The organism is Gryllotalpicola reticulitermitis, assembly GCF_042651345.1.
Taxonomy (GTDB): domain Bacteria; phylum Actinomycetota; class Actinomycetes; order Actinomycetales; family Microbacteriaceae; genus Gryllotalpicola; species Gryllotalpicola reticulitermitis.
The window spans coordinates 565868-679832 of sequence record NZ_JBHSCN010000005.1; the positions used below are offsets into that span (position 1 = coordinate 565868).

102 protein-coding genes (1 of these 102 only partly in view) are annotated in these 113965 nt (G+C 69.6%); 56 read left to right on the forward strand and 46 right to left on the reverse strand.

What is annotated here, in order from left to right:
• Window positions 1-107 precede the first annotated feature (107 nt).
• The gene (locus ACFOYW_RS09790; protein WP_390228742.1) at window positions 108-2120 is read left to right on the forward strand and encodes a glycosyltransferase family 39 protein; all 2013 of its coding nucleotides are present in this window, start codon (window positions 108-110) and stop codon (window positions 2118-2120) included.
• A gap of 94 nt (window positions 2121-2214) precedes the next feature.
• Window positions 2215-2853, forward strand: a complete 639-nt coding sequence (locus ACFOYW_RS09795; protein ID WP_390228743.1) for a hypothetical protein — start codon at window positions 2215-2217, stop codon at window positions 2851-2853.
• 105 nt (window positions 2854-2958) lie between these two features.
• Here the strand turns inward: ACFOYW_RS09795 and ACFOYW_RS09800 are convergent, their stop codons facing one another.
• The 3 genes from ACFOYW_RS09800 to ACFOYW_RS09810 form a co-directional block, all read right to left on the reverse strand.
• Window positions 2959-3780 (reverse strand): AfsA-related hotdog domain-containing protein, encoded by an 822-nt coding sequence (locus tag ACFOYW_RS09800; protein ID WP_390228744.1) that lies wholly within the window; start codon window positions 3778-3780, stop codon window positions 2959-2961.
• 164 nt (window positions 3781-3944) lie between these two features.
• Window positions 3945-5942 (reverse strand): GAF domain-containing sensor histidine kinase, encoded by a 1998-nt coding sequence (locus ACFOYW_RS09805; RefSeq protein WP_390228745.1) that lies wholly within the window; start codon window positions 5940-5942, stop codon window positions 3945-3947.
• Window positions 5943-6285: 343 nt separating this feature from the next.
• Window positions 6286-7086 (reverse strand): response regulator transcription factor, encoded by an 801-nt coding sequence (locus ACFOYW_RS09810; RefSeq protein ID WP_390228746.1) that lies wholly within the window; start codon window positions 7084-7086, stop codon window positions 6286-6288.
• A 141-nt stretch (window positions 7087-7227) separates the two neighbouring features.
• Here ACFOYW_RS09810 and ACFOYW_RS09815 point away from each other — a divergent pair, with 141 nt between their 5' ends.
• Both ACFOYW_RS09815 and ACFOYW_RS09820 read left to right on the forward strand, forming a co-directional pair.
• Window positions 7228-7860: a ScbR family autoregulator-binding transcription factor gene (locus ACFOYW_RS09815; protein WP_390228747.1), complete on the forward strand. Its 633-nt coding sequence runs from the start codon at window positions 7228-7230 to the stop codon at window positions 7858-7860.
• Window positions 7861-7996: 136 nt separating this feature from the next.
• A complete protein-coding gene (locus ACFOYW_RS09820; protein WP_390228748.1) occupies window positions 7997-8380 on the forward strand; it encodes a response regulator transcription factor in 384 nt (127 codons plus the stop codon).
• Window positions 8381-8416: 36 nt separating this feature from the next.
• Here ACFOYW_RS09820 and ACFOYW_RS09825 read toward each other — a convergent pair whose 3' ends face one another.
• Window positions 8417-8770 carry a hypothetical protein gene (locus tag ACFOYW_RS09825; protein WP_390228749.1) on the reverse strand — a complete coding sequence of 118 codons (354 nt, stop codon included), beginning with the start codon at window positions 8768-8770 and terminating at the stop codon, window positions 8417-8419.
• A gap of 87 nt (window positions 8771-8857) precedes the next feature.
• Window positions 8858-9559, reverse strand: coding sequence for an HAD family hydrolase (locus ACFOYW_RS09830; RefSeq protein ID WP_390228750.1), 702 nt, complete (start codon window positions 9557-9559; stop codon window positions 8858-8860).
• Between the two features lie 179 nt (window positions 9560-9738).
• On the opposite strand from ACFOYW_RS09830, the gene ACFOYW_RS09835 reads away from it, so the two are divergent.
• Window positions 9739-10152: a hypothetical protein gene (locus tag ACFOYW_RS09835; protein ID WP_390228751.1), complete on the forward strand. Its 414-nt coding sequence runs from the start codon at window positions 9739-9741 to the stop codon at window positions 10150-10152.
• Window positions 10153-10173: 21 nt separating this feature from the next.
• Here ACFOYW_RS09835 and ACFOYW_RS09840 read toward each other — a convergent pair whose 3' ends face one another.
• The 3 genes from ACFOYW_RS09840 to ACFOYW_RS09850 form a co-directional block, all read right to left on the reverse strand.
• On the reverse strand, window positions 10174-10743 hold the full coding sequence (locus tag ACFOYW_RS09840) for a CoA-binding protein (RefSeq protein ID WP_390228752.1): 570 nt from the start codon (window positions 10741-10743) through the stop codon (window positions 10174-10176).
• 2 nt (window positions 10744-10745) lie between these two features.
• Window positions 10746-12035: an O-acetylhomoserine aminocarboxypropyltransferase/cysteine synthase family protein gene (locus ACFOYW_RS09845; protein WP_390228753.1), complete on the reverse strand. Its 1290-nt coding sequence runs from the start codon at window positions 12033-12035 to the stop codon at window positions 10746-10748.
• A gap of 71 nt (window positions 12036-12106) precedes the next feature.
• On the reverse strand, window positions 12107-13480 hold the full coding sequence (locus ACFOYW_RS09850; protein ID WP_390228754.1) for an LLM class flavin-dependent oxidoreductase: 1374 nt from the start codon (window positions 13478-13480) through the stop codon (window positions 12107-12109).
• 165 nt (window positions 13481-13645) lie between these two features.
• Between ACFOYW_RS09850 and lpdA the strand changes: the two genes are divergently transcribed.
• Entirely contained in the window at window positions 13646-15049 is a 1404-nt protein-coding gene (gene lpdA, locus ACFOYW_RS09855; RefSeq protein WP_390228755.1) for a dihydrolipoyl dehydrogenase, read from the forward strand.
• A gap of 57 nt (window positions 15050-15106) precedes the next feature.
• On the opposite strand, the gene ACFOYW_RS09860 is transcribed toward lpdA, so the two are convergent.
• The 3 genes from ACFOYW_RS09860 to rfbC form a co-directional block, all read right to left on the reverse strand.
• On the reverse strand, window positions 15107-17440 hold the full coding sequence (locus tag ACFOYW_RS09860; protein WP_390228756.1) for a glycosyltransferase: 2334 nt from the start codon (window positions 17438-17440) through the stop codon (window positions 15107-15109).
• Window positions 17437-18474, reverse strand: a complete 1038-nt coding sequence (locus ACFOYW_RS09865; RefSeq protein ID WP_390228757.1) for a glycosyltransferase family 4 protein — start codon at window positions 18472-18474, stop codon at window positions 17437-17439. The genes ACFOYW_RS09860 and ACFOYW_RS09865 overlap by 4 nt, the downstream gene beginning before the upstream one ends.
• 99 nt (window positions 18475-18573) lie before the next feature.
• On the reverse strand, window positions 18574-19125 hold the full coding sequence (gene rfbC / locus ACFOYW_RS09870; protein ID WP_390228758.1) for a dTDP-4-dehydrorhamnose 3,5-epimerase: 552 nt from the start codon (window positions 19123-19125) through the stop codon (window positions 18574-18576).
• A 121-nt stretch (window positions 19126-19246) separates the two neighbouring features.
• Between rfbC and ACFOYW_RS09875 the strand changes: the two genes are divergently transcribed.
• Together ACFOYW_RS09875 and ACFOYW_RS09880 are read left to right on the forward strand one after the other, a co-directional pair.
• A complete protein-coding gene (locus ACFOYW_RS09875; protein WP_390228759.1) occupies window positions 19247-20851 on the forward strand; it encodes a polysaccharide biosynthesis tyrosine autokinase in 1605 nt (534 codons plus the stop codon).
• A 12-nt stretch (window positions 20852-20863) separates the two neighbouring features.
• A complete protein-coding gene (locus ACFOYW_RS09880; protein ID WP_390228760.1) occupies window positions 20864-21424 on the forward strand; it encodes an arsenate reductase/protein-tyrosine-phosphatase family protein in 561 nt (186 codons plus the stop codon).
• Between the two features lie 22 nt (window positions 21425-21446).
• Here the strand turns inward: ACFOYW_RS09880 and ACFOYW_RS09885 are convergent, their stop codons facing one another.
• Together ACFOYW_RS09885 and ACFOYW_RS09890 are read right to left on the reverse strand one after the other, a co-directional pair.
• Window positions 21447-23405: a glycosyltransferase gene (locus ACFOYW_RS09885; protein ID WP_390228761.1), complete on the reverse strand. Its 1959-nt coding sequence runs from the start codon at window positions 23403-23405 to the stop codon at window positions 21447-21449.
• The gene (locus tag ACFOYW_RS09890) at window positions 23402-24769 is read right to left on the reverse strand and encodes an O-antigen ligase family protein (RefSeq protein ID WP_390228762.1); all 1368 of its coding nucleotides are present in this window, start codon (window positions 24767-24769) and stop codon (window positions 23402-23404) included. Before ACFOYW_RS09890 ends, ACFOYW_RS09885 begins: the two co-directional genes overlap by 4 nt.
• A gap of 197 nt (window positions 24770-24966) precedes the next feature.
• Here ACFOYW_RS09890 and ACFOYW_RS09895 point away from each other — a divergent pair, with 197 nt between their 5' ends.
• A complete protein-coding gene (locus tag ACFOYW_RS09895) occupies window positions 24967-26142 on the forward strand; it encodes a methyltransferase C-terminal domain-containing protein (RefSeq protein ID WP_390228763.1) in 1176 nt (391 codons plus the stop codon).
• Window positions 26143-26178: 36 nt separating this feature from the next.
• Here the strand turns inward: ACFOYW_RS09895 and ACFOYW_RS09900 are convergent, their stop codons facing one another.
• Both ACFOYW_RS09900 and rfbG read right to left on the reverse strand, forming a co-directional pair.
• On the reverse strand, window positions 26179-26736 hold the full coding sequence (locus tag ACFOYW_RS09900) for a dTDP-4-dehydrorhamnose 3,5-epimerase family protein (RefSeq protein WP_390228764.1): 558 nt from the start codon (window positions 26734-26736) through the stop codon (window positions 26179-26181).
• Window positions 26733-27806, reverse strand: coding sequence for a CDP-glucose 4,6-dehydratase (rfbG, locus tag ACFOYW_RS09905; protein ID WP_390228765.1), 1074 nt, complete (start codon window positions 27804-27806; stop codon window positions 26733-26735). The genes ACFOYW_RS09900 and rfbG overlap by 4 nt, the downstream gene beginning before the upstream one ends.
• A 149-nt stretch (window positions 27807-27955) precedes the next feature.
• On the opposite strand from rfbG, the gene ACFOYW_RS09910 reads away from it, so the two are divergent.
• The 10 genes from ACFOYW_RS09910 (at window position 27956) to ACFOYW_RS09955 (ending at window position 38193) form a co-directional block, all read left to right on the forward strand.
• Window positions 27956-29320, forward strand: a complete 1365-nt coding sequence (locus tag ACFOYW_RS09910) for a glutamate-1-semialdehyde 2,1-aminomutase (protein WP_390228766.1) — start codon at window positions 27956-27958, stop codon at window positions 29318-29320.
• 65 nt (window positions 29321-29385) lie between these two features.
• Window positions 29386-30189: a glucose-1-phosphate cytidylyltransferase gene (locus ACFOYW_RS09915; protein WP_390228767.1), complete on the forward strand. Its 804-nt coding sequence runs from the start codon at window positions 29386-29388 to the stop codon at window positions 30187-30189.
• A complete protein-coding gene (locus ACFOYW_RS09920) occupies window positions 30186-31358 on the forward strand; it encodes a polysaccharide pyruvyl transferase family protein (RefSeq protein WP_390228768.1) in 1173 nt (390 codons plus the stop codon). The genes ACFOYW_RS09915 and ACFOYW_RS09920 overlap by 4 nt, the downstream gene beginning before the upstream one ends.
• The gene (locus ACFOYW_RS09925) at window positions 31355-31999 is read left to right on the forward strand and encodes a PIG-L deacetylase family protein (RefSeq protein WP_390228769.1); all 645 of its coding nucleotides are present in this window, start codon (window positions 31355-31357) and stop codon (window positions 31997-31999) included. Before ACFOYW_RS09920 ends, ACFOYW_RS09925 begins: the two co-directional genes overlap by 4 nt.
• Window positions 31996-32937 (forward strand): glycosyltransferase family 2 protein, encoded by a 942-nt coding sequence (locus tag ACFOYW_RS09930; protein WP_390228770.1) that lies wholly within the window; start codon window positions 31996-31998, stop codon window positions 32935-32937. Before ACFOYW_RS09925 ends, ACFOYW_RS09930 begins: the two co-directional genes overlap by 4 nt.
• Before the next feature lie 129 nt (window positions 32938-33066).
• Window positions 33067-33597 carry an acyltransferase gene (locus ACFOYW_RS09935; protein ID WP_390228771.1) on the forward strand — a complete coding sequence of 177 codons (531 nt, stop codon included), beginning with the start codon at window positions 33067-33069 and terminating at the stop codon, window positions 33595-33597.
• A 182-nt stretch (window positions 33598-33779) separates the two neighbouring features.
• The gene (locus tag ACFOYW_RS09940) at window positions 33780-35078 is read left to right on the forward strand and encodes a hypothetical protein (protein ID WP_390228772.1); all 1299 of its coding nucleotides are present in this window, start codon (window positions 33780-33782) and stop codon (window positions 35076-35078) included.
• A 42-nt stretch (window positions 35079-35120) separates the two neighbouring features.
• A complete protein-coding gene (locus ACFOYW_RS09945) occupies window positions 35121-36344 on the forward strand; it encodes an ABC transporter ATP-binding protein (protein WP_390228773.1) in 1224 nt (407 codons plus the stop codon).
• Window positions 36345-36350: 6 nt separating this feature from the next.
• Window positions 36351-37169 (forward strand): ABC transporter permease, encoded by an 819-nt coding sequence (locus tag ACFOYW_RS09950; RefSeq protein WP_390228774.1) that lies wholly within the window; start codon window positions 36351-36353, stop codon window positions 37167-37169.
• 34 nt (window positions 37170-37203) lie between these two features.
• A complete protein-coding gene (locus ACFOYW_RS09955) occupies window positions 37204-38193 on the forward strand; it encodes a glycosyltransferase family 2 protein (protein ID WP_390228775.1) in 990 nt (329 codons plus the stop codon).
• Window positions 38194-38277: 84 nt separating this feature from the next.
• On the opposite strand, the gene ACFOYW_RS09960 is transcribed toward ACFOYW_RS09955, so the two are convergent.
• The 4 genes from ACFOYW_RS09960 to ACFOYW_RS09975 form a co-directional block, all read right to left on the reverse strand.
• Window positions 38278-39261, reverse strand: a complete 984-nt coding sequence (locus ACFOYW_RS09960; protein ID WP_390228776.1) for a glycosyltransferase family 2 protein — start codon at window positions 39259-39261, stop codon at window positions 38278-38280.
• The gene (locus tag ACFOYW_RS09965) at window positions 39258-40262 is read right to left on the reverse strand and encodes a glycosyltransferase family 2 protein (protein WP_390228777.1); all 1005 of its coding nucleotides are present in this window, start codon (window positions 40260-40262) and stop codon (window positions 39258-39260) included. The genes ACFOYW_RS09960 and ACFOYW_RS09965 overlap by 4 nt, the downstream gene beginning before the upstream one ends.
• Window positions 40263-40367: 105 nt before the next feature.
• Entirely contained in the window at window positions 40368-41519 is a 1152-nt protein-coding gene (locus ACFOYW_RS09970; RefSeq protein ID WP_390228778.1) for a glycosyltransferase family 4 protein, read from the reverse strand.
• Complete coding sequence (locus tag ACFOYW_RS09975; protein WP_390228779.1) at window positions 41519-42697, reverse strand: glycosyltransferase family 4 protein; 1179 nt, start codon at window positions 42695-42697, stop codon at window positions 41519-41521. Before ACFOYW_RS09975 ends, ACFOYW_RS09970 begins: the two co-directional genes overlap by 1 nt.
• 81 nt (window positions 42698-42778) lie before the next feature.
• On the opposite strand from ACFOYW_RS09975, the gene ACFOYW_RS09980 reads away from it, so the two are divergent.
• From ACFOYW_RS09980 to ACFOYW_RS09990, 3 genes are all read left to right on the forward strand, one after another.
• The gene (locus ACFOYW_RS09980; protein WP_390228780.1) at window positions 42779-43999 is read left to right on the forward strand and encodes a glycosyltransferase family 4 protein; all 1221 of its coding nucleotides are present in this window, start codon (window positions 42779-42781) and stop codon (window positions 43997-43999) included.
• 52 nt (window positions 44000-44051) lie between these two features.
• A complete protein-coding gene (locus ACFOYW_RS09985) occupies window positions 44052-45101 on the forward strand; it encodes a glycosyltransferase family 4 protein (protein ID WP_390228781.1) in 1050 nt (349 codons plus the stop codon).
• 86 nt (window positions 45102-45187) lie between these two features.
• Entirely contained in the window at window positions 45188-46546 is a 1359-nt protein-coding gene (locus ACFOYW_RS09990; protein ID WP_390228782.1) for a hypothetical protein, read from the forward strand.
• A gap of 23 nt (window positions 46547-46569) precedes the next feature.
• Here the strand turns inward: ACFOYW_RS09990 and ACFOYW_RS09995 are convergent, their stop codons facing one another.
• Window positions 46570-47319, reverse strand: a complete 750-nt coding sequence (locus tag ACFOYW_RS09995) for a hypothetical protein (RefSeq protein ID WP_390228783.1) — start codon at window positions 47317-47319, stop codon at window positions 46570-46572.
• The gene (locus ACFOYW_RS10000; RefSeq protein WP_390228784.1) at window positions 47316-48419 is read right to left on the reverse strand and encodes a glycosyltransferase; all 1104 of its coding nucleotides are present in this window, start codon (window positions 48417-48419) and stop codon (window positions 47316-47318) included. The genes ACFOYW_RS09995 and ACFOYW_RS10000 overlap by 4 nt, the downstream gene beginning before the upstream one ends.
• A gap of 211 nt (window positions 48420-48630) precedes the next feature.
• On the opposite strand from ACFOYW_RS10000, the gene ACFOYW_RS10005 reads away from it, so the two are divergent.
• The gene (locus tag ACFOYW_RS10005) at window positions 48631-50130 is read left to right on the forward strand and encodes a sugar transferase (protein ID WP_390228785.1); all 1500 of its coding nucleotides are present in this window, start codon (window positions 48631-48633) and stop codon (window positions 50128-50130) included.
• Window positions 50130-50753: an N-acetyltransferase gene (locus ACFOYW_RS10010; protein ID WP_390228786.1), complete on the forward strand. Its 624-nt coding sequence runs from the start codon at window positions 50130-50132 to the stop codon at window positions 50751-50753. The genes ACFOYW_RS10005 and ACFOYW_RS10010 overlap by 1 nt, the downstream gene beginning before the upstream one ends.
• Before the next feature lie 9 nt (window positions 50754-50762).
• Here the strand turns inward: ACFOYW_RS10010 and ACFOYW_RS10015 are convergent, their stop codons facing one another.
• Window positions 50763-52856 (reverse strand): acyl-CoA dehydrogenase family protein, encoded by a 2094-nt coding sequence (locus ACFOYW_RS10015; protein WP_390228787.1) that lies wholly within the window; start codon window positions 52854-52856, stop codon window positions 50763-50765.
• 161 nt (window positions 52857-53017) lie between these two features.
• The gene (locus ACFOYW_RS10020) at window positions 53018-53581 is read right to left on the reverse strand and encodes a TetR/AcrR family transcriptional regulator (RefSeq protein ID WP_390228788.1); all 564 of its coding nucleotides are present in this window, start codon (window positions 53579-53581) and stop codon (window positions 53018-53020) included.
• A gap of 75 nt (window positions 53582-53656) precedes the next feature.
• Here ACFOYW_RS10020 and ACFOYW_RS10025 point away from each other — a divergent pair, with 75 nt between their 5' ends.
• A complete protein-coding gene (locus tag ACFOYW_RS10025; RefSeq protein WP_390228789.1) occupies window positions 53657-54565 on the forward strand; it encodes an SDR family oxidoreductase in 909 nt (302 codons plus the stop codon).
• Here ACFOYW_RS10025 and ACFOYW_RS10030 read toward each other — a convergent pair.
• Window positions 54550-55560 carry a glycosyltransferase family 2 protein gene (locus tag ACFOYW_RS10030; protein WP_390228790.1) on the reverse strand — a complete coding sequence of 337 codons (1011 nt, stop codon included), beginning with the start codon at window positions 55558-55560 and terminating at the stop codon, window positions 54550-54552. The genes ACFOYW_RS10025 and ACFOYW_RS10030 overlap by 16 nt on opposite strands.
• Window positions 55561-55695: 135 nt before the next feature.
• Between ACFOYW_RS10030 and ACFOYW_RS10035 the strand changes: the two genes are divergently transcribed.
• Window positions 55696-56793, forward strand: coding sequence for an acyltransferase family protein (locus ACFOYW_RS10035; protein ID WP_390228791.1), 1098 nt, complete (start codon window positions 55696-55698; stop codon window positions 56791-56793).
• Window positions 56794-56811: 18 nt separating this feature from the next.
• Here ACFOYW_RS10035 and recQ read toward each other — a convergent pair whose 3' ends face one another.
• The 5 genes from recQ to ACFOYW_RS10060 are packed head-to-tail and all read right to left on the reverse strand — an operon-like array spanning window position 56812 to window position 63224.
• The gene (gene recQ / locus ACFOYW_RS10040) at window positions 56812-58812 is read right to left on the reverse strand and encodes a DNA helicase RecQ (protein WP_390228792.1); all 2001 of its coding nucleotides are present in this window, start codon (window positions 58810-58812) and stop codon (window positions 56812-56814) included.
• On the reverse strand, window positions 58752-60662 hold the full coding sequence (locus ACFOYW_RS10045) for an ABC transporter ATP-binding protein/permease (protein ID WP_390228793.1): 1911 nt from the start codon (window positions 60660-60662) through the stop codon (window positions 58752-58754). Before ACFOYW_RS10045 ends, recQ begins: the two co-directional genes overlap by 61 nt.
• A gap of 2 nt (window positions 60663-60664) precedes the next feature.
• The gene (locus ACFOYW_RS10050) at window positions 60665-61852 is read right to left on the reverse strand and encodes a peptidoglycan-binding protein (RefSeq protein WP_390228794.1); all 1188 of its coding nucleotides are present in this window, start codon (window positions 61850-61852) and stop codon (window positions 60665-60667) included.
• Between the two features lie 17 nt (window positions 61853-61869).
• A complete protein-coding gene (locus ACFOYW_RS10055; RefSeq protein WP_390228795.1) occupies window positions 61870-62784 on the reverse strand; it encodes a hypothetical protein in 915 nt (304 codons plus the stop codon).
• Window positions 62781-63224, reverse strand: coding sequence for a peptidase inhibitor family I36 protein (locus tag ACFOYW_RS10060; protein ID WP_390228796.1), 444 nt, complete (start codon window positions 63222-63224; stop codon window positions 62781-62783). Before ACFOYW_RS10060 ends, ACFOYW_RS10055 begins: the two co-directional genes overlap by 4 nt.
• A gap of 122 nt (window positions 63225-63346) precedes the next feature.
• On the opposite strand from ACFOYW_RS10060, the gene ACFOYW_RS10065 reads away from it, so the two are divergent.
• The 5 genes from ACFOYW_RS10065 to ACFOYW_RS10085 all read left to right on the forward strand — a co-directional run bounded on the left by ACFOYW_RS10065 (window position 63347) and on the right by ACFOYW_RS10085 (window position 67761).
• Window positions 63347-63949 (forward strand): hypothetical protein, encoded by a 603-nt coding sequence (locus ACFOYW_RS10065; protein ID WP_390228797.1) that lies wholly within the window; start codon window positions 63347-63349, stop codon window positions 63947-63949.
• A gap of 58 nt (window positions 63950-64007) precedes the next feature.
• Window positions 64008-64730, forward strand: a complete 723-nt coding sequence (locus ACFOYW_RS10070; protein ID WP_390228798.1) for a YcnI family copper-binding membrane protein — start codon at window positions 64008-64010, stop codon at window positions 64728-64730.
• A complete protein-coding gene (locus ACFOYW_RS10075; RefSeq protein ID WP_390228799.1) occupies window positions 64730-65329 on the forward strand; it encodes a copper resistance CopC family protein in 600 nt (199 codons plus the stop codon). Before ACFOYW_RS10070 ends, ACFOYW_RS10075 begins: the two co-directional genes overlap by 1 nt.
• A 171-nt stretch (window positions 65330-65500) precedes the next feature.
• Window positions 65501-67273: an MFS transporter gene (locus ACFOYW_RS10080; protein ID WP_390228800.1), complete on the forward strand. Its 1773-nt coding sequence runs from the start codon at window positions 65501-65503 to the stop codon at window positions 67271-67273.
• A gap of 11 nt (window positions 67274-67284) precedes the next feature.
• Entirely contained in the window at window positions 67285-67761 is a 477-nt protein-coding gene (locus tag ACFOYW_RS10085; protein WP_390228801.1) for a MarR family winged helix-turn-helix transcriptional regulator, read from the forward strand.
• Window positions 67762-67791: 30 nt separating this feature from the next.
• Here ACFOYW_RS10085 and ACFOYW_RS10090 read toward each other — a convergent pair whose 3' ends face one another.
• Window positions 67792-70311, reverse strand: coding sequence for a beta-glucosidase family protein (locus ACFOYW_RS10090; protein WP_390228802.1), 2520 nt, complete (start codon window positions 70309-70311; stop codon window positions 67792-67794).
• A 43-nt stretch (window positions 70312-70354) separates the two neighbouring features.
• Window positions 70355-72358 (reverse strand): DEAD/DEAH box helicase, encoded by a 2004-nt coding sequence (locus tag ACFOYW_RS10095; RefSeq protein WP_390228803.1) that lies wholly within the window; start codon window positions 72356-72358, stop codon window positions 70355-70357.
• 282 nt (window positions 72359-72640) lie between these two features.
• On the opposite strand from ACFOYW_RS10095, the gene ACFOYW_RS10100 reads away from it, so the two are divergent.
• The 4 genes from ACFOYW_RS10100 to ACFOYW_RS10115 all read left to right on the forward strand — a co-directional run bounded on the left by ACFOYW_RS10100 (window position 72641) and on the right by ACFOYW_RS10115 (window position 77456).
• The gene (locus ACFOYW_RS10100) at window positions 72641-73579 is read left to right on the forward strand and encodes an alpha/beta hydrolase (protein ID WP_390228804.1); all 939 of its coding nucleotides are present in this window, start codon (window positions 72641-72643) and stop codon (window positions 73577-73579) included.
• A gap of 125 nt (window positions 73580-73704) precedes the next feature.
• On the forward strand, window positions 73705-74526 hold the full coding sequence (locus ACFOYW_RS10105; protein WP_390228805.1) for a DUF4097 family beta strand repeat-containing protein: 822 nt from the start codon (window positions 73705-73707) through the stop codon (window positions 74524-74526).
• Window positions 74523-75131, forward strand: a complete 609-nt coding sequence (locus tag ACFOYW_RS10110; RefSeq protein WP_390228806.1) for a PadR family transcriptional regulator — start codon at window positions 74523-74525, stop codon at window positions 75129-75131. Before ACFOYW_RS10105 ends, ACFOYW_RS10110 begins: the two co-directional genes overlap by 4 nt.
• A gap of 75 nt (window positions 75132-75206) precedes the next feature.
• The gene (locus ACFOYW_RS10115; RefSeq protein WP_390228807.1) at window positions 75207-77456 is read left to right on the forward strand and encodes an APC family permease; all 2250 of its coding nucleotides are present in this window, start codon (window positions 75207-75209) and stop codon (window positions 77454-77456) included.
• 137 nt (window positions 77457-77593) lie between these two features.
• Here ACFOYW_RS10115 and ACFOYW_RS10120 read toward each other — a convergent pair whose 3' ends face one another.
• From ACFOYW_RS10120 to ACFOYW_RS10135, 4 genes are read right to left on the reverse strand one after another with little or no spacing between them, the layout of a single operon-like run.
• Window positions 77594-79501 (reverse strand): glycogen debranching N-terminal domain-containing protein, encoded by a 1908-nt coding sequence (locus ACFOYW_RS10120; RefSeq protein WP_390228808.1) that lies wholly within the window; start codon window positions 79499-79501, stop codon window positions 77594-77596.
• Window positions 79498-80412 (reverse strand): carbohydrate ABC transporter permease, encoded by a 915-nt coding sequence (locus ACFOYW_RS10125; protein ID WP_390228809.1) that lies wholly within the window; start codon window positions 80410-80412, stop codon window positions 79498-79500. Before ACFOYW_RS10125 ends, ACFOYW_RS10120 begins: the two co-directional genes overlap by 4 nt.
• Window positions 80412-81524, reverse strand: coding sequence for a carbohydrate ABC transporter permease (locus ACFOYW_RS10130; protein WP_390228810.1), 1113 nt, complete (start codon window positions 81522-81524; stop codon window positions 80412-80414). The genes ACFOYW_RS10125 and ACFOYW_RS10130 overlap by 1 nt, the downstream gene beginning before the upstream one ends.
• A gap of 13 nt (window positions 81525-81537) precedes the next feature.
• On the reverse strand, window positions 81538-82797 hold the full coding sequence (locus tag ACFOYW_RS10135; RefSeq protein ID WP_390228811.1) for a sugar ABC transporter substrate-binding protein: 1260 nt from the start codon (window positions 82795-82797) through the stop codon (window positions 81538-81540).
• A gap of 188 nt (window positions 82798-82985) precedes the next feature.
• Here ACFOYW_RS10135 and ACFOYW_RS10140 point away from each other — a divergent pair, with 188 nt between their 5' ends.
• Window positions 82986-84014, forward strand: a complete 1029-nt coding sequence (locus tag ACFOYW_RS10140; RefSeq protein ID WP_390228812.1) for a LacI family DNA-binding transcriptional regulator — start codon at window positions 82986-82988, stop codon at window positions 84012-84014.
• Window positions 84015-84065: 51 nt separating this feature from the next.
• Here ACFOYW_RS10140 and ACFOYW_RS10145 read toward each other — a convergent pair whose 3' ends face one another.
• Window positions 84066-85166: an FAD-dependent oxidoreductase gene (locus ACFOYW_RS10145; RefSeq protein ID WP_390228813.1), complete on the reverse strand. Its 1101-nt coding sequence runs from the start codon at window positions 85164-85166 to the stop codon at window positions 84066-84068.
• A 142-nt stretch (window positions 85167-85308) separates the two neighbouring features.
• On the opposite strand from ACFOYW_RS10145, the gene ACFOYW_RS10150 reads away from it, so the two are divergent.
• Complete coding sequence (locus ACFOYW_RS10150; protein WP_390228814.1) at window positions 85309-85533, forward strand: DUF3073 domain-containing protein; 225 nt, start codon at window positions 85309-85311, stop codon at window positions 85531-85533.
• Window positions 85534-85614: 81 nt separating this feature from the next.
• Here the strand turns inward: ACFOYW_RS10150 and ACFOYW_RS10155 are convergent, their stop codons facing one another.
• From ACFOYW_RS10155 to ACFOYW_RS10165, 3 genes are all read right to left on the reverse strand, one after another.
• Window positions 85615-86385, reverse strand: coding sequence for a class I SAM-dependent methyltransferase (locus tag ACFOYW_RS10155; protein WP_390228815.1), 771 nt, complete (start codon window positions 86383-86385; stop codon window positions 85615-85617).
• A gap of 62 nt (window positions 86386-86447) precedes the next feature.
• Window positions 86448-87560 carry a phosphoribosylformylglycinamidine cyclo-ligase gene (gene purM, locus ACFOYW_RS10160; protein WP_390228816.1) on the reverse strand — a complete coding sequence of 371 codons (1113 nt, stop codon included), beginning with the start codon at window positions 87558-87560 and terminating at the stop codon, window positions 86448-86450.
• Complete coding sequence (locus ACFOYW_RS10165) at window positions 87557-88762, reverse strand: MFS transporter (RefSeq protein WP_390228817.1); 1206 nt, start codon at window positions 88760-88762, stop codon at window positions 87557-87559. The genes purM and ACFOYW_RS10165 overlap by 4 nt, the downstream gene beginning before the upstream one ends.
• Window positions 88763-88960: 198 nt before the next feature.
• Between ACFOYW_RS10165 and purF the strand changes: the two genes are divergently transcribed.
• The 3 genes from purF to ACFOYW_RS10180 all read left to right on the forward strand — a co-directional run bounded on the left by purF (window position 88961) and on the right by ACFOYW_RS10180 (window position 91755).
• The gene (gene purF / locus ACFOYW_RS10170) at window positions 88961-90424 is read left to right on the forward strand and encodes an amidophosphoribosyltransferase (RefSeq protein WP_390228818.1); all 1464 of its coding nucleotides are present in this window, start codon (window positions 88961-88963) and stop codon (window positions 90422-90424) included.
• Window positions 90425-90486: 62 nt separating this feature from the next.
• Complete coding sequence (locus tag ACFOYW_RS10175) at window positions 90487-91101, forward strand: hypothetical protein (RefSeq protein ID WP_390228819.1); 615 nt, start codon at window positions 90487-90489, stop codon at window positions 91099-91101.
• Window positions 91102-91257: 156 nt separating this feature from the next.
• The gene (locus ACFOYW_RS10180) at window positions 91258-91755 is read left to right on the forward strand and encodes a hypothetical protein (RefSeq protein WP_390228820.1); all 498 of its coding nucleotides are present in this window, start codon (window positions 91258-91260) and stop codon (window positions 91753-91755) included.
• A 20-nt stretch (window positions 91756-91775) separates the two neighbouring features.
• On the opposite strand, the gene ACFOYW_RS10185 is transcribed toward ACFOYW_RS10180, so the two are convergent.
• Window positions 91776-92654, reverse strand: a complete 879-nt coding sequence (locus ACFOYW_RS10185; RefSeq protein ID WP_390228821.1) for a phosphoribosylaminoimidazolesuccinocarboxamide synthase — start codon at window positions 92652-92654, stop codon at window positions 91776-91778.
• A 91-nt stretch (window positions 92655-92745) separates the two neighbouring features.
• On the opposite strand from ACFOYW_RS10185, the gene ACFOYW_RS10190 reads away from it, so the two are divergent.
• Window positions 92746-94041 (forward strand): FAD-binding protein, encoded by a 1296-nt coding sequence (locus ACFOYW_RS10190; protein WP_390228822.1) that lies wholly within the window; start codon window positions 92746-92748, stop codon window positions 94039-94041.
• Here ACFOYW_RS10190 and purD read toward each other — a convergent pair.
• Window positions 94038-95309: a phosphoribosylamine--glycine ligase gene (gene purD, locus ACFOYW_RS10195; RefSeq protein WP_390228823.1), complete on the reverse strand. Its 1272-nt coding sequence runs from the start codon at window positions 95307-95309 to the stop codon at window positions 94038-94040. The genes ACFOYW_RS10190 and purD overlap by 4 nt on opposite strands.
• Window positions 95310-95348: 39 nt before the next feature.
• On the opposite strand from purD, the gene ACFOYW_RS10200 reads away from it, so the two are divergent.
• Both ACFOYW_RS10200 and ACFOYW_RS10205 read left to right on the forward strand, forming a co-directional pair.
• Entirely contained in the window at window positions 95349-95729 is a 381-nt protein-coding gene (locus tag ACFOYW_RS10200) for a sterol carrier family protein (protein WP_390228824.1), read from the forward strand.
• 5 nt (window positions 95730-95734) lie between these two features.
• Window positions 95735-96109 (forward strand): hypothetical protein, encoded by a 375-nt coding sequence (locus ACFOYW_RS10205; protein WP_390228825.1) that lies wholly within the window; start codon window positions 95735-95737, stop codon window positions 96107-96109.
• A gap of 79 nt (window positions 96110-96188) precedes the next feature.
• On the opposite strand, the gene ACFOYW_RS10210 is transcribed toward ACFOYW_RS10205, so the two are convergent.
• Entirely contained in the window at window positions 96189-97757 is a 1569-nt protein-coding gene (locus ACFOYW_RS10210; protein ID WP_390228826.1) for a DHA2 family efflux MFS transporter permease subunit, read from the reverse strand.
• Between the two features lie 3 nt (window positions 97758-97760).
• Entirely contained in the window at window positions 97761-98327 is a 567-nt protein-coding gene (locus tag ACFOYW_RS10215; protein ID WP_390228827.1) for a PadR family transcriptional regulator, read from the reverse strand.
• A 118-nt stretch (window positions 98328-98445) separates the two neighbouring features.
• Here ACFOYW_RS10215 and ACFOYW_RS10220 point away from each other — a divergent pair, with 118 nt between their 5' ends.
• The 6 genes from ACFOYW_RS10220 to ACFOYW_RS10245 all read left to right on the forward strand — a co-directional run bounded on the left by ACFOYW_RS10220 (window position 98446) and on the right by ACFOYW_RS10245 (window position 103325).
• A complete protein-coding gene (locus ACFOYW_RS10220) occupies window positions 98446-98724 on the forward strand; it encodes a phosphoribosylformylglycinamidine synthase subunit PurS (protein WP_390228828.1) in 279 nt (92 codons plus the stop codon).
• 2 nt (window positions 98725-98726) lie between these two features.
• Window positions 98727-99425, forward strand: coding sequence for a phosphoribosylformylglycinamidine synthase subunit PurQ (gene purQ, locus ACFOYW_RS10225; protein WP_390228829.1), 699 nt, complete (start codon window positions 98727-98729; stop codon window positions 99423-99425).
• A gap of 49 nt (window positions 99426-99474) precedes the next feature.
• On the forward strand, window positions 99475-100359 hold the full coding sequence (locus ACFOYW_RS10230; protein WP_390228830.1) for a dihydrodipicolinate synthase family protein: 885 nt from the start codon (window positions 99475-99477) through the stop codon (window positions 100357-100359).
• Between the two features lie 20 nt (window positions 100360-100379).
• On the forward strand, window positions 100380-101492 hold the full coding sequence (locus tag ACFOYW_RS10235) for a LolA family protein (protein ID WP_390228831.1): 1113 nt from the start codon (window positions 100380-100382) through the stop codon (window positions 101490-101492).
• 65 nt (window positions 101493-101557) lie between these two features.
• Window positions 101558-102487 (forward strand): ABC transporter ATP-binding protein, encoded by a 930-nt coding sequence (locus ACFOYW_RS10240; protein ID WP_390229610.1) that lies wholly within the window; start codon window positions 101558-101560, stop codon window positions 102485-102487.
• On the forward strand, window positions 102474-103325 hold the full coding sequence (locus ACFOYW_RS10245; RefSeq protein ID WP_390228832.1) for an ABC transporter permease: 852 nt from the start codon (window positions 102474-102476) through the stop codon (window positions 103323-103325). The genes ACFOYW_RS10240 and ACFOYW_RS10245 overlap by 14 nt, the downstream gene beginning before the upstream one ends.
• Before the next feature lie 113 nt (window positions 103326-103438).
• On the opposite strand, the gene ACFOYW_RS10250 is transcribed toward ACFOYW_RS10245, so the two are convergent.
• Window positions 103439-104314, reverse strand: coding sequence for a hypothetical protein (locus ACFOYW_RS10250; RefSeq protein ID WP_390228833.1), 876 nt, complete (start codon window positions 104312-104314; stop codon window positions 103439-103441).
• Window positions 104315-104564: 250 nt separating this feature from the next.
• Here ACFOYW_RS10250 and ACFOYW_RS10255 point away from each other — a divergent pair, with 250 nt between their 5' ends.
• The 5 genes from ACFOYW_RS10255 (at window position 104565) to ACFOYW_RS10275 (ending at window position 111708) form a co-directional block, all read left to right on the forward strand.
• Window positions 104565-106337, forward strand: coding sequence for an ATP-binding protein (locus tag ACFOYW_RS10255; RefSeq protein WP_390228834.1), 1773 nt, complete (start codon window positions 104565-104567; stop codon window positions 106335-106337).
• An 86-nt stretch (window positions 106338-106423) separates the two neighbouring features.
• Window positions 106424-108841, forward strand: coding sequence for a phosphoribosylformylglycinamidine synthase subunit PurL (purL, locus tag ACFOYW_RS10260; RefSeq protein ID WP_390228835.1), 2418 nt, complete (start codon window positions 106424-106426; stop codon window positions 108839-108841).
• A gap of 136 nt (window positions 108842-108977) precedes the next feature.
• A complete protein-coding gene (locus ACFOYW_RS10265; protein WP_390228836.1) occupies window positions 108978-110264 on the forward strand; it encodes an adenylosuccinate synthase in 1287 nt (428 codons plus the stop codon).
• Window positions 110264-111334, forward strand: a complete 1071-nt coding sequence (locus ACFOYW_RS10270) for a lactonase family protein (RefSeq protein WP_390228837.1) — start codon at window positions 110264-110266, stop codon at window positions 111332-111334. The genes ACFOYW_RS10265 and ACFOYW_RS10270 overlap by 1 nt, the downstream gene beginning before the upstream one ends.
• Before the next feature lie 41 nt (window positions 111335-111375).
• The gene (locus tag ACFOYW_RS10275; protein WP_390228838.1) at window positions 111376-111708 is read left to right on the forward strand and encodes a chorismate mutase; all 333 of its coding nucleotides are present in this window, start codon (window positions 111376-111378) and stop codon (window positions 111706-111708) included.
• 11 nt (window positions 111709-111719) lie between these two features.
• Here the strand turns inward: ACFOYW_RS10275 and ACFOYW_RS10280 are convergent, their stop codons facing one another.
• The gene (locus tag ACFOYW_RS10280) at window positions 111720-111866 is read right to left on the reverse strand and encodes a hypothetical protein (RefSeq protein WP_390228839.1); all 147 of its coding nucleotides are present in this window, start codon (window positions 111864-111866) and stop codon (window positions 111720-111722) included.
• 163 nt (window positions 111867-112029) lie between these two features.
• On the opposite strand from ACFOYW_RS10280, the gene ACFOYW_RS10285 reads away from it, so the two are divergent.
• A complete protein-coding gene (locus ACFOYW_RS10285) occupies window positions 112030-112701 on the forward strand; it encodes a TetR/AcrR family transcriptional regulator (RefSeq protein WP_390228840.1) in 672 nt (223 codons plus the stop codon).
• A gap of 177 nt (window positions 112702-112878) precedes the next feature.
• The gene (locus ACFOYW_RS10290; protein ID WP_390228841.1) at window positions 112879-113094 is read left to right on the forward strand and encodes a hypothetical protein; all 216 of its coding nucleotides are present in this window, start codon (window positions 112879-112881) and stop codon (window positions 113092-113094) included.
• A 288-nt stretch (window positions 113095-113382) separates the two neighbouring features.
• On the opposite strand, the gene ACFOYW_RS10295 is transcribed toward ACFOYW_RS10290, so the two are convergent.
• On the reverse strand, window positions 113383-113965 hold the 3' portion of the coding sequence (locus ACFOYW_RS10295; protein WP_390228842.1) for a metallophosphoesterase. It continues 245 nt past the right edge of the window; 583 of the gene's 828 nt are visible here — the last part of the coding sequence; the start codon falls outside the window, past its right edge; its stop codon occupies window positions 113383-113385.

Genomic DNA, 113965 nt, shown 5'->3' on the forward strand with positions numbered 1-113965 from the left:
ACACCAACAAGTTTTACCTGGTGGGCTATACACCGCCTTTCGCATGTGTTATCGATCGTGACGCGGCGCTCGGCGGCTTCTTAGGCCGCGCATGGTGCGATGAGCGCGTGCATGTGTTTCGCGGGCAGCCACGCTGGGCGCTCATCTCGCTCGCGAGCCTGCTCTGCGCCGCGGCGCTGCTGTACACCTGGGGAATCGGCTACAGCGGCGTGTCCCCGTACTACGCCGCCTCGGCGGTCAGCATGTCGCGACGCCCGCTCGCGCTGCTCACGGGCGCGCTCAACCCGGCCGCGACCATCACGCTCGACAAGCTGTCCGGGGCATTCGTGCCGCAGGCTCTCGCGGTGCGCATCTTCGGCGTGCACGCCTGGGCGATGAGCCTGCCTCAGGCCATCGAAGGCGTCATCACCGTGCTGGCCGCATGGGCCATCGCGGTGCGCTGGCGCGGGACCCTCGCCGGGGTTCTCACGGCGGGCGGCGTCGCATTCACGCCGATGCTCGCCGCGATGTTCGGCCGCCCGATGGAGGACGGCATGCTCACCATGACGTGCGCTCTCGCCGTGCTCGCCGCGCAGCGTGCGGCCCTCTCGGGCCACGGCCGCTGGCTGCTGCTCGCCGCCTGCTGGGTCGGGGTCGGATTTCAGGCCAAGATGCTGCAGGCGTGGTTCATCGTGCCCGCGGTGCTCCTGATCTATCTTCTCGGCACGCGTGGTCGGGTGGCCCGCAGGGTGGTCTGGGCGGCGATCGGCGCCGTCGCCATGCTTCTCGCATCGATCTCGTGGATCACGGTCATCGAGCTGGTTCCCGCGGCCGTGCGCCCCTTCGCCGACGGGACGACCGACGGCAATTTCTTCACCATGGTGTTCGGCTACAACGGCATCGACCGCATCGTGCCCGGGCTGTGGCCGGGCAGTGTCCCTCAGCTCGACTCGGCGGCCGGCGGCGGCCAGGGGGCGCCGTCCGCGCCGGTGCACGATGTCTGGCTCAATCCGCAGCACAGCCCGGTCAAGATGCTGCTGCCAGGACTCGCCACCCAGATCGGGTGGCTGTACCCCGTCGCCTTCGCCGGAGCGCTGATCGAGACGGCCCTTCTGCTTCCCGGCATCCGTCGACGCCTGCCCGCAGGCGCCTCCCTCGCCGGCCGGCGAGCCGACCTCGCCATGCTCGTCGGTCTCGTCGCGTGGTTCGGCGTGACCGCGCTGCTGCTCGCCGCCGCCTGGGTGCCGCACGCCACCTACTACGGGCCGATCGCCGTGCCCCTCGTGCTGCTGGCCGTGGCCGGCGGCATGCGTCTGTTCGACTGGTGGCGCGACCGGGTCCCGCGCTGGCGGTGGGCCGCTCCGGGCGTGATGCTCGCGAGCACGGCCTGGCAGACGGTGGTCTCGGCCACCGGCCCGGCGCCGGCACGGTGGTCGGCGCTCGTCGTCGTGGCGGTCGGCGTGATCGCGACGCTCGTGCTGGTGACGGCGCAACGCAGCAGCAGCGGCCGCCGGGCCGCCGCGATCACGATGATCGTCGCCATCGCCGTGGCCCCCGTCGCGTGGTCGACTCTCGTGATCTTCCCGGGCCTCGGCGGCAGCGCATCGGATGCCTGGGCAGGTCCGCGGCCCGGTGCGCACACGTCCGCTGCGCAGCCGCGCGCCGCCACCGCAGCCACCGCGCCCGCCACCGCCACCGCCACCGCCACGAGCGACCAGCATTCGGGCATCCGTCTGCGGGCTCCGTTCGCCGTGCAGCACGATCTCGCGCTCACGCCGCAGCAGCGCGAGCTGGTCGACTACGTCGTCGCGCGCGCGGGCGACCGGCACCCGCTGTTCGCGACGGACACCCTCGCCGTCGCCGTCAGCGTGATTCTTGAGACCCATGACGACGCGATTCCGATGGGCGGATTCTCCCAGCAGGCGCCGACGCCGACGTTGGCGCAGCTCAGGGCGTACCTGCGCGCGGGGACCATCAGATATGTCCTGCTGGCCGACCCGGATGTGCCGAGGCCGGCCAACCCGACTCTCGACGCCGCGCGCGCATGGGTCCGCGGGCACTGCACGCCGGCGCTGGCCGGCGAGTTCCGATCCGGGACGAGCCAGGGCCAGACCCTCTACGACTGCCGCGCCAAAGCCTGACCCCCATCAGGGTGATACCCGATCGGGGACATTCACGAATCGACTTTCCCACATAACGTGAGGATTATTCGTTTTAGGAAAGTCGGTGACCCGAATGCCCGCACTCCTCCGCACTGCAGCGGTGGCGGCCGCGGCGACCGTCCTCGCGGTGGCCACACCCCTCGCGGCTCAGGCAGCGTCGCCTGCGCCGTATGCGCCCAGTAAACAGGCCAGTTGGAGCGCAGCCGTCTGCGCCGGCGGAACGCTTCATCATCAGCTGCCCACAGGCACGTTCGGCGCATCGCGCGCGCTGCTCGAGACGGTCACCGGGACCGGTGACGACGCAGCCCTGCCCGGCGTCTTCCTCGCCGCGCAGACCAGCTATTCGCTGACCAGCACCGCCCGAGGCGCAGCGACCGTCGACCTCACCTTTCCGACGAGCGCCGTCGGCAGCTATGACGTCTCGCTCGCGCAGCTCGGCGGCGGAGCGACCTCGTACGGCGCCGTCACCGTGAACACCCCCGGCAGCACGGAGTGCCCGGTTGTCGCCGCTGCGGACTCTCCCCCTGACTCCCCGGTCAAGCTTTCCGCCGACGCGCCGGCAGATCCGCCCCCGGCAGCCGCGACGACGCAGCTCGCTGCGACCGGCTCCACGGTGAACGCCGGCGTGGTGTGGGGCGCGGGCGGCGCGATCATCCTCGGCGCCGCCGCCACGCTCGTCTTCGGTCGCCGTCGGCAGCCGCGCCGCCGCTGACCGGCACGCGCCCGCGGGCGGCGCACCGCAACGACCGGCGCGCCGGCACGCCCGGGTCGCTGCGGCCGAGTTCACGCGACAGCCGACATCACGCGACAGCCGAGTTCACGCGACAGCGCGGTACGGGGTGGAGTCAGAGCGCGCCGTTCCGATCACCCGGTGACCCTGGGCGAACGACGTCTCGACGCCATGCCCGGTGAGCGTGGCCTGCAGGTCGGTCGCCGAGCGCAGCTCGCCGAACGCCGGGAAGGAGATCGTGAGGAAGCGGGGCGCGGTGCCGAGCTCACCCTCGTGAATGCGCTCGGCGGCGTGCAGCAGCAGCATGCCCGGCACGTGGTCGACGGGATGGTCGAAGAAGAACGGATCGGATTCGTCGATCCCGAGGCGCGCGGTCATAGTGCCGGGCCCGCGGTCGGTGACCTGGATCAGCTCGGCCCCCGCACCGAGCGCCGCATCGGTGAACTCGACCGCGTTGCGCCGGATCGCCCGGTAGTCGCGATCGGCGAGCACCTGCGCGTTGACGTGCCCTGACGCGAGGCCGGGCAGGCGGTAGTCGACCTCGAGCACGTGCGGCACGCCCTTGCGGTAGCGGATGCCCGTGAAGTCGGCCTCGAGCTTGCCGTCGAGCGCACCGAAGCGCGGGAAGCGCAGCTCGTCGGTCTCGACCCGGACCGTCATGTCGGAGACGACGAAGCGCACCGACTGCCCCATGCCGAGGCCGGCGACGCAGATCGCCAGGCCGGCCTGGCGGAATGCCTCGGCGAGCAGGGTGACCGGGACGCGGTCCGGCACGGGGTGGCACAGCCAGTGGCTGCGCGGAATCTCGACATCGGCGCGCCACGCCTGTTCGCCCGCGCGCTCGATCGCCCAGACGAGCGACTCCGATCGGGTGGAGCGGTGAGCGGCACTTCTGTCAATCAGGGGCATGTGGGGCACCTACAGCTTGGTCGGGTCGCGGCAACGCGGTGCGCGGGCGCAGAAACATCAACTGCACACCGCGTTCGCCGATTCGGGCGGCGATCGCGGCATTCCCACAGTAACCGGCACTCAGCCGGACGGAGAGGGTCCGCTTCGGTTCCCGGCTACCCCAATCAGGGTTGCATAGCCAAAGTCGCGAGCGGGGTGGTCCCGACGCGCACGGGCAGCTGCACGGTGAACGTCGAGCCGTGCCCCGGCTCGCTGGTGACGGTCACTTCGCCGCCGTGCCCGTCGACGATCGTCTTGACGATGGTGAGCCCGATGCCGACGCCCTGGATCGCCGCCTCCCGGGCTTCCCGAGCCCGGAAGAAGCGGTCGAACAGGCGCGACTGGTCGGTCTTCTTGATGCCGCGCCCGGTGTCGGCGACGCTGATCGTGATCGACTCATCGTCACGCGCGAGCGTGACCGTGATGGTGCCGCCGTCGGGCGTGTATTTGACCGCGTTCGAGATGAGGTTGTCGACGACCTGCTTGACCCGCGGGCCGTCGACGTGGGCGAGGACGGTTCCTTCCGGCAGATCGAGCACCAGGCGCTGATGCGCTGCGGCGACGGTCGGGCGCAGCGTCGAGACCGACTGGGTCACGACGGCGCCGACGTCGGTCGGCTCGATGCGCAGCGTGAGCTCGCGCGTGCTGGTGCTCAGCAGGTCGCGGATCAGCGCGAGCATCTGCTCGGCGCTGTGCTGAATGGTCCGGAACTCCTTGCCGAAGCCGAGCGCCTCGACGTCGTGGGCGTCGTCGATGAGGTCGAGGTACCCCACGATCGACGTGAGCGGAGTGCGCAGCTCGTGGGACACCGTCGCGAGGTATTCCTCGCGGATCTCGATGGCGTTCGCGAGATCGGTCACGTCGTAGGTCACGACGGCGGCGCCGAGCCTCTCGCCGTCGGGCCGGGTGATGACGTGCGCTTCGGTGACGACGGCGCGCTGCTCGCCCGCCTGGGGGTCGCCGATCCAGTAGATGAGGCCGCGCGAGTCGCCCTCGAGCGTCTCGGAGACGATGTTCTTGTCCTGCTTCACGCGAGTGCGGCGATCGGATGCGTAGACGTGGGTGCTACGACCTGTCGCCGGGTCGAAGCCGGTGAGCCCGAGCATCTTCTCGACCATGCGGTTGTGCAGCTGCGGGTGGTTCTCGTTGTCGTAGAAGAGCACGCCGACGTTGATCGCGTCGGCGATCGAACGGATCACGACCCCGAGGTCGTCGCGCTCGTCGACGAGCCGCTGCAGTTCCGCCGACGCCTCATAGAGCTGGTTGTTGGTCTGCTGCTGGCGGTAGCGTGCGCGCACTTCGGAGACCGCCCGGCCCACCTGCAGCGCGACCCGGGACAGCATCGACTTCTCGAGCGCAGAGCGTTGCGCCGGGGCATCCGTGTCGACGATCATCAGCTCGCCGAGCACCTCGCTGTCGAGGCGGATCGGCACGGCGACAAGGCGCTGCGCGCGCGAGCCGAATGCCTGAGTGAGCAGCTCGGGCGCCTCGGCGCGGGTCAGGTCGAGCACATCGCCGCCATCGATCGCGATCGGCGAGCCGGCGCTCTGGCGCAGCTTTTCGAAGGCGCGGCCCACGATGCGCCCCAGTTTGGGCGCGGGCCTGGGAGGCTCGCCAGCCCGCGAGATCCATGCGGCGGCGGCGTACGCACCGTCGCTGAAGTGGGCCTCCGCGGGAATCACGACCGCGGCGGAGGCGCACGCGAATACCTGGTGCAGCCCCGCGAGCACGGCTCGGGCCAGTGCGGGGATGTCGCGCTCGGCGTGCAGGTTCCAGGTCAGCTCCATCGTGCGCCTGCGCAGCTCCTCGACCTCGGCGAGCCGCTCCATCCGACGCTCGCAGCGACGGTGCAGCAGGCCGAGACGGTCGGTGAGCTGGGCCGGCACGTCTGTGGTCAGCACGAAGTCGTAGTCGACGATGTCCACGAGGGCGCTTTCGTCGATCTCGGACAGCGTGTCCGCGACGATGAGAACGGGCTCGTCGATGGAGCCGTCGACCTCACTCACGACGCCGGCGACCTCGTCTCCGATGCCGGCTGCGGCGACGGCGGAACGCGCCGCTGCGGCGGCCTCGGGCGTCGGCGCGACGATCTGCACCCTGGGAATGGCGAGGCCTCCGTTCATCTTGCGCAAGTCTTGAGGTTTCTTGAGCGTTTCCGGCGCGGAACCTGCTGGCCGCCCCGGCAGACTTATCTCATCGCCAGAAAAAAGACGATAGCCCCTCAACCTTGTTGGGGGCGCCCTCAACCCGAATGATGGGCGCCCCCTCCCCCCAAGGGTCCGAGATGCCCTCAACCCGAAATCAGGCGCCCTCGGTACAGTGCACGGTCGGAAGCTGACCATAACGGCACTGGACTTTCAGCCTACTGGCACCGCAGGCGCTTCTCTACCCGAGAGAAGCGGTATTCAGCGGTTCGCGTACCCCAATTTCTGGGGGTAAGGGGCCCGTAATGTTGTGTAACCGCCGTCAGCGGGCCGCAGCGAGCCGGTAGCCGACGCCGCGCACTGTCTCGATGAGGTAGGGGTCGGCTGCGCTGTCTGCGAGTTTCTTGCGCAGGTTTCCGATGTGCACTTCGACGCCCCTGCGGTCGGCATCACCGATGAAAGGGTTCACGACGTAGTCACTGCTGCGCAGCAGTCGCGCCAGCTCGTCTTTGCTCCGCACGCGGCGCCCCGATTCGAGCAGGGCGTGCAGCAGTTCGAACTCGCTTCGGGTGAGACTCAGCTCAGCGCCGTCGCGTTTGACGACGTACGCATCGGGGTCGAGCACGACGCCGTTGTGCTGCAGCACGCCGCCTGATGCAGACGGCGGCGGCTCCTCCGCCGGTGCGGCGACGACGACGGGGCCCGTGCCCCCGGTCGGCCCATCGCCCGTGGGGGCGGCCTCGACCACACGCGGCCGGCGCAGCATCGCCTCTGCCCGGGCTCGCAGCTCGCGCGGACGGAACGGCTTCAGCACATAGTCGTCGGCACCCGCGCCGAGGCCCTGCAGCGCATCGATCTCTTCATCTCGCGCCGTGAGCATGATGATGTAGGCACTGCTGATGGCCCTGATGCGCTTCGCCGTCTCGAAGCCGTCGATTCCGGGCATGTTGACGTCGATCGTCACGAGGACGGGCGAATGCTCTGCGACCGCCGCGATGCCGTCAACGCCATTACCGACCGCGATGACCTGCAGTCCGATCTGCTGCAGCACCGTGCCGATGAGCTCCCGAATGCCGTCATCATCCTCGACGACGACGGCGCTGTCCCCTGCACCCGCTCTCATGATCCGAAGCGTAGCAATCCCGCAACCTGCCCCCAGTCACACGCGGCCTCCGCACGATGGTTCGCGCGGATGGTCGCAAACGGGCCGGTGCACGCGCGCGCATGCGTCTCTCGGCCCGCGGCCCCTAGGCTTGAAGCCACCATGACACAGCCGAGGGCCAGCGCTCGCCGCGACGAGATCACCCGCGCCGCTGCGGCTGAGTTCGACGAGGTCGGCTACGCCGCCGCGTCGCTGTCGAGCATCGCCGCTCGTCTCGGCAAGACCAAGGGCGCGATGAGCTACCACTTCTCGTCGAAGGCGTCGCTGGCGCGAGAGGTCGTCGAAGCGCAGTACCGGCAGTGGGAAGACGTGCTCAGCGGCATCCGCACCGACGGCTACAGCGGTCTCGACGCGATGATCCTGCTCGCGTTCGCGGTGGCACAGCGCTTCCGAGACGACGTGCTGGTGCGCGCGGGCATCCGCTTGCAGCACGACGCCGGCCTGCACGGCGTCGACCTTCCTACGCCGTTCGTCAGCTGGATGAGCGTGACGCGTGATCTGCTGGCCGAGGCGAACGCGAATGGCGAGCTGCAGCCGGTGCTCGATCTCGAGGGGGCGGCCGAGGTGCTCGTCGAGGCGTTCACCGGCGTGCAGCAGGTCGCTCACCGGCTCACCCGTGCTCAGGACATTCATGGGCGGGTGCAGCGTTACTGGACTCTGATGCTCCCGGGTCTCGGCGTCACCGACCCCGTTGAACGCGTTGCGCGACTTGCGCAGCAGTCCGAGGCATACTGATCACCACCCCGCTACCCCAGCGCTGGGGGTTTGGCGACCACGAGACGTGCGTCTAGATTAGCTGAGCACGCTCGAGTAAGGGAGTCGAACCGGTGAACAGTTTGGGTGAATCGACCCTCCAGCCCTGCGCTCAGAAGTGAGTGAGCGCGCACGCCGGACGGCGGTCGTCATCGAAGACGACGAGGGAATCCGGTCACTGATCTGCGACGTGCTCAAGCACGCCGGCCTTCGTGTCGTTCCGACCACCAACGGGATCGACGGCATCACCGCGGTGCGAGAGCACGACCCCGCCGTCGTCACGGTCGACCTGCGGATGCCTGGAATCGACGGCATCGAGACGACCAAGCGGATCCGCGCGACGAGCTCAGCGCTCATCGTCGTGCTGAGCGCGCGCGTCACCGACGCCGACGAGTTCGAGAGCCTGGCCGCCGGTGCCGACGCCTACATCTCGAAGCCGTTCCGGCCGCGCGAACTGCGTGCCCGCGTCGACGAGCACCTGCACGAGAGCCGCAGCGCCTGAGCTCGCGGCCAGAGTCGAGGTCGGGGTCGCCCGACCTCAGTCCGCGAGGGGGCGGGTGAGCTCCTCGAGCGAGCTGAATCGCCCGTCTGCCGCCAGTTGCGCGAAGAGGTACGCCTCCTGCGCGGCGATCACGCCGTCGCGCTGGGTCACTCGGATGATGTGCCGCTCGGCGTAGCTCGCCCCCTGCACGAGTTCCGCGACGACCTCGATCTCGGCGCCGTCGGTGACCGAGCGCAGGTAGGTCATCTGCTGCGCGAAGCCGGCGCGGTCGACCCACTCACCGTTGGTGCTCTGACGGTAGTCGTCGGTGAAGTGCCGCGAGAGCACCTCGTCGACAGACGCGTCGGCGTCGTTCAGCAGTTCGTGGAGCGCCTGGGAAATCGATGACATGCTGACCTCTCGGTGTGCGGAACTGCGGGTCGTTAAAACGTTACCGTGGTGTGCATTGTTGACCGAACATCCGCGCCGTCACTGGGCTCAGCCACGCGGAGCCAAGGGCTGGTCGATCGGCCACACGGGCCAGCCGCGCTCCTGCGCGACGGCGAGCATCGCCGGGTCGGAGCCGACGACGACCGGGTCGGTGACGCCTTCGAGCAGCGCCAGGTCACTCGGGTGATCGCCATAGCCCCATGTCTGCACAGGCGGCGCAGAGGAGTCAGCCAGGGGTGCAGAGCCGGGCGTCAGCTCGGCCAGATATGACTCGACCGCGCGCCGCTTGTCCTCGCCGATCATCGCGGCGGCGATGACGCCGGTGTAGGTGCCGTCGGGCGCGACCTCGAGCTCGGTGCAGAAGACGTGGTCGGCTCCGACGGCGGCGGCGATCGGCCGCAGCGGCGCCGCGAACGAGCCCGAGACCAGCACGACCCGGTCACCGTCGGCCTGGTGCTTGCGCAGACGACCGAGCACGTTCGGGCGATAGAAGCCCGACGTGCCCTCGTTGGCCGCGTACCAGCGCTCGCCGATCTCGAGCACCTGCTCGACCGGCTGGCCGGCCCAGATCGCGAAGTAGATGCGGTTGAACTCCTCACGATCGAGTTCGACGACCTGTTTCGCGAGCTGCTGCAGCCGCTCCATCGAGATCATCGACGGCACCTCTTTGAGGTATGCCATGAGGAAGGACTCAAGGGTGCGCACCGAGACCAGTGTCTCGTCAACGTCGAAGAACGCAACTCCGCTCACGCCGGCTGACGCCTCTCACTCGTCGGCCGCCTCGGGTAGGCGGCCGGCCCGATCTGAAGCTAGCACGCGCATGTTACGTGTCTGCGCGGCGGCGCAGAGCACGCATTCGAAGACAAAATCGTCCTCCGCGCACAGCTCTCTCTCAGCCGCCCAGCCCGGGACCTGCCTATCATAGATGCATGTTGTACACGAGTGACTTCGCCACCGCGGGCATGCTCGCGGTGGCGCTGACGCTCAGCGCCGCGTCGAGCGTCGCACACCGCATCGCCGAAGAGGAAAGCGCGCGCGGCCAAGTGCCCCGACGACCCGCCGCACCCCTGACGCCGAATGACATCGAGGCCCTCGGGCGCCTCAGCTCCGCACTCGAGACGCACACCGTGCACGAGCCCGCCGAGCCCGACCAGGTGATCGCCCGGCACGCGCGGGCAGCGGCCGCCGCGGCGACCGGACGCGCTCGCGAGATGCTGGTCTCGCTCGCGGAATCCGCGCAGCGCAGTGCGCTCGCCTTCCTCGTCGACTACAGCCTCCTGGCCGGCCGGTGGGAGGCGCAGAGCGGCCTGCGAATGGCGACGCCGCTCGTCGCTCAGCGCTGAGCCGGCACCGAGGCCGAACGGCTAGCGCGCGAGCTTCTTCGCGCTGATCTGGCCCGTGTCGAAGCCGAGTAGGTGCAGGCCGCCGTGGAAGCGGGCGTGCTCGACCTTGATGCAGCGGTCCATCACGACCGTGAGGCCTTTCGACTCGCCGTAGTACGCGGCCTCCTCGTTCCAGATGCCGAGCTGCACCCAGACCGTCTTCGCACCGATCGCGACCACGTCGTCGATGACGGCGGGGATGTCGGATGCCTTGCGGAACACGTCGACGATGTCGGGCACCTCAGGGAGCGAGGCGAGGTCGGGGTAGGCCTTCTGGCCCAGGATCGTCTCGGCGTTCGGGTTCACGAAGTACACGCGGAAGTCGCTCGACTGCAGCAGGTAGGTGCCGACGAAGTACGAGGAGCGAGTCGGATTCGGCGACGCACCGACGATCGCGACGGACTTCGCCTCGCGAAGGATCCGCTGCCGCGCCCGCGCGTCGGGCCCGAACCAGGTGCGCTGCGACTTCAGCAGCTTGGCGAGGGGCGAGCTCGCCGGCAGCGCGCAGGACAGCCCGTTGGTGAGCCGGGTCTCGACGAGAGTGTCAGTCATGATCATGCCTCCACGGCCAGCGTAAGCGCCTGGTCAAGGTCGTAGATGATGTCGTCGGCATCTTCGATGCCGACTGAGAGACGAACGATGCCGGGCAGCACGCCCGCATCGATCAGCTGCTGCTCCGAGAGCTGCGCGTGCGTCGTCGACGCAGGGTGGATGATCAGCGTCTTCGCATCGCCGATGTTGGCGAGATGGCTCGCGAGGTCCACGGATTCGATGAGCTTCTGCCCGACCGCGCGGCCGCCCTTCACCTCGAAGCTGAAGACCGAGCCCGGGCCCTTCGGCAGATACTTCTGCGCGCGCTCGAAATGCTGGTGGTCGGGAAGACCGGCCCAGGCCACACGCTCGATGCGCGGGTCCTGGGCAAGCCACTCGGCCACCGTTCGCGCGTTGTCCACGTGCGCCTGCATGCGGAACGGCAGGGTCTCGACACCCTGCGCGAGCAGGAACGCGGAGTGGGGGGCGAGCGCCGGCCCGATGTCGCGGAGCTGTTCAGCGCGCAGGCGGGTCAGGAATCCGTACTCGCCGAAGTTGCCCGACCACTCGAGCCCGCCGTAGCTCGGCACCGGCTGCCCGAACAGCGGGAACTTGTCGGTGTTCCAGTCGAACAGGCCCGACTCGACCACTACGCCGCCGAGCGTCGTGCCATGGCCGCCCAGGAACTTCGTCGCCGAGTGCGTGACGATGTCGGCGCCCCACTCGATCGGCCGGTTGAGATACGGCGTCGAGATGGTCGAGTCGACGATAAAGGGGATGCCGTGCGCGTGCGCGACCGCCGCGAGCGCCTCGAGGTCGGCGATCTCGCCGGAGGGGTTCGCGATCGTCTCGACGAAGAGCGCCTTCGTCTTGTCGGTGATCACGGCGTCGTAGTCGGCGGCCTCCGACGACTGCACGAAGGTCGTCTCGACCCCGAAGCGACGCAGGGCCACGTCGAGCTGGGTGATGGAGCCGCCGTAGAGGTTCGCCGAGGCGACGATGTGGTCGCCGGCGCCCGCGAGCGACGCGAACACGATGTACTGCGCAGACAGACCGGATGCCGTGGCGACGGCCCCGAGGCCGCCCTCGAGGCTCGCGACCCGCTCTTCGAAGCTCGCGACCGTCGGGTTCGCGAGCCGCGAATAGATGTTGCCGTACTTCTGCAGCGCGAAGCGGGCCGCCGCGTCGGCCGTGTCGTCGAAGACGAAGGAGCTCGACTGGTAGATCGGCAGGGCGCGGGCGCCTGTCACGGGGTCGGGGATGTTCCCGGCGTGAATCGCCCGGGTGCGGAATCCGTATTCGCGGTCTGCCATGGTCCCCACGCTATCCGGCCGCACGCAGCCGGGCGGCGGGCGGTGTCACGCATCGCAACACCGCCCGCCGATCAGAGGTTCTTGCCGCCCCGGTAACGTGCCGCCGGGTGCCTCTCGGGCAGCCGGCTCGCGCCGAAGTAGCGCTCGCGCAGCGTCTCGCCCGGCGTGTACTCCTCGCGGATCCGGCCGCGACGCCGCAGCTCGGGCACGACCAGCTCGACGAAGTCGCGCACCGTGTCATACGAGTGGTACTGGCGCAGGTTGATGCCGTCGATCCCGTCCTCGTCGAGCCACTTCTCGATCTCGTCGGCGACCACCTTCGGCGTGCCCGCGACATAGAACCGGTCGTGCCGCTGGTGGCGCAGCTCCTCGAGCGCCTGGCCGATCGTCGCGCCCTCCGCGAAGCGCTTCGCGACCGGATGCTCCGCCGGCAGCCCCGCGTCGGCGATGGCGTCGGAGACGAGCGAGTCGTGCGGGTACGCGGTGATGTCGAAGGGGAAGCCGCTGTGGGCGAGTACGCCGTCGAGGCTCGAGTACTCCTGGAAGAGGCGCTCCTTGTCGGCGACCTCCGACTCGGTCCGGCCGACGATGACGCCGGCCTGCACCACGAACTTCACATCACCCCGCTCGCGGCCTTGGGACTCCGCCGCGTCACGCATCCGATTCGCGTTGCTCTGGAAATCCTCGACCGTGCGGCCGCCCGTGAAGACGACCTCCGAGTGCTTGCCCGCGAACGCGATGCCCGCGGGCGACCCCGTCGCCTGGAAGAGCAGCGGCACGCGCTGCGGGGTGGGTGCCACCAGGTGCGGGCCCGCCACCGTGAAGTGCTTGCCGACGTGATTGATCGCGTGCACCTTGGCCGGATCGCTGTAGATCCCGGCGACCGGGTCGTTCACGACGGCATCGTCGTCCCACGAGCCCTCCCAGAGCTTGTAGAGCACATCGAGGTACTCGTCGGCGATCTGGTAGCGCTCGTCGTGCGGGATCTGGTCTTCGAGGCCGAAGTTGCGCGCCGCATTGCTGAGGTAAGACGTGACGATGTTCCAGCCCACCCGGCCGCCGGTCAGGGCGTCGAGCGTCGACATGCGCCGCGCGAACGCGAACGGCGGCTCGTAGGTCGTCGAGAACGTCACCCCGAAGCCGAGATGCTGCGTGACCGTCGCCATCGCCGGGATGACGAGCAGCGGGTCGAGGTTCGGGATCTGCAGGCCCTCGCGGATCGCCGTCTCGGGTCCGCCGCGGAAGGTGTCGTACGCGCCGACGACGTCGGCGAGGAAGATGCCGTCGAGGCCGCCCTGCTCGGCGAGCTGTGCGAGCTCAGTCCAGTACGACAGCTCCGCGAACCGGTGCCTGTTGTTGTCGGGAAGGCGCCACAGGCCGTGCGTGATGTGGCTGACGCAGGCCATCTCGAAGACGTTGACGATCAGGCGCTTCGGCTCGGGCATCCGTATGTTCTCTCTTCTCGCAGCTGAGTGGGGTGATTTCAGCGTCCCTGCCCGCGGTCCCAGCCCCAAGCCGTGCGTCGTCGTGTTACGCGGTGCGCGTGGCGCGGCCGATTTCCTGCCGCGCACGATTAAGCGGAAACACGCACGCCGGAATAGGTTTGAGGGGTGAGTGCACACTACGACGTCGTTGTTCTCGGAGCCGGCCCCGGCGGTTACGTCGCCGCCATTCGCGCGGCTCAGCTGGGTCTCAAGACCGCCATCATCGAAGAGAAGTACTGGGGCGGAGTCTGCCTCAACGTGGGCTGCATCCCCTCGAAGGCGCTGCTGCGCAACGCCGAGCTCGCCCACATCTTCCACAACGACGCCAAGACCTTCGGCATCTCCGGCGAGGTCACGTTCGACTACGGTGCCGCGTTCGACCGCAGCCGCACGGTCGCCGACGGCCGCGTCAAGGGCGTGCACTTCCTGATGAAGAAGAACAGCATCACCGAGTACGACGGCCGCGGCCGCTTCCTCGACGCCGGCACGATCGAGATCGCCAAGTCCGACGGCGGCACCGAGATCGTCTCGTTCAACAACGCGATCATCGCGACCGGCTCGACCGTGCGCCTGCTGCCCGGCGTGCAGCTCTCCGACAACGTCGTGACCTACGAGTCCCAGATCCTGAACCGCGAGCTGCCGAAGTCGATCGTCATCGTCGGCGCGGGCGCCATCGGCATGGAGTTCGGCTACGTGCTGAAGAACTACGGCGTCGACGTCACGATCATCGAGTTCCTGCCGCGTGCGCTCCCCAACGAGGACCCCGACGTCTCGAAGGAGATCCAGAAGCAGTACCGCAAGCTCGGCGTCGACATCAAGGTCGACACCAAGGTCGAGACGGTCGTCGACAACGGCGACAGCGTGACGGTGACCTACAGCGGGAACAAGGACGGGGTGCAGGGCTCCATCACCGCGGACCGGGTGCTCATGTCGATCGGCTTCGCCCCCAACGTGAGCGGCTTCGGCCTCGAGTCGACCGGCGTGCAGCTCACCGAGCGCGGCGCCATCGCGATCGACGACAACATGCGCACGAACGTCCCGAACATCTACGCGATCGGCGACGTGACGGCGAAGCTGCAGCTCGCCCACGTGGCCGAGGCGCAGGGCGTCGTCGCGGCCGAGACCATCGGGGGTGCCGAGACCATGACGCTCGGCGACTACCGCATGATGCCGCGCGCGACGTTCTGCCAGCCGCAGGTCGCCTCGTTCGGCCTCACGGAGGAGCAGGCCAAGGCCGAGGGCCGCGACGTCGTCGTCGCCCAGTTCCCGTTCACCGCGAACGGCAAGGCGCACGGCCTCGCCGACCCGACCGGCTTCGTCAAGGTCATCGCCGACAAGGAGCACCTCGAGCTGCTGGGTGCGCACCTGATCGGGCCGGATGTCTCCGAGCTGCTGCCCGAGCTGACGCTCGCTCAGAAGTGGGACCTCGGTGCGTTCGAGCTCGCCCGCAACGTGCACACGCACCCCACGCTGTCGGAGGCGCTGCAGGAGGCGTTCCACGGCCTCACGGGGCACATGATCAACTTCTGACCCCGGCGCGTCGCCGAGAGGGCGCACGTTCTCGATGAGAGCGTGCGCCCTCGCACGTCAACGCCGCACGGCCCGACTGGCGCGCACCTCGGCGGCGAGGTCGGCGTAGCGACGGGCGACCACCGACCATGCGTACCGTTCGCCGGTCGCGCGCGCCGCACGCCGCCACGGCGCCAGTTCGGCCGCGGTGACGGCGGTGAGCGCGCGGACGACGTCGTCGACGGTGCGGTCGACGAGGAATCCGTTCACGCCGTCGTCGATCAGTTCCGGCGCGAAGCCGACGCGCGTCGCGACCACGGGCAACCCGCTCGCCAGCGCCTCGAGCACGACGAGGGCGTTGGCCTCGTAGGCGCTCGGGAGGCAGAAGACGTCGGCGGCGCGGAAGTACGGAACGGGGTCCCGGACCTGCCCGATGAAGCTGACCCGGTCGGCGACGCCGAGGCTCTGCGCGTCGCGCTCAGCAGCGCGGACCATCTCCGGGCTGCCGCCGACGACCACGACGACGCAGCCGGGCACGCGGGGCAGCGCCGCGATGAGGAGCGGCAGCCCCTTCCTGTCGTACTCGTGGCCGACGAAGAGCACGACCCGATCGTCAGGGGATCGCTGCCAGTCGGCGCGCTGGGCCGCGCGGAGCTCGGCCGTCTCCTCCGTGGGCGGCGCGAACCTGCGCGTGTCGACGCCGTTCGAGATGACCGTGACCGGCGGCGCGAGGCGTGGGTAGGCGGCGCGCAGCGTCCGCTCCTCGCCGGGCGTCAGGGCCACGATCGCGCGGTGCGTGCGCGAGCGGTAGCGCCACGCGTCGCGTGCGAGCACGAAGACGTGAAGCGGATTCCTCGCCACGCGCGCCGCGAATCGCCCACGCGCCTGAAGCGCCGCCTTCAGCACCCCGTGGTTGACGTAGACGTCACCGCCGAGCGCGTCGTTGTGGGTCACGACGACCGCATCGCCGGCGCTGCGGCGACGCAGCAGCGCGCCGCCGACCAGGCTGAACCAGACGACCTCCGCGATCAGCGCGAGCCGCTTCGGCAGGTCACCGGTAGGGCGCGGAATCCAGCCGCCGTGGGCTTCGTCCAGCGTGAATCGCTCGGTGCGGATGCCGGCGGCGACGAACTCCGCTTCCAGGGCGGCGGCGACACCTGCGACGCCGGCTCCGGGTTCGATGCGCGGTGCGGCCTGCACGATGACCCCGTCGAAGGGTGCTGCCGCGACGACTCCCGCGGCGGCGCTGCCACCGGGCCGGCCGGCGCGCACCCGTTCGACGATCGCCGCCATCTCCTGCGCGCGGTCCTCCCAATCGGGCACGCGGGCCCCGCGTGACGCACCGCCGTCGTCCCCGGTCGATGTCTGCGTGAGGAGCGCGACGGCGGTCGCCGCGAACTCGTGGGCAGCGACGATGCGCACGCGCGGATCCCCGGAGTCGGCGAAACCAGCGACGGCCGTCGAGAGCACTGGACGAGCGGCCGCGCGGTATTCGTACGCCTTGATCGGGTCGAGGCTCTGGGTGAAGTCGTCGACGACGTGCGGCACGACAAGCAGCTCGGCGTTGCAGAGGTACGCGGGAATCGCGTCATGCGGTCGGCTGCCGAGCAGCGCCGCACCCGCATCGCGCAGGCGCGCGACCGCGGCGTCGGGCAGCGGGGCGGGGCCGACGATCGTCAGTGTCGCCCCGGCTGCGCGCAGCGCCGCCGCCGTGGCGACGGTCGCCTCGAGGTCGATGCGGTCGAGGTGAACGGTGCCGGCGTAGAGAGCCACGGGTCCGGGCGGCAGGTCGGCGGGCCGCGCCGGGTGCGCCGCGTACGCGCTCAGGTCGACGGCGTTGCCGAGGAGACGGACCGGGGATGCCTGGGCGGGACGCTGCGCCGCCTTGCGCTGCTGCAGCGCGGGCGAACACGCCACGACCTCGCGCGCACGGTCGAACAGCGTGCGCTCCGCAGCGATGAGCCGCTCGTGCTCGCGCTCGGGGCGCTCGGCCTCGACCCAGTCGTCGGTCATGTCGTAGAGCGCGGGCCAGCCTGAGCGCAGCATCAGCGCCGCGGCCGAGGGGTCGTTCACCCACAGCGCCGGCGACCGGAAGCCGATCCGGCGCGCGGCCCTCATCACGGCGCCGGCCAGGCGTTCGTCGGCGCGCGCATCCACGGACCGCGGCAGCCACTTCGTCGCCTGGAAGGTCCACAGCCGTCCCTCTGCGCCGACCACGTCGTCCAGCCGGCTGAGACCGGCCCCGAGGCGCGGCCGTTGCCGGCGGCTGACCGTGTGCAGCGGATCGGCGGACGGCTCGACGAACATCACCCGCAGGGTGGGGTCGAGGCGCAGCATCCGGGAGATGAGGTGCTGGTTGCGGCGCCAGACGTGATCCCACTTCTCGAGCGAGATCACGACGAGATCGCTCACCGCAGCACCGATTCGTAGACCTGGACCATCTTGTCGGCCATGACGTCGTCCGTGAAGCGTGACTCGACGGCGGCGCGCAGTGCCGCGCCGTAGTCCGCACGCCGGCGGTCGTCGTGAGCCAGCTCGGCCAGTGCGGCGCCGCCGGCCTCAGGGTCGCTCGCGCTGAAGAGCACGGCGCCGTCTGCGCTGCCCACCGTCTCGGCGTGTGCGCCTTCGCGCGCGGCCACGACGGGAGTTCCGGCCGCCATCGCTTCGACGACCGACAGTCCGAAGCCCTCGATCGGGCACGGTGCGAGGAAGAGTCCCGCGCGGGAGAGCAGCTCCGGCACATCGGAGCGGTAGCCGAGGAAGTCGGTGGCCTCGCCCACGCCCAGGGACGCGGCGAGCGCCGCGAGTTCGCCCTGAAGCGATCCCGCGCCGGCGACGGCGAGGCGCCACCCCTCGCGCGCGAGACCCGACGCTGCCCACGCGCGCACGGCGATGTCGCCGCGCTTCTCGGGCTCGAGCCGCTGCGCGAGCAGGATCGTGCGCTCACGCCGCTCAGCCGGGACGACGGACTCGGGGAGCCTCGTGCCGAGGGGGACGACGGTCGAGCGGCCGTCGACGACCCCGGCGACGTAGGAGCTGATGCTGATCTGTGCCGCGAGGTTGGCGCGGATGAGTGCGCTGATTCCGCGGGCCGTCGGCGACGAGCCGCGGCGCGATGCGAAGTGGCGGGTCGCGACCAGCGGCGCACGCAGCATCGGCCGCGTGACGACGCCGGCGAGTTCGGCCGCCGTCATATGCAGATGCACGAGGTCGACCTGCTCGAGCCGGCTGAGTGCGCGCACGACATCCCAGGTCGTCGTCGCGGCGCGATGACGGATGCCCGTGCCGCCCAGCTCGGCGTACATGCGAGCGGGGTCTCCCCCAATGACGGTGACTCTGTGGCCGCGAGCGGCGAGCCGCTCGCTGAGGGTCGCGACGTGTCGCTCCACCCCGCTGAAGCCGTCGGATCTGACGGCTTGAACGATATGCAGTCGATGACGGTACACGGTCGGGCTCCTCGAGTGCGGGGACGGCCGCACGAAGCCAGGCTAATCAGTTTGCTGAGTTTTTCTCATCCCTTGTAGTGGGGGTCATCACGCCGGCGCTCAGCCGCGGCCGACGGACTCGCGATAGCTCGCCCAGGAGGACCCCGCGGTGTCGCGAGCGCTCACGATCGTGACCGGTGCGGGCCACTCGATCGCGAGATCGGGATCGTTCCACGCGACGGTGATGTCCTCGTCGGGCTCGTAGAAGGCGTCCATGCGGTAGCAGACATCCGTCACCGAGGTGATCGCCTGGTACCCGTGCAGGAAGCCTCGCGGAATGTACAGCTGGCGGTGCAGCTGGTCGTCGAGGACGAAGCTGCGTACGGCACCGAAGGTCGGCGAGTCCGCGCGCGCGTCCACCACGACGTCGAGCACGGCCCCGTGAGCGCAGCGGACCAGCTTCGCCTCGCCGCCACCGCCGCGACCGTGCATGCCGCGCACGACGCCCTGGTACGAGCGCGACTGGTTGTCCTGCACGAACGCGGTGCCGTCGATTCCGGCCTCGCGCAGCACGCTGACGTCCTGGGTGCGGGTGAAGTAGCCGCGCTCGTCACGGTGCGGGGTCGGCTCGAAAACGATGAGCCCAGGAACGTCGGTCTCGGTGAATTTCATGTGAGGGCTCCTCATGCAGTCTCAGTGCCGGGTCAGGCGCGGTCAGCCTAACCAGGTGTCGCGCGGTCCGGATCGACCCCTCTCGGGGGGCTTTTCGACCATACTTGAGCATGGTTCACTTATGGTCGAATCTGCGGCACCCGACCTGCACTACGCCGCACTCCGAACCGGAAGCGGGCGAATCGTGACCTTCAAACAACTGATCGGCATCCTGTGGAGCCGACGCTGGCTCATCATCATCATGGTGGTGGCGGCGTTCGCCGTCGCGGCGGCATACCTCAAGCTCACCGTGCCGAGTTACTCGTCGACAGAGATCGTGCGGGAGAGCTCGACGGTGACCACGGCGGCACAGAGCGGCCAGATCGGCAGCGTCGAGGTCGACTTCGACCCGAGCACGATCACCACCGAGAAGGTCCTCGGACCGGCGGCGACCTCCCTCGGCCTGCCGGCGGGCGCCCTGCTCGGCTCCGTCAAGTACGCGGTCACCAACGGCACCCAGACCAACACCATCGACATCTCCGGCACGGCTGCTTCGCCCGCCGCGGCGCAGGAGCGCACGGCTCGCGTCGTGAGCCAGTACAACAGCTACCTGCAGAAGCAGATCCAGAGTGCGGAAAGCGCGCTGGAGAGCAGCCAGGCCGCGGCGTCAGCGACCGCCGTCAAGTACCAGAAGCAGGTGTCGGGGGATGCCGGCAACTCGGTGGCGCAGACGAACCTGACCAGCGCGCTCACCAACCTCGGCGGCATCACGCAACAGCTCCAGGCAGTGCAGAACGCCGGAACGCCGCTCACCATCATGACGGCCGCGCAGCCCGGCGGTCAGGTCGGGCCGAGCAAGCTCACGATCCTGATGCTCGCGCTCGTCTGCGGTCTCATCGCGGGCGCCGGCATCGCGCTCATCCGCGACCAGTTCGACAACCGCCTGCGCGGCGACCACGAGCTGGAGGGTCTCACCGGCCTGCGCTCGCTCGGCGAGCTCGGCTACGACCGACAGGTCGCCCGGGCGAAGGATCTGCTTCCCGCCGCGGGCGTGCGGGGCACCGCACTGCTCGAGAGCGTCCGCGCGGTGCGCACCTCCGCGCAGATGCTGCTGCCGCGCGAGCATGCGGTCGTCGTCGTCACCAGCGCGCAGCCGAGCGACGGGAAGACCTTCGTCTCGGCGAACCTCGCCCTGTCGCTGGCGCGCGCGGGCAAGAACGTCATCCTCGTGGAAGGCGACCTGCGCCGTGCCACCCTGGGCCGCTTCTTCGAAGACGCAGCCACCGGGACCGGGCTGTCGGGCCTGCTCGAGAAGGCGCTGGACGAGGGCGCGGTGAACGAGCACGACATCACGAGCGTTCTCCAGGCCACGCCGTACCCCGAACTGCGTGTGCTGCCCGCGGGCGCACCGCCCGCCGCGGCCGGCGACCTTCTTGCCGCCCCCGAACTCGGCGACATCATCGGACACCTGCGCGCCATGGCCGACGTCGTCGTGATCGACTCGCCGCCCGCGCTCACCGTTGTCGACGCCACGCTGCTCGCCAAGCACGCCGACGGCGCACTGCTCGTCGCCGCCATCGGGCGCGTCGACCGCGACCGCGTGGCCGCCGCAGCCGACGTCCTGGGCCAGAACGGCGTCACGGTGCTCGGCACCGTCGCGAACCGGTCACGGCGCAACGTCCCCCGGCCCTACGCCGCGTACTACGCCAAATCCGTCAGCCACAGTCACAGCCACAGCGCGGCGTGACGGGGATCGATGATGTCGTTCGCACTCCTCTTCCTGTGCACCGGCAACCGATGCAGATCGCCGTTCGCCGCGGCGCTCATGGAGCAGCGGCTGGGCGACCACGACGTCATCGTCCGCTCGGCCGGTCTGCTGCCCGGCGGCGAAGCCACTCCGGCTGAAGGCATCCGTGTCGGCTCCGAATACCGCATCGACCTCACCCCGCACGTCAGCCGGCACTTCACCCGAGAGCTCGCCGACGACGCCGACCTCGTTCTCACGATGACGAACAGCGAGGCGCGTGAGGTCGTCACGTCGCACCCCGACTCCTGGCCGCGCGTCTTCACGGTCAAGTCCTTCGTGCGCTGGCTCGGCGGCCAAGACGTGCCGGCCGCGGGGGTGAGCCGCTCCTGGCTCGAACAGGCCGGCGCGCCCCGGACGCCGCACGAGCTGCTCGGCGCGCACGCCGATGACGAGGTCGAGGACCCGTTCGGGCGATCTGCGCGCACGTGGCGCCGAGTCGCGACCGAACTCTCGGATGCGGTCGACCGGGTGGTCGCCGCCATGCCGGTCCGCAGCGGACTCCCCGTCCGCTGACGGGCGGTCGGCGGCGTTGCGCCTACGCGGTCGCTTCGCGCTCCGCGCGCACCGGTCCGCGCGCGAAGATCCGCGCCCGCCGGGCAGCGGCACGACCCGCGTCGCCACGCAGCGCGATCGCACGGGCGCCGGCGCCGAGGACGTTGGCGAGCCGGTAGCTCTGCCACCCGGCTGCGCCGTAGTGCTTGCGCAGGTATCGCTCGGCGCTGCCGTAGAAGTGCGCCTCGCGTACGCGCGGATCGCCGCCCGTTCCGGCGCCCTCGTGGCTCGCACGCACTTCCGCGACCTCGATGCGCCAGCCTGAGCGGCGCGCCCGGAACTGCCAGTCCGTCTCCTCGGCGTAGAGGAAGAATCGCTCGTCCAAGCCGCCGAGCGCGTGCAGAGCCTCTGACCGCAGCAGCAGGATCGAGCCGATCGCGAAGTCGCGGCTTCGGCGCACAGCGCCCAGTCCGACCGCCTCGACCCAGGCGCCGAAGGGCGTCGGGAACGGCCACCAGACCCGCACGGGCACGGCGCTGCCCGGCTCCTCCTGCGTTGCGCCCACGGCGGCGATGTCGGGCGCCGACGCGAGTCGCGCCTCGAGGGTGCGGACACCGGCGTCGTCGATACGGGCATCCGGATTCAGCAGCAGCACGTCACGCCCGCGCAGGCCGCGCGCAGCCAGGTCGGAGAGCCCGAGATTCACGCCGCCCGCGAACCCGAGGTTCGCGCCGGCATCGACGTATCTGGCGTCGTACTCGACCGCGAGGGCCTTCGTCGCGGGCAACGACGAGTTGTCGACGATCGTCACCGACAACTCTGCGCCGAGCGCGTCGAGGCATTCGGCGAGGGGTGCGGCGTCGCCGTAAGCGACGATCAACACCTCGGGGCGTTCGCGAGCTGCGGACATGGGACGGACCTCCTCATAGAAGCGGCGCTGTTCGCGCGCGACGCTCTTCCAGGTGAACAGTGGCGCGCGCTCGAGTGCCGCGGCCCGCAGCTGCGCCCAGCGGCGCGGCTCGAGCGCCTCGTCGAGCGCGGTGGTCCACGCCGAGACGTCGCCCGGCTCGACCAGCACTCCGGCCCCGCCGACAACGTCGGGGATCGCGCCGGAGCGGCTGCCGACCACGGGCACGCCGCAGGCCATCGCCTCGACCGCGACACGGCAGAACTGCTCGCGCCAGCCCGGCCACGGCAGCGAGGGCACGGCCAGCACATCGAAGTCGCGATAGTGGCCGACGAGAGCATCGCCTGCGGCGAATCCCACGAACTCCACGCGGGCGCCGAGGGCCAGCTCATCTCGCAGCGCCTCGAGCTCGGCACGCTGGGGCCCGTCGCCCACGACCCGCAGCCGCAGCTCCGGCCGCGCCGCAATCGCGCGCAGCAGCACGTCGACGCCCTTATGCCGCTCGAGCCGGCCGACGTAGCCGACGGTCGGCCGCCCTGTTGGGGCGCGGCGCTCGGCCGGCGTGAAGCGCGACGTGTCGACACCGAGCGGAAGGTAGCGCGCGTCGCCGGCGAGGCCCTTCTCGCGCAGGATGTCTGCCGCCTCGGTGTTGCAGACGTAGGCGCCCGCGGCGCCCGACAGCGCGCCCCGCTCGAACCAGCGGAACGGAACCGGGTAGCGCTTCTTCAGATTCTGCGCCGAATAGAGAAGGTACGGCGCCCGTGAGCCGCGAAGGCGTCGCAGCAGAAGGATCTCGGCCGTGGCGAGCGCATTGGGCTCCTCGTGGATGTCGATCAGGTCGACGCCCGCGCTCAGCGCGCGCCAGATCGGCCGGGGGTCGTACAGGAAGACGCTCGGGTGCCGCCCGATCGTGCGTGCGCCCACGACGAAGTCGTCACCCTCCAGCTCGAGCTCGAGCTCGCGACCGCCTTCGTTCCACCGGCGCGAAGACACGAGCCCGACGTCGACCCCGAGGGCCCGCAGCTCGCGCTCGCGCTGGCGCCATGCCGAGACGACCGCGTGGTGGGCGACGCGCAGCACCCGCAGCTCGGTCATCGCCACGCCTCGCGGCGGGGTGCGCGAAGCATGCGCCGCACCGCCGTGCCGGAGGGGACTCTGAGGGCCGTGTCTGCGGCATCCACTCGCAGCCGCTCGCGCACGTACACGCCGACGCATGCGCCCGCGACGATCCACAGGAACGACGACTGGCCGGACACCCAGTAGAGGTCGAACTGCGCCTGCACGAAGCGCGTCGCGATCACCGCCATGCCGACGGTGCCGTACTCGACAGGAATGCGCTGCAGCGCCCGTGCGCCGGCGGCGAACATGATGAGGAAGGCGATGAGTCCGACGACGCCGACGCAGCTCAGCACCTCCAGTTCGGCGTTCGGCGGCTGGAACGCCGCACCGAATCGCGCGGTGTACCACCACCGCAGGCCGACTCCGAAGATCGGGGAGGTCTTCCAGATCTCGATCGTCTGGGCGTACCAGGTGAGGCGCTGGCTCGCCGAGTTGAACTGGTCAGCCGAGTTCAACTGCGTCGTCACCTGCTGATACACGAGATAGAGCACGGGAATCGCCACGAGGAACACGAGCCTCGCGCGACCGCCCCGGCGCGCGACCGGCCGCAGAGCCACGACGATCACACCGGCGACCGCGCCGATCATGCCCTGTCGCGACTGCGAGGCGAGGACGCCGAGCGCGCAGCACACGACCATCAGGTTCGAGAACCACGGACGCCAGTGCAGCCATGCGGGCCGCGCGAACGCGATGACGAGCGCTGCAGCAAGCGAGCCGCCGATGGCGTTCTTGTTGAGCGCGTTCAGCGAGACCGGGGTGAAGGCGCCGCTCGACGCGAAGCCGCGCAACGCTGCGATGCCCGCGATCACGCCGATCACCGCACACGCGAGGGTGTAGAGCCCGAACGCCGAGCCCGCCTTGCCCTCGCGGCCGATGACGAAGCCCACGACCATGCTGCCGAGGACGAGGACCACCTCGTGCGCCCATTCGACGTAGTTCGCCGAGTACCGGTTGAGCACGAGATCAGGGATCACGGCCACGAGGTAGCCCACCCCGGCCCAGAGCAGCGGCTGCAGCGCCATGGCGCCGCGGCGGCGCAGCAGGAACAGTGCGACGACCGTCGCCCCGGCGAGCGCGACATCGGAGAACGACAGCACGCCGCCCGCGCGCACGCTCAGGAGGGACAGCGGCATCGCGACCACCGGAAGCAGCGCGAGATCAATGGCGGCGATGCCCACACACAGGATGCCGATGGCCACCGCGATGGACCAGGTGCCGATGCGGGCGCTGAGCAGGCCCAGCGTCGCGGCCACGACGACGGCCGCCACGATGCCGGCGACGGCGGGAAAGCGCTCGGTCACGGCCATGCGTCCGTCACGGAGTGAGTCAGATAGGGCCATGAGCGCTCCGGACGTGGTGAGTGAGGGTCGGGTGCGGAGCGCGCCGTCGGGTCGGCGCGAGTGTTCCGCGGCGTCAGGATATCCAGTCATCTGAGTATTTCTCAGCCCCGCATAGTGGGGGACTCCCGGGGCTGGCCGGGCGCACCGCTGCCGACGTAGTCTCATGAGGAATCCTCGCGTAACTCCAAGGAGAACCGATGTCCGACCTCCCTCTGCCCATTTCCAGCTGGCGCGACCGCTGGAGCGGCTCCCCCGACGGCGTGGTCGTGCTCGACCTCGGACTGCAGCCCGCCGGCGACAACTTCCCGCGCCCGGAAGATCCCGAACCCGACGCGCGGTTCCCGCTTCGCATGGTGATCAGCACCACGAGCGGCCTGATCCAGCTCGAGGACGACCCGACCACGCCCGAGGAGGTCCGCGGCATCGAACCGCGCGCGGTCCTCGAGCAGGCCGAGGACGCCGTCACCCGCGCAGCCGCTGCCGGCTACCTGATCGCCGGCACCCGCGTCATCGATTTCCCGAGCCCCCACGGCGGGTCATGGAACGACCTCGTCACCGCCCACGGCCTCACGGTCGTCGAAGACGGCGAGGCCGAGCTCGTCGTCGACAACTTCGGCGTCATGCACGACGCCGACCAGCGCGCGGGTTTCGCGGAGCGCGTGCGCCACGTCGCCCCCGATGGCATCCTCCTCATGCACTTCCACGACATCGCCGCCGTCGTCAGGCACGGCATGTGGAATGCGCTCAAGAACGGGCACTTCGGTCTCTACTCGGCGCCGGCGCTCGTCAGCATCCTCGATGAGCTCGGCTTCGTCGCGCTCGAGGCGTGGCGATTCTCGCTCTACAACAACGGCAGCGTCGTCATGGCCTTCGCCCGCAAGGGCGGCCGGTGGGGCTCCGAGCAGGGCGCGTCGGTGACGGCGCTCGTCGAAGAGGAACTCACCGAGGGGATCACCGACCCCGCGTACGTCGCAACCCTCGGACAGGCGGTCGAGCGCACCGTGCGTGACATCCAGGGCTACCTCACGCAGGCGAAGGCCCAAGGCCTCCGCATCGCCGGCTACGCCGCCGCCTCACGCACCGCCGCGCTGCTCTGCGCCGCCGACATCACGACCGACAAGATGGTCGCGATCGCCGACGGCTCGCCCGCCAAGCACGGACTCACGATGCCGGTGAACCGCATCCCGATCGTCTCGCCCGACGAGCTCGTGGCACTTCGGCCCGACCGCGTGCTGCTGTTCGTGCCGGACCTCCTCGCCGAGATGCGCGAACGCCTGCCCGAGATCGAGGCGAACGGCGGCCGCTGGGTCCTCATCGAGCCGGAACCCGTCGAGGTCGAGCCGCTGGCGCAGCCCGAGGCTTCCCTCGCCTAGCGAGGGCGCGAGCCGTCCCTCGCCTGGCGAGGGCGCTCAGAGCTCGACGCCGAGCACCGTGCGCGCGAAATCCCGCCACCCGGGTGACGCGAGGTCACGTTCGCTCAGCTCGCCGTGCGGCTCGCGCCAGGGCACGGCGAGCTCGGCGTCGAGCGGATTCACCGCGACCTCGCCGGGTCCGTAGAAGACGTCGGTGCGATAGCAGAAGTCCGCCTCGTCGCTGAGCACCTGGTAGCCGTGCAGGCAGCCGCCCGGCGCATACACCTGGCGGTGGTCGACGTCGTCCAGCACGAAGGTCTCGACGCGGCCGAAAGCAGGAGAGTCCGGGCGTGCGTCGACGATCACGTCGAGCACGGTGCCGCGTGCGCAGCGCGCCAGTTTCGCCTCGCCGCCGTCCGTGACCCGGCCGTGCAGCCCGCGAATGCCGCCGAGGCGTGAACGCGACTGGTTCTCCTGCTTGAACGACGCGGGGTCGATGCCGGCGTCCGCGAGCACGGCGACGTCGAGCGTGCGCGTGAAGAACCCGCGATGGTCGCGGAAGGGGGTGGGCTCGAAGATGACGAGGCCCGGGATGCCGGAACGCGTGACCTTCATCGCCGGCTCGCCTCGAGCTGCTGCCCGACGAGGTACTGCTCGACCTGCCGACGCGTCACGGTGAGCGGCTCGACGCCATGGTCGATGGCCTGCTCCCACTCGGCTACGGCCGCGATCGCCTCCTGCACGCGCCATCGCGGGCGCCAGCCGAGTTCGGCCCGCGCCCTGGCGGAATCGACCATGAGCAGGCCCGCCTCGTGGGGCCCCGCCTCGGCATCGAGGGTCCAATCGGATGCCTCGCCCCAGTGGGCGCCGAGCTCCGCGGCGAACTCCGCGACCGTCAGGCCGTCCTCTGCCGCCGGTCCGAAATTCCAGGCGGTGTCGTGCAGCTCGGGTCGGTCGAGGAGCGCCTCCGCGAGAGCGAGGTAGCCGCTGAGCGGCTCGAGGGCGTGCTGCCAGGGGCGCCGGGCGCCGGGACGGCGGATGACGGGCGCGCGGCCGGCGCGGAATGCGCCGACCAGTTCGGGGACGAGCGCGTCCGGGGTCGCGTCGCCGCCGCCGATGACGTTGCCGGCCCTCGCCGTCGCGATCGCGAAATCGGCGCGCGGGTAGGACACGGCGAAGGAGTGCGCGGCGAGTTCGGCCGCCGCCTTGCTCGCGCTGTAGGGGTCGTCGCCGCCGAGCGGGTCGATCTCGCGGTAGCCCCAGTGCCACTCGTCGTTGCGGTACACCTTGTCGGTGGTGACGGCCACGACCGCGCGCACGCTGTCGACGGCACGTGCCGCCTCGAGCACGGAGAGAGTGCCGTCGACGTTGACGGAGAACGTCTCGCGCGGGGTCAGATAGGACTCGCGCACGAGCGACTGCGCGGCGAGATGCAGAACGATCTCGGGCTGCGCGCGGGCGATGGCCGCCGTGAGGCGCTCGACGTCGCGGATGTCGCCGCGAGCATCCGTCTCGATGATTCGCGACAGCCCCGCGCGGTTGAAGAGGAAGCCGTCGGGTGTGTCGAGGGCGTAGCCGTGCACGGTCGCCCCGAGCCGCTCGAGCAGGACGCACAGCCATGCGCCCTTGAAGCCGGTGTGACCGGTGATGAAGATCGAGCGCCCGGCCCACTGCGCAGAGTTCATGTGTTTACGGTAGCCACAAAAGTGACGAGTGCTCATCCCCCGCAGTGGGGGGCGGCGGCGGCGGGTAAAAGTGAGCTATCTTCGGCAAGTCGATACGGCAGCCCGACCATTGCCGTTCAGACCCATTGTCTTGCCGACAAGGAGACGAAGTGACTACTCAGTATGAATCCCCGGCCGTGACCGCCTTCACGCGATCGGCGGCCGCGCAGGCGCGGCTCCACGAGCTGGTTCCGGGCGGCGCGCACACCAACGCGCGCGGCTCCGACCAGTACCCCGAGTTCCAGACCCCGATCATCGAACGCGGCGAGGGCGCCCGAGTCCTCGACGTCGACGGCAACTGGTTCGTCGAGTACGGCGCCGGGCTCAAGTCGGTCACCCTCGGCTACGGCTACCAGCCCGTCGTCGACTCGGTGATGGAGGCGGTGCGCGGCGGCGTCAACTTCTCGCGCCCGTCGATCTGGGAGCTGCGCGCCGCCGAACAGTTCCTCGAAATGGTGCCGACCGCCGACATGGTGAAGTTCGCGAAGAACGGCTCCGACGTGACGACCGCCGCGATCAAGCTCGCTCGCGCCGCAACCGGGCGCGACCTCGTCGCGATCTGCCGCACCCAGCCCTTCTTCTCGGTCGACGACTGGTTCATGGGCGCGGGGCAGATGCCCGCCGGCGTCCCGAGCGCCGTCCGGGAGCTGACGGTCAGTTTCGCCTACAACGACCTCGACTCGCTCGAGGCGGTGCTCGCGGAGCACCCGGGGCGCATCGCCGCCGTGATCCTCGAGGCCGCGACGGGCACCGTCGAGCCCGCCCCCGGCTTCCTCGAGGGCGTGCGCGCACTCGCGGACAGCGACGGCTTCGTGCTCGTCTTCGACGAGATGATCTCCGGCATGCGGTGGTCGTCCGCGGGTGCCCAGTCCGTATACGGCGTCACCCCCGACCTGTCCACGTGGGGCAAGGCGCTCGGCAACGGCTACAGCGTCTCGGCCCTCGCCGGACGCAGGGAGCTCATGGAGCTCGGCGGCCTCAACACCGACGCCTCGCGCGTCTTCCTGCTCTCCAACACGCACGGCGGCGAGACCACCGGCCTCGCCGCCTACCTCGCGGTCGCGCAGGCGTACCGGGAGCGCGACATCGTCGGCATCATGGAGGCGCAGGGCGCGAAGCTGCGGGACGGCCTCGTCAGCGTCCTCGCTGAGGCGGGCGTCGGCGCGCACATCCCGATCATGGGCCGCGCCTCGGCTCTCGTGTTCGGAACGAAGGACCACACGGGGGCGCCCTCGCAGGCGTTCCGCACGCTGCTCATTCAGGAACTGCTGAAGCGCGGAGTGCTGGCACAGTCCCTCGTCATCTCCGCGGCGCACAGCGACGACGACATCGACGTCACCATCGAGGCGTTCCGCGGTGCCGCGCGCGTCTACGCCGACGCCCTCGCCGCCGGCACCACCGACGGGCTGCTGATCGGCCGCCCCGTCGCCCCCGCCATCCGCGAGTTCGCCGCCCCGCGGCGTCTCGGTGCGTGAGCCCGTCAGGGCACGCACTCACACCAACTCAACGCACGCACTCGCATATAAGAGGAGCGAAGATCATGAAGGTCGTTCTGTTCTGCGGTGGACTCGGCATGCGCATCCGCGCCGACAACCAGTCCGCCCCCAAGCCGATGACCACCATCGGCGACCGCCCGATCCTGTGGCACATCATGCGCTACTACGCGCACTTCGGGCACACCGAGTTCATCCTGGCCCTCGGCCACGGCGCCCAGGCCGTCAAGGACTACTTCCTGCACTACCAGGAGACCGCCTCGAACGACTTCGTCCTCTCGGGCGGCGGCAAGGACGTCGAGCTGCTCAGCACCGACATCTCCGACTGGAAGATCACCTTCGTCGACACGGGCCTCAACACGCCGATCGGCGAGCGCCTGCGCCGCGTGCGCCCGTACCTCGACGGCGACGAGATGTTCCTCGCGAATTACGGCGACGGCGTCTCGAACGCGCCGATCAACGAGTTCATCGAGACGCTTCCCGCCGACCACGTCGGCAGCCTGCTCGCCGTGCCCCCGCAGGACTCGTTCCACGTCATCAATTTCGACGACTTCGGCGGCATGAGCGGAATCGGCGCCGTCGCGAACATGGACATGTGGATCAACGGCGGATTCTTCGTGCTCCGCCAGGGGATCTTCGACTACCTCGATGAGAACGAGGACCTCGTCACGGATGCCTGCGTGCGCGCAGCGGCCGACGGCCGCTTCACGGCGAACCGCTACTACGGCTTCTGGGCCTGCATGGACACCCTCAAGGAGCGCGTCTATCTCGACGAGCTGCACGCAAAGGGCAACGCTCCGTGGGAGGTCTGGCACGCAGCGCCGCCCATCGAGGCGGTGCTGCAGCATTGAGCGCGCTCCGCGTCGGCGCCTGGGGAGTCTTCGGCCGTGGCAACTTCGGCAACGAAGCCATGCTGCAGGCCTTCCTCGGCCGTCTCGACCCGGAGCGGTACGCCCCCGTCATCATCTGTGAGCGGCCGGATGCCGCGGCCGCCCTGCACGGCGTGCCGGCCCGCGTGCTCGGCACGCCCGTCACGACGACGGCGAGGGGCCGGCTGCGCCGCCTCGGCGCGGTCGTCGGCAATCGCCTCGGACTGCTGCGCAACGCGTTCCGCGTCGTCGGCGAACTCGACGCTGTGGTCCTGGTGGGCAGCGGCGGTCTCGAACGGTATGGGGCCGGATCGTTCGGCACGCCGTTCGACATGTGGTCGCTCGCGCTGGCGGGGCGGATGCTGCGGCGCCCCGTCCTGCTGCTCGATGTCGGCATCGAAGTGCTGCCGCGGCGCCTGGCACGGGCCTTCGCGCGCGGCGTCGCTCGCGGCAGCCGCTACCGCGCCTACCGGGACGAGAGCTCGCGCGCGAGCGCCGCAGCGATGGGTATGCACGGCGCCGCGAAGGATGCGGTCGTGACCGACCTCGCACTCGGCCTGCCGATGCCGCGCGCTGCGGCTCGGAACGCCGACCTGGTCGTCGTCGGCGTCATGAACTACAGCGGCCGGGACGACAGGGGCGGTGCCGCCGAACGCTACCGCGCGACGCTCGCCGAGCTGGTGCGGGCCCTGCGGTCGCTCGGCATGCGGGTTCGGCTCGTGGGCGGCGACGAAGTCGACCTGCACACAGCTGCGGAGCTCGCGGAGCAGCTGCGCGACTCCGGCGTCGCCGTGGTCGACGCCCGCAGCCCCGAGGCTCTCGTCAGCACCATGCACGACGCATCCGCTGTCATCGCCAGCCGCTACCACACGCTCATCATGGCTCTGCTCGCCGGTACGCCGACCCTGTCCATCGGCTACGGCGAGAAGCACCGCGCGATGCTGCAGCAGCTCGGGCTGCCGCCGCTCCACTTCGACATCGAAGAGTTCGAGCCCGATCGCGTCGCTGCGGAGGCAGTGAGCCTGGCCGCCCGGCAGGGTGAGCTGACGCCGCTGATCGAGGACGCTGTCGAGAGCGCGAGGAGCCGTCTCGATCGGCAGTGGTCGGACGTCGAGCGCGTCATGCGGCGACGAGCGGCGGCACGGGCATGAGTCCCTTCGTGCTGCCCCATGGCCCCATCAGCGTGCTCGCGATCGGCGCCCATCCCGACGACATCGAGATCGGCTGCGGCGGCACACTGCTCACGCTCGGCGCGCGCGACGGCACGAGCATCCACACCCTGATCCTCAGCGGCACCCCTGAGCGGCGCATCGAGGCGCAGGAGGCGGCACGCGCGTTCGGCACGGCCGAGCCGCCGGTGATCCACGACTTCCCCGACACGCGGCTTCCGGCGCACTGGGACACGGTCAAGGACGCGCTGCACGCGTTCCAGAAGGAGCACCCGGCGCCCGACGTCATCTTCGTGCCGCGGCCGGACGACGCCCACCAGGACCACCGGCTGCTCGGCACGGTCGTGCCCACCGTGTGGCGCGGGCCGACGGTGCTGCACTACGAGATCCCGAAGTGGGACGGCGACGTCGGCCGGCCCAATGTGTACCTCCCGCTCGACCCCGAGATCGCCGCGCGCAAGGTCGCGCTGCTCAACCAGAGCTTTCCCTCCCAGCACGCGCACCACTGGTGGGACGACGAGTTCTTCCTCGGACTCATGCGACTGCGCGGAGTCGAAGCGATCACGAAGTACGCGGAGGCATTCACCACCGCCAAGCTCACCATCGAGTTCGGAGCATCATGACCACACGTCTGACCTTCGGCATTCCCGTCTACAACGGCGAGCGCTACCTCCCGGAGGCGCTGCGCTCGGTTCAGGACCAGGAGCTCGCCGACATTCGCATCGTCATCTCGGACAACGGCTCGATCGACGGGACGCAGGCGATCTGCCGCGCCGCCGCCGCGGACGACCCGCGTATCGAGTACCACCGCTACGACGAGAACCGCGGCGGCATCTGGAACTACCGGCACGTGATGGAGCTGTCGCAGACCGAGCTGTTCAGCTGGATGGCCGCCGACGACGTGAAGCTGCCCGGCTTCGCGGGCGCGTGCATCGCCGCGTTGGACGCCGCCGGCCCGGAAGCCGCATTCGCGTGCCCGCGGACACGGCTGATCAACGCCGACGGCATCATCTACGAAGACCTCAACGACCTGCACATGGGGCTCGACGCCCCGACGCCCCACGAGCGGGTGCGGAACATGTTGCGCGCGCAGGCTTCGCACCCGATGTACGGCGTGATCCGAGCGGATTCCCTTGCCCGCACGCGCGGCGTTCTGTCAGTGCTCGGTGACGACATGGTGCTGCTCGTCGAGCTCCTGTGCGCCGGAAAGATGGTGCTCGCGCCGGGCCAGCTGCTGCTGCAGCGTCGGCACGATGAGCAGGTCTCGGTGCAGGGGTCAGGGTCGTCCACCTGGTTCGCGACCGGCAAGCGCGGCAACCGGTCGTTCGCAGAGACGCGGACCGACATCGAGCTGTACCGCGGGGTCGCCCACGCCGGCATCCCCTACGCGGAGAAGGTGCGGACCTGGAACGCGCTCGGACCGTCGTGGGTCTTTCCCCGATGGCGCGCGGTCGTGCGCGACGTGCTGAACGCCGTGGGCATCGAGCCGAACGGCGGCCGCCTGCGTGCGCAGCAGCAGGCGCAGACGCGCGCCGCCGCGACCGCGAACCAGGGCCAGTGATAACCGCGCCGTGACCGCAAGCACACAATGCGGCAAGTGCGTACCCCTCGGATTGGTGAGTGTTATTCACTTTCAGGCGTTGTTAGCGTGAATCGTCCCGACCGACAAGCAAACGCAAAGGATTTGGCGATGAGCACTCCACGCCGCCGCGCCGTGTTGAACACGCTGGCGAACCTCCCCGTCTTCACCTCGGCACAGCGGGCACGCCTGCTGCGCCGGGCCGGCGTCGCCTCCGGCGCCGGAACCCAGTTCGAGCAGGGCTTCCGCGTCGCGGGCCCAAGCACGCTGCACATCGGCCGCGACTGCTACTTCGGCTTCAACTCCTTCATCGACTGCGAGGCCGAGGTCACCATCGGCAATGGCAGCGGCCTGGCGGAGGGCGCCCGTATCATCTCCAGCGACCACGATATCTTGCCGCCGGACGCCGTGCGGATGACCGGACCCACCAAGCCGAACGCGGTGACGATCGGCAACCAGGTCTGGATCGGCGCGGGCGCGACCGTCCTCTCCGGCCTGCACGTCGCCGATCGCTGCATCATCGGCGCCGGCGCCGTGCTCACCCGCGACACCGCCCCCGGCGGCGTGTACGCCGGCGTGCCCGCGCGCCGCATCAGCGACGTTCCCAACACGTTCGCGAACACCAGCGAGCCCACCCCCTGAACCCAGCCGTGCGGCAACCCGAAACCTGTCGCGATCGCTAACCCGAAGGACCACTCGATGAGCACCCCCCGCCGACGCGCCATCCTCGCGTCCCTGGCGAATCTGCCCGTGTTCACGAACGTGCAGGGCACCAAGCTGGTGCGCCGTGGGCCCGCACGGCGGACTAGAGAGGTCTGATCACCATGACCGCCACCGATCTCCTCACCGGCCGCGGCACCCGACTCGAGGTGCGCGCGCACGACGGTAAGCCGCTTCAGCTGCTCGTGCGCCCGTCAGCCGTCCGCCTGCCTGACAACGCTCCGCGCCGCGAACGGCCGCGGCCCGTCGAGTTGCGCGATGCCGACTACGACAAGAAGTTCGACTTCGACACGATGTTCTACGACGTGTTCCGCTCCGGCGACGACGTCATCGCCATCGGACCGCCGCTGCTCAATCTGCGCGATCCCGCTGCGCAGTGGCGCTACGACGCCGACGGCGCCACGGTGCCGCTCCCCCGCTTCATCACCATGCACGGCAACCAGCGCGCGGTCTTCCGCCGCTTCGCCGGGCGCGAGCTGGGAATCACGGCCCCCGGGTCCGTGCCCGTGGTGGCCGAGGTCGGAGCAGACCTCGCACCGTATTTCAGTGGGACACGCGCCGTCACGACCGTGCAGCTCGACAACAAGCTGGAATGGATCAGCGACTGGGTGCGCTGGCACCATCGGTCGCAGGGCACGGACGCCGTCGTCGTCTACGACAACGGTTCGACGCACTATTCGCTCGACGAGCTGCTCGACGCGATCTCCCTGCCCGGCGTCCGCGTCGCTGCCGTGATCGACTGGCCGTTCCGCTACGGCCCCCAGGGCAGTGACGTCCTGCCGTGGGACTCGGCCTTCGCACAGGCCGGCGCCATCGAGCACGCCCGCAGGCGGGTGCTGCGCCTGGCGGCCGGAATGCTCTCGATCGACATCGACGAGATGGTGCACCCCATCAACGGCCGCGACGTCTATCAGCTGGCCGCAGAGTCCGCGTTCGGCATGGCCCGGTTCCACGGCACCTGGGCCTACGCCAACCCGGCCGCCCCGCCCGCGGCGCCTGTGCACACCGACTGCCGTTGGGTGCACCCCCTCGACGAGCCGACCGAGCGCAAATGGTGTGCCGTTCCGCGGCGCATTCCCGAGCGCGCGCAACTCATCGTCCACAGCGGGCGAGGCGTTCCGGCACCGCCCAGTTGGTCGTCCGGGTTCTGGCACATGCGACCGATCAGCACGAGCTGGAAGGTCGACCGGGCCGGCTTCGACCGCCCCCGCGACACCTACGCGCTCGAGCCGAGCCTCGACGAACAGCTGCGCACCTACCTCGGCAGCGATCTCGGCGCTGCGCCCGGGCGGCGACCAAGCCCGTGGCCGGTCGTGCTCCTCCGCCGCGCCGTCGACCTCGCCGGCTACGCCTGGTTCCACTCCCGCGACTACGTTCACCGCTTTCGCGCCACCCACCGATAACCCGACCCCGGCCCGCCCCGTCCCGAAACGAGGAGCTTCCCCATGTTCGACACCGACTACGCCGTGCGCGTGCAAGGCATCGGTAAGACCTACCGACTCGGCACGACGCAGACTCGCGCGTCGACGCTCGCCGAGACAATGCTGAGCCGTCTGCGCAGCTCGACTCGCCAGCGCGACTACTCGACCTTCGACGCGCTCGACGACATCAGCTTCGAGATCCCGCGCGGTTCCGCGCTGGGCATCGTCGGCCGCAACGGCGCCGGCAAATCAACACTGCTCAAGATCCTGACCCGCGTGACGGCACCGACCCGCGGCCGCATCGACTTCCGCGGCCGCATGGGCAGTCTGCTCGAGGTCGGCACGGGATTCCACCCCGAGCTGACCGGGCGCGAGAACATCTTCCTGAACGGCGCGCTGCTCGGCATGAACCGGGCGGAGATCTTGCGACAGTTCGACGCCATCGTCGACTTCTCAGGTATGGAGCGCTTCCTCGAGACGCCTGTGAAGCGCTACTCGTCGGGCATGTACGTGCGGCTCGCGTTCTCGGTCGCCGCGCACCTCGAGACCGAGATCCTCGCGATCGACGAGGTGCTGGCGGTCGGCGACGCCGAGTTCCAGCGCAAGTCGCTCGAGAAGATGCGGGAGGCGGCGAACCAGGGTCGCACGGTGCTCTACGTCAGCCACATGCTGCAGACCGTCAAGACGCTGTGCGACTCGGCGATCCTGCTGGAGCGCGGGCATCTCGTGCACTCGGGCACGGTCGACTCGACGCTCACCGCCTACAGCGAGAGCTTCGACCGCTACGCCGCCGACCAGCTCGACCCGAGCAGGCGCCAGGGGTCGGGGGGCATCCGCTTCGATCGGGTGTGGATGGACACCGATCACTTCGCGTCAGGGGATGCATTTGATGTGAGCTTCCAGTTGCCGGCCGCGGCCGAGCCGCTGCCGGTGCAGGACTACTGGGTCTCCGGGCACATCGTCGACGACGGCGGCACCGTCATCGCCCAGTGCGACTCGCGCCTCAATGACGTGACGTTCGACAGCGCGGACCCCCACCGCGGGAGGCTCACCATCAAGAACCTCTGGCTCAAGCCCGGAAAGTACAGCGTGGACATGTTCGCGTGCCAGCGCTCCGACATCCTCGACTCGTGGGATGCCGCGATCCGCTTCGAGGTCATCCCCGAATGGCGCTACCGCGCGAACGCGACCGTCGAGGCGGCCTCCTTCGGCGTCGTGCTCGCCGACTTCGAATACGAGATGGAGTAGATCCCCGTGCTGCAGACTTCGATCGAGCCGCCGCGGCGGCTCAACCTGCCTCGCATGGGCGAACTGTGGTTCGCCCGCGACGTCACCATGCGACTCGCACAGCGCGACATCATCGTGCGCTACCGCCAGACGGTCCTCGGCATCGCGTGGGTGATCCTGCAGCCGGTCATGGCCGCAGGTGTGTTCTCGCTCGTCTTCGGCACCGTCGCGAAGCTCTCCAGCGACGGCCTGCCGTACTTCGTGTTCTCGCTCGGCGGCACCATCGTCTGGAACCTCTTCAACAACGTGATGTCCCGGGCCTCGAGCTCACTGCTCAACAACCAGTCGCTGGTCTCGAAGGTGTTCTTCCCACGCATTCTCGTCCCCATCTCCACGGCGGCGAGCACGCTGCTCGACTTCGTCGTCGGGTTCTGCGTGGGTGTGGTGCTGCTGTTCGTCTACCACATCAACCCCGGCTGGCCGGTGCTGCTCGTGCCCCTCTGGGTGCTCTTCATCCTCATGCTCGCGATGGGAATCGGCATGGTCCTCGCGGCGATGACGGTGAAGTATCGCGACGTCGGTTACGTCATGCCGTGGCTGACCCAGATCCTGCTCTACGCGAGCCCCGTCGCATACGCGGTCTCCTCCGTGCCCGCTCGCCTGCGTTGGGCCTTCGAGGCGAACCCCATCACCTGGTTCCTCACGGCCTTCCGGTGGTCGTTCCTCGGCACCGCACCGCCGCAGCTGTGGCAGGTCGGCGGTCTCGCCGTGCTCTCGTGCGCAGTGCTGTTCGTCGGACTCCTCTATTTCCAGAGCCACGAGCGCGAGTTCGCGGACGTCATCTGACCGGCGCGCGCCGGGGACGAAGGAGCTGAGCACCATGCACGAGGCATCCGGCCACACAGCACCGGATCGCGCAGCACCGGATCGCGCAGCGTCCGATCACGACGCAGCCGAGCGCGTGCCCGCAGTCAGCGTGGTGGTGTGCACGCGCAACGGCGCGGCGCGGCTGCGCGAGCACCTCGGCTCCGTCGCGGCCGCGGTCGCGGCATCCGCTCGCCCGGCTGAGCTGATCGTGGTCGACAACGGCTCGCACGATGACACGGCCGCCGCCGCCACCGACGCCGCCACTGCGGTGCGTGTCGTTCTCGCGCCGATCGCCGGCCTCGCCCGGGCGCGCAACGTCGGCATCGCCGCCGCTCGCGGCACGGCCGTGCTGTTCACTGACGATGACGTCGATGTGCCGCTCGACTGGGTGGACCGCATGGCGGCTCCGTTGCTGAGCGGTGGGGCGGATGTCGTCGCCGGCGGCATCCGTGTCGACGACGCGCTGCGGCTGCCGTGGGTGTCGCCGTGGGTGCTCGAGCTGTTCGCCGACCACCCGGCCCCGTCCGCCAGCAACGCGTTTGTGGTGGGGGCGAACTTCGGCGCGCTCCGCTCGGTGTTCCTGGAGCTGCCGTTCAACGAGGACCTCGGCGCCGCACCGTATCAGCGCGAAGAGGACGCCTTCTTCTGGATTCAGGCACGCGAGGCAGGCCTGCGCATCGTCGGAGTGCAGGGCACACCGGTGCGGCACTGCTTCGACGCGGATCGTCTGGAGACTCCGGCGCTGATCGCACTCGCGCACACCATGGGGCGGTGCGAGGCGTATGTGCTGCACCACTGGCTTCATGGGCCGGCCCCACTTCTGCCGCTCAAGCAGGCCGTGTTCAGCGTCGACGTCGCGCTGCGGCGCATGGCACGCGGAGCGCACCCGAGCGACGACGAGCTGCGGCACGTCGCCCGGCTGTCGTTCGTTCGCGAGCTGCGCTCGCTCAAGGGACGCCCGCGCCGCTTCCCGTCGCCGGCCGAGCGCGCCGCGACCCGCTGAGGCGGCGCTCGCCACGCGAGCTCAGGCGCGCGCAGCGCACCTCGGCGAGCCCGGGGCGCCGGGCACGAGGCGGCGGAAGGCGGATCAGGACCGCCGCGTCGCCGACGCAACGACGGCACGCAGCCGGTCGGCCCGGCGCGGCAGCAGTTCGGCTCCCACCGTGAGCAGTCGGCGGTAAGCCCCCCAGTCGCGGGCACGCCGCGCCGACGCGAGGCCGCTGCGCAGCATGAAGCGATAGTCGAGCCGGTACACATCGATCGACGGATGCTGCGGCGTCGGCCGTTCGCTCTGCCGCCACACGTCCCGAATCGCCTCGAGCGTGTGCACGGCGTTCAGCACGGGGCGCGCCGACGTGTTGTTGCCCGGGTGGGTGCGCATGAACACGAGCCGTCGAGGCACGACATGCCACTCGGCGTATCGCGCGACGTTGAGGAACATCGTCCAGTCCTCCGCGCACACGCGGCCCTCGGGAAAGCGGCCGGCGGCGAGCAGCAGTTCGCGCCGCACGGCCGTGCTGCTGAGGTTGCCGCGCAGACCGTGCAGAAGCAGCTCGTAGCTGCGGCCCGTGATGTGCAGGTAGCTCATGTCGGTCACGGGGACCGCGTCGACGGATGCGGTGAGCAGCTCACCGACGGAAGCCCCGACGATATCGATGCCGTCGCCGGGAACGTTCGCGAAGCGCCAGTACTCCGCGTTCACCGCGTGGGCATCGGGGTGCGCCTCGACGTAGCGTTCCAGCTCGGCGAGGAAGTCGGGGTGGTACAGATCGTCGTCGTCGAGGAAGCAGACCCAGTCGCCCGTGGCCAGCTCGATGCCGGCGTTGCGGGCGCGCGCCACCCCGCCCTGAGGCAATTCACGGAAGACCACCGGAACGGCGGCCGTCCGAGCCACCTCCGCGGCGTCCGAGTCCGGGCCGTCCGAGATGACGACGACTTCGTCTGGCCGCCGTCGCTGTCCTGCGATGCTGCGCAGGCACTCGGCCAGCAGTTCCGGGCGGCGGTGCGTCGGAATGACGACGGTGAATCGCGCCCGCACCGGCTGCGCCGTGTGGCCGCCGCCGCTCATCATGCTCGCGTGATCGAGGGTGTCGGCACTCTGGGCGCCGTGCGCGCCTGCGGCACCCTGCCGGTGAGCACGAGGGAGAGGCCGGTCGCGATCCCACCGGTCGTGCTCGCGGCGTTGATGAGGCCGCGACCCACACCGCTGATGACGGATTCCTCGCCTCGGAGGCGCCCCCGACGCAGCGCACGCGCGGCGTACCCGACATCTCCGCCGACCTTGCCGACGGCGACACGGAGGTAGCGATGAAAGCGAGGATCGCGAGGTCCGAGGACCCGGGCGAGCAGCACGATGTGGTTGCGCTGCCCGTAGTAGGTGTAGCGCGCGTCGAAGCGGCGCCCCTTGGCGTAGGTGCCGCCGACGTGACGCACGAGCGCCGCCGGCGTGTAGACGATGCGGTAGCCGGCGAGCCTGAGGCGCAGAGCGATCTCGCTCTCCTCACGCAGGCAGGTACCCGGGTAGTGGTCTTCGATCCCGCCGACCGCGCGCACCGCGGCGACGCGCAGCGACATGTTCGCGCCGAGCAGATGGTCGACGCGCACGTCGGCACCGGGATCGGCGGCGAAGTTACCGGTCAGGGTTCCGTCCGGCAGGAACTGCCCGATCGCGTCGAGTCCGACGCTCTCTTCGCCGGGCTGGCCGTTGTCGGCCCGTCCCCCGACGCCGGCGACGCTCGGGTCGTCATAGCGCCGCAGCAGTTCCTCGAGCCAGTTCGGTCTCGCGAAGGCGTCGTCATCGATGAACACGATGATGTCGACATCACCCGCCGCCTCGAGCCCCATGCGCCGCGAGGTCGCGGTGTGCCCGCGGCCGAGGGGGTTGCGCAGGTAGGTGATGCCGCCGTGTCGTTGCGCGACCTCGGCCGAGCGGTCGTCCGGCGAGGAATCCACGATCACGATCGCGTCGGGTGCGACCGTCTGCTGGTCGAGGTGATCGAGGCAGGTCTGGAGGTGATCCGGCCGGTTGTACGTCGCGATCAGGACCGCGGCGGTGAGCTGTGAGTCGGGCACGGCCTCAACGTATCCGCGAAAGCAAATTCCGAGGAATCCCCACTTTTGGGGAAGCGAGGGCGTTCGCAGCCCCGGCCTCGGTGCCGGCTCCCGCGGCGGAACGCATCAGAGCCGCTCCAGCACGCGCCTGAGCTCGGACCACGCCCAGTCCCAGTCCCGCTCGACCGCCCGCCGCCTCGCCTCGGCCGCAAGGCGCGTGCGCAGCTCCGTGTCGTCGGCGAGGCGGCCGAGCGCACGCGCCAGATCGGCCGCGTCACCGCTGCGGAACAGCAGGCCCGCCGACCCGAGGATTTCCGGAATCCCGCCGATCTCGGCCGCGACGATCGCGAGGCCAGACGCCATTCCCTCTCCGACCGCGAGCGGGCACGGGTCGCGCCAGCGCGACGGCACGACGAGCACATCGGCGGTCTGCAGCAGCCCGGGGAGCGCGAAGCGGGGCTCGAAGGGCACGAAGTCGACGGTCCCCGGAACGCCGGCGGCGAGAGTGCGCAGCCGCTCCTCGTACGGCGACAGCGTCGCGTTCGGGTCGAAGCCGAAGCTGCCGACCATGACGAGCTCGAGGTCGGTGCGGCCTGCGATGGCGGCCGCCTCGAGCAGCAGGTCGGGTCCCTTGTCGGCGATCATCCGGCCGATGAACATGACCCTCACCGCCGCGCGTTCGGGCCGCGGCGGCGCGGGTGCGAACTGCGCGGTGTCGACGCCGTTGACGACCACGTGGAGCCGTTTCTGGAGCTCGGGGGTGAGGTGCTCGCTGAGCTGTTCGGCGAGCGAGTCGCTGACGGCCACGATGCCGGTGACGTCGCGCAGCGTCCGTGCCGCTTCGGCTCGCGTCATCGACCGCAGGATGTCGTTGTGGGCGTACAGGACGACGCGGTGCTGCGTGCCCTGCAGCAGGCGAGGCAGCACGGGCGCATTGTGCGCGAGCACGATCGAGGGGGCTTCATCGCGCAATGCGGCCGCCTGACGCCCGAAGTACCGTTCGGCGGCCCGGCGCCGTGCGCCGACCCTGGCGAGGCCGGCGTCGACGGCCCGCTGGCGCGCGGTCGGCGGCTGCTCGTGCGCGAACTCGATGGGAGTCGCCGACTCGTAACGCGGTTCGTAGGTGCCCGACTCGATCGCGACGAACTGCGCGTAGCGCTCGGGCGCCGCGTCGCGGCCCGCCGCGCCCGCGAGGCCATGCACGACCGTCGGAATCGCGGAGCCGGTGCGCGGCGAATAGTGATCGCCGGGGGTGATGGCGTGGATGACGCGTCTCATCATGCTTCCTTGAGGGTGGCCCGGGCGGCCGTGGGCGTCGCGGGTGCGGTGACGATCTGGCGGTAGAGCTCCTCGTAGCGGTCCGTGACGTGACCCCACGTGAACGCGGTGACGCGTCGCGCACCTGCGTCGGCCAGCCGGCGGGCGCGGTCGGGGTCCGCGACGAGTCCGGCGAGCACGGCGGCAAGCGCGTCGATGTCGAGCGGGTCGACGAGGACGCCGTCTTCACCGTCGCGCACGAATTCCGGCGGCCCGCCGTGGGTGGTCGCGACGAGGGTGGATGCGGCGCGCCAGATCTCGAGCGCGGCGATGCCGAACGGCTCGGTCCTGCTCGGCACGACGCCGATGAGCGCATCGCGGCGGACCGCGCCGACCGTCGGCCGGTCGAGCCAGCCGGGCAGCCGCACGCGATCCGCGATGCCGAGGGCGGCGGCACGCGCGGCGAGCGGGGCGAGCTCCGGCCCTGCGCCGCCGATCACGAGGCTGATGTCCGCCGGAAGCTGCGCGCGGGCGAACGCCTCGAGCAGCAGGTCGAAGCCCTTGAGCCGCTGCACGCGGCCGATCGCCGCGATGTACCGGCCGCCGATGCCCTCGGGCAGCACGCCCAGCTCTTCGTCGAGTTCGATGCCGTTGACGATGACCGTGCCGGAGCCGTCGGCGAGGCCGAAGCGGGCGATGAGGTCATCGAGTGCCGTGCGCGAGCATGCCGTGACGGCGGATGCCTCGGCCAGCCCCCTTCGCAGGCTGTGCGCCGCGAAGCGGGAGCTCACGAAGACGTTCTCGTCGTCGGCGAGCGTCTCGCCATGACCGGTCAGGATCCACGGCACGCCGGCTGCGCGAGCGAGCCGGCGCACGTAGCTGCCGTTGGGACCGAAGCAGTGCACGTGGATCAGGTCCGGGCGGTGCGCGCGCAGCGCCTGCCGCCACAGCGCGGCGGCACGGGGGGCGCGGGCGGCGAAGCCGGCGAGGCCCTTCGGCGAGCGGCCCGGCAACGGCGCGGGCAGATCCCACACCGGGATGCCCTCGACCTCGCGCACGCCGTGGCCGCCCTCGCGCTCGACGGTCCAGACGACGACGTCGTGACCCCGTCGCTGCAGCGCGTGCGCAACGTTGCGCACGTGCTCCTCGACGCCGCCGATATACGGCGCGAAGGAGCTGGTCGCGAGCGCGATACGCATAGGGCCTCCTCGGGTCGCCGGAAGTCTACATAAAGCCGAGACATCCTCGCGTCGCCCGAATGGGCGGTTATTCTCGCCTGTGTGACCCGCAGACGCGTCGTAGTCATCACCCACACCGCCGAGATCGGCGGCGCAGAGGCCGCGCTGCTGAAGCTGCTCGCGGAGCTCGACCGCGAGCGCTTCGAGCCGTATGCGGTGGTCTTCGCGCACGGGCCGCTGGTCTCGCGGCTGCGAGCACTCGGAATCCCGACCCGCGTTCTGCCCCTTGGTCGCGCGGGAGCCGTGACGCGAACCGAGACCTCGTCGTTGCCTGCACTCGCCGGCGCCGCCGCCGGGACCGCCGCCTTCGTTCCCCGCCTCGTTCGGGCGCTCCGCTCGTCGGGTGCCGAGCTCGCGATCGCCAACAGCCTGAAGGCGGCGACCGTGCTCGCCGCCGCCGCTCCGCTCGCCGGCCTGCCGTGGGTGTGGCAACTTCATGATCGCCTCGCGTCCGATTACCTCCCCGCCCGCACCGCGTGGGCGATGCGCGGGCTGGCTCGGGTCGGCCCACGATGCGTCGTCGTCAACTCGGAGGCCGTCCGCACCACGCTCGGGCGGATTCGCCCCGAACGATCCGTCGTCGCGTATCCCGGCCTCGATGACGCCGGCTTCGCTCACCCGAGGGCGGAGACCTTCGAGCGCCCCGAGCGGCCCCTGATCGGCATTCTCGGCCGGATCAGCGCGACGAAGGGCCAGCGCGAGTTCGTGGAGGCAGCACGTCGACTCGCGGCGGACCACCCTGGCGCGCGGTTCCGGATCGTCGGGGCGGCGCTGTTCCAGGACGGCGACTACGAGCATGCGCTGCGTGCGGAGGTCGCCCGCGCGGGCCTCGACGAGTTGATCGAGTTCGCCGGGTGGAGCGACGACCCCGCGGCGGCGATCCGTGCGCTGGATCTCCTCGTGCACGCGTCCCCCGTGCCCGAGCCGTTCGGCCAGGTGGTCGTCGAGGCCATGGCTGCGGGCGTGCCCGTCGTCGCCACGGACGCGGGCGGGGTGCCCGAGATCCTCGACCCCGACGGTTCCGCGGTCGCGGTCGCTGACGGGGTGCGGCGCAGCGAACTCGGGATTCTGGCGCGGCCGGGGGACGCCGGGGCGCTCGCGCGGGCGATCCGCCTCGCACTCGACGATCCGGGCGCCGCGCGCGAGGCCGCTGCGCGCGCAAGGCTGAGCGCGCTCGCCCGCTTCACCGCGGCGGGAACCGCGCGCACCGCCGAGGGCGCATGGGCACGCGCCCTCCCCGAGATTGGGGGCATCGCGCACTAGACGCCCGGGCAATACTGAGAACTACTCACCACAGTTTTCGGGAGGCGCCCGAGTGAAGATCGCGATGATCTCCTACTACCTGCCGAGCGGCAGCAAGATCGGCGTGGGGTATCAGGCGCACGAGATCGCCTCTGCCCTCGCCGCGCGTGGCCATGACGTCCACATGTTCAGCGCGTGCCCGCCGGTCGATGGTGCCGTCTACGAGCATCACCTCGTCGACCCGGGCCCCCGGCTGCGCACCTTCGCGTTCGCCTTCCGGCTCCGCGCGCTGGACTTCTCCGGCTATGACGTCGTGCACGCGCATGGCGACGACTACCTGCTCTGGGGTCGTCGCATGCCGCGGCACGTACGAACCATCCATGGCTCCTGCTTCGAGGAGGCGTTGCGCATCCGAGGCGGATATGAACGGCTGCGGATGCTTCTCCTCGGGTTCAGCGAGGTTCTCGCGAGCCTCGTCGCCGACGCCTCCGTCGCCGTCTCGCCGCAGACGCGGCGGTGGACGCCGTGGGTGCGCCGCGTGATCCCCAATGGTGTCGACGCCGGGCGATTCCGGCCCGAGCCCGGCGAGCGCGCGCAGCGGCCGACGATCCTGTTCGTCGGCACGTGGGGCAACCGCAAGCGCGGCGGCGAGCTCGCGGCCGCTTTCCAGCGCAGCGTGCTTCCGGTGATTCCGGACGCGGAGCTGGAGATGGTCTGCCGCGACGCGCCGGACGAGCCCGGACTGGGCATCCGTATTCTCGGCCGGCTCGATGACCAGCAACTGGCCGCCGCGTACCGCCGAGCATGGGTGTTCTGCCTTCCGTCGGCGTATGAGGGCTTCGGCATCCCGTACGCCGAGGCGCTGTCATCGGGAACACCCGTGATCGCCACGCCGAACGTGGGCGCCCGTTACGTCACCGACGACGGGCGGGCGGGCGTGCTGGCTCCGCTCGACGACCTCGGCGCCGAGCTCGTCGAGCTCCTGCGGGATGCCGATCGCCGCGACGATCTGACGGGCGTCGGCCTCGAGCGTGCACGCAGCTTCGACCTCGACACCGTGGTCGAGCAGTACGAGCGGCTCTACTCGGCGGGGCCCGATCGCGCCTTCGCGGCGACCCGCTGAACGGGCGAGAAGCAGATGTCGGGATTCACACCCAATCCATATACGGCCCCCGCAGAATCTGAGCATCCTTCACTATTAGGTGGATCATGAACGCTTTGAAGTCTGCCCCGCGCATCAACGTCCTGTGCGCGCCGCCCAATGGCGTCAACCCAGGAATGACGACGGTCGACCTCGCCTTCGCCGAGCTCGCCGCGACCGAAGGCTTCGACGACGTCACCTATTGGCGTCTGTGGGACAGCAGCGAGTGGCGCACCGACGCGCCGCGCGCAGCCGGGCCCGTGTCGAGCCCGTACAGCTTCTACGACGAGGAATCGGGGCTGACGTACCGCAACGCCCGAGGGCATCTCGACGAATTCCTCTCCGCCGACGCCATCGTCTTCTGGGGCGACTTCCTGCACATGAAGTCCTACCTCGGCATCACCGCCGACGTTCTGACGCGTCGCACCGGCGTCCTGACCGACCCCGCAGAGGCCCGAGACCTGGTCGAGCGTCACCTGCTGCTCAAGGGGCAGAACGCCTCTGTGCTGAACCGCGTCATCAGCTACGGCACGACACTCGCCTTCAACTCGGCCCACGACTACACGGATGACGCGTACCGCAGCCTCCTCGGCACCTTCCTCGCCGGCGCGCACCGAGTCTGGGCACGGGACAGCTACTCGGCTCTGATCGCCCAGTTGCACCGGCCGGGCAAGGACGAGGTCACGAAGGGGACGGACGGAGCCCTTCTCCTCGGACGTCGCGACCTCCGCGACCGGGAACCGACCCTCGGGGTGTTCATCGGCCGCTCGGACCTCTCGCCGTGGAAGGTCGGCGCCCTCGGGCGAGCGCTCTCCCACAACCTGCGCCTCGACCCGATCTGGCTCGACTGGGGCAGGGAGCCCGGCTTCTGGCCCATGAACGCGCGTCGATCGCTCCAGTTCGCGTGGCCCGGCCTCGAACTCGGCAGTTACGCGCCGAGCCTGCACGCGCGCACCGGAAGCTACTCGGCCACGCTGCGCCGCAAGCACGACGTGGGCACCGGGCCGATGCCGGCGACCACGGAGCTGCTCGACCAGCTCTCCCGACACACGCTCGTCCTCACCGACACGTACCACGTCGCGCTGAACGCGTGGCGGCTCGGCACCCCCGCCATCTGCCTGACCGACGCGCCACGCGCCGCCGGGTGGGACGTCAACACCGGCGGCATCGAGACCGCACGGGACAAACGGGCGGAGCTCTACTCGCAGTTCGACGCCGCGCCTCTGCTCGTCGACAGCCATCAGCTCGCCGGTCCGACGCCCGCGCTCGCCGGCCGGCTGACGGCGTTCCTCCGCGAGGAGCAGCCGCTCGCGGTCATCCACGACCGCGTCGCCGAGCTCGGGCGGCACGGGCGCACCCAGCTCACGGGCGCGCTGCGGGCACTCTCGAAGGTCGAGGCCCGCGGGGCGGAGACCGCGGCCCGATAGCCGTACTGGAGAACGGGACGGGGCTACGCGGCCAGGGTCACCGAGGCGGCAGCGCCCGCGAACAGCAGGGTCACGCCGACCCCGAGCACGTCGTCCGCGCCGGTGCGAGCCGCGACGACGACGAACGCAATGCCGACTGCGGCAGCCAGACCGGCTGCAGCGGCAGCGATGACCCGTAACGGATGCCTCGAGCGCGGCGCCCGGCTCCGCGCCGGCAGCAATAGCTCGGCCACCCCGACGAGCAGCAGGGCGGCAAGAGAGTCGCCTGCGCGATGCGCGTAGGAGACGGGTCCGACGAGCGCCGCGAGAAAGGCCGCCACGAACGCCACCCAGGAAAGCAACCGGCGGCGCCAGGAATCCGTCAGAGCACTCAGTGCCGCCGTGAATCCGACGGCGACGAACGCCGCGTGCACGCTCGGGAGCGTGTTCTGCGCATACCCGAAATCTCCGTACCACGGCCGCCCCAGCGCGAACTGCTTGAGGAGCTCTCCGCCGCCGGCGACCGCCGCGACCGCGATCGTGATCCGCATCGCGTCGACGGAGCGGCGCCGGATGAGCAGCCACGCGACGGTCGCGATCGCGACGACGCCAGCCGCGACGGCGAGCAGGTCGCGCAGCGGGCCGGCCGCACGCCGCCCCACCGGCGACAGCCACCCGAAGGCGCCGAGCGTGGCCGCATCGAGCTGTTGGCCGAGCGGTGTCAGGACCGCAGCCGCGTAGACGATGACGAAGCCGACAGCGAAGACGACGGTGCGGATCGCGGAGCGACTCACACCGCCAGCTGCCCCACCCCGGCGGCTTCGGCGAGCCGGGCCGCGAACCGGGCGGCCGAGAACGAGTTCGCATGCTCGACGATGGTCGCCGCGTCCCACGCGGTGCGCTGCAGCTCATCGACGGCGGCGGCGATGTCGGAGGCGGCCGGTTCCTCGAAGAACACGCCGGTCTCGCCGGCGCGGACCGTGTCGAGGAATCCGCCGTCATGCAGCGCGAGGCACGGGCGGCCGAATGCCGCTGCTTCGAGCGGGGCGAGTCCGTAGTCCTCGTACGCCGCGGCAATCAGCGCGAGCGCGTTGCGGTACAGCCAGCGCAGCTGCGCGTCGCTGACGCTGCCCGCGAAGGTCACGAGCGATGAGCCGCGCGCAATGCCCTCGAGCCGCGCGCGGTCGGGGCCGTGACCGACGATCACGAGGCGCACGTCTCCGCGCGCCAGGACGGCGCGAATGGCCTTGTCGACGTTCTTGTAGGGCAGCAGCCGGGCGACGACGAGCAGGTAGCCGGGCGCCACCCCTGCGACGGCCTCCTCGACCCCGCCGGGCAGGAGCGCGGGCGGCGGCGGCACGACCTCCGCCTCGATGCCATATGCCTCGCGCACTGCCGTGCGGACGGCGGTCGAGTTGACGAGGTAGCGATCGGCGGAGTTCGCAGCGCGGCGATCCCACTCGCGCAGGCGGGTGCCCAGCACGGACACCGCGGCGCGAACGCCGGCGCCTCGAAGCCCGGTGCCGCCTGCGTAGCGGCCCGTCTGGTAGAGCCAGCGTGCGGGGGCGTGGCAGTAGACGATCTTCCGGCCGTCGGTGCGCATGCCGTGCGCCCAGCCGCTCGAGCTTGCGATCACGACGTCCGCGTCGATGCGGATCTGGTCGACATCGGCGGCGAGGAACGGCAGCGCAAGGCGGTGCGACCGCCGCAGGCTCGCGTGGCGGTTGAGCGCGGACGGTCGCACGTCGCGGCCCGCGAATCCCGGGAACGTGCTGGTCGGCTCGTAGAGGGTCGTGTAGATCGGCGCGCCGGGGAACGCGTCGGACATCGCGAGCGCGACGCGCTCAGCGCCCCCGCGTTGCGTCAGATAGTCATGGGCGAGTGCGATTTCCATCGGGCGACCTTTCCCTGCGTCGTGCCGGGAGAGTATCGCGAGTTATTGAAGATTGCTCGTTTTTTAGTGACTGAAACTCATCTTTTGGGGCAATCCCCCTCGCATTGGGGTGACCCCGAGATCCACCCCCTCACACTGGGGTAAGTGAGGATCTCTCATCTGAGGTTATCGTCCAAAGGCGAGCAATTCTCACCCAAGTTTAGCGGGAATCATGACCACTAACGCGCAGCCTTCACTGCTTCCCATCGCGGGGGTTCTCCCCAACCCCCCTCGTGTCGAGATCAGGCGTTCCCCCGAGGCACGCCTGTCCCGGCACTACCTCACCCGCCTCCGCATCACCGATGCGGGGGTCATCGCCCTCGCGATGGGAACCACTCTCTTCATCCGCCTCGTCATCGACGGCGGATGGTCCGGCGCGGCATCGCTGTCCGCCGGACCGGCCTGCGCGGCAGTCGGCGTGGCATGGTACCTCGTGCTCGGACTGATCGGATGCCGCGATCACCGGCTCTTCGGAATCGGCACGGCCGAGTACCGCCACCTGCTCTCGGGCAGCGTCGTGACCTTCGGCTTCGTCGGGATCACGGACATCATCCTCGGCAACGAACTCGGGCGCGAATATCTCGTCGCCTTCCCCATCGGCGTCGCCGGCCTCTTCCTCACGCGCTGGGGCTGGCGCCGCTGGCTCGTCTCGACGCGCACCGAGACCCGCTACCTGCGCCGCGCGATCGTCGTTGGCGCACGCGCCGACGTGAACTACGTGCTGGGCCAGATGCACAGCATGGGCGGCCCCGCCTATAACGTGGTCGGCGCCGCTCTCGACAACCCCGGCGACGCCGAAGAGAGCATCGGCGACAAGCGCGTCCCCGTCCTCTGCGGCTATGACGGAGTCGCCCGCGCTGCGACCATCACCGAGGCGGATGCCGTGATCGTGGCGACGCTTCCCCCGGGCGACCCCGAATTCGTGCGCAACCTCAGCTGGAGCCTCGAGCGCTGCGGGGCCGACCTGGTCCTGGCGTCACGCCTCGTCGACGTCGCCGGACCCCGGATGCGGTTCATGCCGGTGCCGGGCCTGCCCCTCATCAACGTCGCGATCCCCCGCTTCGACGGGGGGAAGCACGCCCTCAAGCGACTGATCGACATCACCCTCGCCGGGCTCGCGCTGATCGTGCTGTCCCCCGTCCTCGGAGCCGCGGCGCTGGCGATCAAGCTCGACGACGGCGGACCGGTGTTCTTCCGCCAGGTGCGCGTCGGCCGCGACGGCAGTCGCTTCCACATCGTCAAGTTCCGCTCGATGGTGCCCGACGCCGAGGCGCGCCTCGCGAGCCTCGCCGCCGCGCAGGACAGCGGGAACGGCGTGCTGTTCAAGCTCAAGGACGACCCCCGCATCACGCGCGTCGGACATTTCCTGCGGGCTCACTCGATCGACGAGCTGCCCCAGCTCTGGAACGTCGTGACGGGCCAGATGAGCCTCGTCGGGCCACGGCCGCCACTACCGAGCGAGGTCGAGAAGTACGAGCAGCACGTCCATCGCCGCCTGTTCATCAAGCCGGGCATCACCGGGATGTGGCAGGTGAACGGCCGCAGCGACCTCGATTGGGCCGAGAGCGTCCGCCTCGATCTCTACTACGTGGAGAACTGGTCGCTGGCCGGCGATCTCGTGATCCTGTGGCGGACAGCCAAGGTAGTGCTGCACGCCGAAGGCGCGTACTGATGGCGGCCCAGCACGCCACCCACTCCGTGCCGCCGAGAGCGCACGACTCGGCCCGAATCGCCTCAGGTGCGACCCTCGGCGACGGCTGCGAGATCCGCGCAGATGCCGTCATCGGCGCGCACGCGCACATCGGCACGGGCACGATCATCGGAGCGCGCAGCTACGTCGGCCGAGCGGTGCTCGTCGGCAAGGGCTGCGTCATCGATCACGATGCGCAGCTGCACGAGCCGGCCCTGATCGAAGACAGCGTGCAGATCGGCCCATCCGTCGTGCTCGCCAACCGCGCCGCACTCGCCCTCGGCGGCGCGCCGTCCCCGCACGGGGGCGGCGTGGACCTCGACATCCTGCACGGCATCGTCGTGCGTTCCGGCGCCGTGATCGGCGCCGGAGCCGTCTGTGCGGCTCCGCTCGTCATCGGCCGCTGGGCCATCATCGAACCGGATGCGTTCGTCACCACAGACGTTCCCGATCACGCGGTGGTGGCCGGAAATCCGGCCCGTCAGATCGGCTGGGTGGGCCGCACCCGCACGCCGCTCATCAATGTCGACGGCGACCTGTGGCAGTGCCCGGCAACCGGTGAGAGTTACCGCCTCACCGACGGCACCATGCGGCTCGAGCCGTGACGAGGCGCGCTACGCGCGCTTCTTGAGCGACTTCTCGTCGATCGGCGCCTCGCCCGAGGCGCGCAACGCCGCATAGTGCGCTATCGCCTCGGCCTGACGGATGCCTTCCGCACCCGACGCGATCGGGGCGCGCACGTGCTCCGGCGCGAACCCGAACGCCGCCACCAGGTCCAGTGTGTGCGGGCGCAGGCGCTCCAGCAGCCGGTAGCTGTACGACGTGACGGCGTGCCCGCGGCGTGCCGAGATCCGGCCATGGATCAGGTACCACGACAGGTGCTTCTCGAAGAGCGAGAACGTGAAGAGCGAGTGGAGCCAGCCGAGGACCTCCTTCGTGCCGGCATCCGTCACGGTGTCGAGCGCGTCGGTGAACGCCTGCCACTGCTGCAGCTCGCCCCACGCCTTCGCGGCGTCAATCAGCTCGTCCTGGTGGTCGTTGAACGCGGCCTCCTGCTCGGCGGCCGTCGCGCGCCGCACCTTGTTCAGCTCGGCGCCGATCCCGGCGACGATCGTGTCGACGCGATCCTGCAACAGAGCGCGCTGCGTCTCGTGGTCCTTGAGCGCGTCGATCGACGAGCCGACGCCGGCGAGGTCACGCAGATTCTGCCCGACGCGGCGGATGCCGCCCTCGTTGTACGCACGCCCTGCGACCTGAGCCGCCGCGAACCGCGCGAGGTCGGTCGTCGTCGCACCCTTGAACTGCTTCGCGTAGTCGGTCAGCAGACGCTTGCCGACAAGCTGCAGCAGCACGTTGTTGTCGCCCTCGAAGGTCACGTAGATGTCGAGGTCGGCGCGCAGGCCGACGAGGCGGTTCTCGGCGAGGAATCCGCTGCCGCCGCATGCCTCGCGCGCCTCCTGAAGCGTGTCGAGCGCGTGCCAGGTGGACAGCGGCTTGAGCGCCGCGGCGAGCGTCTCGAGGTTCTGCCGGTTCTCGTCGGTGTCGGCCCGACCCGAGAACACGTCGTCGAATGCGTTGAGAACGCGGTCGTGAGAGAAGTACTGCGCATAGGTCTGTGCCAGGAGCGGCAGCAGCCGGCGCTGGTGGCGCTGATAGTCGAGCAGCACGTGCTCCTGGCCCGGCGTCGCCGTGGCGAACTGACGGCGCTCGCTCGCGTACGTCAGGGCGATGAACAGGCCAAGAGCACTCGCGATGGTGCTCGCGCCGTCGAGCGACACGCGCCCCTGCACGAGCGTGCCGAGCATGGTGAAGAAACGGCGCCCCGGGCTGCCGATCGGACTCGTGTACGTGCCGTCTGCGGCCACGTCGCCATAGCGGTTGAGCAGGTTCTCGCGGGGAATTCGCACGTGGTCGAAGTGCAGCCGGCCGTTGTCGACCCCATTGAGGCCACCCTTGTGGCCGTCGTCCTCGCCGCCGATGCCGGGCAGGAACTCGCCGGTCTCAGGGTCGCGAATCGGCACGTAGAAGCAGTGCACTCCGTGGTTCACGCCGTTCGTGATGAGCTGGGCGAAGACCGTCGCAGCGGTCGCGTGCTTCGCCGCGTTGCCGAGGTAGTCCTTCCAGGCAGCTCGGAACGGCGTGTCGATCACGAACTCCTCCGCCGCCGGGTCGTAGTTCGCGGTCGTGCCGATCGCTGCGACGTCAGAGCCGTGCCCGGTCTCGGTCATGGCGAATGCGCCGGGGACCTTGAGGCTGATCGCGTCCGGCAGGAATCGGTCGTGGTGCGAGGCCGTGCCGAGATGCAGCACCGCGGCGGCGAACAGACCCCACTGCACGCCCCCCTTGATCTGCAGGCTCGGGTCGGCCGTGACGAGCTCCTCGAAGGCGGCGAGGTTGCTCCCGGCCTCCTCGAAGCCGCCGAGGCGCTTCGGGAAGGCGCGCAATTGGAAGCCCTGCTCGGCCTGCACCCTCATCTGAGCGAGCGTGCGCTCCCGCTGTTCGTCGAGGCTCAGGCCGTCGACCTTGTGGAACTGGGGGTCCTTGGCGACCTCACGAGCCTGGAGCCGCACCTCGGGGTAGCTGCCCCGCAGCATCCGCTCGACGAGCGCGACGTCGAGCTTCGCGGCGTCCTGCGCTGAGGCGGATGCCTGAACCGGGGTGTCGCGCGGGAGAATCCGCTCTTCGGTTCGGGGGGCTGTGTCGACCATTGACGTACCTACTTCCAGCACTTGCAGACGTCGACGCGCACAGCGGCGCGCATCGAGAAGTTGCTTCGACGCTACGTCCGGCGTCGCAGCGCCCGCATGGGATCGGTGGCCGGTCTACAACAATCTCGGGGGCCGTGGCCGCCGATGGTTGTGGGGAACGTTCAAGCCGCGGCGGCGGCGCGCAGTTCATCGAGCACCGCGAGCGCTAGCGCGCCCAGATCCGAATCCTCGTCCCGCGCCACCCACCGGGCGAACGCCTGGTGGAAGGCCACGGTGCCGAGCTCTGCGGTGAGCTGAGCCGTCGCGTCGTGCGCGCCGCGGGACCGCAGCGCGTCGGCGACCGCCTCGGTCAGATGCAGTCGTTTGACGAGCTCGCGCTCCTGCAGCGCGGGGTTGGCGGCGATCACCGTATTGCGCTGTCGTGCGTACGGGTGCCGCCCGACGAAGTAACCGCCGGCGGCGGTCAGCGCCGCGGCGAGTGCTTGCATGGGCGTCGCCTCCGGCGGGGCGGCGGTGATGGCGTCGGTGAAGGTGGCGCGATAGCTTTCCGGGTCGCCGAACAGCACCTCGCGCTTGTCGGCGAACTGTCGATAGAAGGTGCGCTCGGTGAGGCCCGCGCGCGCGGCGATGTCCGCCACCGTCGTCGCCTCGTAGCCGCGCTCGATGAACAGCTCGAGCGCCGCGATGGCGAGACGGTTGCGCGCACCCGGCTCCCAGCGTCCCATGCCGTCGATTCTAGATGATGACAGAATCTGACATGGCGTGTACAGTGATGACAGTTCCTGACATCGGAGGATTTCATGCGCGTATTCGTCACCGGGGCGAGCGGACACATCGGGTCGCTCGTCACCGCCGAACTGGTAGAGAACGGTCACGAGGTGTTCGGCCTCGCGAGGTCGGATGCCTCGGCAGAGCGGGTCGCCGCGCTCGGCGGCACGCCGGTGCGCGCGTCGCTCGCCGACCCCGAGCGCATCGCTGAGGCCGCGGCAGCCGCCGACGGGGTAGTGCACCTGGCGTTCATCCACGACTTCGCGAACTTCGCCGAATCGGTCGCCGCCGAGCGCGCCGTCATCGAGGCCATCGCCGACGCCCTGGACGGCAGCGGGAAGCCGTTCCTGCCGGCATCCGGCACCATGATGCTCGCCTACAGCCCCCACGAGGGCATCGGAACAGAAGACATGCGCGGCGACCCGTCTCTCACCCCGAATCCGCGCACGGGGATCGAGAACTACGTGCTCGATCTCACTGAGCGCGGCATCCGCAGCGCACCTCTGCGCTTCTCTCCGACTGTGCACGGCCCGACCGACCTGCACGGCTTCATTCCCGTGCTGATCGACGTTGCCCGCGCGAACGGGTACGCGGGCTACGTCGGCGATGGGGACAACCGCTGGCCCGCCGTCCACAACCTGGACGCCGCCCACCTCATCGTGCGCGGCCTCGAGAAGGCGCCGGGCGGAATGCCGTTGCACGCCGTCGGCGACGAGGGCATCCCGTTCCGCGAGATCGCCGAGGCGATCGGCCGCGGGGCCGGCGTGCCCACGAAGAGCCTCACGCAGGAAGAGGCATCCGCCTCGATGGGGTTCATCGGCGGATTCGCGGCCGTCGACAACGCCACATCGAGCGCGAAGACCCAGGAGGTGCTCGACTGGAAGCCGACGCACCCGGGCCTGCTCGAAGACCTGGCCGAGGGCTTCTACTTCACCCGCTGAGCCACCGCCGGGCGCGGCCTCGTGACAGAGGCCGCGTCTGCCGAGGCCTGCACCATCCGCGCCTGATAACGCAGAGGCGCCTTGCGCAGTGCCCGGATCTCGCGGTGGAACGCCACCTTGCGGATCGCGTCCATCAGCTGCTCGCTATGCGGCTCGGGGCGCCTCGCTTCGATCCACTTCAGACGAAGCCAGTGCAGTACGAGCCTGGCCGGCTGCAGCTTGATCTCCGCATTCGGCCAGTGATGATGCTGCAGGTACGCGTCGCAGCGGCCGTAGCCCTCGGCGATGCCGCGCAGCCGCGCCGGCTCGAGCCGGGCTGCGTCGAAGTGGTGCTCGACGATGACGTGGCGCACCCCCCTGACGCGATAGCCCGCCTCCATGCTCTGATAGCGGAACAGCACGTCTTCCGCCCCGGGGTACGGCTGCGCGCCGAGAGCATCATCGAACGGCAGGCGTTCGGGAACCTCGCGCCGCGCGCCCATGCTCGCGCCGATCGGCTCCGGCCGGATGTCGCGAGGCTCGGGCGTATGCGCGTAGTAGAGGGTGCGTAGTTTGTCGGTCATCCACGGCCGCTCGAGCTCGGCCGCCATCGCGACGCCGCCGAAGACGACATCGGCACCGTCGCTCAGCAGCGGCTCCGACATCTTCACCGCCCAGCGGCGCGGCACCACGATGTCATCGTCGGTGAACAGCAGCACCGCTCCGCGGGCAGCTCTCACTCCGACGTTGCGCGCGCGGCCGAGACCGGGCTCGGGCGCCAGCACGTATCGGACTCGCGCATCTGCGCGAGCGAAGCGCCCGACCACCTCGGCCGTCGCGTCATCCGAGGCGTTGTCCACGAGCACCAGTTCGCCGGTGAGGCGCTCGTCGCGGAGCGCGTCGAGGGCGGACAGCACCCCGACGATCGAGTCGGTGAGGCTCATCGCGCGATTCCTGGTACAGACGATCACAGAGACGTCGACGTCGGCCGGCTGTGGCGGCACGGAGGGGGTCATAGGAGCGAGGTTAGGACGCGCGGGGCGCTCGCCGACAGCCCCTAATGAGGGTCACTCAGTTCAGCTGGGGCAAGCAAGCGGCACCCCAAAACGGGGAGTAGTGACATTTACTCAGTTCTGTCGGATAGTGTGCACATGCGCTACCGCCCCGAGCTCGACGGCATGCGGGCACTCGCTGTCCTCGCCGTCGTCGCCTCCCACCTGGCGCTCCCCTATGCCGCTGGCGGGTGGATGGGCGTCGACGTCTTCTTCGTCCTGTCCGGCTACCTCATCACCTCGCTGCTGCTGACCGAGCAGGACCGCTTCGGATCCATCTCGCTCGGTCGGTTCTACTCGCGGCGCGTGCTGCGGCTCTACCCTGCTCTGATCGCGGTGATCCTTCTCGGCGTGCCCTTCTTCCACGTGCTCGCCGAGTCGGGCAGCCTCGAACACTACGGCGAGGCCGCCGCAATCTCCGGCCTCTACCTCTCCGATTTCGCCGCCGGGTTCGGCCACCTGGGCACGCTGGGCGACCTCGGGGCGACCTGGAGCCTTGCGGTCGAAGAGCACTTCTACCTGCTCTGGCCCCCCGTGCTCATCCTGCTGCTACGGCATCGGCGCAATGTCCTCGGCTGGACCGCCGTCGCCGGCGGTGTCAGTCTCGCGAGCCTCATCGCGCTGTCTTACCTCGCGTCGCCGGACGGAATCAGCGACACCGCCTACTACCTGCCGTCCTCGCGCTTCTCGACCCTCCTGCTCGGGTGCGTCATGGCCGTCATGCTGCACCGCGGCGCACGCATCCCTCTTCTGGAGCGGGCCTGGGCTGGCGCCGGCCTCAGCCTCGCGATCGTCGCTCTGGTGCTCGCCGCCAACCACTTCGGCCGCTACCCGAACTTCGCGTGGGAGGCCCCCGCGATCGGCATTTTCTCCGCGGCACTCGTCTGGCACGTGACGACGGCGAATCGCTCACCGGTCAGCGCGCTTCTCTCGCTGCGGCCCTTCGTCTGGCTCGGGCGGCGGTCGTACGGCATCTACCTCTACCACGTGCCCGTGCTGCTGATCCTGCAGCTGATGGTGTTCTCGCACCTCCCCGTCGGGCGCATCGTGTTCAGCATCGCGGCGTACGTCGCAGCGATCGGCATCGCGGCGCTCTCGTACCGTTTCATCGAGCTGCCGTTCCTGCGGCTCAAAAAGAGGTTCAGTCCGGGCGGCAGGACAGCCGTCGCTGCGCCCCGCGAGACGGCGGCGGCGTAACCGACGCCGCGACGCTCCCTACGCGACGTCTTCCGCGCCGCGCGCAACGACCTCGAGCAGAGCGTCGCCGTACTGCTCGAGCTTCTTCACCCCGATGCCGGTGATTCCCTCGAGGTCGCCGCGCTGAGCCGGCCGGGCCGCTGCGATCGCGCGCAACGTCGCGTCGCCGAACACGATGTACGCGGGCACCGACTGCTCGCGTGCGGTCGCAGCACGCCAGGCGCGCAGCGCCTCGAAAAGCGCACGCGCCTCTTCGGGCAGTTCAGAGTCGGCGACGCTCACACGCGCGGCCCTCGTCGCCGCGCGACCGGCGGACGCGACGACGTCGTGCCGGAGCTCGACGCGCCGTTCGCCTCGCAGCACGGCGGTCGACGAATCCGTCAGCACGACCGTGCCGTACCCGTCGGCGCTCACGGCGAGCAGTCCGGTCGCGAGCAACTGCCGCACCACGCCGCGCCACTGGGCCTGGTTCAAGTCCTGCCCGATCGACCAGGTGGCGAGCCCGTCGTGGCCGTACTGCTCGACGCGCGGCGTGCGCTTTCCCATCAGGATGTCGATCAGGTGGCCTGCCCCGAACTGCTGGTTCCGTTCGCGCTTGAGCCTGACGACGGTCGACAGCAGCTTCTGCGCGGCGACCGTGCCGTCGAACGTCTCAGGCGGCGCAAGGCACGTGTCGCAGTTTCCGCACGTCAGGTTGTCCTGCGAGGCCGCGTCATGCGAGTGATAGCTCTGACCGAAATACGACAGCAGGTTCACGCGACGGCAGTGCACGGTCTCGCAGAGCGCGAGCATCGCGTCGAGGTGCTGGCCCATGCGCTGCTTGAACGCCCGATCGCCGGGCGACTTGTCGATCAGCTGACGCTGCTGCACGACATCGGCCAGCCCGTACGCCAGCCACGCGACTGACGGCAGCCCGTCGCGGCCTGCGCGCCCCGTCTCCTGGTAGTACCCCTCGACGGATTTCGGCAGGTCGACATGCGCGACGAATCGCACGTCGGGTTTGTCGATGCCCATGCCGAACGCGATGGTCGCGACGATCACGATGCCCTCTTCGCGGAGAAACCGCGACTGCGTCTGCGCGCGAACGGATGCGTCGAGCCCGGCGTGATAGGGCAACGCCGGAACACCCTTCGAGCGCAGGAACTCGGCCGTCTTCTCGACCGTGGCGCGACTCAGGGCGTAGACGATTCCGGCGGCGGGCACCGGGACGCCCGCAGCGTCGACGGAGGCGGCCTGCTGCTCGGTGATGAAGCTGAGCAGCTGCTGGCGCACCTCGTTCTTCGGAACGATGCGGTACTGGATGTTCGGGCGATCGAAGCTCGCCACGAAATGCTTGGCGTTCCCCAGGGCGAGCCGCTCGGTCAGCTCACGGTGCGTGGCTTCGGTCGCGGTCGCGGTCAGGGCGATGCGGGGAACCCCCGGCCAGAGCTCGGCGAGGTTCGACAGCCACAGATAGTCGGGCCGGAAGTCGTGGCCCCACTGACTCACGCAGTGCGCCTCGTCGACGGCGAACAGCGCGATCTTCGCCCGCTGCAGGAGCTCTTGCACTCGCGGCGTCGTCAGACCTTCCGGCGCGAGATAGAGCAGATCGAGCTCGCCCGCGGCAAAGTCGCGCTCGACCTCGTGCCGCTCGCCCGACGACTGCGTCGAATTGAGGAACGCCGCGCGCACGCCGACCGCCTTCAGCGCGTCGACCTGGTCCTGCATCAGCGCGATCAGCGGCGAGATGACCACGCCGGTCCCCTCGCGAATGAGCGACGGGATCTGGTAGGTGAGGCTCTTGCCCCCACCTGTCGGCATCAGCACGACGGCGTCGCCGCCGGCGACGAGCTGATCGATGATCGCGGACTGTTCGCCGCGGAAGTCGCTGTACCCGAAGACGCGGTGCAGGACTTCCAGGGGCGTTTCGACCATGCCGCCCACAGTAACGGGAGCCCCTGACACCGCGGTCGGGCGCGTCATCCTCGCAGGGCGTCGCTCGGCTGCACTCTGATCGCCCGCACCGCCGCCGCGACGCATCCGATCCCACCGATCAGTACGCCACCGATCAGCGCGAGCGGAATCAGCCGAACGTCGAGCACCGGAACCCACCGGTTCGCGATCGTCACGCCGAGAATCCCGGCGATGCTCAGCACGAGCCCGCCGATGCCGCCGATGAGTCCGATGATCGCCGACTCGACGACCACGAGCCCGGCGATGTGCCGCGGCATCGCCCCGAGTGCGCGCCGCAGTCCGATCTCAGGGCGCCGCTCGGCGATCGCCGAGCTCATCGCGTTGCCGAGGCTCACCACCGCCGCCGCCAGCGAGACCGCCGACACGATTCCGAGCGCCAGGCGCACGCTGCCCTCGACCTCGGTGCGAAGCTGCTGCGGATCCGGCGGCGCCTCGACGTCGAGTCGCCCGGGCTCGAAGGGGTCGGCGGCGAGGGGCGCCGCTCGCGCGACGACCTGCGCGGCGCCCGGCCGCACCAGCGCCAACAGCTTCGCGCCGCTCGGCTCACCGAGGTATTCGCCATCGCCGGGGCTCAGCAGCACCTGCCCGCTGAGGGCTGGAACTCGGGGGGATTCGGCGATCACGCCGACGACCGCCACGGCGCGCCCGTCGATCAAGATCGTCGGCGAGCTGTCGACCGTGCCGAGCTGGAGTTGGTCGGCGAGCGACCGGCCTACGAGCGCCTGGCCGGGTTGAATGCGATGACGGATGCCGGGCGCCCAGCGCACCGTGAGTTCGGCAGCTTGCGGTACGCCGGCCGTCGCGGTGAGCATCGGGGCACTGAACGCCGGCCTCGTCGGCGAGACCCGTATAACGTGAGCGCCGTGGTCCACCAGCATTCCGGCCCTCTCGACACCGTCGATTCCGGCGACGCGTGACGCGATTTCGGTATCGGCCGCGGCCGCGGTCAGATCGACGCCGGAGGGCCACGAGACCGTCACGTAGCGGTTGAGGTGCGCATCGAAGTTCTGCGACACCTGAGACTGTGCGGATTGTGAGAAGCCGACGGTCGCGACGGTCAGCCCGATGCCGATCGCGACGGCTGACACGAGGGCGACAGTGCGGCGCATCCGGGATCCGAGGGACGCGAACGCGTCGCTGAACAGATCGCGCAGACGTAGCGTCGCCGGGCGTCCGGGTGCCGCCGCGGAAGGGACTCGCACGTCTTCATCCGGCTGCTCTGCCGCCGGTGCCGCGGTGGCGACCGAGTCAGGATTGCTGACGCGCCCGTCGGCGATCCGGATGCTGCGCGGTGCTCGGGCCGCGACCTCGGGCGAGTGCGTGACGAGGATGATCGTGCTGCCGGCACGATGCAGTGCGTCGAGCGCGTTGAGCACCTGTTCGCCGCTCGCGCTGTCGAGGTTGCCGGTCGGTTCGTCGGCGACGACGATGGGCGACGCTGATGCGAGGGCGCGCGCAACGGCGACGCGCTGTCGCTGGCCGCCCGACAGCACCTTCGCCTGCCGGTCGGCGAAGTCGGCGAGCCCCACGGCGTCGAGCGCCGCCCGGGCCCGCTCCGCACGCTCCGCGGCGGGCAGTCCGCGGTAGAGGAGCCCGAGCTCGACGCTGTCGATGACGGGGCGTCGGTCGAGCAGGTGGAAGCTCTGGAACACGAAGCCGAACCGCTCGCTGCGAAGCCGTGATCGGGTGCGCTCGCTCACCCCGGCGACATCCACGCCGTCGAGCAGATAGGTGCCGGCGGTCGGAGCGTCGAGCAGCGCGACGATGTTGAGCAGCGTCGACTTGCCGCCGCCGGATGGCCCGACGACGGAGACCCACTCGCCCTGCAGCACCTCGAGCGACACCTCATCGAGGGCGCGCAGCGGCGGGGTGCCGGGGAACTCGCGGCCGATGCGCTCGAGGCGGATGTGCGTCATCGTCAGCCGGTGCGCACGGCGTCGCCCTCGCTGAGCGTGCCGCGGCTGTCGGGGTGCACAGCGCTTCGCCCGGCGAGCGAGCCGATTTCGGTGACGGGGACCTCCGTGAGGTCTCCGTTCGGCTCACGCTTGAGCACGAACCGTGCGTCGCCGTGGCTCTGCACGGCAGAGGCCGGCACGATGAGGGCGTCGCTCGCTATCGCGGCGACGGTGAAGGTCGTGAGCACGGATTTTCCGGCCAGGCTCTCGTCGAGCAGACCGGCCTCCGGCGCGAGCGTCACGCTTCCGTTGTCGCCGGGTTGCGCGGGCGGTGTGACGCGTGTCACGCGGGCCGGAATCGGCGTTCCGCCGGGCGGCGTGAGCGACGCGATGGTCTTCGTCGTGATCGACCCGATGACGCTCTCGGCCACATCGGCACGGGCGATCAGGTCGCCGCCCGCGAAGCCGATGTTCGCGTCACCGTCGATCACCTCGCCGACCCGGGGGGCCGATTCCAGTCGCGCCGGCAGCGCTGGCGCCACGACCAGCTCGGCGGCGGTCACCATCGCGGTGGTCTTCGGGTTGGCGGAGGCCTGCGGCACGAAGGTCCCGGGCAGAGCGGAGGCCGCGTCGGCAGCAGAGTTCGACGCTGCGGCCTCGGCGGAAGAGGCGTCTGGTGCGGAGCCTTCGACCACGGGCGACTCCGCCGTCGGAACCGGATACCCGGTGCGCTGGTACAGGGCGCGCACCGCCTGCTCGGTGCCCGGCCCGAACCGGCCGTCGATCGCGACCGAGAAGCCGGCGTCCCTCAGCGCGGCCTGAAGCTGGCGCACGTCGGGGCCGCTGTCGCCGACGCGGAGGTCGCGGTAGAAGCGGAAGGAGCCAGGCAGCGCGATCACGGGCCGACCGTTGATCTCCAGCACGACCTGGGCCGCGGTCACCGTCGCCCCGGTCGTCGTCGGGGTTCCGGTGACGACGGCGAGACCATCAGGTGGGGTGAGGGGCACGCCCGCCGTCGACGCAGGTCGGACGGACGCTTGTGCGTTGACGGTCTGTGCCAGGTCCCCGCGCTTCACTTCGCTCGTCAGCACGGGTGCCGCGGGCGGTGCGGCTGCAGCCGCACGTTGCGCGGGCGATTGGAATCGCGTCGCGACGACCCAGCCGCCCCCGAACACGATTGCGATGACGGCTATCGCGACCACGGTCAGCACAAGCGTGCTACGCCTTCTCACGGGGCGCTCGGGGCGTTCTCGGCGATGATCTTCGCGACCTTCTTCGCGATTGCATCCGCCTTGGCCTTGCGGCGGATGATCTCGTCCGAGTTCTTCGCCAGGATCTCGACCTCCGCGTCCCACGTCGTGTCATACCGGGCCTTCAGCCAGCCCGATGTCACCTGACAGTCGTAGTCGAAGACCGCAGCCTTGAGCTGCGCATCGCTCGGCTTGTCCATCACGGCACCGCCGTCTTTCTCCCGGAAGGTGCCCCACGCCCTCTGCTGCGACTCCGTCGGCATCCGCTCCGGAGTGTCCGCCAAGTCCGACACTCCCAACGGCGCCATGCACTCACGCCACCGACGATCTGCTTTCTTCACGTCGCCCGACTCCCGCGACCGGATGTCGGCATCCATCGCAAGAGCGTTCACATAGTTCGTATCGTCCTGAGACAGCGGCAGTTGCTCCTCTTCGACCTTGCGCTGACACGGGCGAACAACCGCCTCGAACTGCGCGTCGTCGATCGCCGCGACAGCGTCGTCGAATGCCCGCCACTCGCCGCGGTTGGGCCGCATGATCGGGGCCACCTGATAGCCCCACGTCGACGCGATCTCGCGGTTGAAGATGCGCTGCCCCACTGCGTTGAGAGTGGGGCTCCGCAACGACAGGTCGTCGTACGGCACTGGCCACGCGATGCCGTGTTCTTCGACACACGCCTTCGCGGCGAGCTTGTCTGCGTAGCCCTCCGCGAAATCCTCGTAAAGCGACTGGCGGTATTGATTGAGCGGCATCGTCCACTGATCGACGTTCTTCGCCGGAAGCTTGAGCCGGGGTGACGCCTCACCCGCGCAGCTGGTCAGCAGCACCCCGAATACCAGCGCACAGACGGGCGCATAGAACATACGCCGCCACCGCGAGTGCACCTTTTTCACGGCCTGTGGATGCTTTCAAAGGCCGCCGAGTCCACGCGGTTATTGAAGTAGCCGTCCGCGCGACCCGGTACGCCGTTCCCGAAGTCGCTGTCGCCCTGGCCCCTCGCCAGCTTGAACCACAATCCGCGGTACTGCTCATGCTCCCAGAAGTACGCTGCGTCGGTCCTGCCGTTGTTGAAGGCCGAGTTCGCACTGTCGTGGGCGCTGATCTTGGTGTTGGAGTACGTGTACCTCCTGGCGTCATCGACGTATTGCACGAACCACAGGAGATTTCCCGTGCTGTTCGCAGTCTTGTAATTCGCGTTGTCCCACAAGCACGCGCGTCCCGACGTGCAACTGGACGGGGCAGCGGCGTTGGCAGGCGCCGCGGCGAGGACGCCGCCGACAACGATGGCGAGCGCCGTCGCGGCGCCGAGCAGAGAACGAGATGATCGCTTCACAAGAGGCTCCTTTGAGTCGTTTTGGATGACATTGCCTTCGACCATAGTGGTTATATCCATGTTGCTCGACCCCTTTTCGACTCCGCCCCAAGTGCCGCCGCCGGTCTCAGTACACTTGCCTGGTGACTGAGCGGCAGCAGCGGGCTCTTCGCGGCATCGCCGCGGCGGCCCTCGCCGTGTTCGTCGCCGCGTGGTTCCACATCGCGGCCGGTGGCGTGGCGCCGACGCCGCTCGCCATGCTGGCGAGCTTCCTCCTCGCGTCCCCGGCGAGCGTGCTGATCGCCGGCCGGCGTCTGCGGCTCTGGCGCACCGTCGTCATCGTCGCGCTCAACCAGTTCGCGTTCCACGCCCTCTTCGGTCTGGGCCAGCCGAGCAGCGTGCGGTTCAGCGGCGGCGGCGACATGGCCGGCATGCCGGGCATGCGCATCGACGTAACGGGCGGCGCGGCATCCGTCAGCTATGCGGCCTCAGCGATGTGGGCGGGTCACGCCATCGCCGGCCTGCTCACGATCGGCGCGATCTGCTTCGGTGAGCGCGTGCTGCGGCGGATGCTCGAACTCGCCTCCCGCTTCATCATCCGCGCCCTGCGCCTCGCTCAGGTGCGGGCGTTCCCGCCGCTGCGGCTCGCCGCTCCCGCGTTCGCCTCGCCGTTCGGGCTGCAGCGAATCCTGTCACGCGCCATCCGCCGACGCGGGCCACCTAAGGCGATCGGCTACAGCTTCTGAGCCCGGCGGGCGGTGATATGCCTGCCGCGGCATATCACCGACCTTTGAGACAGGACTCATGAACAAACGCATACCCCTGCGCGCCGCCGTGGCACTCGCCACCGGCACCGCACTCGCCCTCGCCGTGCCGCTCGCGGCCAGCGCCCACGTGCGCATCTCGCCTGACACGGCCGTGCCGGGCGGCTATAGCTACATCAGCTTCCGCGTGCCGACCGAGTCGGCCACGGCGAGCACCGTCGGCCTCACGATCCAGCTGCCGACCGACACCCCCTTCACCTCGGTGAGCTACGAGGCGGTGCCCGGCTGGACGGCGAAGGTCACCACCTCGACCCTCGCGAAGCCCGTCACGATCGACGGCACGAAGGTGACCGAGGCGCCGACGGCCGTCACGTTCACCGCGACCGGGAGCGGCATCGCACCGGGCCAGTTCGGTGTGTTCACGCTGTCGCTCGGCATCGTGCCGAAGACCGGCCAGGTGATGCTGCCGGCGACGCAGCGCTACTCGGACGGCTCGGTCGTCAAGTGGAACGAGCCGACGCCGGCCAGCGGCACCGAGCCCCAGAACCCGGCCCCGACCCTCTATATCGAGAACGCACCGCCCGCGGGCGACCCGTCCCTCGCGACGTCCATCTCGGCAGCCCCGGCACCCGCCTCGGCGTCATCGTCGAGCTCGTCGGGGCTCACCGTCGCCGCGCTGAGCGTCGGCGGTGCGGGCCTCGTGATCGGTGTGGCGGGCCTCATCGTCGCCCTGCTCGCGCTGTCGCGGCGAAGGGGCGCCTGATGCCCCGCACGAAGATCCTCGCCGCGCTCGGCGCCGCGCTGGCCGCCGCCGCGCTCGCGGTCCTGCCTGCCACCGCGGCGAGCGCGCACGACTATCTCGTCTCGAGCACCCCGACGGCCGGTACGACGGTGACGACGAGCCTGCCGCAGGTGACACTCATCTTCGACGACATCGTGCTCGACGATGGTGGGCATGGCGCGCTCGTGCAGGTGACGGATGCCTCGAGCAAGCACTACGAGACGGGTTGCGCGACCGTGCAGGGTCGTGACGTCTCGGTGCCCGTGGCCCTGGGCGCCGCGGGCACGTACCGCGTCACCTGGCAGATCGTGTCGGCCGACGGGCACCCGGTGAGCAACTCGATCGAGTTCAACTACAAGGGGCCGGCCGCGGGTCAGGGCGCGACGGGCCCGCTGAAGAAGTGCGGAACGACGATCAGCGCGCCGGCCGCCGAGGGCACGGCGACGGTGAGCAAGGGCACGACCGCCAGTCCGCTCGTGATCGGCATCATCGCGACGGCGGGTGGTCTCGTGCTGCTCGCGATCGTCGCGGTGGTCATCGTCGTGATCCGCTCGGGCCGGAAGGCGGCGCCGACCGAGTAGAACCCGCGCAAGAACAGGAGTGGCGCCCACCGGAGCCCGGAGTCGCGACAGCGGCCCGGGCTCCGGCTGTTCACCGAATCGTCGGAATAATCCGGCGCATAGCCGAGCTATAGTTAGTTAGCAAACCGCAACTACTTTCGCCGCGCACATCGTCTAGTCCAGAGAGCCTTCGTGTCCAACACCCTGTTCAGCAAAGATCACCCGCGTTACAAGTGGGTCGCCTTGAGCAACACCACGCTCGGCATCCTCATGGCGGTCATCAACTCATCGATCGTCATCATCTCTCTGCCCGCGATCTTCAAGGGCATCAACATCAACCCGCTGCAGCCCGCCAACGTCAGCTACCTGCTGTGGATCCTGATGGGCTACATGCTCGTCACCGCCGTGCTGGTCGTGACCTTCGGCAAGCTCGGCGACATGTTCGGCCGAGTGCGCATCTACAACCTCGGCTTCGTCGTCTTCACGATCGGCTCGCTCGCGCTGGCGTTCAACCCGCTGCAGGGTTCGCACGGCGCGATGTGGCTGATCGTCTGGCGCTTCGTACAGGGCATCGGCGGCGCCATGCTCTTCAGCAACTCGACCGCCATCATCACCGACGCGTTCCCGGCCAACCGCCGCGGCATGGCGCTCGGCATCAACCAGGTCGCCGCCATCGCCGGTTCCTTCATCGGGCTGCTCGTCGGCGGTCTGCTCGCGAACCTCAGCTGGCACGTCGGCTCGCTCGACGTCGAGTGGGTCTTCCTCGTCTCCGTCCCGGTCGGGATCGTCGGCACCATCTGGTCGTACCTCTCCCTGCACGAGGTCGGCACCCGCTCGACCGGCAAGATGGACTGGTGGGGCAACGCCCTCTTCGCCATCGGCCTCGCGTCGCTCCTCACCGGCATCACCTACGGCATCCAGCCCTACGGCTCGTCGAACGAGGGCTGGGGCAACCCCTGGGTCCTCACCGGCCTGATCGGCGGCGCCGCCGTCCTCGTGATCTTCGTCTTCGTCGAACTCCGCCAGCGTTCGCCCATGTTCGAGATGCGCCTGTTCCGGGTGCGCTCGTTCGCGATGGCCATGCTCGCCGGTCTGCTGTCGTCCATCGGCCGCGGCGGCATGCAGTTCATGCTGATCATCTGGCTCCAGGGCATCTGGCTGCCGCTGCACGGTGTCGCGTTCGCGAACACCCCGCTGATGGCCGGCTTCGCGATGCTGCCCATCACGATCGGATTCCTCATCTCCGGCCCCATCTCCGGAACGATCTCCGACCGCGTCGGCCCGCGCCTGTTCGCCACCACCGGTCTGCTCGTGGTCGCAGCGACGTTCGTGCTGCTCATCGTGCTGCCGATCGACTTCGTCTACTGGCAGTTCGCGCTGCTGACGTTCTTCAACGGCATCGGCTCCGGCATGTTCGCGGCCCCGAACCGCGCCGCCATCATGAACTCGGTGCCCGCCAACATGCGTGGCGCCGCCTCGGGCATGGCCGGCACCGTTCAGAACTCCGGCACGAGCCTCTCGATGGGCATCTTCTTCTCCCTGCTCATCGCCGGTCTGTCGGGCTCGCTGCCGAAGGCGCTGTTCTCGGGTCTGACCGCCAACAGCGTTCCGGCTGCGGCCGCCACGAGCATCTCGCACCTCCCGCCGGTGTCGAGCGTGTTCGCCGCGTTCCTCGGCTACAACCCGATGGAGACGATCCTCGGCAAGGGCGGTGCGAACGTGCTGTCGTCGCTCCCCGCTGCCGCGCAGAAGACGCTGACCGGCAACGAGTTCTTCCCGCACCTCATCTCGGGCGCCTTCCACGACGGCCTGGTCGTCGTGTTCATCGCGGCCGCCGCGATGTCGGTGATCGCCGCGATCGCATCGCTCGTCCGCGGTAAGCACTACGTCCACGACATGCACGTCGTGGAGCCCGAGATCGTCGCCCACGAAACTGAAACCCCGGTCGAGCAGGCAGCCTCCTAAGCTAGGCGACCATGACCCGGACGGATCAGACCACTACCACCACCCTGCCGATGCCCGACGACCACGACATCGCAACCCGACTCGCGGTCGCGATCGGGCGGATCAATCGACGCATCCGCCCGACTCGCGACGGCATCAGCCACGGGCTGGTCTCGGCGCTCGGCAGTGTGGTTCGGGTGGGTGAGATCCGTCCGGGCGACCTCGCCCGCATGGAAGCCGTCGCCGCGCCGACCATGACGCGGATCGTCGCCGACCTCGAGGCCCGCGGCCTCGTCACCCGGCGGCCCGACCCGACCGACGGCCGCGCGTTCTTCATCGCGCCCACCGACGCCGGCATCGACGTGATGCGCCGAGCGCGCTTCGAGCGCGCCGAGCGCCTCGCCGCGTTCCTCGGGGGTCTGCCGCAGGAGCAGCAGGACGCGGTCGCCGCCGCGATCGACGGCCTCGAGCAGGTGGCGCAGGCGAAGCCGGCGGTTCCCGCCGCCTGAGGCCGGGGCGGCCGGCCCGGGCGGCTGCGCCTACAGCGTGACCGTGACGGTCTGCCCCGCATCACGCGCGTCGAGCGCCGCGCGAATCGTGTACTCGCCGCCGGGTAGTGTCCAGCCGCCGGTCGAGACGTCCCACACCTCGAACGCACGGCGGGGAATCCGCACGCTCACCGCCGCGATCCGCCCGGCGCGCACCTCCGCGCTGGCATAGGCGACGAGCCACCGCGCGGGCCTGTCCCAGGCGCCGTCCGGGTCGAGGGGACCGGACAGGTAGAACTGCACGACGCCCCGTGCGTCGCGCTCCGACTCGTTGACGAGCGCAATGCTCACGGGCAGTGTGTCGTCCGCGGTCCACTCCTCGGCGGCGATCGGCTCGCCGAGGCGCCACGCGCCGTACCCGAGTCCGAAGCCGAATGCGCGCGCCGGGGTTCGGCCGAGCCGCTGCCAGCCGCGGTACCCGATGTGAACGCCCTCCGTGTAGGCCACGACGCCATCGACGGGGATCGCGTTGGGAACCGGCACGTCGGCCTCGGTCGCGGGCAGCGTCCACGGCAGGCGGCCGCTCGGCTCCGTCACACCCGTGAGAGCGTCGGCGAGACCATGCCCTGCCTCCTGGCCGGGCAGCCACCACCACAGCACGGCGGCGACGTCGTCGAGCCAGGGCAGAATGACGGGCGCGCCCGCATTGACCACGACGACGGTGTTCGGGTTCGCGTCGGCGACGCGGGTGACGAGTTCGTCCTGCCTGCCGGGCAGCGCGAGGCTGCGCCGGTCCCACCCCTCCGACTCGACCTCTTCGTTCGTGCCGATCACGACGATCGCGACGTCGGCCTCGCGCGCCGCGGCCACCGCCTCGTCGAGTTGCGTGTCAGGGTCGTCGCCGGGCTCCGCGACCTCGTGCCGCAGCTCGAACCTGACGAAGCGGCCGTACGCGGCCGCGTCGACGACCTGGCACTCGACCCGGATCTCGACGACGCGTTCTGTGCCCTCCGCGAGCGACGACGCGTCGACCAGGAACGTGCGGCTCGGGCCCTCCGGATGGTTGGCCGAGGAGTCGAGGATCACGTTCTGGTCGGCGAAGGCATCCGATTCGCTCACGAGCTCGCCGTCGAACCACGCGCGATGCCGCCCCGACAGTCCCACCTCGACGCGGTGTTCACCGGGGCCGTCGAGCCGGATCCGCGCAGTGACGAACGCCTCGGTGGCCCCGTCCGCGATGCCGCGGTTCCAGCCCTCCTCCGCGGGGACGACCACCGGGTCGCCCACCGCGGCGCCGTCGGCGTCGGTGAGCGCGAGCTCGTAGCCCGCCTCGCCGGCGGAAGTCGTGACGCGCGCCGGGTCGATGAGGCGCGCGAAGCGTCGCGCTGACGCCCCGCGGTGCATCGTCAGCTCGGCGTCGGGGAACGCCTCGCGCAGGCCCTGCTCGGGCGACACGAGGTACTCGGCCGTGACGAACGCGCTGCCGCCGCCCTGCACGAACGGGTCGACGGCGTTCGGGCCGATGAGCGCGATGCGGGTGATGCCTGCCGTGTCGAGCGGCAGCAGATCGCCGTCATTGCGCAAGACGACGGATGCCCGTGCCACGGCCTCACGCAGCAGCGCGCGCACGCCGTCGGGGTTCGGTTCCGCCGCCGCCTGTGCCCGGGTCACGACAGGTTGCTCGACAGCATCCTCTGACACGTCAGCCGGGTCGATCAGCTCGACCGGCTCGACCGGCTCACCCGCAACGCGGTCGGCAAGGCGTCGCAGGCGCTCCACTTTGTCGTCGATGACGACCTCGGGAACGAAACCGTCGCGAACGGCGTCGACAAGGTGCTGCTCCCACGGACCGCCGGGCCCGGGCATGACGAGATCGAGCCCGCCGAGGGCGGCGGGAGCGGTCGTCTGCGTGGCCAGCCAGTCGGAGACGACGACTCCGTCGAAGCCCCACTCGCCCTTGAGGACCCCGTTCAACAAGAATCCGTGCTCGGTCGCGTGCGCGAGCTCGCCGCCGGCGTCGACCCGGTTGTACGCGGCCATGATCGACCAGACCTGGGCGCGCTTCACGGCCGCCTCGAACGGCGCGAGGTACGCCTCGCGCAGCGCCTGCTCGGGGATCTGAGCGATGTACTCGGTGCGCTCGGTCTCCGACTCGTTGCCGACGAAGTGCTTGACGCACACGGCGACGCCCTCGGCCTGCACGGCGCGCACGAACGCGACCATCGTCTCGGTCGTGAGCACGGGGTCTTCGCTGAAGCTCTCGAAGTGGCGGCCGCCGACGGGGGTGCGCTGCAGGTTCACGACGGGTGCGAGCACGACGTCGATGCCGAGCCGACGCGCCTCGGTGCCGAGCAGGGTTCCGAGGCGCGCCGCAAGACCCGGATCCCACGCGGCGGCGACGGCGGACGGATTCGGCAGCTGGACCGCGACGGGCGCGGGCTCGGCGATGCCGCGGATCCCGATCGGGCCGTCGGAGAGCGCGATCGATGCAACGCCGAGCTCGTCGTCGGAGTGCGTCGTGAACGACGTCGCACCGGTAAGCAGACGAATCTTCTGTTCAAGCGACGCCATACCGGCCACACTATCCGGCCCCCGCGGGCCGACGGGGGTGCTGCTAGTTGCCGGTGAGCTCGGTCAGCAGCCTGTCGCCGGGGTGCACCTGCGACCAGTCCGCGGTGATCTCCGCGCGCTCGAGCAGGCCCTCGATACGGCGCGTGCGGCCGCGCGAGGTGAGCGTCACGACGGTGCCGACCTTGCCGGCGCGGCCCGTGCGGCCGGAGCGGTGCAGATAGGTCTTGTACTCGTCGGGCGCGTCCGCCTGGATCACGAGATCGATGTCGTCGATGTGGATGCCGCGGGCCGCGACATCCGTCGCCACGAGCACGTTCACGCGCCCGTTCGACAGCTTCTCGAGGTTGCGCGTGCGCTTCGCCTGGTTGAGGTCGCCGTGCAGCGCGACGGCGGGCACGCCCGCGTCTTCGAGGCTCTGCGCGACATCCTCGGCGTAGCTGCGCGTGCGCGTGAAGACGAGCGTCTTCCCGTCGCGGTCGGTGAGCTCGCGAATGACGTCGAGCTTCTCGTGCTGGTCGATGACGAGAACGCGGTGGTCGATGGTGCCGGATGCCTGGTCCTCGCCCGCCACTTCGTGCACCGCCGGGTCGACGAGGAACTCGTCGACGAGCGCGGCGACACCCGTGTCCAGGGTCGCCGAGAACAGCAGCTTCTGCCCGCCGGGGGCCGTGAGGCGCAGAATCCGCTGCACGGGCTCGAGGAAGCCGAGGTCGCACATGTGGTCGGCCTCGTCGAGCACGGTGATGCTCACCTCGGAGAGGTCGAGACGCCCCTGCTCGATGAGATCGAGGATCCGGCCCGGCGTTCCGATCACGATGTCGACGCCGCGCTCGAGCGCGACGACCTGGGCGCGCTGCGGCACACCGCCGTAGATCTGCGTGGTGAAGAGGCCGACGGAGCGCGCGATGGGCTGCACGGTCCGGTCGATCTGCAGCGCGAGCTCGCGGGTCGGCGCGAGGATCAGCCCACGCGGGGCACGGCCCTGCTGGCGCTTGCTGCGCTTGCCGGACGCGATCTCGGCCGAGCCCGAGCGCAGCAGCGCCTCGGCGACCGGCGCACCGAACGCGATGGTCTTGCCGGAGCCGGTGCGGCCGCGGCCGAGCACGTCGCGACCCGCGATCACATCGGGAATGGTCGCAGCCTGAATGGCGAACGGATGCGCGGCACCCATGCCGTCGAGCGCACGCACGATGCCGGCGCCGAGCCCGAGGTCCGCGAAGCTCACGCCTTCGACGTCGGTCGCCTGCGTCGCCTGCGCCTGAAGGCGGTCGAGCACGACGTCGTCCTGCGGGGTGAAGGCGGGATGCTTCTTGTCCGCGTCGCCGTAGAAGTCGCTCGTGCGCGCGGGGCGAGCGGGGCGCTCGTCACGGTCGAAACGACGCGGCGCACGCTCATCACGATCGAAACGACGCGGGGCATGCTCGTCGCGCTCAACGCGACGCGGCGCGCGGTCATCCCGGTCGAAAGGACGCGGCGCACGCTCGTCGCGCTCAACGCGACGCGGTGCACGCTCATCCCGGTCGAACCGACGCGGGGCCCGGTCGTCACGATCAAACCGCCGCGGCGCACGCTCATCGCGATCGAAACGACGCGGCGCACGGTCGTCACGGTCAACGCGCCGCGGCGCGCGGTCGTCGCGATCGAAACGACGCGGCGCACGGTCGTCACGATCGAACCGCCGCGGCGCGCGGGAATCGCGATCGAAGCTGCGGGCCGGACGATCGTCGCGGTCACGGCGCTCGGGCCGGTTCGATCGCTCGAAGCGACGCCCGCCGCGCTCGTGGTCGTGGTCGCGCTCACGCTCGAAGCGATCGAGTCGCTCGAAGCGCTGGGGCCGGTCGCCCTCGCGACGGTCCGCCGAGTGACCCCGTGCGGCGCGGGTCTCAGAGGACCAGCGGGACTTCTTCTCAGGTGCGGCGCCCTCTTCCACGGGCCGGTAGCCGCGATGGCCCGGGCTGCGCGAACCGGGCTTCTTGCGCGCATAGGACGCGCTCGGGTCGAAGTTCCTGGGTGCGCGGCTGCCGCCGCGCTTCTCGTTCTTAGGCATGGAGAAGCCGTTGCTTTCTGGGAAATGGGTATGAGTCAGAACCCGCTCATCGACGAGGTCCGGGAGCTCAGATCGCTCCTACCGGCACCTCTGACATACATACTTTGGGTTGCCCACACTGGGCACATCAGAAAGCCGACCTCATCAGGCTAAGGCCAATCGCCTGAGAACGGACCCGGTACCGCCGGATCGGGGTGCAGAGTGTGCCCTCAACGGGCGGTACTTCTGTCACAGGCGATCTGGTTATGCTTCCCGCGTTACACAGCAAAGGGAGACGTCCTCGTGGTCGCGCGCATCTCACCGGCGCGCCGACGACCTCGTCTGACGGGGCGCCTGCTCGCCGTCATCACAGCCCTGGTCCTCGGGTCGGCCGTGCTCACGGCGTGCGCGGCGACGAGCCGGCCGTCGGCCGCCGGAGCGCAGGACGCGCCCGCAGCAGCAGCGAATGCCACTCCGCCCGTCGGCGTGGTGGTCACGGATGATGTGCCGTACGCCGCCACAGCCAGCCCGCGGCAGACGCTCGACGTGTGCGCACCGAACCCGAACGGCACCGTTCACCCCGCAGTGGTCCTCGTGCACGGCGGGGGGTGGATGAAGGGCGACAAGTCGACGGTCGCGAGCGAGTGCGAGTGGCTCGCACAGGCGGGGTTCGTCACGTTCAACGTCGACTACCGGCTGGCGCCGGCCGCACGCTTCCCTACGCAGCCCGACGACGTCGCCGCCGCCGTGCGTTTCATCCGCGAGCCCGCCACCGTGGCGCGCTACGAGATCGACCCGAGCCGCGTCGGCATCTTCGGCGGCTCGGCCGGTGCCAATCTGGCGACGCTCGTCGCTCTCGACCACGACAATCACCTGGACGCTCTCGTCGAACTGTCCGGCCCGATGGACTTGACGGGCCGCGTGAGCCCGCGTCAGAACCCCGCCCTCACGGTCGACGAGACGAGTTATCTCGGCTGCCGCACCCTCGCACGCTGCCCCCAGGCCAGGTCGGCCTCGCCGCTGTCGCACGTCACGGCAGCGGCGCCCCCGACCTTCATCGGCCAGGCGGCGGTCGACTTCGTGCCGCGCCAGCAGGGCGATGCACTCGCGGCCGCACTGAAGCGGGTCGGCGTCCCCGTCACAGTCGAGCAGAACCCCGGCGCGCACCACTCCTTCGCGGTGATGACGCCGACCATGAAGACCGACATCATCGCGTTCCTGCACGCTCACCTCGGCACGTAGCCGACGGCCCGTCCGGCCCACAGCCCACAGCCCACAGCCCATCACCTATCATTGCATTCGCGATATATCGCGTTACACTCGAGTCAAGCTATATCGCGTTGTGAAGCATCAGTTTGGAGCGTGCCATGTCTGACAAATGGCTCATCAACCCCGGTCAAACCAAGACCATCGACGTCGACGGCATCACGGCCCTCAAGGTCAGCCTCATCGGCGGCCAGATCGACGTCATCGGCCACGACGAGCCGACCGCCCGCGTCGAGGTCCGCAATGTGACGGGCAAGGACCTCAAGATCACTGCGGCCGACGGCCGCCTCGAGATCGATCACCCGCAGCTGCGGTGGGACAACTTCATCGACGTGTTCCGCTTCTGGCAGGGCAAGGCCGCGGCCGACGTCTCGGTCCTGGTGCCGCGAGCCGTGGCGCTCAGGCTCGGAACGGTCGGCGGCAACGCGCTCGTCTCGGGCCTCATCAACGACGCCCGCCTCAGCACCGTCAACGGCGACCTCACTGCCGACACTTTGGTCGGCGACGTCGAGCTCAACGCCGTGTCCGGCGAGCTCGCGGTGCAGAACCATCTCGGCGCCGTCAAGGCCAACACGGTGAGCGGCGATGTGACGCTGAGCGGAACGCTGAGCCGCGTCGCGGTCGACGGGGTCAGCGGCAACGTCTTCGTCGACGCGCAGGGCGTGCCCGACACGATCAAGAACAACACGGTCAGCGGCGACCTGACCCTCCGGCTCGACGGCGACGCGCCGGCCCGCTACCGCGTCAACTCGGTCTCGGGCATGCTGCAGGTCGACAACGCCATCTATCGCGGCGCGGGAGCCCATAACTTCGAACAGCAGGACGGCGACCTCGACGGGCACTGGGTCGACGTCGCCGCGAACTCGGTCAGCGGCAACGTGTCAGTGGTGCGCCGCGCAATGCCCGCGCGGGCGACCGCATGACGCCGCCGGTCTTCAGCCATGGCAGCCTGCGTCTCTACCTGCTGAGCCTGCTCGACGAGTCGCCCAAGCACGGCTACGAGTTGATCCAGGCCCTCGAACAGCGCTTCGGCGGCACCTACAGTCCGAGCGCGGGCACCATCTATCCGCGCCTGGCGAAGCTCGAAGAGGAAGGGCTCGTCACGAAGACGAGTCAGGGCCGCAAGACCGTGTACGAGATCACCGAGGCCGGCCGTGCCGAGTTAAGGAGCCGGCACGACGAGTTGCGCGACATCGAGGCGGAGGTGACGGATTCCGTCCGCCGCCTGGCCGACGAGGTGCGGGTGGGCGTCAAGCAGGCCCTCACCTCGCTGCGCGCCGAGCTGGCCAGTGCGGCGCGGGAGTCGCAGGCCAAGGAATCCGTTCGGCCGCCGGGCAACGACCCGCAGACTCAAGCCAGATTCGCGCTCCGGGAAGCAGAGCTCGCCCTGACCGAGTTCCGGCAGCAGTTGCGCAGCGACCTGCGCGTGCACGCGGCACGCGGCCAGCTGACGGACGGCTTCGTGCAGCGCCTCCGCGCCGACCTCGCGCGCCTTCGCGCCGACATTCTCGAGTCCTTCGGCCGCTGAACCCCGACTGTGAGGAATAGATAAAGCTTGTCTACGGTTTGGGTGCGTTGCACGTGAGGAGTAGATTTTCCCCTCGTGACAAATGAGGGTCGAACGTCGACCACTGAGGCGTTCAGCGCCAAACGGTGGTTGATCGGCGAACCGCTGGCCAGCGAGAAGCTCGAGGGTCAGTTGCTCCCGAAGCGACTCGCCCTACCCATTTTCGCGTCCGACGCGGTCTCCTCGGTGGCATACGCCCCGCAGGAGATGATGATGGTCCTGCTGCTCGGCGGCGTCTCGCTGCTGGTGTTCTCGCCGTGGATCACGGCGATCATCGTCCTCGTCCTCGTCACGGTCGTGCTGTCGTACCGGCAGCTGGTGAAGGCCTATCCGTCCGGCGGCGGCGACTTCGAGGTCGCCCACAAGAACCTCGGCGAGAAGGCCGGACTGATCGTCGCCTCGGCCCTGCTCACCGACTACGTCATGACGGTGGCCGTGTCGGTCGCCTCGGGCGTCGACAACATCATCTCGGCGGTCCCGATCCTGTCCCACGTGCGGGTCGAGCTGGCCGTCGCCTGCGTCGTCCTCATCGCGCTCGCGAACCTGCGCGGCGTCCGCGAGGCGAGCAAGGCGTTCGCGATTCCGACGTATGTCTTCATCGGCAGCATCGGCGTGATGATCATCACGGCTCTGGTGCGCACGGTGTTCGGTCACACTCCTGTCGCGGAGTCCGCCGCGTACAGCGTGAAGAGCACCGGGTCGCTCGCCCAGATCGCGGTCGTGCTGCTGCTTCTGCGTGCGTTCGCGAGCGGATGCTCGGCCCTCACCGGCATCGAGGCGATCGCGAATGGCGTGCAGGCGTTCCGCGTTCCGAAGATCCGCAACGCCCGCACGACCCTGTTCCTGCTCGGCGGAACCTCGATCGGCCTGCTGATCGGGCTGGTCTGGACGGCGCTCATCTCCCAGGTGCACTACGCCGAGAATCCGTGCGATCTCGTGGGCTGGGCGCAGTGCGCGACCGCGCCGCAGCGCAGCCTGATCGCGCAGATCGCGGCCGCGACGTTCGGCAACAACTCGGTGCTGTTCTTCATCGTGCAGGCAGCGACCGCGGTCGTCCTGCTGCTCGCGGCGAACACCGCGTTCAACGGATTCCCGCTGCTCACCTACGTGCTCGCGAAGGAGCAGTACGCACCGAAGGCACTCACCACCCGCGGCGACCGCCTCGTCTTCTCGAACGGCATCGTGGGCCTCGGGCTCGCGGCCATCGCACTGCTGATCATCTATCAGGCGAGCGTCACGGCGCTGATCCAGCTGTACATCATCGGCGTGTTCGTCTCGTTCACGCTGGGTCAGAGCGGCATGGTGCGGCACTGGGTGCGGCTGCTGCGCACGGGTCGAGAGAACCGGCCCGGCGGCGCGGCCGGCGGCAAGAAGAGGTCCGCCGGCGACAGCATCGGCTTCCGCACGGCCGACGGCGAGCTGATGAGCCGCGCGTCGATCATCCGCAGCCTCTGCATCAACGCATTCGGCGCCATTCTCACGGCATCCGTCTTCGTCGTCGTCATCATCACGAAGTTCACGCACGGCGCCTGGCTCGTGTTCATCATCATGCCCGTGCTGTGGGTGCTCATGCTCGGCGTGAACCGGTACTACCGCGACGTCGAGAAAGAGGTCGAGGTCGACTCCTCGATCACCTTCGGCTCGACCGGCGACCACGCCATCGTCCTGGTCGGCAAGATGCAGAAGCCGGCGCTCAAGGCCCTCGACTACGCGATCGCGGCGAAGCACGACTCGCTGGAGGCCGTGCACATCGTCGTCGACACCGACTCGACCGAACGGCTCAAGCAACAGTGGAAGGACATGAACATCCATGTCCCACTGACGCTCATCGATTCGCCGTACCGCGACTACGCGACACCGCTGGCCAAATACATCAAGAAGCGGCGGGAGTTCTGCGGCTCCGAGGTCGTCACCGTCTACCTGCCGCAGTACATCGTGGGCCACTGGTGGGAGCAGATCCTGCACAACCACCGCGCCCGCCGCATCAGCCGTGAGCTGATGCTCGTGCACGGCGTCGTGATCGCGCTCGTGCCGTGGCTGCTCGACTCCTCCGAGGTCATCTACGGCCGGCGCTCGCGCCCGCTGCCCGGCCAGGACCGTCGCGGCGAGCCGCCGCGCATGCCGGCCCGGCGCGCTCCGCGCTCGACCCCGGCCGAGCGGGCCGCAGCGGCCGCAGAGGCCATCGCCGCGGCGAACGCCGAGGTGACCGGCCGCATCCCGACCATCGATGGCAGCGAACCCCAGACCCAGCGGGCGGATGCCCCGCGCGAGGCGCTGCACAAGTAGCGCGCGGAACGCCCGGGCGCGCTGCGCTGCTCGGATCCGCTGTGCGCTGCTCGGACCCGGGCAGCACACGGCGGATCCGAGCAGCGCACACCGCGCCGGCTCAGCACGCGGTGGCGGCTCAGCGCACGCGCGCCGGCTCAGCGGTACGCGGCGATGACCGGCACGACCGCCGCGGCCGACCAGGCCTGCGGACGGCACGCGGCCGGATAGGGCGCCGGGGCGGCGACATCGGCGCGGGCGTCGCCGGAGTGCAGCTCAGGCATCCGATAGTCGAATTTCTCTGCCGCCTCGACCAGGCCGGCCGCGAGCAGCCGGGCCTCGTCGCGGAAGCCCTCGCGCAGCAGTCCCGTGATCGCGATCGCGGTGTCGTGCGTCCAGACGGAACCCGTGTGGTAGCCGAGCGGCCAGAAGCCCGCCGAGCCTTCGGCGAGGGTGCGCAGCCCGAACCCGCTGTTGAGCGCGGGCGACACGAGACGCCGCGCGATGGCGGCCGCCTCGTCGGGCGAGAGGATGCCTGAACCGAGCAGGTGCCCCATGTTGCTCGCCACCGCGTCGACCGGGGCGCCGTGCGCGTCGAGCGCGATCGCCGGGTACCTGCCGTCGGCGTCTTCGAGCCAGAAGCGGGCGCGGAACCTCTCGCGCAGCGCATCGGCCCACTCGCGCCAGCCCGCCGCCTCACTCGCGACCGCGTCACCGAGGCGTTCGAGCAGCTCCGCGCCGTGGATCGCCGCCTCGTACGCGTAGCCCTGCACTTCGCTGAGCGCGATCGGGCCGTCGGCGAGGCGTCCGTCTCGCCACTGGATCGAGTCCCCCGAGTCCTTCCACCCCTGGTTGGCGAGCCCCGTGCCGCCGGCGTCGTGATAGGCGAGGAATCCGTCCTCGCGTGCGCCGTCGTCGCGCATCCACGCCAATGCGCGCCGCAGCGCAGGCATGAGCGCACGAACCTCGTCTTCCGGCGCGCCGGCCGACCAGGCGTCGTGCAGCAGGCTGATCCAGAGCGGGGTGGCGTCGACCGTGCCGAAGTACAGCGGCGGAAGCTGCACGCCCTCGCCCGGCAGGCTGAAATCGGTCGGGCGCAGTTCGTGCATGATCTTGCCGGGTGCCTCGGCGGTCGACGCATCCGTCTTCGCGCCCTGCAACCCCGCCAGGGTGCGCAGCGTCGACATCGCGAGCGGCACGTCGAGCGGCAGCAGCATGCGCGCCGCCCAGATGGAGTCCCGGCCGAAGAGCGTGAAGAACCACGGCGCACCGGCCGCGAGGAAGGTGTCGCTCTCACCGGCACGCGTCATGCGCAGCGCGTCCAGATCGGCGAGCGCCTGCGCCTGCCAGCGCGCCAGCCGGGGCTCGTCGAGGGGTGTCGGCAGCGCCGACCAGTCGGCCGGCTGCGCTGCGGCGACCACTGCCGCCGCGTCGTCGGCTGCCGCGGACCATACGAGCTCGACACGGCCGCCGGCCGGGACGTGGACGTTCCACGTGACCGCGACCTCCGAGCCCTGCGTACGGAGCGCGCCGCCCTCGGCCTGCACCCGCAACGAGACCGCGTCCCGCCGCCACGTCGCCGCCGCGCCGTCGACGTGGGCAGCCGGTGCCGCGCGCGGGTCGCGCTGCCCCGCCTTCACGAGCGGGAACGCCGAGAAGTCGACACCGAGCAAGAGCGTGACGGGCAGTTGCAACGGATGCTCGAGCGACGAGCTCACACGAATCCGCTCCTCCAGCCGCCCGGCCACCACGCTGCGCACGCGGTCGACACGCACCCGGGGATCGGCGGTCGGCTCGCCAACGCCGCGCACCACGGCACTGAAGCGCGCCGACGACGCCCCGTCGAGGACGCTGCCGATCGGCTCGGGCCGCGCATCGCCGACGCGCAGCTCAAGGCGATCGAGCACGCGCGTGTCGGAATGGTAGAGGCCGTGGATCGCCGCCTCGCCCATGTCGCCGTCGGCTGCCGACCACGCCTGCGTCGGCGCCCGCAGCAATGCGACGGCGTCATGCAGCAGCGGCTGCAGCCCCGTGCCCGTCGTGGCTGCCGTCTCAGTGACCGTCATTCCTTGACCGACCCCTCACTGGTGTTCATGATCCGTCGCTGGAAGATGAAGAACATGACGGCGACGGGGATCGTCATGATCGCTGCGGCGGCGAGCTTCAGCGGGTACTGATTGCCCTGGCCGAGCTGGCCGCTGGCGAGCGACGCGACACCCTTGGTCAGGGTCGTCAGCGCCGGATTCTGGGCGGAGATGATGAACTGCTCGAGCTCGTTCCATGAGCCCTGGAACGACATGATGATGATCGTCATGAGCGCCGGCCGAGCCATCGGCAGCACGACCGACCAGAACACGCGGAAGGTGCCCGCGCCGTCGACCCGCGCCTGTTCCTCGACGCTCGCCGGGATCGCCTCGAAGAAGCCCTTCATGATGAACACCCCCGCCGCGTCGACGAGCAACGGCAGGATCATGCCGGGGTACGTGTCGTAGAGGTGGATCTCGTTCAGCACGAGGAACTTCGGGATCATCAGCACGACCGCGGGCACGCTCATCACGGCGACGAGGCCGGCGAAGATGATGTTGCGACCGCGGAAGCGCAGGCGCGCGAGCGCGTAGCCGGCCATCGAGTCGAAGAGCACGCGGCCGACGGTGACGAAGACCGTCACGATCGCGGAGTTGAGGAACCACACCGCGAAGTCGGAGTTCACGAACAGCGTGTGCAGCGCCTGAGTCGACCACTGCGTCGGAATGAGCGATACGGGATTCGCCGTCGCATCGCCATTGGTCTTGAACGCGGTCGCGACCTGGATCAGGAACGGGAAGATGTAGATCACCGCGACCGCGATGAGCACGGCGTACAGCACGATCTGGCCGATCGTGCGCCCGGTGAAGCCCGTGCCCCGGCGGCGCCCGGCGGCATCGGTGGCGGCACCGGCGCTGGACTCACTACGCGTGTCGAGCGTTGTTCCGGTCATCATTTCCTCCCCGCGAGGCTGCTCGCCGTGAGCCCGTAGGCCCGCCGCGTGCGCCGCGATGCGTTGCGTTCACGCAGCAGCCAGCGCTGCAGGAGCGTGAACAGGATGATGATCACGAACAGGATGAAGGCGATCGCGGCGCCCTGGCCCCAGTCCTGATTGATGAAGGCGGCCTGGTACGACTGGTACGCGGGTGAGAGCGTGGTGTTCGCCGGGCCGCCCTGGGTCGCCGTGTAGATCTGGTCGAAGATCTGCCAGCAGCCGATGAGGCCGAGGGTCAGCACGGTGAACAGCGTCGGCCGCAGCTGCGGCAGGGTGACCCGCCAGAAGCGCTGCCACCCGTTCGCGCCGTCGACCATCGCGGCCTCGGTCACCTCGGTGCTGAGGTTCTGCAGCGCCGCGATGAAGATCAGCATGAACGTGCCGCTCGTCGTGAAGATCGCCATGATGATGAAGGCGGTCATCGCGACGGACGGGCCCGCCATCCAGTCCCACCAGCTGACGCCGAGGAATCCGTGGTTCGTCAGCGCGCCGGGCCCGTGCGTGATGCCGACCGCAGACAGCGCGTCCTGCACGATGCCGGACGGCTCGTTGAACCAGTTCGGCCCATTGACGCCCAGCCACGACAGCGCCTTGTTGACGGCTCCCGTCGTCGAGAACAGGAACAGCCACAGCACGGTGATCGCGACCGAGCTCGTCACAGACGGGAAGTAGAACGCGGAGCGGAAGAATCCGCGGGCCTTGAGGCCCGGCCGCTCGACGAGCACCGCGAGGAACAGGGCCACCGCCGTCTGGATCGGGACGACGAAGATCACGTACCACGCGTTGTTGCGCAGCGAGATGCCGAACAGCTGCTCGTTCAGTCCACCGCCCGAGACGAGCGAGCTGTAGTTCTTGAGGCCCACGAACTGGACGGACGAGCTGAACGGGCTGCCGTTGCCGTTCCAGTTCGAGAAGCTCACCCAGAGTGCCATCAGCACGGGAATGACGAGGAACAACCCGAGCAGCACGAGCATGGGTGCCGTGAAGAGCCAGCCGGAGGCGGCTTCGCCGCGGCGGGTGCCCCCGCGGCGAAGCCTGCCCATCCGACGAGAGGGAGTGGCCACAGTCATCGTGCGGGGCGCCTTAGTTGGTCAGCGCCGCGAGCTGCTGCTGGGCGGTAGTGAGGATCGTCTTGGGATCCTTCGTCGCGAGCTGCGCGAGCTGGCCGTCGAGGTTGGTGACGACCTGCGCCGAGTTCTTCGCGGTCGGCACGCCCTGTGCATAGGTCGCACCGTCGAGGAACGGCACCAGCGCCGGGTTCTGCTGCTTCCAGTCCGACGCCGCCGACTGCACGCTGGGCAGCACGCCGAACGCCTTCGAGAACGCGAGCTGCTGCTTGGCGGTGGTGAGGTACTCGACGAGCTTCAGCGCGGCCGCCTGGTTCGGGCTCTTCGCGGCGATGCCCCAGCAGTTCGTGAACTGGAGCGTGCCCTTGCCCTTCGGGCCGGCCGGCAGCGGCACGACGGTGTACTGGGTGCTGGGGAAGTCGTTCTTCAGCTCACCGGTGACCCAGTTGCCCTCGACCGTCATCGCGGCCTTGCCCGAGCCGAGCGCCTGCCCGCCATCGCCCTCACCGAGGTCGGCGGCGAACTTGAGCGAGCCGTTCTTGAGCATGCCCTGCACGAAGGTGAGCGCCTGCACGTTGGCGGCGCTGTCAGCGGTCGCTTTGGTGCTGGTCGCGTTCATCAGGTTGCCGCCGGCCTGCACCATGAAGGCGCCCATCCGCTCGTACTGCCCGTTCATGCTGAGGCCCACGACGTTGCCCTTGGTCAGCTTCTGGGCGACCGACTGCAGCTGCGCCCAGGTCGTCGGATAGTCGGATGCCGTGAGGCCGGCGGCCGACCAGAGCTTGTTGTTGATGACGAGCTGCAGCGTGGAGAAGTCCTTCGGCGCGCACTGAAGGTCGCCGTTGTAGGTGAAGGACTTGACGAGGCTCGGGTAGAAGTCGCTCTTGTTCGGCAGCATGCTGCCGTAGTCGAGCAGGTCGCCGGCCGATGCGTAGCCGGCGAGCGAGCTGGTCGAGAGGTAGAACACGTCGGCCGGCTTGCCCGAGGCGAAGCCCTGAGCCAGCTGCTGGTCGAGGTTGTTCGCCGCAATGACGGTCGCCTTCGTGCCGGTGGTCTTCGACCATGCGGCAACGGCCTGCGTGACCGCGGTGGTCTCGGCGGGGCCGCTGGAGCCGATCGTGATCGTGAGGGGGCTGCTGGACGAGGTCAGTTTCGAGGTCGCCCCTGGCGTGCTGCCCGAGCCCGATGAGAAGCCGGAACCGCAGCCCGTGAGGGCGAGTGCGGTGGCGGCGGCGACGGCGGCTACGACCGCCATCCGTGCTGTGCGTCGATGCATGGTGAATCTCCTTTGGCGCGACATCCGTCGTTGGATATCGGATTGGATCGATCAAATTATGCGGCTAAGCTGAACTTGAACGTTCAAATGTGATCTACGCCCACAATACTCGACTTCGATCCTTGGTCAACCGGGACAGGGTCGACCAGGGTGCGGCCAACCGGCCACGGGAAGGAGGCACGTCACCGATGAACCGCCAGCCCACCATCGTCGACGTCGCTCTCGAGGCCGGGGTCTCGCGCCAGACGGTGTCCAATGTGCTCAACACGCCGACGATGGTGCGTGAAGACACACGGCACCGCGTCGAGGCGGCGATCGAACGCCTCGGCTACCGCACACACGCATCCGCACGCCGACTGCGCACGCAGCGCAGCTCCACCATCGGCGTGCGCCTCGAGCCGAGTACCAACGGCGTCTCCGGCGCGCTGCTCGACCGCTTCCTGCACACGCTCACCGAGCAGGCCGAGGGCCAGGGCCTGCGGGTCGTGCTCTACACGGCGCGCGACGCCGAGCACGAGATCGCGCAGTTCTCCCGTCTCATCGACGGAGCCGACATCGACGGCCTGATCCTCACGTCGACCTTCTACGGCGATCCGCGCACCGAGTGGCTCGTCGCGCACAACCAGCGCTTCGTCACCTTCGGCCGCCCGTGGGGCATCAGCGATCTTGAGGACCCGCAGCACTTCTGGGTCGACGTCGACGGCCGCGCCGGAGTGCGGCAGGCGACCGAACATCTGCTTGCGGAGGGCGCGAAGACCGTCGCTTTCCTGGGTTGGCCGCGCGGCTCGGGAACGGGTGACGAACGTCGTCATGGCTGGGAGCAGGCGCTGACGGATGCCGGCATCCCGGAGGACGCGCGTCTCGAGGCCGAGACCGTCGAGTCGATCCCCGCGGCCCGCGCCGCCGCAGTGCGGCTGCTGAACGCGCACCCCGAAATCGACGCGCTCGTGGCTGTGAGCGACACCGCGGCGCTCGGGGCCCTCATCGCGAGCGACGGTGCGTTGCCGGTGGTCGGCTTCGACAACACCGCCGTCGCCGAGTCGATCGGCTTCTCGAGCGTCGACCAGCGCCTCGACGTCGTCGCGGGCGACATCCTCCGCCTCCTGAACGAGGTCGGAACGACGTCCTCAGCGCACCCCGATGCGCACACCCTCGTCACGCCGCGGCTCGTGACCCGCCCGCGAACGGGCGCACTGGAGCTGCTGCGCAGGCCGTAGGCCGCTTCTGCGAGGCGCGGTTCGTGCCCGATCACCCCGCGCCCGACGGGCTCAGAGCGCCGCGATCACCTGCCGCGCGACGGCCCGCCCGGCGCGGTTGGCGCCGATCGTCGAAGCCTGCGGCCCGTAGCCGGCGAGGAAGATACGCGGATCGGCGGCCGCCGCACCGTTCTGCACGGTCACTCCGCCACCGGGGTTGTGCAGGCGCAGCGGCGCGAGGTGCCGCAACTCGGGGCGGAACCCGGTCGCCCAGATGATCACGTCGGCCCGGGTGAACGAGCCGTCGGGCCAGCGCACGCCGTCGCGCTCGATGCGCGTGAACATCGGCCGCGCGACGAGCACGCCGCGCTCGATGCCGCCGGCGATGCGCCGCGTCTTCGCCACGGCCGTGGCATGGACGATGCTCGGCAGCGGGAGGCCGGCCCGCGCCGCCTCGTCCTGTGCGGCGACGGCACGCACGCCACCCTCCGTCGTCAGCTTCTCGTCATCGCTGAAGTCGACGGGGCGCCTCGTCGCCCAGGCGAGAGCACCGGCGACGCCCTCGAGCTCCAGCAGGAATCCGATCGCGCTCGTGCCACCCCCGACGACCACGACCGACTTGTCGCGATAGTCGTCAGCTGAGCGGTAGCCGCTCGTGTGCAGCTGCTCGCCGGCGAAGTCGCGGATGCCGGGAACATAGGGCACGAACGGGGCGCGCCAGGTGCCGCTCGCGTTGACGAGCAGTCGCGTCACGATCTCTTCGCGGTAGTCGGGGTCGTGCTCGTCGGGCACGCGTGCGTTGACGACGAGGTCGGCGCCGCGGTTGAACACGCTCATCACCTCGACGGGGCGGAACACCTGCAGTCCGAAGTGATCTTCGTATCGCCCGTAGTACTCGTCGACCACCTCTTTCGCGGGCCGGTGGTGGTCGGCGGTCGCGAACGAGAGGCCGAGCTGGTCCATGCCCGGCAGGTCGGCGACCCGATGGGCACTGCCGAGGGTGAGTGCCGACCAGCGATGCTGCCAGGCACCGCCCGGGCGCGGACCGCGATCGAGAACGACGAAGTCGACGCCCGGTTCCAGCTCGAAGCGCTTGAGGAAATAGGCGACGGAGAGTCCCGCCTGACCTGCACCGACGATCACGACCTGGGTGTGGATCGGCAGGTGCGGCACGGCGATTCCAAGGCGGCTCGAGAGCTTCGGGGTTCGGGGGCGGCGAAGCGCCTCATGCTAAACTACCCGCTAGATTTCATCTCTGTTTGAGCGCCGGGTGACTTCAGCGAGAGCCCGGCCCGTCGTCGTAAGGGGGTCTCGCATGGGGCGCGGCCGTCAAAAAGCAAAGCACACCAAGATCGCCCGCGAGTTGAAGTCCTACAGCCCGGACGTGAACTATGCGGCACTTGAGCGCGAGTTGAGCAGTCACTCGTCCGAAGAGGACCAGTACGCGGCCTGGGCCGACTACGAGCCCGAGGGCTACGAGTCGGAAGACGAGGACGAAGACGAGGACGAATACGAGGTTCGGCAGCCCAAGGGCGCCTGAGCCACGTTCGCCCGCCCCGCCTCAGCACGAGGCGGGGCTTTTCATACGCTCGTCGCCGCGGCCCGGTGCGTTCGTGCGTGGCTACCGCCGCCTCGCCTCGACGAGGAAGCGCCGGCTGTACGACACGAACGAGCCACGCGCCTCGATGAGCGTGTGCATGCGCTCGAGCTCGGAGCGGTGGCGGCTCACCGTGAACCCGGGGACCGTCCACAGCACCTTGCGCAGGAAGTAGACCACCGCGCCGACGTCGAAGAATTCGACCTTCGTCACCGCTTCGTCGATGCGCTCGAGCGTCAACCCGGCCTCCGCCACGCGCTGCCGCAGCACCGCTTCGTGGCCGGCGTCTTCGTGGGCGTCGTCCTGCGGACCGAGGAAGAACTCGTAGAGCTTGCGGTTGGTGCCCCAGCCGATCAGCTGCCCGAGGAAGGTGCCGCCCGGTGCGAGCACGCGACCGATCTCCTGCCACTGCACGGGCTTGGGGTGACGGGTCAGCACGAGGTCGAAGCTCTCGTCCGCGAACGGCAGGGGCTCCGTCGCGAGCACCTGCGCGACATCGCCGCCGAATGGGGCGAGCCGGTCGCGCGCGATCTCGAGATTCGGCGGCCACTCCTCGCTGGCGGCGACGCGGGCGGGTACGGATGCTGCGCTCGTCAGCGCCTCGGCGAACACCTCGGCGCCGCCGGTCTGCACATCGAGCGCCGCGTGAGCCGCGCCCAGGCGCTCGGCCGCCAGCCGGTGGTAGCCCCACGGTGTGCGCTCCTCGGTGGCGCGACCGGCGAACCAGGAGAAGTCCCATCCCTCAGTGGGCTCGGCGTCGCCCTCGGCGACGAGCCCGTCGAATGATCCGCTCACGACACCTGCCTTGTGGCCATTGCAAGCTGCATTGAAATACCCGGCTGGGTTCTCGCGAAGGGCTACGCCTCGTACGTGCCCACGAGACGCACCGCGCCGCCGTCGACGCCCTTGGCGCCCTGTTCGAAGCCGTCGAGCTCGCGGGCATCCGTCGACACGACGCCGACCGGCCACGTCGGAACGCCGGCCGCCGTCAGCGAGGCGATCGCGCCGTCCACTGCCTGCGGCGCGACGACGGCGAAGAAGCCGACCCCGAGATTCCAGGTGCCCTCGGCGGATTCGAGCGACGTGCCGGCCACGTCGGAGAGGACGCGGAACAGCGGCGCCGGCGCCCACGTCGCGCGGTCGACCTCGACCCAGGAGCCCCGCGGCAGGACACGTGCGAGGTTGGCGGCGATTCCCCCGCCCGTCACGTGCGAGAGCGAGTGAACGGATGCCCCGAGAGCAGGCTCCGCGAGCAGCCGCAGCAGTGGCGCGGTGTAGAGGCGCGTCGGGGTGAGGAGCGCCTCGCCCCAGGTGATGCCGAGGTCGGTGCTCTGATCGGCGAAGCCGATGCCCGCCTGCGCGAGGATGTGGCGCACGAGCGAGTAGCCGTTCGAGTGCAGGCCGGAGGACGCGAGCGCGAGCACCACGTCGCCGTGCCGCACGCGGTCGGCCCCGAGCACCGAATCCGCTTCGACGGCGCCGACGGCCGCGCCGGCCACGTCGTACTCGTCGGCCGCGATCAGCCCGGGGTGCTCGGCCGTCTCGCCGCCGATGAGTGCCGTGCCCGTCTCGGCGCACGCTCGAGCGATGCCCGCGACGATGTCGGCGATGCGGCTCGGCACGACCTTGCCGCACGCGATGTAGTCCGTCATGAACAACGGCCTCGCGCCGACGACCACGATGTCGTCGACGACCATGCCGACCAGGTCCTGACCGATGGTGTCGTGCTTGTCGAGCGCCTGCGCGATCGCCACCTTGGTGCCGACTCCGTCCGTCGACGTGGCGAGCAGCGGGCGCCGGAACTGCTTCAGGGCGGACACGTCGAAGAGCCCCGCGAAGCCGCCGACGCCGCCGAACACCTCGGGCCCGTGCGTTGCCGAGACGGCCGACTTCATCAACTCGACGGCGAGATCGCCTGCCGCCGTGTCGACCCCTGCCTCGCGGTACGTGCTGCTCGAGTGGCTGCTCACCCCTTTAGGGTAGCGAGGCCGTGGCGGTGCCTCTGGTCCAGGCGCTCGGTCGCGAAGGCGAGCAGCACGAACACCGCGACGCCGGCACCGACGAGCGCGACCCCGTTCCAGCCGCCGACGCTGTACACGTAGGGCGCGAGCAACGAGCCGGTCGCGCCGCCGAGGAAGTTCACGAAGTTGAAGGCGCTGTTGATGCGACCGCGGGCGTCTGGCTCGATGCCGTACACGATGCGCTGCCCGGCGACCTGGTTGGCCTGGGTCGACGCGTCGATGAGGACGCCCGCGATCACGAGCGGAACCAGCAGCTGCATGGCGACGGCCCAGTCGGTCACGAGGAACATCGCGGCCATCAGCGCCATGACGACGCCCGTGATCGGATTCGCCAGGCCACGGTCGCCCAGCCGGCCGGCGATCGGTGCGGCGAGCGCACCACCGGCCCCGGCGAGCGCGAACAGTGCGATCTCGAACTGGTTGAAGTGGAAGGTCGCGTGCAGCATCAGCGGCGCGCAGGTCCAGAAGAAGTTGAACGCACCGAACGCGCACGCCTGGTACAGCGCGCGGCGCTGGAGAACGCGGGACTTCGCGAGGTAGCCAAACGTGGACGCGAGGAGCTGGCCGTAGTGGATGCCTGCGTCGGGCCTACGAGTCGGCAGCGCACGCCAGAGCACCACGAAGAGCCCGGCGATGAGGATCGCCGCGATGCCGAACACCCAGCGCCAGCCGAGCAGACCGGTGACGAAGTTCGCGTACGGCCTCGACAGCATGATGCCGGCGAGCAAGCCGCCCATGATGTTGCCGATGACGCGCCCGCGCTCTCCCGCGGGGGCGAGGTGCGTGGCCATCGGAAGGACGATCTGCGCGCCGACCGAGACGACGCCGACGATGAACGACGCGATCAGGAACACTGCGGCGTTCGGTGCGAACGCGACGCCGATCAAGCCGAGGATCGTGACGCCGACCGTCGTCAGCACCACGCGACGGTTCTCCACGAGGTCGGCAAGGGTTGCAATGAGCACCAGGCCGAGCGCGTACCCGAACTGGATCAGCGTGACGACGACTCCCTCGGCGCCCTTCGAGATGCCGAGCTCACTGGTGATCGGGCCGATCGCGGCCTGGGCGTAGTACAGATTCGCGACGAGCAGGCCGCAGCTGATCGCCATGACGATGGTCAGCGAGCGCGTGAGGGTGGGTGAGTGTGCCATCGCCTCAAAACTACGTTGAGACGGATGCCCGCATTCCCCCGCGCTACAGTTGCGGGTCCCCGCGCCAGCCGTAACCGGCGCGCCGGCCGGCAGCTGCAGCGCAGGCGTGCGCACAGCAACCGCAACACGCCGTGTGCGAGACTGAAAAGGCCGAATTCTCGGCTTGCTACCCGTCTTCTTCAGGAGCCCGCTTCAGCTATGTGCGGAATCGTCGGAATCGTCTCGACCGAACCGGCCAACCAGCAGGTCTACGACAGCCTTCTGCTGCTGCAGCACCGGGGTCAGGACTCGACCGGCATCGCCACGGCTGACGGCAGCATGTTCCACATGCATAAGGCGCGCGGTCAGGTGCGCGAGGCGTTCCGCACACGCGACATGCGCTCGCTGCTCGGGAACATGGGCGTCGGGCACGTGCGCTACGCGACGAAGGGCGACGCCGCGAACGAGCAGGAGTCGCAGCCGTTCTACGTCAACGCGCCGTACGGCATCATCCTCGTCCACAACGGCAACCTCACGAACACGCGCGAGCTGACGGGCGACCTGTTCCAGATCGACCGCCGTCACATGAACTCGACGAGCGACACCGAGATGCTCGTGAACGTGCTCGCCACCGAGCTCGAGGGGCAGATCTCGGGCCTCGACCTCAGCCCCGAGCAGGTGTTCGCCGCCGTGGCCCAGGTGCACGAGCGCGTCGAGGGCTCATACGCGACGATCGCGATGATCGCCGGGCACGGGCTGCTGGCGTTCCGCGACCCGTGGGGCATCCGCCCGCTGATCCTGGGCCGTCGCACGGCGATCGGCAGCGACCGCGACGAGTGGGTCGTCGCGAGCGAGTCCCTCGTGCTCGAGGCCGGCGACTACGAAGTCGTCCGCGACATCGCACCGGGCGAGGCGATCTTCATCACCCTCGACGGCGAGCTCTACTCTCAGCAGTGCGCCCGCGAGTCACGCCTCGTGCCGTGCTCGTTCGAATACGTCTACCTCGCCCGGCCCGACTCGGTCATGAACGGCATCTCGGTGTACGAGGCACGTCTGCGGCTCGGCGACCGGCTCGCCGACACCGTCGCGCGCCACACCGCAGCCGGCGATGTCGACGTCGTCATGCCGATCCCCGACTCGTCCCGTCCTGCCGCGATGAACGTGGCGCAGAAACTCGGCATCGAGTACCGCGAGGGCTTCTACAAGAACCGCTACGTCGGCCGCACGTTCATCATGCCCGGGCAGGCCCAGCGCAAGCGCTCGGTGCGGCAGAAGCTCAACGCGATGTCGACCGAGTTCAAGGGCAAGAACGTGCTCATCATCGATGACTCGATCGTGCGCGGCACGACCTCGAAGGAGATCGTCGACATGGCGCGGCACGCGGGCGCCAACAAGGTGACGTTCGCCTCCGCCGCCCCGCCCGTACGTTTCCCGCACGTGTACGGCATCAACATGCCGTCCCGACAGGAGCTCGTCGCGTCGGGCCGCACGATTTCCGAGATCGGCACGCTGATGGGTGCAGACAACCTCATCTACCAGGAGGTCGAAGACATGAAGTCGGCGATCCTCGAGGGCCAGTCGGCGGTCACAGACCTCGAGATGAGCTGCTTCACCGGCGAGTACGTCACCGGTACTGTCACCGACGAGTACCTCGCCTGGGTCGAAGCCACGCAGCTCTCGTAACCGCGCGGAGGAAACTGCCAGCCAGGCGATCTCCGATTCCCGGCACTGTGTCAGTGCAAAAGGTGCCCGACCTTTCGCTGACGAAGCCGGAGGATCCGCGTGTCTATCGACCGCCGCCAATTCCTGACCGCAGGAAGTACCTGCCCCCTGTGGAGGTGACGATTCAAGGGCAGGTCGGCCAAGTCGTCGCGGCCGGCAGAGCGTCCGACATCGCGAGTTCCGCCTCACCGTCAAGCCTGGGCTCCGTATACGACGGCGACGACGTACAGCACATGGGTGCCACAGCCCACGAGGTTCGGACGTACGGTGCAGATGGCTTGAACAGTGCTGTCGGCCTGGGCGACCTCAGAGGTTGGGCTCTCGATGTCGTCCAACTGCGGGCGGATGTCGACGGGCACCTGTTGGGAGGCTGGCTGATCAGCGGTAGCGATCTGGGCGAAGCGGTACGAAAGCTCCAGCTCACCGGCACTCGTGAGCAAAAGCTGGCGAAGTTCCTCGCAGGCCGCTTCGGAGCCGGGTTTAGGACATCCGCGCCGCCCGTGATCACATACGTGCTGACAAGCGCTTGGCCGGCGGCGACGATACCGCGGACGGCTTTCCTCGGCTCAGCACAAAAACCCACCTCCGCACAAGCTGCCTCCTTCGCGAATGCGATTACGGAGAAGCTGGGGCAGTGATATGGAGCGAGCCCGAGGTAGCGGCCGCACCGAGCCCGACTGCGTCGCAAGCCGCCGAATTCGGAAGGGCCATCGCGATGAAGCTAGCCGACATTGCCGGAAGCTGAGTCGCGAAGCGGTGCTAGCCAGTCGCGCGCGGCAATAGTCGTTCCGCGCGTGCAGCTTTGCGCCGCGCTGCTCTACCTTGCCGTGTACCTAGGTGGGGCATGGGCGCTCTTCGCGCTGGGGTATTTTCCGTGGGGACCTTGGAGCACGGCTGCGGAGGGAGTGCACGGCTGCCTCGCCATCACCGGGATCGTCACGCTGACGCTGCTCTCCGCCGGTTACCTCATGCAGGCACGTCTTCCACCAGGTAACCGTCTCGTCCCGCCGATAGCCGCGATCACCGTGTCGTCTGCCGCGTCCGCAATCGCGGTTCCCCTGCTCCTGCTCACGATGTCGATCTCAGCCAACGTGAGCGACTCACCGTGGTGGTTCTTCCGGGCTCAGTCGCTCGAGTCGGGCCTCTGGCTTTTTCCTGCCGGCCTCCTTCAAGCGACCATCAAGGGCACCCTCTATGGCGCGCCGCGGCCTAGAGCGTTCACCCTGTCGCTTCTCGGCAGCTGGGTCCCGTCAGTGCTGCTGATCTGGAGCGCGATGCTCGCCCTGAACTAATCGAGCCCCACCAGGCTGACCTACGCCGTCAGGCGCGCGATCAACTCCGCGTAGCGGGAGGCCGTCTGCGCGACGATGTCGGCGGGCAACTCGGGCGGGGTGCCCTGCTTGTCCCAGTTGGCGGCGAGCCAGTCGCGCACGATCTGCTTGTCGAAGCTGGCCATACGCTCCTCGGGCGTCGTTCCGGCGCTCCACGTCGCGAGGTCCCAGTAGCGCGACGAGTCCGAGGTCAGCACCTCGTCGGCGAGCACGATCTCGCCCGACTCACCGTCGCGTCCGAACTCGAACTTGGTGTCGGCGATGATGAGGCCGTGCGCTTCGGCGGTCGCCGCGGCATCCGTATAGATCGTCAGCGACAGCTCGCGCAAAGCGAGTGCCGCCTCTTCGCCGACGATCTCGATCATGCGGTCGAAGCTGATGTTCTCGTCATGCTCGCCCTGCGGCGCCTTCCAGGCGGGCGTGAAGATCGGCTCGGGCAGGCGATCGCCGTTGTGGAGGCCGGCCGGCAGCGGGATGCCGGTGACCGACTGGCTCTGCTGGTACTCGGCCCAGCCGCTGCCGGTGAGGTAGCCGCGCACGACGCATTCGATCGCGAACATCTCAAGCGGCTTCACGACTGCGGCTCGGCCTGCGACCTCGGCCGGCACCCGCGCCGCACCGCCGGAAACGAGGTGGTTCGGCACGTCGAGGTGCGCGAACCACCAGTTGGACAGCTGGGTGAGCAGCTCGCCCTTGCGCGGGATACCGGGCGAGAGCACGAAGTCGAACGCGCTCACGCGGTCGCTCGCCACGACGAGCAGCTCCGGCGCGTCGCCGCTCGTCATGCCTTCCGGCACGTACAGATCGCGTACCTTTCCCGAGTACAGATGGGTCCAGCCGGGCAGTTCCTGAGCGGTCACGCGTCAATGCTAGTCAGCCGATCCGGGCGGGACTGGCGCGAACAGCCCTGCGCGTAGGTAATATGTCGTGAGAGACAACAAAGGAGTGCTCGTGGCAAAGCAGGAAGTCAATTGGTCGTCGAACTACGCGTATCGCGCCCCCGAGATCGCGCACCCGCGCACGGTCGCCGAGGTGCAGGAGCTGGTCAAGCAGGCGACGGATGCCTCGCCCGTGCGTGCCCTCGGCACCCGGCACACCTTCAATGACGTCGCCGACCCCGGCGAGGCCGGCCGGCTCGTGAACCTCGCGGAACTGCCCGCGCACATCAACATCGACTCCGAGCGGCGCATCGCCACCGTCTCCGCCGGCCTGCGCTACGGCGACGTAGCCATCGAGCTCGACAAGCAGGGCTGGGCGGTGCACAACCTCGCGTCGCTTCCGCACATCTCGGTTGCGGGCGCCGTCGCCACAGCCACGCACGGCTCCGGCTCGCGCAACGGAAACCTGGCGACGACAGTCGCCGGCATGACCTTCGTCGACGGCTCGGGCGAGCTCGTGACGCTGCGCCGCGGCGATGAGGGCTTCGAGGGCGCGGTCGTCTCGTTCGGCTCGCTCGGCATCGTGGTCGACGTCGAGCTCGACATCATCCCGAGCTTCCAGGTCGCTCAGACGGTCTTCCTCGGCGTGCCCTACGAGCGCGCGTCGGAAGCGCTCGACCTCGCCTACAGCGTGAGCGTGTTCACCGACTGGTCTCCGAAATCGGTGAACCAGCTGTGGGTGAAGGCCCGAGTCGAGGCGACCGGCGGCACCGCTGCGGCACCGGCGCTCGAGGCATCCGTTCGCGAACTCGGCGCGACCCCCGCGCTCCACAAGCTGCACCCCATCGCGAGTGTCGATGCGGCGGCGACCACTGCGCAGTTCGGCGAGCCCGGGCCGTGGCACGAGCGACTGCCGCACTTCCGTCTCGACTTCCAGCCGAGCGCCGGCGAGGAGATCCAGTCGGAGTTCCTGCTGCCCCGCCGGCACGCGGCCGCCGCGATCGCTGCCGTGCAGGAGCTGACCGAGCAGATCACCCCGATTCTGCTCGTGGGCGAGCTGCGTGCCGTCGCCGCGGACTCGCTGTGGCTCAGCACCGCGTACTCGACGGGCGACGACGACTGGACCGACGGCGCCATCGCATTCCACTTCACCTGGATTCGCGATCAAGCGGCTGCCGAGGGCGCCGCCGCGCTGCTCGAGACGGCCCTCGCCCCGTTCGGCGCGCGACCGCACTGGGGCAAGGTGTTCACGGAACCCGCGCGCATCCCGGCCCTGTACCCGAAGTTCGACGACTTCCGGGCCCTGGTCGCGAAGTACGACCCCCGCGGGGTCTTCCGCAACGCCTACACGAGGGCTCTCGGCCTCTAGGCCTGCGCCGGCAACTCGACGCGGGCCGCGATGTCGCGACGATACTGCGCGCCTTCGAGGCCGATGAGCCCGACGGCTTCGTACACGCGGCGGCGCGCCTCGGCGAAGTCGGAACCCACGGCGACCACGGACAGCACGCGGCCGCCGGTCGCGAGCAGCGTCGAGGCATCCGTCGCTGACGCCGCTGTCGCCGCGTGCAGCACCGTCACTTCCGAAACCGCCTCGGCGGCCTCGATGCCCGCGATCGGGCGCCCCGTGAGCGCATTCTCGGGATAGCCCTCGCTCGCGATGACGACTGTCACAGCGACGTCGAGCGCGAATTCGGGTCGCGGCAGGGCTGCGAGGGTTCCGGTGGCCGCGGCGTACAGCAATGTAGAGAGCGGCGTCACGAGCCGGGCGAGCACGACCTGCGTCTCGGGGTCGCCGAAGCGCGCGTTGAACTCGATGACGCGGATTCCGCGCGGGGTCATGACGAGCCCGCAGTAGAGCAGCCCGATGAACGGCGTGCCTTCGGATTCGAGCTGCCGTACGGTCGGCAGGGCGATCGTGTCGATGACCTCGTCGACGAAGTCGTCGTGCAGCCAGGGCAGCGGCGAGTATGCGCCCATGCCGCCGGTGTTCGGCCCCTCGTCGCCGTCGAGCAGGCGCTTGAAGTCCTGGGCGGGGGTGAGCGGCAGCACGTCGTGGCCGTCGCTGAACAGGAACAGTGAGACTTCGGGGCCGCCGAGGAACTCCTCGACGAGCACCGGCCCGTGCTCGAGCCAGTAGCGTGCGTGCGCGAGCGCTGCCTCGCGGTCGGGCGTGACGATGACGCCCTTCCCGGCGGCGAGACCGTCGGCCTTGATGACGTACGGTGCGCCGAACTGCGCGATGGTCGACTCGACCTCGGCGAGGGTGCCCGCCCGCACGGCGCGCCCGGTCGGCACGCCCGCCTCGTCCATGATGCGCTTGGCGAAGGTCTTCGAGCCTTCGAGCTGCGCGGCCGCCTTGCCCGGCCCGAACACCGCGATGCCCCGCTCGCGCAGCGGGTCGGCGACGCCCGCGATGAGCGGCGCCTCGGGCCCCACGACGACGAGATCGACGGCGTTCTCGATCGCCCATTCGGTCACGACGCCCGGGTCGTTCGGGTCGAGGTCGACGGTGCGCGCGACTCGCGCGATGCCGGCGTTCCCGGGTGCGACGACGACGTCGTGGTGATCGTCTTCGGACAGCAGGCTGGTGATGATCGCGTGCTCACGAGCGCCCGAGCCGAGGACCAGAATCTTCACCCCGGAATCCTACCGGCGCGCCGGTGGCAGACTTCTCGGGTGGCAAAACGGGGAATCGACGATGCGATCGGATTCGCGGCGGTCACGGCCGTGCTCGACGAGACGGATACCTCGCGAGACACCCTCGCGACCGCCGCGCGCTACCTGCTGCAGCTGCTCGCCGAGAAGGCTCCGGGGCACACCGTCGAAGTGCGCGTGCCGCCGTTCGGCGCGGTGCAGGTCGTGGAGGGGCCGCGGCACACGCGCGGCACTCCGCCGAATGTGATCGAGACGGATGCGTCGACCTGGGTTCAGCTGGCCTCCGGCCGCCTCAGCTGGGCCGACGCGGACCGGGCCGCACTGATCTCCGCGTCGGGCACGCGCGCGACCCTCGCCGATCTCCTCCCCGTGCTACCGCACAGCTTCGGCTTGGGAGAATGACATCCGTGACCGATGAGCGACCCGAGCAGTTCGACGACGAGTACGACGAGTACCCGCAGCCCGAGGTCGAAGAGACGAGCGAGGCCGCACTCGTCGAGGTGCGGCGCACGCCGAGGTACTGGAACTTCATGCTGCTCTTCGCGGTGCTATTCGGCGTCGCGATCACGATCATCACGTACTCGCTGCCCTATGACGCCTCCACGGCGACGTACAGCCGTGGCACGGTTTACGGCTTCGCCCTCGTGATCTCCGTGGCGATCGGGGTCGGCGTCGGCGCGGCCATCGCCCTGCTCGCCGAGCGCGCCTCGCGCGGCAGCATCCGTGTGGTCGAGGCCGAGCACATCACGGGCCGCATCAAAGACGACCAGCCCGACGCCTAGCGTCTGGCGCTGTCCGCACGACGGAGCGCACCGGCACGGGGAGCCGTACCGGTGCGCTCGGCGCTGGAACCGCCCGCTGCTACTCGGCGACCGGCTCGGGTGCAGCCACGTGCGCACCGTGGGTCGCCGGCGCCGCGGTGGGGGCCGCCGCCGCATCGTCGCGCAGGTGACTCGGCTTCAGGAAGAAGATCGCACACACCGCAGCGACGAGAATGACGATCGCCGGCAGCATCAGGGTCTCGCTCATCGCATTCGTGAACGCCTGCTTGAGCGCCTGCGGAAGCACCGTTGTACCCGAGGTGAGCTGCAGCCCGCCCGACAGCTTGGCGCCGGCAGGCAGTGCCGCGGACAGGTCGTGGGTGATGCGGCTCGTCATCAGCGCGGCGAGCGCCGACGAACCGATCACGGCGCCGACCTGGCGGGTCGTGTTGAACACGCCGGATCCGGCGCCCGCCATCCGTGGGGGCAGGTTGCGGTTGGCGGTGGCTGCGATCGGGCCCCACATGAACGCGCTGCCGAGACCCATCACGAACGACGGGATGAGCAGCAGCGGCCAGGCGATCGTCGGCGAGATCATGAACGAGTACAGCCACAACGCCGCACCCACGAGCAGCACGCCCGGCACGACCAGCGCGCGCGGGTGCACGCGGTCGGCGAGGCGCCCTGCGATCGGCGCGAGGACGATCGACAGCACCGCCGTCGGCGTGCTCATCAGCGCCGACTCGGTCGGCGTCATGCCGCGCACCGACTGGAAGAAGTAGATGAGCGGAATGAACATCGCCGTGATCGAGAAGCCGATCGCCGAGATCGCACCGTTGGCGAGTGAGAAGTTGCGGTCGCGGAACACCGCGAGCGGTACGAGCGGCTCCTTCTTGTTGACGGCCTGCCAGATGACGAACAGCACGATGAGTGCGACACCGCCGAGCACGGATGCCCACACCCAGCCGTTCCAGTTGTAGGTGTTCGACTCCTGCAGCCCGAACACCACCAGGAACAGGCCGGCGGCCGACAGGAACACGCCGAGCCAGTCGAAGGTGTGGCTGTGCTTCTCGAGCTGGGGCACCAGGATCAGTGCGAGCACGAACGCGACGACGCCGATCGGCACGTTGACGAAGAAGATCCACTGCCAGCCGAGGCCGTCGACGAGCACGCCGCCGAGGATCGGGCCGACGAGCGTCGCGACGCCCGCGGTCGCACCCCACAGCGCCATGGCCGTGCCGCGCTTCTCGGGCGCGAAGGTGCGCGTGATGACCGCCATCGTCTGCGGCGTCATCATGCCCGCACCGAGGCCCTGCACCGCGCGGGCGATGATCAGGTTCGCGATGCCGCTTCCGGGCAGCAGGTCCGACAGGCCGCACCACAGCGATGCGAGCGTGAAGACCACGAGACCGATGAGGTAGATGTTCTTCGGCCCGAAGCGGTCGCCGAGACGCCCGGTCACGAGCAGCGGCACCGCGTAGGTCAGGAGGTACGCACTGGTCACCCAGATGACGTCGTCGGTGGTGGTCTTGAGTCCCTCCTGAATGGAAGGGTTGGCGACCGACACGATGGTCGTGTCGATCAGGATCATGAAGAAGCCGATGACCAGCGCCCAGAGCGCGGGCCAGGGTCGGATCTCCTTGGTGTGGGTCGGGTGAGTCGTTGTCATCGCTCAGTCGTCTTTCTTCTCTTCAGTCCAATCGAGGGCACCCGAGCGAATCTCGGCGATCACCCTCTCAAGCCAGGAACGCTCGGCGTCGAACTGCGCGTGCAGGTAGTCGACGTCGAGCCAGTACTTGCGCGGCAGCTCCATGCGGTCGAGCTTCCGAACGCCGGCCGCGATCTCGTCACGGCGGACGTCGAGTTGGTGCAGACGCCGTTCGAGCAGCGTCACGACCGTCTCGTGCGGCAGGTGGTGCGCCTGCGAGATGGCCACGGGGAAAATGGGGAACTCGTATTCCGGCGACTCGATCACCGAGGCGATGCGTTCCGCCAGCGCCACGCTGCCTCGCTCCGTGATCTCGTAGGTGGTCCGCTCGGGCCGGTTGCCCTCGCGGTCGATGCCGGTGGCCCGGACGAGCCCCAGCCCGTCGAGCTTGTTGATCGTGTGGTAGAGCGACCCGGGCCGCACCTTCACGATGCGGTCTTCCGAGCGCTGGATGAGCGTCTGGTACATCTCGTACGGATGCATCGGCCGCTCACTCAGCAAAGCGAGCGCTGCCATGGCCAGTGGCGTCATTGCATCGATTATTCCGCACGGAATATTACATGTCAAATAATCCAGCAAGACCAAGCTGTGTCGGCCGGTAGAATTCTTGGTGCGCCTCGCACATCCCGCTCATCGGACGGAGAACCACGTGCCCACGATCGTCGTCGAAGTCATGCCCAAGGCAGAGCTGCTCGACCCCCAGGGCAAGGCGATCGCCGGCGCCCTCGCTCGCACCGGCCGGGGTGACTTCCAGGTGCGCCAGGGCAAGCGCTTCGAGCTCACGGCCCCGGGCGACGAGATCAGCCAGGACCTGCTCGACCACGTGCGCGAGATCGCCGCCGACGTGCTCTCCAACTCGGTCATCGAAGACGTCGTCGCGGTCCGGGTCGTAAGCGACGCTGAGCACCACGCTCACACGGGGGCGTGAGCGTGGCCAAGATCGGCGTCATCACTTTCCCCGGCTCGCTCGACGAGCGCGACGCGCAGCGCGCGATCCGCCTCGCGGGCGCCGAGCCGGTCGCGCTCTGGCACGGCCAGCACGACCTTCAGGGCGTCGACGCCCTCGTGCTGCCGGGCGGGTTCTCCTACGGCGACTACCTGCGCTGCGGCGCCATCGCCGCGCTCTCGCCGATCATGACCGAGGTCGTCGCCGCGGCGAACGCGGGCATGCCGGTCCTCGGCATCTGCAACGGATTCCAGATGCTGGTCGAGGCGCACCTACTGCCCGGCGGCCTGATCGCCAACGACCACGGCACGTTCATCCGACGCGACCAGGCGCTCACAGTGCTCAACACCGACACCGCATGGACCAACGGGTTCCAGGCCGGCGAAGAGATCGTGATCCCGCTGAAGAACGGCGAGGGCGGCTACATCGCCGATGCCGAGACCCTCGCGCGCCTCGAAGGGGAAGGCCGCGTGGTCTTCCGCTACGCCGGCGTGAACCCGAACGGCTCGCTCAACGACATCGCCGGCATCGCGAACGAGCGCGGCAACGTCGTCGGCCTGATGCCGCACCCCGAGCACGCCGTGGAAGCCGGCTTCGGTCCCGACACCCGAAAGCGCATGCGTTCGGGCGTCGATGGGCTGAGATTCTTTGCAAGCGCCCTGCAGACTCTGCAATCGGTCTAGCAGCACAGACTCAGTAGACCTCTTCCTCGATCCGAGGCAGGCTGGAGCGATGACATCGCCGTCGTCCTTCCAGCTGCTCGCCGCACCCGTCACCGCGTTCGACGCCGACGGCGGCCTCGACATCATCGCAACCGGCCGACTGTTCGCCTTCCTGCGTGACGCGGGCGTCGACGGCGTCTTCACCCCCGGCACGACCGGCGAGTTCACCGCGCTGGAAGACGGCGAACGCCTCGCGGTGATCGAGACCGCACTCGAGGAGTTCGGCCCCGACCGCACGATCGCGCACGTCGGCGCGGCGAGCGCCCGGCAGACCGCGCGCCTCGCCCACGCGGCGACCCGGCTCGGCGCGACGCGACTGGCCGCGATCACGCCGTACTACTTCCCGGCGGGCGAGCAGGCGCTGCTCGAGCATTTCCGGCGGGTGACGGATGCTGTGCCCGACGCATCCGTCTATGCCTACGTCTTCCCGCCGAGGGCCGTCACCACGGTCGCGCCCGAGACGCTCGCGCGCCTCGCCGCGCTGCCCGGAATGGCGGGAGTGAAGGTGTCGGGCCTCCCCCTCGCCGAGAATCTCGCCTATCTCGATGTCATTCCGGAAGGGTTCGAGTACTACTCGGGCAACGACGCCGACATCGTGCGGCTCGCCGCGGCCGGGGCGGCCGGCGTCGTCTCGGGCGTGTCCACGATCCTGCCCGAGCTGTTCGTCCAGGTCACGCGCGTCATCAGGGCCGGTGAGGACGCGACCGCGCTCCAGGCCGAAATCGACGACGCGGTCGCGGCGAGCGCGAGCGCCGACATCGGGGTGCTCAAAGCCGGCCTCGCGGAGCGGGGCCTCGCGGCAGGCATCCCTCGCATCTCGATCGACCCGCCGAGCGACGCGCAACTCGCCCGGGCGCACCAAACCCTCAGCCCACATCGAGCCGCGCGAACGTAGGCTCCGACCAGGAGGCTGCCATGAACAAGCTCGCCCGTTGGGTCCCCGCCCTCGCCGCTCCGGTCGTCATCGTCTGCGGGGCGATCGCGATTCCCGCCATCGCCTCCGCGCAGGGTCCGTTGCCGACGAAGACTCCGGCGCAGGTGCTCGAACTGGTGGCGAAGAGCGACACGGCGGCGTACTCGGGAACGGTGCAGCAGTCATCCGATCTCGGACTGCCCGATCTGAGTGCGCTCGAACAGCAGAGCGGCGGCGGCGCGTCGAGCAACTCGCTCGTCGACCTGCTCACCGCGGCGCACACCACGAAGGTCTACACCGACGGCGGCACCAAGCAGCGCCTGCAGGTGCTCGACAACCTCGCCGAGCGCGACGTGGTGCGTGACGGCAACAGCGTGTGGCTCTACGACTCGGCGCAGAAGCAGGCGACTCATCTCGCGCTTTCGAACGCAACCGGGGGCACGGATTCCGGTGCGCACACTCCTGCCCCCGCTGTCACTCCGGCGCAAGCCGCGGCCCAGCTCATCGCCGAGCTGAAGCCGACGACCGACTTCGGCGTCGCGAGCGACGAGCGCATCGCCGGGCGCGCGACGTACCGACTCACGCTCTCGCCCAAGACGAGCGACACGCTCGTGAACCGCGTGACGGTCGCGGTCGACTCCACGACGGGCGTCCCCCTCGACGTCGCGGTCTACGCGAAGGGCCAGGCGAAGCCCGCGGCGACCGCCGAGTTCACCTCGATCGACTACGCGACTCCCGCCGCCTCCGACTTCGCGTTCACACCGCCTGCCGGAACGAAGGTCGAGACGCAGACGATCGGCGGGGCGCAGCACCCCGGTGCGACCCAGGCGATCCCTGACGGTCAGCGCCCCACCGTTCTCGGTTCCGGGTGGAACGCGATCGCCGAGCTGCCCTCCGGCGGCCAGAGCCTCACGCAGCTCGAGAGTGGCGCGACCGCCGGTGACGGCACAAGCGGCACGGGCGGCATGGATGCCTCGTCGCTGCTGGGGCTGCTGCAGCCCGTCAGTGGCGGCCGTGGCCTGCAGACGTCCCTCATCTCTGTGCTGATCACGAACGACGGCCGGGTGCTCGCAGGTGCAGTCCCGCTGTCGTCGCTCGAGAACGCCGCTCAGTGAGCCGAGCCGTACTCGACTCGGCCCAACGGGCTGAGCCGTCGGGCGATGCCAGCCAGGTACCGGCGATCGAGGCATCCGGCCTCACCAAGATATTCGGGAAGCAGCGCGCGGTCGACGAGCTCACGCTGACCGTTCCGCGCGGCGCCGTGTTCGGCTTCCTCGGGCCGAACGGGTCGGGCAAGACCACGACGATCCGCATGCTGCTCGGCCTTGTCGCGCCGACGAGCGGGTCGATCTCGCTTCTCGGCGAGCGCATGCCGGGCGCCCTCGCGTCGGTGTTGCCCCAGGTCGGCGCGCTCGTCGAAGGCCCCGCCGGGTACCCGTTCCTCTCGGGCCGCGACAACCTCATCCGGCTGGACGCGGCCGAGGCGGGAAGCGATGCGGCGACTCGGGCCCTGCGCGTCGCATCCGCTCTCGATCGCGTCGGCCTGACCCACGCCGCCGCGAAGAAGGCGCATGCCTACTCGCTCGGCATGAAGCAGCGACTCGGCCTCGCGAACGCGCTGCTGCGCCGGCGCGAGCTCCTGGTCCTCGACGAGCCGACCAACGGGCTCGACCCGCAGGGCACGCGCGAGGTGCGGGCGCTGATCCGCGAGCTCGCGGCCGACGGCACGACAGTGTTCCTCTCGTCGCATCTGCTGTCTGAGATCGAGCAGCTCTGCACCCACGTCGCGGTGATGAGCGCGGGGCGGCTCGTGACCCAGGGCACCCTTGACGAGCTCCGCGCGGCGAGCGAACGGCGGCTGGTCGTGACGACCCCCGACACGGATGCCGCGCGCCGGGCGCTCATAGCCCGCGGCCTCGCCGTCGATCCCGCCAGCGCCGACGCGCCCGACACCGTCGCAGCGGCGCTGCCCGCGCAGGTTCCCGTCGAGGAGCTCACCGCCGCCCTGGTCGCCGCCGACGTACGGGTGCGCGGAATCGCCGCCTCGGGGGCCACGCTTGAAGAGCGCTTCGTCGCGCTCACGGGGGAGGGCTTCGATGTCGCAGGCTGACGCGCGCACAACGCGCAACCCGGCCGCGCCCCTGATCAACGAGCTCACGACGTTGTTCCGGCGCTGGCGCACGATCGCGCTGCTGTCTGCCCTCGCCGCGGTGCCCGTGCTCATCGGCATCGCCGTGCGCGTGACGCAGGGTCGGGGCGGCGGCAGCGACACCAGCGGCCCCGCGTTCGTCGGATCGATCGCACAGAACGGCCTGTTCGTGTCGTTCACCGCGCTCGTCGTCTCCATTCCGGTCTTCCTGCCGCTGACGGTCAGCGTCGTGGCGGGCGACACGATCGCGGGCGAGGCGAGCCTCGGCACGCTGCGCTATCTGCTCGTCGCACCCATCGGCCGGGTACGGCTGCTCGTCGTCAAATTCATCGGCACGCTCGCGTTCGTGGTCGCGGCAGTGCTGGCGCTCGTCGTGTTCGGCGTGCTGATCGGCGCGATCCTGTTCCACATCGGGCCGGTGCCGCTGCTGTCGGGGAACACAGTCGGCTTCGGCGGCTTCGTGGTGCGCCTGCTGCTGCTCGCCGCCTATTCCACCGTGTCGCTCGTGGGCCTGACGGCCCTCGGGCTGTTCATCTCAACGCTCACCAGCGTGCCGGTCGGCGCGATGGCGGCGACCGTGGTGCTCGCCGCCGTGACCCAGGTGGCGGACGCCCTGCCCCAGCTCTCGTGGCTGCACCCGTGGCTGTTCAGCCACTACTGGCTCGGCCTGGGCGACTTCCTGCGCTCCCCGATGGTGTGGAATTCGTTCGGCCAGAACGCCCTGCTGCAGCTCGGCTATCTCGTCGTCTTCGGCCTGCTCGCCTGGGCGCGCCTCACGACGAAGGACATCCTGAGCTGAGTTGCGCGTGAGCCCACGGCGTCACCGTGGGTGGCGCTACACCTGCCGGGCCGCGCCACAGCTGTGCGAGGCGCGCCGGCCCGCAGGTGTAGCGCGACGCGATCTCTGCGCGGCTACAGGCCCAGCTCGCGCACCCAGTGGCGCAGGAAGAGCGCACCGGCCTGATCGTGGATCGCGTCACCCTCGGTGATCACGCGGTAAGGCTTCTCGAGCACGCCGTCCGAGGGGCGCACGTCGACGTGCGCCGTGTCGAACCCCGCCGAGTGCAGGAAATCCGACATCTTGTAGTCGCCGCGCGAGTCGCCGACCGATCGCCAGCGCCGGGGCAGCTCGCCGGTCGCGGCGAAGTGGTCGAGGGCTCGGCGCGCACCGCGGTCCTTGTCGAGCACGACCGATTCGATGTCCGACGAGATGATCGTCGAGTCGATGCGGAAGGTGACCGCGCCGTTCGCGTCAGGCGCGATGCGGTCACGATGGGCGGCGCCGACGCCGTGAGCGGTCAGCACGTCGAACGCGGCGCTGTCGAAGCGTGACTGCGCAGCGGTGTAGACGGATGCCTCGACCTGCCGCCCCTGCTCGACCGAGATCATCGCCCGCTTGGTCTCGTCGAAGAACATGCTGTCGCTGAATCGGTCGACGACGAGGTCGCGGATGTCGCCGACCAGGGCGGCGGACGGGGCCACGGATGCGTCGATCTCCAGCTCCGCGAGCCCGTCCGGTGTGATGGCGGCCCAGGTGCCGCCCTTCTCGAACACGCCGAACATGCGAGCGCCGGGCTGCCGCAGGGCATCCGCCAGTCCGCGTGCGAGCAGCGGCTCGACCACCTGCGCGTCGATGAAGCGGTCGCTGCGGCCTGTGATGAACGCGATCGGCACGCCCGCGCCGACGAGTGCGACCAGGTCGTCGGCGATGGACGGGATGTTGATGGAGCGGGTGACCGGCGAGGCGATGGGGCCGTCGACGTCGAGGAGAAGTCCGAGATCGGGCACGATTCATTCTCGCAGGGCTCACGGCGCGGCTCTCCACTGGCGCCGCGCGTCACTGCGATCGTGTCGGTGCAGCTCATTACAGTCATCAGTGAAGTTCAGTGATGGGGGTCACTGAACTTGAGTGATGAGAGTCACTGAACGGCAGTGAATCACGTCACTGAAGCTCAGTGATCCGCTTCACTGACGGTCACTGATGATCAGTGAAGTTCCGCCAACCGATCAGTGAGCCGGCTGACGCCGAAGGAGCGAGATGGAAACGAGTCAGGGCCCCCTCGACGAAGTCGTCGAACGGCTCCGACGAGCGCGCACCGATCTCACCCAGGTCGAAGTCAAGTCTGCCGCGGGCGGTGTCCCGCGCAGCCTCTGGCCCACCATCAGCGCTTTCAGCAACCGTGACGGCGGCCTGGTGCTTCTCGGCCTTGATGAGGCGAACGGCTTCACGCCGGCGGCCGACTTCGACGCGGCGAAGGTGCGCGATCAGGTGTCCGAGGCGTTTCGACCGCGCTCGAGCCGAGACATCCCGGGGCCCGTGACGCCGACGCCGAGCGGGGTGATCGACATCGACGAGATCGACGGCGCCCCCGTCGTGGTCATCGACGTCGAAGAGCTGCCGGCCGATCAGCGGCCCTGCTACGTAACGACGCAGGGCATCGAGAACGGCAGCTACCAGCGGGTCGGCGACGGCGACCGCGTGATGGGCCGCTACGGCGTGTTCCTGCTGCGCACAGACGCCGCGCAGCCGACGACCGACATCGAACCGGTCGAGTCCGCAACGACAGACGACCTCGACGAGCAGCTGATCGCCCAGTTCATCACGCGACTGCGACGCGTCCGCCCGCGGGCCGTGGCCGGCCTGTCCTCCGACCTCGACATTCTGACGAGAATGAAGGTCGTCTCAGCCGATCGCGTCACGCCGACCCTCGCCGGGCTGCTCGCCTTCGGCAGGTACCCGCAGCAGTTCCTGCCCCAGGCCATGATCACGTTCAACGCCTACACCGGGCTCACCAAAGACACCATCGCCGGTGACGTACGGATGCTTGACCGCGCGACCCTCGAAGGCCCGGTTCCCGTGATGGTCGCCGATGCGGTCAATGCGGTGATGCGCAACCTTCAGCATCGCCGCGTCAGTCACGGCGCCGGCGCGTTCGACGAGCCCGAGATTCCGGTTGACGCGCTTCGCGAGGTGATCGTGAATGCCGTGACCCATCGCGACTACAGCTCGATGGCGCTGGGCGATCAGGTGCGTCTCGAGCTGTACCCGGACCGCCTCGAAATCCACAACCCCGGCGGCATCTGGGGCGGTCGACGCGTTGCGGAGCTCTTCGACGGCAACTCGCGTTCGCGAAACGCACGGTTGGCCACCCTGCTCACAGACATCCCGCTGCCCGGCACGGCCGACACGGTGTCGGAGAACGCCGGAAGCGGCATTCCCCGAATGACCGGCTCCCTCGGGCGCGCCGGCCTCGCCGCTCCGCGCTTCGACGCGACGTTGACGAGCATGACCGTCGTTCTCGAGCGTCACGGCCTGCTCTCCCCAGACGTCGATGAGTGGCTCGCTGACGTGGGCGCCGACGTGCTCGAACCCGATCAGCAACGTGTTCTGGCACTCGTGCACCGAGATCTCGACGTCGAAGACCAGCTGCTGCGCGCTCTTCTGGGCATCGATTCGCATGATGCGCAGGACGTGCTGCGGTCGCTCGTCGACGAGGGCTGGCTGCGCTACCCCGCCCGGCCGGGCGAGCGCTATCGCCGGGGGCATCGTCTGCAGCACGAGGAGGTGCGCGAAGTCGCACCAGGCGTATTCAGCTCACCGCCTCGCCAGCCGGCGGTGCGCGGCGCCCTCGACGAGCGGATCGTCGCCGCGATTCGCGAAGGCGGCGAGCTCGGCGTCCAGGAGATCGCCGACCGCGCCGGCTCCACGGTCAACGTCGTTCGCCAGCGACTGCGCGTGCTGATCGACCAGCGAGCGGTGATTCCGACGGCGCCGCCGCAGTCGAAGAACCGGGCCTACCGGCTGGGGTAGCGGCGCGCGGCTGGCGACCGCTCGGCCGGGCCACCGGGCATCGGCGCGGCAAAGCGGCGCACTACCCAGCCGGTAGAATTTCAGCCGTGAGCGACGGCACCGAGACCATCCATGTTCCGAGCGCAGGTCTCGACACGACCGCGAACGCGGCGGCCACTCCCGAGAAAGAGCAGCCGTACGAGGTGCTCGGCCTCAAGGCCGACGAGTACGAGCAGATCAAGAGCATCCTCGGCCGCCGCCCGACGAGCGCCGAGCTCGCCATGTACTCGGTGATGTGGTCCGAGCACTGCTCCTACAAGTCGAGCAAGAACTACCTGCGCATCTTCGGCCAGAAGGTCAACGACAACATGCGCAAGAACCTCATGGTCGGCATGGGCCAGAACGCGGGCGTCGTCGACATCGGCGAGGGCTGGGCGGTGACCTTCAAGGTCGAGAGCCACAATCATCCGTCCTATATCGAGCCGTTCCAGGGCGCCGCGACCGGCGTCGGCGGAATCGTGCGCGACATCATCTCGATGGGCGCCCGGCCGGTCGCCGTCATGGACCAGCTGCGTTTCGGCAAGATCGACGACCCCGACACGGCACGGGTCGTGCACGGCGTCGTGTCCGGCATCTCGTTCTACGGCAACTGCCTCGGCCTGCCGAACATCGGCGGCGAGACCTACTTCGACCCGGTGTACCAGGGCAACCCGCTCGTCAATGCACTCGCCGTCGGCGTGCTGCGGCACGAGGACCTGCACCTCGCGAACGCCGAGGGCGTCGGCAACAAGGTCGTGCTGTTCGGGGCGCGCACGGGCGGCGACGGCATCGGCGGGGCCTCGATCCTCGCCTCCGACACCTTCAGCTCGACGGGGCCGACGAAACGGCCCGCCGTGCAGGTCGGCGACCCGTTCGCCGAGAAGGTGCTGATCGAGTGCTGCCTCGAGCTGTTCCAGAAGCACCTCGTCGACGGCATCCAGGACCTCGGCGCAGCGGGCATCTCCTGCGCGACGTCCGAGCTCGCCAGCAACGGCGACGGCGGCATGTTCGTCGAGCTCGACGAGGTACTGCTGCGCGACCCCACGCTCACTGCCGAAGAGATCCTGATGAGCGAGTCGCAGGAGCGCATGATGGCGGTCGTGCACCCCGACAAGCTCGACGCCTTCCGCGAGGTGCTCGCCAAGTGGGACGTCGAGTACAGCGTGCTGGGCGACGTGACCGACACGGGCCGCCTCGTGATCCAGTGGCATGGCGAAGAGATCGTGAACGTCGACCCGCGCACCGTCGCGATCGACAGCCCCGTCTACGACCGCCCGGTGCAGCGCCCGGGCTGGCTCGACGCACTGCAGGCCGACTCGGCAGCCGAGCTGCCCCGCGCCGACGCCGCGACCGACGACGGCAAGGGCCAGCTGCGCGATCAGTTCCTCGCCCTCGCCGGCTCGCCGAACCTCGCCGACAAGAGCTGGGTCACGAACCAGTACGACTATTACGTCGGCGGCAACACCGCGCTCGCGTTCCCCGAAGATGCGGGCATGATCCGCGTCGACGAGGAATCCGGCCTCGGCTTCGCGATCGCAACCGACGCCAATGGCCGCTACTGCCAGCTCGACCCGGCGCAGGGCGCGAAGCTCGCGCTCGCCGAGGCCTACCGCAACGTCGCGGTCTCGGGTGCGGTGCCGATGGCGGTCACCGACTGCCTGAACTTCGGCAGCCCGGAGAACCCCGAGGTGATGTGGCAGTTCTCGCAGGCGGTCGAGGGGCTGAGCGACGGATGCCTCGAGCTCGAGATCCCCGTCACCGGCGGCAACGTGTCCTTCTACAACCAGACCGGTTCGACCCCGATCTTCCCGACACCCGTGGTCGGCGTGCTCGGCGTGATCGATGACGTCGCGCGCCGCGTGCCGTCGGGCTGGCAGGACCCGGGTGAGAACATCTACCTTCTCGGCACCACCGCGACCGAGCTCGACGGCTCCGCATGGGCGAGCACCGTCTTCGGCCACCTCGGCGGCCGGCCGCCGGCCGTCGACCTGGGCCGCGAGCGCGCGCTCGCCGAACTGCTTCACGCGGCCGCCGTCGAGGGGTTCCTGACCTCGGCGCACGACCTCGCCGACGGCGGCCTAGGGCAGGCCCTGGCGGAGTCGGTGCTGCGCTTCGGCGTGGGCGCGCGGGTCTTCCTCGATGAGCTGCTCACACGCGACGGCATCGACGCGACGACGGCGTTGTTCTCCGAGTCGACCGGGCGCGTGATCGTCTCTGTTCCGCGCGAAGACGACGTGCAGTTCCAAGGGCTGTGTGCGGGCCGCGGATTCCCGGTGGCGCGCATCGGCGTGACGGATGCCGTCAGCGGCGAGGTTCCCGCCCTCGAGGTCCAGGGGCTCTTCACGGTCGGGCTCGAGGAACTGGCATCCGCTCACCGCTCGACGTTGCCCGAGCACTTCGGGCCGGTCGTCGGCTACACGGAAGGCGCGTTCTACGTCGCGCCGGAAGAGCGCCCGCGTCGGGCCCCGCGCCACCTCGCGGAGTAAACGGCAGTCCTCGATTGAGGCCGCAGCTCGGGGCGTGGAAGACGCTCCGCGGAACCCGCGTCACGGGTTGGTAACGGGCGCCGGATAGGATGGGGTGGACCGAACGGGCGGTCCGCTCCAGCGTGAGGAGGGCCACGTGCCGGGAATCGTGATCGTCGGAGCCCAGTGGGGTGACGAGGGCAAGGGCAAAGCCACCGATCTGCTCGGCAGCCGTATCGACTACGTCGTCAAGTTCAATGGCGGCAACAACGCAGGTCACACCGTCGTGATCGGCGAAGAGAAGTACGCGCTGCACCTGCTGCCTTCGGGCATTCTGACGGAGGGCGTCGTGCCGGTGATCGGCAACGGTGTCGTCGTCGACCTCGAAGTGCTCTTCGAGGAGCTCGACGCGCTCGACGCGCGCGGTGTCGACATCTCGCGACTGCAGGTGTCGGCCAACGCGCACATCATCGCCTCGTACCACCGCACACTCGACAAGGTGACCGAGCGGTTCCTCGGCAAGCGTCAGATCGGCACGACGGGCCGTGGCATCGGCCCGGCCTACGCCGACAAGATCAACCGCGTCGGCATCCGCGTGCAGGACCTGTTCGACGAGTCGATCCTGCGCCAGAAGGTCGAGGGTGCGCTGTTCCAGAAGAACCAGCTGCTGCTCAAGGTCTACAACCGGCGCGCGATCACGGTCGACGAGGTCGTCGAGGAGCTGCTCTCGTACGCCGAGCGCCTGCGCCCGATGGTCGTAGACAGCGGCCTTGAGCTCGCCCGGGCGATCGACGCGGGCAAGAACGTGCTGTTCGAGGGCGGCCAGGCCACCATGCTCGACGTCGACCACGGCACCTACCCCTTCGTGACGTCGTCCTCGGCGACGGCCGGCGGTGCGGCGACCGGATCGGGCGTGGGACCGTCACGGCTCACGCGCATCATCGGGATCGCAAAGGCCTACATCACGCGCGTCGGCGCGGGTCCGTTCCCGACCGAACTGTTCGACGAGTCGGGCGACTTCCTGGTCGAGCAGGGGCGCGAGTTCGGCACGACCACGGGTCGTCGCCGTCGACCGGGCTGGTACGACGCACCGATCGCGCGCTACGCGTCGCGCATCAACGGCCTCACCGACATCGTGCTGACGAAGCTCGATGTGCTGACGGGGCTCGAGCGAATTCCGGTCTGCGTCTCCTATGACGTCGACGGCACGCATTTCGACGAGGTGCCCCTCTCGCAGTCCGACTTCCACCACGCGAAGCCGATCTACGAGGAGTTCCCCGGCTGGACCGAGGACATCACCGGCGCCCGCAGCTTCGATGAGCTGCCGCAGAACGCGCAGGACTACGTGCTCGCGGTCGAGCGCCTCTCCGGCTGCCGCATCTCCGCGATCGGCGTCGGGCCGGCTCGCGACGCCATCATCGTGCGCCACGACCTCATCGACTGATGTCACCGCGACTCTGGCTCGGCGGCTACACGCCCGACATGGGCGGTACCAGCGAAGGCATCCTCTCGGCCTCGCTCGACGACGACGGAACGATCGGCCAGGTGACCCTCGCCGCGTCGACACCGAGTCCGAGCTTCGTGGCCGAGCATCCCTCGTTGCCGGTCGTCTATGCGATCGGTGAGCAGAACGAGACGTTCCGCGCATTCCGGTTGACGGAACCCGGCGCGCTCGAACCGCTCGGCGATCCATGGGCCGCCGGGGCCGCGGCATGCCACATCGCCGTCGATCCGGACGGCCGGTTCGCGACGGTCGCGTGCTGGGGCTCGGGGCAGGTGCTCACCTACGCGCTGGACGCGGCAACGGGCGAGATCATGGGCAGAACGGATGCTTCGCCGGCATCCGACCCGTACGCGGGCGTTCCCGAGTCGGAACTGGTCGCCCCGCGCCCCGACTACGCGCCACGCATCAGTCGCGCCCACTTCACCGCTCTGCTGCCCGACGGCCGGATTCTGACGACCGACCTCGGCTACGACCTCGCGCGCGTCTGGCGCTATTCGGCCGCCGATCACGCGCTCGAACTCGACCACGAGGTGGCGTTCCCCTACGGCGCCGGGCCGCGCCACGTCGCGGTGGCCGCCGATGGGCGGCTGTTCGTCGTGAGCGAGTACGCGGTCGAGGTGTTCGTGCTCACTCCTGGCGCGGGCGGGAAGTACGCCATCACCGCGTCGTCGCCTGTGCGCCGCGCGCCGCGCGAACCCGATGAGTCGGGGGCGCACATCTCGCTCTCGGCCGACGGCCGGCTGCTCTATGTGACCGTGCGCCGCTCGAACGTCGTGGCCGTGCTGTCGGTCGATGCCGACGGTGTCACGCCGCTCACCGAGGTGCCGTCCGGCGCGAACTGGCCGCGACACCACCTCGTGCTCGGCGACCGGCTGTACGTCGCCAATCAGCTGAGCGGAGAGGTCACCGTGTTCGCCCTCGGGACGGATGGGACTCCCGCCGAGATCGTGCAGCGCGTGGCGGCGGGTTCCCCCACGGTCGTTGCACCGGCGCTGCAGGCATCCGTCTGAGCGCAGCCGTGCGGCGAGCCGTTCTGCCCTAGGTTTGACTCATGCGCCCCACTGAACCCGACGGTGCCGATCTCGCCTGGCGCCAGCTGCTGCGGATTCGCGAGAGCATCGACAACATCGACGCCGCGCTCGTCCACCTGCTCGCCGAGCGCTTCAAGTTCACGCAGACCGTCGGCGAGTTGAAGGCGACGTATGGCCTGCCGGCGTCGGATCCCGACCGTGAACGCACGCAGATCGCGCGCCTGCGCGACCTGGCCGTCGAGAGCAATCTCGACCCCGAGTTCGCCGAGAAGTGGTTCAACTTCGTCGTGACCGAGGTGATCCGGCACCACATCAGCGCCGGCGCCGACGGCGAGGAACGCGTCGCCGAATAGGGCGCCTGCGGTCAGTCGGAGCTCTTGAGGATGATGGCTTCCGTCGGGGGCGCGTGGTGGGCGCCGGGGTCGCGCTTCGCCGAGTCTCGCTCCGCCTTCGACGACTTTTCCTTGGACTCGTCCGACTCCGCTTCGGGGCCCTCGTGCTTGTTCGTCATGCGCTTCATCGTAGGCCTGACCAGGTTCACGAGAGCTGGACTCCCTGCACACGTGGTGCCCTTATTGCGCACTTTCCCTGCGTTGGCAAGCCCCCGGAGGGGGACACTCCGGCACAGGTGGATTTGGGGCTGACGCGCGAGACGGTGGTCTATGTTCGCTTCCATGGCAGATTCAACCTCGCGTGCGCGCCGCAAAGATGCGGAGGCGAATCGCGAAGCCATTCTCGAGGCGGCGTCGGTTCTGCTCATGCAGGAACGCAACACCCCGCTCGAGCGCATCGCACAGCAGGCGGGGCTCACCCGTCGCACTGTCTACGGCCACTTCGCCGGCCGCGACGAGCTGATCGACGCCGTCCTCATCCGGGCCGCCGCGCAGCTGACGGCGGAACTCGACCCGATCAACCACCCCGACGCCCGCGTCGAGCTCGCCCTGCACGCGTCGCGGCTCTGGGCCGACAGCGACGACGTGCGACTGCTCACGAGGCTCTCCGGGCACGGGCGACACCGCGATCAGGTGGCACGGATGCTTGAGCCCGTCCGCATCCGGCTCCGCGAGACGATCGAGCGCGGCATCGCGAGTGGCGCCCTTCGCGATGACATCGAACCCGGTTCGCTCGCTCGCCTCATCGAGGCGACGGCCCTGTCCGTCCTGTCGGAGGCGCGACGCACCTTCCTCAGCCCGGAGCGGGGGCACGTGCTGGTCATCACCTGCGTGCTCGGCATCGCGGGCCTCGGACACGACGAGATCCAGAGCCTCATCGACCGCACGCCGATCCTCGCGTACGGGGCGGAACTGACGGCTCCGACCCTCGAGCCGAGCTGGCTGCGCGCCTAACCGCCGGGAACGCAGATCACGAGCAGCAGGCAGTCCGGAGTGCTCGTGGGGTGAGGGCTCGGGGCCGGCGCGCTGCTGGCGGACGGCGCCGGGCTCGGGTGCGCCGCGGCGGTCGCGGTCGCCGTCGGGCTCGGAGTGGACCGCGGCGAGGGCGACGCCGGCGCCGCCGCCACCTGAGTGCCATGGGTCGACGACGATGACGACGCGGCAGCGGTCGACTTCGGTGCTGACGACGGGGTGGTAGCCGCAGTCGACCCGCTCGACGCCGAGGCGACGGACGGCACCGAGACGGACGACGTGGTGGCCGTGGGTCGTTTCACCGCGCTCGGCGACGCAGTGACGGCCGGAACCGGCCTCGGGCTCGACGCCCCGGTTGCGCTCGCGCCGTCGTGAGAGACCACGGGTCCGCTGCTGTCGATGACCGATGCGTTCGCGGACTGAGGGCTGAACGTGAAGTCGACCCCAGCTCCCGAGCTGACGACGACGGCGAAAGCGCCGACACCCACGGCGAGCGCGAACGCACCGCCGATCACGCCGCCCAGCACTGCGGGGTGACGCGAGCGGGCTACATCGACCGCCGGTTTGGAGCTCTTACGGTGTCGTGACATCAGTGCCGTCCACTATTGCAGGGCGAATCTGAAAATGTCCAGTGTCCCCCCAAAAGGGGACCGTGAGGTGTCCTCAGGAACGCGGGCCGAACGCCCGCGCCACCTCATCGACGCGCTCCGGATCCATGTCGAAAAGCCAGCGCCCGTCGTCAGGGCCGGCCACACTCACGAACGTCGCCGCCGGTTCACCGGTTTCGGGCAGGTCGATCACGGCGAACCCGCTGCCGGCGGCGGCGCGCTCATGGCCGCCGGGCGCCACCGCATCGGTCGTGTTCGTCACCCCCGGCGCGACGATGACCGGCAGCCCGCCTGCGCGCGTCGCGACCGAGTGGTGGTAGTGGCCGCTCAGGACGAGGCGCACGTCGCCCGCAGCGAGCGCCTCGAGCACGCCGTCCGCCCGCTGCAGCTCGAGCGCATGCAGCAGCACGCTCCACGCCGGAACGGGCGCATGGTGCATCACGACGACGCTGCCGTGCGCGGCCGGCGACGCGAGCTGCTCGCCGAGCCAGTCGAGCTGGTCGGCGAAGAGCTCGCCGTAGCCGGCCCCGGGCACCGAGGTGTCAAGACGGATGACCCGGAAGCCCCCCACCTCGACCACCCCGTCGCGTGCACCGAGAACGGACTCGAAGCCCTCGCGCAGGTCATGGTTGCCCATC

Bases quoted from the DNA above. Each gene is read 5' to 3' on its own strand.
- ACFOYW_RS10045 (WP_390228793.1), bottom strand. From the start codon at position 60,662: ATGACGCACATCCGCCTCGAGCGCATCGGCCGCGAGTTCCCCGGCACC.
- ACFOYW_RS09900 (WP_390228764.1), bottom strand. From the start codon at position 26,736: ATGAAGGTCACGCGTTCCGGCATCCCGGGCCTCGTCATCTTCGAGCCC.
- ACFOYW_RS09935 (WP_390228771.1), top strand. From the start codon at position 33,067: ATGAGCACTCCACGCCGCCGCGCCGTGTTGAACACGCTGGCGAACCTC.
- ACFOYW_RS09885 (WP_390228761.1), bottom strand. From the start codon at position 23,405: ATGACCGAGCTGCGGGTGCTGCGCGTCGCCCACCACGCGGTCGTCTCG.
- ACFOYW_RS09795 (WP_390228743.1), top strand. From the start codon at position 2,215: ATGCCCGCACTCCTCCGCACTGCAGCGGTGGCGGCCGCGGCGACCGTC.
- ACFOYW_RS10140 (WP_390228812.1), top strand. From the start codon at position 82,986: ATGAACCGCCAGCCCACCATCGTCGACGTCGCTCTCGAGGCCGGGGTC.
- rfbG (WP_390228765.1), bottom strand. From the start codon at position 27,806: ATGAACTCTGCGCAGTGGGCCGGGCGCTCGATCTTCATCACCGGTCAC.
- ACFOYW_RS10070 (WP_390228798.1), top strand. From the start codon at position 64,008: ATGAACAAACGCATACCCCTGCGCGCCGCCGTGGCACTCGCCACCGGC.
- ACFOYW_RS10270 (WP_390228837.1), top strand. From the start codon at position 110,264: ATGTCACCGCGACTCTGGCTCGGCGGCTACACGCCCGACATGGGCGGT.
- ACFOYW_RS10020 (WP_390228788.1), bottom strand. From the start codon at position 53,581: ATGGGACGCTGGGAGCCGGGTGCGCGCAACCGTCTCGCCATCGCGGCG.
- ACFOYW_RS09825 (WP_390228749.1), bottom strand. From the start codon at position 8,770: ATGTCATCGATTTCCCAGGCGCTCCACGAACTGCTGAACGACGCCGAC.
- ACFOYW_RS09815 (WP_390228747.1), top strand. From the start codon at position 7,228: ATGACACAGCCGAGGGCCAGCGCTCGCCGCGACGAGATCACCCGCGCC.
- ACFOYW_RS10245 (WP_390228832.1), top strand. From the start codon at position 102,474: ATGTCGCAGGCTGACGCGCGCACAACGCGCAACCCGGCCGCGCCCCTG.
- ACFOYW_RS09895 (WP_390228763.1), top strand. From the start codon at position 24,967: ATGTCCGACCTCCCTCTGCCCATTTCCAGCTGGCGCGACCGCTGGAGC.
- ACFOYW_RS09810 (WP_390228746.1), bottom strand. From the start codon at position 7,086: ATGAGAGCGGGTGCAGGGGACAGCGCCGTCGTCGTCGAGGATGATGAC.
- ACFOYW_RS09805 (WP_390228745.1), bottom strand. From the start codon at position 5,942: ATGAACGGAGGCCTCGCCATTCCCAGGGTGCAGATCGTCGCGCCGACG.
- ACFOYW_RS10235 (WP_390228831.1), top strand. From the start codon at position 100,380: ATGAACAAGCTCGCCCGTTGGGTCCCCGCCCTCGCCGCTCCGGTCGTC.
- ACFOYW_RS09800 (WP_390228744.1), bottom strand. From the start codon at position 3,780: ATGCCCCTGATTGACAGAAGTGCCGCTCACCGCTCCACCCGATCGGAG.
- ACFOYW_RS09850 (WP_390228754.1), bottom strand. From the start codon at position 13,480: ATGCCCGAGCCGAAGCGCCTGATCGTCAACGTCTTCGAGATGGCCTGC.
- ACFOYW_RS10075 (WP_390228799.1), top strand. From the start codon at position 64,730: ATGCCCCGCACGAAGATCCTCGCCGCGCTCGGCGCCGCGCTGGCCGCC.
- ACFOYW_RS10030 (WP_390228790.1), bottom strand. From the start codon at position 55,560: ATGACCCCCTCCGTGCCGCCACAGCCGGCCGACGTCGACGTCTCTGTG.
- purF (WP_390228818.1), top strand. From the start codon at position 88,961: ATGTGCGGAATCGTCGGAATCGTCTCGACCGAACCGGCCAACCAGCAG.
- ACFOYW_RS10110 (WP_390228806.1), top strand. From the start codon at position 74,523: ATGACGCCGCCGGTCTTCAGCCATGGCAGCCTGCGTCTCTACCTGCTG.
- ACFOYW_RS10025 (WP_390228789.1), top strand. From the start codon at position 53,657: ATGCGCGTATTCGTCACCGGGGCGAGCGGACACATCGGGTCGCTCGTC.
- ACFOYW_RS10255 (WP_390228834.1), top strand. From the start codon at position 104,565: ATGGAAACGAGTCAGGGCCCCCTCGACGAAGTCGTCGAACGGCTCCGA.
- ACFOYW_RS10000 (WP_390228784.1), bottom strand. From the start codon at position 48,419: ATGGAAATCGCACTCGCCCATGACTATCTGACGCAACGCGGGGGCGCT.
- ACFOYW_RS10280 (WP_390228839.1), bottom strand. From the start codon at position 111,866: ATGACGAACAAGCACGAGGGCCCCGAAGCGGAGTCGGACGAGTCCAAG.
- ACFOYW_RS10150 (WP_390228814.1), top strand. From the start codon at position 85,309: ATGGGGCGCGGCCGTCAAAAAGCAAAGCACACCAAGATCGCCCGCGAG.
- ACFOYW_RS10035 (WP_390228791.1), top strand. From the start codon at position 55,696: ATGCGCTACCGCCCCGAGCTCGACGGCATGCGGGCACTCGCTGTCCTC.
- recQ (WP_390228792.1), bottom strand. From the start codon at position 58,812: ATGCGTCGCGGCGGCGGTGCGGGCGATCAGAGTGCAGCCGAGCGACGC.
- ACFOYW_RS10005 (WP_390228785.1), top strand. From the start codon at position 48,631: ATGACCACTAACGCGCAGCCTTCACTGCTTCCCATCGCGGGGGTTCTC.
- rfbC (WP_390228758.1), bottom strand. From the start codon at position 19,125: ATGAAATTCACCGAGACCGACGTTCCTGGGCTCATCGTTTTCGAGCCG.
- ACFOYW_RS10120 (WP_390228808.1), bottom strand. From the start codon at position 79,501: ATGACGGTCACTGAGACGGCAGCCACGACGGGCACGGGGCTGCAGCCG.
- ACFOYW_RS10230 (WP_390228830.1), top strand. From the start codon at position 99,475: ATGACATCGCCGTCGTCCTTCCAGCTGCTCGCCGCACCCGTCACCGCG.
- ACFOYW_RS09880 (WP_390228760.1), top strand. From the start codon at position 20,864: ATGTCGTTCGCACTCCTCTTCCTGTGCACCGGCAACCGATGCAGATCG.
- ACFOYW_RS09835 (WP_390228751.1), top strand. From the start codon at position 9,739: ATGTTGTACACGAGTGACTTCGCCACCGCGGGCATGCTCGCGGTGGCG.
- ACFOYW_RS09930 (WP_390228770.1), top strand. From the start codon at position 31,996: ATGACCACACGTCTGACCTTCGGCATTCCCGTCTACAACGGCGAGCGC.
- ACFOYW_RS09890 (WP_390228762.1), bottom strand. From the start codon at position 24,769: ATGGCCCTATCTGACTCACTCCGTGACGGACGCATGGCCGTGACCGAG.
- ACFOYW_RS10130 (WP_390228810.1), bottom strand. From the start codon at position 81,524: ATGACTGTGGCCACTCCCTCTCGTCGGATGGGCAGGCTTCGCCGCGGG.
- ACFOYW_RS09845 (WP_390228753.1), bottom strand. From the start codon at position 12,035: ATGGCAGACCGCGAATACGGATTCCGCACCCGGGCGATTCACGCCGGG.
- ACFOYW_RS09925 (WP_390228769.1), top strand. From the start codon at position 31,355: ATGAGTCCCTTCGTGCTGCCCCATGGCCCCATCAGCGTGCTCGCGATC.
- ACFOYW_RS09915 (WP_390228767.1), top strand. From the start codon at position 29,386: ATGAAGGTCGTTCTGTTCTGCGGTGGACTCGGCATGCGCATCCGCGCC.
- ACFOYW_RS10125 (WP_390228809.1), bottom strand. From the start codon at position 80,412: ATGACCGGAACAACGCTCGACACGCGTAGTGAGTCCAGCGCCGGTGCC.
- ACFOYW_RS09990 (WP_390228782.1), top strand. From the start codon at position 45,188: ATGAACGCTTTGAAGTCTGCCCCGCGCATCAACGTCCTGTGCGCGCCG.
- ACFOYW_RS09960 (WP_390228776.1), bottom strand. From the start codon at position 39,261: ATGATGAGCGGCGGCGGCCACACGGCGCAGCCGGTGCGGGCGCGATTC.
- ACFOYW_RS10010 (WP_390228786.1), top strand. From the start codon at position 50,130: ATGGCGGCCCAGCACGCCACCCACTCCGTGCCGCCGAGAGCGCACGAC.
- ACFOYW_RS10275 (WP_390228838.1), top strand. From the start codon at position 111,376: ATGCGCCCCACTGAACCCGACGGTGCCGATCTCGCCTGGCGCCAGCTG.
- ACFOYW_RS10105 (WP_390228805.1), top strand. From the start codon at position 73,705: ATGTCTGACAAATGGCTCATCAACCCCGGTCAAACCAAGACCATCGAC.
- ACFOYW_RS09970 (WP_390228778.1), bottom strand. From the start codon at position 41,519: ATGAGACGCGTCATCCACGCCATCACCCCCGGCGATCACTATTCGCCG.
- ACFOYW_RS10090 (WP_390228802.1), bottom strand. From the start codon at position 70,311: ATGGCGTCGCTTGAACAGAAGATTCGTCTGCTTACCGGTGCGACGTCG.
- ACFOYW_RS09975 (WP_390228779.1), bottom strand. From the start codon at position 42,697: ATGCGTATCGCGCTCGCGACCAGCTCCTTCGCGCCGTATATCGGCGGC.
- ACFOYW_RS09945 (WP_390228773.1), top strand. From the start codon at position 35,121: ATGTTCGACACCGACTACGCCGTGCGCGTGCAAGGCATCGGTAAGACC.
- ACFOYW_RS10085 (WP_390228801.1), top strand. From the start codon at position 67,285: ATGACCCGGACGGATCAGACCACTACCACCACCCTGCCGATGCCCGAC.
- ACFOYW_RS10015 (WP_390228787.1), bottom strand. From the start codon at position 52,856: ATGGTCGACACAGCCCCCCGAACCGAAGAGCGGATTCTCCCGCGCGAC.
- ACFOYW_RS10285 (WP_390228840.1), top strand. From the start codon at position 112,030: ATGGCAGATTCAACCTCGCGTGCGCGCCGCAAAGATGCGGAGGCGAAT.
- ACFOYW_RS09940 (WP_390228772.1), top strand. From the start codon at position 33,780: ATGACCGCCACCGATCTCCTCACCGGCCGCGGCACCCGACTCGAGGTG.
- ACFOYW_RS10165 (WP_390228817.1), bottom strand. From the start codon at position 88,762: ATGGCACACTCACCCACCCTCACGCGCTCGCTGACCATCGTCATGGCG.
- ACFOYW_RS10215 (WP_390228827.1), bottom strand. From the start codon at position 98,327: ATGACGCCACTGGCCATGGCAGCGCTCGCTTTGCTGAGTGAGCGGCCG.
- ACFOYW_RS10210 (WP_390228826.1), bottom strand. From the start codon at position 97,757: ATGACAACGACTCACCCGACCCACACCAAGGAGATCCGACCCTGGCCC.
- ACFOYW_RS10095 (WP_390228803.1), bottom strand. From the start codon at position 72,358: ATGCCTAAGAACGAGAAGCGCGGCGGCAGCCGCGCACCCAGGAACTTC.
- ACFOYW_RS09840 (WP_390228752.1), bottom strand. From the start codon at position 10,743: ATGACTGACACTCTCGTCGAGACCCGGCTCACCAACGGGCTGTCCTGC.
- ACFOYW_RS09955 (WP_390228775.1), top strand. From the start codon at position 37,204: ATGCACGAGGCATCCGGCCACACAGCACCGGATCGCGCAGCACCGGAT.
- ACFOYW_RS10135 (WP_390228811.1), bottom strand. From the start codon at position 82,797: ATGCATCGACGCACAGCACGGATGGCGGTCGTAGCCGCCGTCGCCGCC.
- ACFOYW_RS09875 (WP_390228759.1), top strand. From the start codon at position 19,247: ATGGTCGAATCTGCGGCACCCGACCTGCACTACGCCGCACTCCGAACC.